This is a genomic window from Sulfitobacter sp. PR48 (assembly GCF_028807335.1).
Taxonomy (GTDB): domain Bacteria; phylum Pseudomonadota; class Alphaproteobacteria; order Rhodobacterales; family Rhodobacteraceae; genus Sulfitobacter.
This window is the reverse complement of record NZ_JARAMM010000001.1, coordinates 280,471-393,833: the sequence shown is the minus strand read 5'-3', so window position 1 is coordinate 393,833 and position 113,363 is coordinate 280,471. Positions and strand designations below refer to the sequence as shown.

General features: G+C 63.4%; 105 protein-coding genes and 1 riboswitch (2 of these 106 only partly in view). Of the genes, 53 read left to right on the top strand and 52 right to left on the bottom strand.

From position 1 onward, the window contains the following. The 4 genes from flgK to trhO form a co-directional block, all read right to left on the bottom strand. Positions 1-68, bottom strand: partial view of a flagellar hook-associated protein FlgK gene (gene flgK / locus PVW51_RS01885; protein ID WP_274573371.1) — the 5' end (the start) only. It extends 1,387 nt beyond the left edge of the window; 68 of the gene's 1,455 nt are visible here — the first part of the coding sequence; its start codon is at positions 66-68; its stop codon lies beyond the left edge, outside the window. A gap of 43 nt (positions 69-111) precedes the next feature. Then, complete coding sequence (locus PVW51_RS01880; protein WP_274573370.1) at positions 112-1,419, bottom strand: flagellar hook protein FlgE; 1,308 nt, start codon at positions 1,417-1,419, stop codon at positions 112-114. Positions 1,420-1,525: 106 nt separating this feature from the next. After that, positions 1,526-2,377 (bottom strand): flagellar motor protein MotB, encoded by an 852-nt coding sequence (locus PVW51_RS01875; protein ID WP_274573369.1) that lies wholly within the window; start codon positions 2,375-2,377, stop codon positions 1,526-1,528. A gap of 106 nt (positions 2,378-2,483) precedes the next feature. After that, entirely contained in the window at positions 2,484-3,374 is an 891-nt protein-coding gene (trhO, locus tag PVW51_RS01870; protein WP_274573368.1) for an oxygen-dependent tRNA uridine(34) hydroxylase TrhO, read from the bottom strand. 86 nt (positions 3,375-3,460) lie between these two features. On the opposite strand from trhO, the gene pncA reads away from it, so the two are divergent. Next, positions 3,461-4,054 carry a bifunctional nicotinamidase/pyrazinamidase gene (pncA, locus tag PVW51_RS01865; RefSeq protein ID WP_269366844.1) on the top strand — a complete coding sequence of 198 codons (594 nt, stop codon included), beginning with the start codon at positions 3,461-3,463 and terminating at the stop codon, positions 4,052-4,054. Between the two features lie 2 nt (positions 4,055-4,056). Here the strand turns inward: pncA and PVW51_RS01860 are convergent, their stop codons facing one another. Together PVW51_RS01860 and PVW51_RS01855 are read right to left on the bottom strand one after the other, a co-directional pair. Further along, entirely contained in the window at positions 4,057-4,704 is a 648-nt protein-coding gene (locus PVW51_RS01860; RefSeq protein ID WP_114274234.1) for a MarC family protein, read from the bottom strand. Positions 4,705-4,796: 92 nt separating this feature from the next. Then, positions 4,797-5,468, bottom strand: a complete 672-nt coding sequence (locus PVW51_RS01855; protein ID WP_274573367.1) for an NYN domain-containing protein — start codon at positions 5,466-5,468, stop codon at positions 4,797-4,799. Between the two features lie 78 nt (positions 5,469-5,546). On the opposite strand from PVW51_RS01855, the gene pncB reads away from it, so the two are divergent. After that, the gene (gene pncB / locus PVW51_RS01850) at positions 5,547-6,839 is read left to right on the top strand and encodes a nicotinate phosphoribosyltransferase (protein ID WP_274573366.1); all 1,293 of its coding nucleotides are present in this window, start codon (positions 5,547-5,549) and stop codon (positions 6,837-6,839) included. A 44-nt stretch (positions 6,840-6,883) separates the two neighbouring features. Here pncB and PVW51_RS01845 read toward each other — a convergent pair whose 3' ends face one another. Then, the gene (locus tag PVW51_RS01845) at positions 6,884-7,789 is read right to left on the bottom strand and encodes a DMT family transporter (RefSeq protein WP_274573365.1); all 906 of its coding nucleotides are present in this window, start codon (positions 7,787-7,789) and stop codon (positions 6,884-6,886) included. Positions 7,790-8,034: 245 nt separating this feature from the next. After that, positions 8,035-8,251, top strand: a riboswitch (cobalamin riboswitch). A gap of 44 nt (positions 8,252-8,295) precedes the next feature. Between PVW51_RS01845 and PVW51_RS01840 the strand changes: the two genes are divergently transcribed. The 10 genes from PVW51_RS01840 to cobJ all read left to right on the top strand — a co-directional run bounded on the left by PVW51_RS01840 (position 8,296) and on the right by cobJ (position 17,732). Then, positions 8,296-8,454 (top strand): CbtB domain-containing protein, encoded by a 159-nt coding sequence (locus tag PVW51_RS01840; RefSeq protein ID WP_443069626.1) that lies wholly within the window; start codon positions 8,296-8,298, stop codon positions 8,452-8,454. A gap of 191 nt (positions 8,455-8,645) precedes the next feature. Continuing rightward, the gene (locus PVW51_RS01835) at positions 8,646-9,338 is read left to right on the top strand and encodes a CbtA family protein (RefSeq protein ID WP_269366853.1); all 693 of its coding nucleotides are present in this window, start codon (positions 8,646-8,648) and stop codon (positions 9,336-9,338) included. Positions 9,339-9,345: 7 nt separating this feature from the next. Then, entirely contained in the window at positions 9,346-9,858 is a 513-nt protein-coding gene (locus tag PVW51_RS01830; RefSeq protein WP_274573364.1) for a hypothetical protein, read from the top strand. Further along, on the top strand, positions 9,855-10,229 hold the full coding sequence (locus PVW51_RS01825; protein WP_114274239.1) for a DUF1636 family protein: 375 nt from the start codon (positions 9,855-9,857) through the stop codon (positions 10,227-10,229). Before PVW51_RS01830 ends, PVW51_RS01825 begins: the two co-directional genes overlap by 4 nt. Further along, positions 10,226-11,260, top strand: coding sequence for a cobalamin biosynthesis protein CobW (gene cobW, locus PVW51_RS01820; protein WP_274573363.1), 1,035 nt, complete (start codon positions 10,226-10,228; stop codon positions 11,258-11,260). Before PVW51_RS01825 ends, cobW begins: the two co-directional genes overlap by 4 nt. A 4-nt stretch (positions 11,261-11,264) precedes the next feature. Continuing rightward, positions 11,265-14,507 (top strand): cobaltochelatase subunit CobN, encoded by a 3,243-nt coding sequence (gene cobN / locus PVW51_RS01815; RefSeq protein WP_274573362.1) that lies wholly within the window; start codon positions 11,265-11,267, stop codon positions 14,505-14,507. Continuing rightward, on the top strand, positions 14,504-15,631 hold the full coding sequence (gene cobG / locus PVW51_RS01810; RefSeq protein ID WP_274573361.1) for a precorrin-3B synthase: 1,128 nt from the start codon (positions 14,504-14,506) through the stop codon (positions 15,629-15,631). Before cobN ends, cobG begins: the two co-directional genes overlap by 4 nt. Further along, positions 15,632-16,261 (top strand): precorrin-8X methylmutase, encoded by a 630-nt coding sequence (locus PVW51_RS01805; protein WP_274573360.1) that lies wholly within the window; start codon positions 15,632-15,634, stop codon positions 16,259-16,261. 2 nt (positions 16,262-16,263) lie between these two features. Then, the gene (locus PVW51_RS01800; RefSeq protein ID WP_274573359.1) at positions 16,264-17,001 is read left to right on the top strand and encodes a precorrin-2 C(20)-methyltransferase; all 738 of its coding nucleotides are present in this window, start codon (positions 16,264-16,266) and stop codon (positions 16,999-17,001) included. After that, positions 16,998-17,732, top strand: a complete 735-nt coding sequence (gene cobJ / locus PVW51_RS01795; protein ID WP_274573358.1) for a precorrin-3B C(17)-methyltransferase — start codon at positions 16,998-17,000, stop codon at positions 17,730-17,732. The genes PVW51_RS01800 and cobJ overlap by 4 nt, the downstream gene beginning before the upstream one ends. Here cobJ and PVW51_RS01790 read toward each other — a convergent pair. Beyond that, a complete protein-coding gene (locus tag PVW51_RS01790) occupies positions 17,708-18,454 on the bottom strand; it encodes a cobalt-precorrin-6A reductase (protein WP_274573357.1) in 747 nt (248 codons plus the stop codon). The two genes, cobJ and PVW51_RS01790, sit on opposite strands and share 25 nt — an antisense overlap. Position 18,455: 1 nt before the next feature. Between PVW51_RS01790 and cbiE the strand changes: the two genes are divergently transcribed. From cbiE to cobF, 7 genes are read left to right on the top strand one after another with little or no spacing between them, the layout of a single operon-like run. Beyond that, positions 18,456-19,637: a precorrin-6y C5,15-methyltransferase (decarboxylating) subunit CbiE gene (cbiE, locus tag PVW51_RS01785; RefSeq protein ID WP_274573356.1), complete on the top strand. Its 1,182-nt coding sequence runs from the start codon at positions 18,456-18,458 to the stop codon at positions 19,635-19,637. Further along, positions 19,634-20,002, top strand: a complete 369-nt coding sequence (locus PVW51_RS01780) for a cobalamin biosynthesis protein (protein WP_274573355.1) — start codon at positions 19,634-19,636, stop codon at positions 20,000-20,002. Before cbiE ends, PVW51_RS01780 begins: the two co-directional genes overlap by 4 nt. Positions 20,003-20,012: 10 nt before the next feature. After that, entirely contained in the window at positions 20,013-20,798 is a 786-nt protein-coding gene (cobM, locus tag PVW51_RS01775; protein ID WP_274573354.1) for a precorrin-4 C(11)-methyltransferase, read from the top strand. Then, on the top strand, positions 20,795-22,117 hold the full coding sequence (locus PVW51_RS01770) for a cobyrinate a,c-diamide synthase (RefSeq protein WP_274573353.1): 1,323 nt from the start codon (positions 20,795-20,797) through the stop codon (positions 22,115-22,117). The genes cobM and PVW51_RS01770 overlap by 4 nt, the downstream gene beginning before the upstream one ends. Continuing rightward, complete coding sequence (gene cobA / locus PVW51_RS01765; protein WP_274573352.1) at positions 22,117-22,842, top strand: uroporphyrinogen-III C-methyltransferase; 726 nt, start codon at positions 22,117-22,119, stop codon at positions 22,840-22,842. The genes PVW51_RS01770 and cobA overlap by 1 nt, the downstream gene beginning before the upstream one ends. After that, the gene (locus PVW51_RS01760; RefSeq protein ID WP_274573351.1) at positions 22,839-23,141 is read left to right on the top strand and encodes a DUF1636 family protein; all 303 of its coding nucleotides are present in this window, start codon (positions 22,839-22,841) and stop codon (positions 23,139-23,141) included. Before cobA ends, PVW51_RS01760 begins: the two co-directional genes overlap by 4 nt. Next, positions 23,138-23,896: a precorrin-6A synthase (deacetylating) gene (gene cobF / locus PVW51_RS01755; protein ID WP_274573350.1), complete on the top strand. Its 759-nt coding sequence runs from the start codon at positions 23,138-23,140 to the stop codon at positions 23,894-23,896. The genes PVW51_RS01760 and cobF overlap by 4 nt, the downstream gene beginning before the upstream one ends. 89 nt (positions 23,897-23,985) lie before the next feature. On the opposite strand, the gene arfB is transcribed toward cobF, so the two are convergent. From arfB to PVW51_RS01725, 6 genes are all read right to left on the bottom strand, one after another. Further along, the gene (gene arfB / locus PVW51_RS01750) at positions 23,986-24,408 is read right to left on the bottom strand and encodes an alternative ribosome rescue aminoacyl-tRNA hydrolase ArfB (RefSeq protein WP_114274253.1); all 423 of its coding nucleotides are present in this window, start codon (positions 24,406-24,408) and stop codon (positions 23,986-23,988) included. A 391-nt stretch (positions 24,409-24,799) separates the two neighbouring features. Next, on the bottom strand, positions 24,800-25,420 hold the full coding sequence (locus PVW51_RS01745) for a queuosine precursor transporter (protein ID WP_274573349.1): 621 nt from the start codon (positions 25,418-25,420) through the stop codon (positions 24,800-24,802). Positions 25,421-25,512: 92 nt separating this feature from the next. Next, entirely contained in the window at positions 25,513-26,394 is an 882-nt protein-coding gene (locus PVW51_RS01740; RefSeq protein WP_274573348.1) for an esterase-like activity of phytase family protein, read from the bottom strand. Then, entirely contained in the window at positions 26,370-27,308 is a 939-nt protein-coding gene (gene mepA / locus PVW51_RS01735) for a penicillin-insensitive murein endopeptidase (RefSeq protein ID WP_269366891.1), read from the bottom strand. The genes PVW51_RS01740 and mepA overlap by 25 nt, the downstream gene beginning before the upstream one ends. Beyond that, positions 27,305-28,678: an MFS transporter gene (locus PVW51_RS01730; RefSeq protein ID WP_274573347.1), complete on the bottom strand. Its 1,374-nt coding sequence runs from the start codon at positions 28,676-28,678 to the stop codon at positions 27,305-27,307. Before PVW51_RS01730 ends, mepA begins: the two co-directional genes overlap by 4 nt. Before the next feature lie 132 nt (positions 28,679-28,810). Beyond that, positions 28,811-29,368 carry an acyl-CoA thioesterase gene (locus PVW51_RS01725; RefSeq protein ID WP_269366895.1) on the bottom strand — a complete coding sequence of 186 codons (558 nt, stop codon included), beginning with the start codon at positions 29,366-29,368 and terminating at the stop codon, positions 28,811-28,813. 125 nt (positions 29,369-29,493) lie between these two features. On the opposite strand from PVW51_RS01725, the gene PVW51_RS01720 reads away from it, so the two are divergent. Then, positions 29,494-29,781, top strand: a complete 288-nt coding sequence (locus PVW51_RS01720) for a YggT family protein (protein ID WP_274573346.1) — start codon at positions 29,494-29,496, stop codon at positions 29,779-29,781. Between the two features lie 200 nt (positions 29,782-29,981). After that, a complete protein-coding gene (gene recQ / locus PVW51_RS01715; protein ID WP_274573345.1) occupies positions 29,982-32,036 on the top strand; it encodes a DNA helicase RecQ in 2,055 nt (684 codons plus the stop codon). Positions 32,037-32,043: 7 nt separating this feature from the next. On the opposite strand, the gene PVW51_RS01710 is transcribed toward recQ, so the two are convergent. After that, positions 32,044-32,661, bottom strand: a complete 618-nt coding sequence (locus PVW51_RS01710) for a glutathione S-transferase family protein (protein WP_269366901.1) — start codon at positions 32,659-32,661, stop codon at positions 32,044-32,046. 167 nt (positions 32,662-32,828) lie between these two features. On the opposite strand from PVW51_RS01710, the gene yaaA reads away from it, so the two are divergent. After that, on the top strand, positions 32,829-33,608 hold the full coding sequence (yaaA, locus tag PVW51_RS01705) for a peroxide stress protein YaaA (protein ID WP_274573344.1): 780 nt from the start codon (positions 32,829-32,831) through the stop codon (positions 33,606-33,608). Here the strand turns inward: yaaA and PVW51_RS01700 are convergent. Continuing rightward, complete coding sequence (locus PVW51_RS01700; protein ID WP_274573343.1) at positions 33,593-35,764, bottom strand: response regulator; 2,172 nt, start codon at positions 35,762-35,764, stop codon at positions 33,593-33,595. The two genes, yaaA and PVW51_RS01700, sit on opposite strands and share 16 nt — an antisense overlap. A 136-nt stretch (positions 35,765-35,900) precedes the next feature. Here PVW51_RS01700 and PVW51_RS01695 point away from each other — a divergent pair, with 136 nt between their 5' ends. From PVW51_RS01695 to PVW51_RS01680, 4 genes are all read left to right on the top strand, one after another. After that, positions 35,901-41,339, top strand: coding sequence for an alpha-2-macroglobulin family protein (locus tag PVW51_RS01695; RefSeq protein ID WP_274573342.1), 5,439 nt, complete (start codon positions 35,901-35,903; stop codon positions 41,337-41,339). After that, positions 41,336-43,360 (top strand): penicillin-binding protein 1C, encoded by a 2,025-nt coding sequence (pbpC, locus tag PVW51_RS01690; protein WP_274573341.1) that lies wholly within the window; start codon positions 41,336-41,338, stop codon positions 43,358-43,360. Before PVW51_RS01695 ends, pbpC begins: the two co-directional genes overlap by 4 nt. Before the next feature lie 81 nt (positions 43,361-43,441). Then, complete coding sequence (locus PVW51_RS01685; RefSeq protein ID WP_269366912.1) at positions 43,442-44,092, top strand: DUF1007 family protein; 651 nt, start codon at positions 43,442-43,444, stop codon at positions 44,090-44,092. Next, the gene (locus PVW51_RS01680; protein ID WP_274573340.1) at positions 44,077-44,988 is read left to right on the top strand and encodes a nickel/cobalt transporter; all 912 of its coding nucleotides are present in this window, start codon (positions 44,077-44,079) and stop codon (positions 44,986-44,988) included. Before PVW51_RS01685 ends, PVW51_RS01680 begins: the two co-directional genes overlap by 16 nt. 30 nt (positions 44,989-45,018) lie before the next feature. On the opposite strand, the gene PVW51_RS01675 is transcribed toward PVW51_RS01680, so the two are convergent. From PVW51_RS01675 to PVW51_RS01660, 4 genes are read right to left on the bottom strand one after another with little or no spacing between them, the layout of a single operon-like run. After that, on the bottom strand, positions 45,019-47,064 hold the full coding sequence (locus PVW51_RS01675) for a hypothetical protein (protein ID WP_114274268.1): 2,046 nt from the start codon (positions 47,062-47,064) through the stop codon (positions 45,019-45,021). Then, positions 47,061-49,835 (bottom strand): DUF4159 domain-containing protein, encoded by a 2,775-nt coding sequence (locus PVW51_RS01670; protein ID WP_274573339.1) that lies wholly within the window; start codon positions 49,833-49,835, stop codon positions 47,061-47,063. The genes PVW51_RS01675 and PVW51_RS01670 overlap by 4 nt, the downstream gene beginning before the upstream one ends. After that, positions 49,832-50,740, bottom strand: a complete 909-nt coding sequence (locus tag PVW51_RS01665; protein ID WP_443287300.1) for a DUF58 domain-containing protein — start codon at positions 50,738-50,740, stop codon at positions 49,832-49,834. The genes PVW51_RS01670 and PVW51_RS01665 overlap by 4 nt, the downstream gene beginning before the upstream one ends. Then, a complete protein-coding gene (locus tag PVW51_RS01660; protein ID WP_274573338.1) occupies positions 50,737-51,744 on the bottom strand; it encodes an AAA family ATPase in 1,008 nt (335 codons plus the stop codon). The genes PVW51_RS01665 and PVW51_RS01660 overlap by 4 nt, the downstream gene beginning before the upstream one ends. Positions 51,745-51,813: 69 nt before the next feature. On the opposite strand from PVW51_RS01660, the gene PVW51_RS01655 reads away from it, so the two are divergent. After that, positions 51,814-52,398 carry a DUF1285 domain-containing protein gene (locus PVW51_RS01655; RefSeq protein ID WP_274573337.1) on the top strand — a complete coding sequence of 195 codons (585 nt, stop codon included), beginning with the start codon at positions 51,814-51,816 and terminating at the stop codon, positions 52,396-52,398. Between the two features lie 311 nt (positions 52,399-52,709). Beyond that, entirely contained in the window at positions 52,710-53,936 is a 1,227-nt protein-coding gene (locus tag PVW51_RS01650) for a hypothetical protein (protein WP_274573336.1), read from the top strand. A 215-nt stretch (positions 53,937-54,151) separates the two neighbouring features. Here the strand turns inward: PVW51_RS01650 and polA are convergent, their stop codons facing one another. Then, positions 54,152-56,950, bottom strand: coding sequence for a DNA polymerase I (polA, locus tag PVW51_RS01645; RefSeq protein ID WP_274573335.1), 2,799 nt, complete (start codon positions 56,948-56,950; stop codon positions 54,152-54,154). A gap of 808 nt (positions 56,951-57,758) precedes the next feature. Between polA and ilvD the strand changes: the two genes are divergently transcribed. The 4 genes from ilvD (at position 57,759) to PVW51_RS01625 (ending at position 61,357) form a co-directional block, all read left to right on the top strand. Beyond that, positions 57,759-59,525, top strand: coding sequence for a dihydroxy-acid dehydratase (gene ilvD / locus PVW51_RS01640; RefSeq protein ID WP_114274274.1), 1,767 nt, complete (start codon positions 57,759-57,761; stop codon positions 59,523-59,525). Beyond that, a complete protein-coding gene (locus PVW51_RS01635; RefSeq protein WP_274573334.1) occupies positions 59,506-60,084 on the top strand; it encodes a hypothetical protein in 579 nt (192 codons plus the stop codon). Before ilvD ends, PVW51_RS01635 begins: the two co-directional genes overlap by 20 nt. Before the next feature lie 116 nt (positions 60,085-60,200). Then, complete coding sequence (locus tag PVW51_RS01630; RefSeq protein WP_269366925.1) at positions 60,201-60,974, top strand: DUF6478 family protein; 774 nt, start codon at positions 60,201-60,203, stop codon at positions 60,972-60,974. 11 nt (positions 60,975-60,985) lie between these two features. Then, complete coding sequence (locus PVW51_RS01625; RefSeq protein WP_274573333.1) at positions 60,986-61,357, top strand: hypothetical protein; 372 nt, start codon at positions 60,986-60,988, stop codon at positions 61,355-61,357. A gap of 81 nt (positions 61,358-61,438) precedes the next feature. On the opposite strand, the gene PVW51_RS01620 is transcribed toward PVW51_RS01625, so the two are convergent. From PVW51_RS01620 to gpmI, 3 genes are read right to left on the bottom strand one after another with little or no spacing between them, the layout of a single operon-like run. Beyond that, positions 61,439-62,773 (bottom strand): S41 family peptidase, encoded by a 1,335-nt coding sequence (locus PVW51_RS01620; RefSeq protein ID WP_274573332.1) that lies wholly within the window; start codon positions 62,771-62,773, stop codon positions 61,439-61,441. A gap of 3 nt (positions 62,774-62,776) precedes the next feature. Next, entirely contained in the window at positions 62,777-63,919 is a 1,143-nt protein-coding gene (locus PVW51_RS01615; protein ID WP_274573331.1) for a murein hydrolase activator EnvC family protein, read from the bottom strand. Continuing rightward, complete coding sequence (gene gpmI, locus PVW51_RS01610; RefSeq protein WP_274573330.1) at positions 63,916-65,433, bottom strand: 2,3-bisphosphoglycerate-independent phosphoglycerate mutase; 1,518 nt, start codon at positions 65,431-65,433, stop codon at positions 63,916-63,918. Before gpmI ends, PVW51_RS01615 begins: the two co-directional genes overlap by 4 nt. Positions 65,434-65,666: 233 nt before the next feature. On the opposite strand from gpmI, the gene PVW51_RS01605 reads away from it, so the two are divergent. From PVW51_RS01605 to PVW51_RS01580, 6 genes are all read left to right on the top strand, one after another. Then, complete coding sequence (locus tag PVW51_RS01605; protein WP_114274281.1) at positions 65,667-65,846, top strand: zinc-finger domain-containing protein; 180 nt, start codon at positions 65,667-65,669, stop codon at positions 65,844-65,846. Between the two features lie 226 nt (positions 65,847-66,072). Then, positions 66,073-69,198, top strand: coding sequence for an ABC transporter transmembrane domain-containing protein (locus PVW51_RS01600; RefSeq protein WP_274573329.1), 3,126 nt, complete (start codon positions 66,073-66,075; stop codon positions 69,196-69,198). After that, positions 69,195-70,088, top strand: a complete 894-nt coding sequence (locus PVW51_RS01595; protein ID WP_274573328.1) for a CPBP family intramembrane glutamic endopeptidase — start codon at positions 69,195-69,197, stop codon at positions 70,086-70,088. Before PVW51_RS01600 ends, PVW51_RS01595 begins: the two co-directional genes overlap by 4 nt. A gap of 57 nt (positions 70,089-70,145) precedes the next feature. Continuing rightward, complete coding sequence (gene accD, locus PVW51_RS01590; protein WP_269363367.1) at positions 70,146-71,123, top strand: acetyl-CoA carboxylase, carboxyltransferase subunit beta; 978 nt, start codon at positions 70,146-70,148, stop codon at positions 71,121-71,123. After that, on the top strand, positions 71,120-72,394 hold the full coding sequence (locus tag PVW51_RS01585) for a bifunctional folylpolyglutamate synthase/dihydrofolate synthase (protein WP_274573327.1): 1,275 nt from the start codon (positions 71,120-71,122) through the stop codon (positions 72,392-72,394). Before accD ends, PVW51_RS01585 begins: the two co-directional genes overlap by 4 nt. A 114-nt stretch (positions 72,395-72,508) precedes the next feature. Further along, positions 72,509-72,697 (top strand): hypothetical protein, encoded by a 189-nt coding sequence (locus PVW51_RS01580; RefSeq protein ID WP_269363370.1) that lies wholly within the window; start codon positions 72,509-72,511, stop codon positions 72,695-72,697. Between the two features lie 366 nt (positions 72,698-73,063). Here the strand turns inward: PVW51_RS01580 and zapE are convergent, their stop codons facing one another. After that, complete coding sequence (gene zapE, locus PVW51_RS01575) at positions 73,064-74,122, bottom strand: cell division protein ZapE (protein WP_274573326.1); 1,059 nt, start codon at positions 74,120-74,122, stop codon at positions 73,064-73,066. 260 nt (positions 74,123-74,382) lie between these two features. Here zapE and PVW51_RS01570 point away from each other — a divergent pair, with 260 nt between their 5' ends. Then, positions 74,383-75,624 carry an MFS transporter gene (locus PVW51_RS01570; RefSeq protein ID WP_269363373.1) on the top strand — a complete coding sequence of 414 codons (1,242 nt, stop codon included), beginning with the start codon at positions 74,383-74,385 and terminating at the stop codon, positions 75,622-75,624. Positions 75,625-75,663: 39 nt separating this feature from the next. Here PVW51_RS01570 and PVW51_RS01565 read toward each other — a convergent pair whose 3' ends face one another. The 6 genes from PVW51_RS01565 to PVW51_RS01540 form a co-directional block, all read right to left on the bottom strand. Continuing rightward, on the bottom strand, positions 75,664-76,578 hold the full coding sequence (locus tag PVW51_RS01565) for an alpha/beta fold hydrolase (RefSeq protein WP_274573325.1): 915 nt from the start codon (positions 76,576-76,578) through the stop codon (positions 75,664-75,666). Further along, a complete protein-coding gene (locus tag PVW51_RS01560) occupies positions 76,575-77,495 on the bottom strand; it encodes an ornithine cyclodeaminase family protein (protein WP_274573324.1) in 921 nt (306 codons plus the stop codon). The genes PVW51_RS01565 and PVW51_RS01560 overlap by 4 nt, the downstream gene beginning before the upstream one ends. Next, positions 77,492-78,112: an HAD-IA family hydrolase gene (locus PVW51_RS01555; protein ID WP_274573323.1), complete on the bottom strand. Its 621-nt coding sequence runs from the start codon at positions 78,110-78,112 to the stop codon at positions 77,492-77,494. The genes PVW51_RS01560 and PVW51_RS01555 overlap by 4 nt, the downstream gene beginning before the upstream one ends. A 54-nt stretch (positions 78,113-78,166) precedes the next feature. Continuing rightward, entirely contained in the window at positions 78,167-78,619 is a 453-nt protein-coding gene (locus PVW51_RS01550) for a YaiI/YqxD family protein (RefSeq protein ID WP_114274290.1), read from the bottom strand. Continuing rightward, positions 78,616-79,449 (bottom strand): S-formylglutathione hydrolase, encoded by an 834-nt coding sequence (gene fghA / locus PVW51_RS01545; RefSeq protein WP_274573322.1) that lies wholly within the window; start codon positions 79,447-79,449, stop codon positions 78,616-78,618. The genes PVW51_RS01550 and fghA overlap by 4 nt, the downstream gene beginning before the upstream one ends. Positions 79,450-79,510: 61 nt before the next feature. Then, positions 79,511-80,440, bottom strand: coding sequence for an AEC family transporter (locus PVW51_RS01540; protein WP_269363627.1), 930 nt, complete (start codon positions 80,438-80,440; stop codon positions 79,511-79,513). A gap of 115 nt (positions 80,441-80,555) precedes the next feature. Between PVW51_RS01540 and PVW51_RS01535 the strand changes: the two genes are divergently transcribed. Together PVW51_RS01535 and PVW51_RS01530 are read left to right on the top strand one after the other, a co-directional pair. Continuing rightward, positions 80,556-81,173 (top strand): TetR/AcrR family transcriptional regulator, encoded by a 618-nt coding sequence (locus tag PVW51_RS01535; protein ID WP_274573321.1) that lies wholly within the window; start codon positions 80,556-80,558, stop codon positions 81,171-81,173. A 22-nt stretch (positions 81,174-81,195) separates the two neighbouring features. Continuing rightward, a complete protein-coding gene (locus tag PVW51_RS01530) occupies positions 81,196-81,477 on the top strand; it encodes an I78 family peptidase inhibitor (RefSeq protein ID WP_269363385.1) in 282 nt (93 codons plus the stop codon). Between the two features lie 369 nt (positions 81,478-81,846). Here the strand turns inward: PVW51_RS01530 and paaK are convergent, their stop codons facing one another. Further along, on the bottom strand, positions 81,847-83,157 hold the full coding sequence (gene paaK, locus PVW51_RS01525) for a phenylacetate--CoA ligase PaaK (protein WP_274573320.1): 1,311 nt from the start codon (positions 83,155-83,157) through the stop codon (positions 81,847-81,849). Further along, positions 83,154-83,594 (bottom strand): hydroxyphenylacetyl-CoA thioesterase PaaI, encoded by a 441-nt coding sequence (gene paaI / locus PVW51_RS01520; protein WP_274573319.1) that lies wholly within the window; start codon positions 83,592-83,594, stop codon positions 83,154-83,156. The genes paaK and paaI overlap by 4 nt, the downstream gene beginning before the upstream one ends. 117 nt (positions 83,595-83,711) lie before the next feature. Here paaI and PVW51_RS01515 point away from each other — a divergent pair, with 117 nt between their 5' ends. Further along, positions 83,712-84,059 carry a DUF2794 domain-containing protein gene (locus PVW51_RS01515; RefSeq protein ID WP_114276068.1) on the top strand — a complete coding sequence of 116 codons (348 nt, stop codon included), beginning with the start codon at positions 83,712-83,714 and terminating at the stop codon, positions 84,057-84,059. 16 nt (positions 84,060-84,075) lie between these two features. Here PVW51_RS01515 and PVW51_RS01510 read toward each other — a convergent pair whose 3' ends face one another. From PVW51_RS01510 to PVW51_RS01500, 3 genes are all read right to left on the bottom strand, one after another. Then, complete coding sequence (locus tag PVW51_RS01510) at positions 84,076-84,867, bottom strand: C40 family peptidase (protein ID WP_274573318.1); 792 nt, start codon at positions 84,865-84,867, stop codon at positions 84,076-84,078. Further along, positions 84,864-86,246 carry a leucyl aminopeptidase family protein gene (locus PVW51_RS01505; RefSeq protein WP_274573317.1) on the bottom strand — a complete coding sequence of 461 codons (1,383 nt, stop codon included), beginning with the start codon at positions 86,244-86,246 and terminating at the stop codon, positions 84,864-84,866. Before PVW51_RS01505 ends, PVW51_RS01510 begins: the two co-directional genes overlap by 4 nt. A gap of 66 nt (positions 86,247-86,312) precedes the next feature. Then, on the bottom strand, positions 86,313-86,690 hold the full coding sequence (locus PVW51_RS01500; protein ID WP_274573316.1) for a hypothetical protein: 378 nt from the start codon (positions 86,688-86,690) through the stop codon (positions 86,313-86,315). A 147-nt stretch (positions 86,691-86,837) separates the two neighbouring features. Here PVW51_RS01500 and PVW51_RS01495 point away from each other — a divergent pair, with 147 nt between their 5' ends. After that, entirely contained in the window at positions 86,838-87,488 is a 651-nt protein-coding gene (locus PVW51_RS01495; RefSeq protein WP_269363396.1) for a carbonic anhydrase, read from the top strand. A 46-nt stretch (positions 87,489-87,534) separates the two neighbouring features. Here PVW51_RS01495 and PVW51_RS01490 read toward each other — a convergent pair whose 3' ends face one another. The 6 genes from PVW51_RS01490 to PVW51_RS01465 form a co-directional block, all read right to left on the bottom strand. Next, entirely contained in the window at positions 87,535-89,157 is a 1,623-nt protein-coding gene (locus tag PVW51_RS01490; protein ID WP_274573315.1) for a DUF4139 domain-containing protein, read from the bottom strand. A gap of 102 nt (positions 89,158-89,259) precedes the next feature. Beyond that, positions 89,260-90,282, bottom strand: coding sequence for an aspartate-semialdehyde dehydrogenase (locus PVW51_RS01485; protein ID WP_114276074.1), 1,023 nt, complete (start codon positions 90,280-90,282; stop codon positions 89,260-89,262). Between the two features lie 86 nt (positions 90,283-90,368). Further along, positions 90,369-91,544 carry an MFS transporter gene (locus tag PVW51_RS01480; RefSeq protein ID WP_274573314.1) on the bottom strand — a complete coding sequence of 392 codons (1,176 nt, stop codon included), beginning with the start codon at positions 91,542-91,544 and terminating at the stop codon, positions 90,369-90,371. Further along, positions 91,544-92,317 carry an HpcH/HpaI aldolase/citrate lyase family protein gene (locus tag PVW51_RS01475; RefSeq protein WP_269363402.1) on the bottom strand — a complete coding sequence of 258 codons (774 nt, stop codon included), beginning with the start codon at positions 92,315-92,317 and terminating at the stop codon, positions 91,544-91,546. Before PVW51_RS01475 ends, PVW51_RS01480 begins: the two co-directional genes overlap by 1 nt. 99 nt (positions 92,318-92,416) lie before the next feature. Continuing rightward, positions 92,417-93,091, bottom strand: a complete 675-nt coding sequence (locus PVW51_RS01470) for a winged helix-turn-helix domain-containing protein (protein WP_067290416.1) — start codon at positions 93,089-93,091, stop codon at positions 92,417-92,419. Between the two features lies 1 nt (position 93,092). Then, positions 93,093-93,383 carry a hypothetical protein gene (locus PVW51_RS01465; protein WP_269363404.1) on the bottom strand — a complete coding sequence of 97 codons (291 nt, stop codon included), beginning with the start codon at positions 93,381-93,383 and terminating at the stop codon, positions 93,093-93,095. A 165-nt stretch (positions 93,384-93,548) separates the two neighbouring features. On the opposite strand from PVW51_RS01465, the gene PVW51_RS01460 reads away from it, so the two are divergent. From PVW51_RS01460 to PVW51_RS01450, 3 genes are all read left to right on the top strand, one after another. Then, positions 93,549-94,067, top strand: coding sequence for a hypothetical protein (locus PVW51_RS01460; protein ID WP_274573313.1), 519 nt, complete (start codon positions 93,549-93,551; stop codon positions 94,065-94,067). A 153-nt stretch (positions 94,068-94,220) separates the two neighbouring features. Further along, complete coding sequence (locus PVW51_RS01455) at positions 94,221-94,826, top strand: ribonuclease HII (protein WP_274573312.1); 606 nt, start codon at positions 94,221-94,223, stop codon at positions 94,824-94,826. Between the two features lie 115 nt (positions 94,827-94,941). Continuing rightward, positions 94,942-96,042 carry a site-specific DNA-methyltransferase gene (locus PVW51_RS01450; protein ID WP_269363409.1) on the top strand — a complete coding sequence of 367 codons (1,101 nt, stop codon included), beginning with the start codon at positions 94,942-94,944 and terminating at the stop codon, positions 96,040-96,042. Positions 96,043-96,170: 128 nt separating this feature from the next. Here the strand turns inward: PVW51_RS01450 and PVW51_RS01445 are convergent, their stop codons facing one another. The 3 genes from PVW51_RS01445 to PVW51_RS01435 form a co-directional block, all read right to left on the bottom strand. After that, positions 96,171-96,998 (bottom strand): DUF1194 domain-containing protein, encoded by an 828-nt coding sequence (locus tag PVW51_RS01445; protein ID WP_274573311.1) that lies wholly within the window; start codon positions 96,996-96,998, stop codon positions 96,171-96,173. A gap of 173 nt (positions 96,999-97,171) precedes the next feature. After that, positions 97,172-98,323 (bottom strand): alkane 1-monooxygenase, encoded by a 1,152-nt coding sequence (locus PVW51_RS01440; RefSeq protein ID WP_274573310.1) that lies wholly within the window; start codon positions 98,321-98,323, stop codon positions 97,172-97,174. A gap of 50 nt (positions 98,324-98,373) precedes the next feature. Next, positions 98,374-99,459, bottom strand: coding sequence for an A/G-specific adenine glycosylase (locus tag PVW51_RS01435; protein ID WP_274573309.1), 1,086 nt, complete (start codon positions 99,457-99,459; stop codon positions 98,374-98,376). An 83-nt stretch (positions 99,460-99,542) separates the two neighbouring features. Here PVW51_RS01435 and PVW51_RS01430 point away from each other — a divergent pair, with 83 nt between their 5' ends. The 3 genes from PVW51_RS01430 to PVW51_RS01420 are packed head-to-tail and all read left to right on the top strand — an operon-like array spanning position 99,543 to position 101,855. Continuing rightward, positions 99,543-100,049, top strand: a complete 507-nt coding sequence (locus PVW51_RS01430; RefSeq protein ID WP_114276081.1) for a DUF721 domain-containing protein — start codon at positions 99,543-99,545, stop codon at positions 100,047-100,049. A 22-nt stretch (positions 100,050-100,071) separates the two neighbouring features. Then, on the top strand, positions 100,072-100,743 hold the full coding sequence (locus tag PVW51_RS01425; protein ID WP_269363416.1) for a DsbA family protein: 672 nt from the start codon (positions 100,072-100,074) through the stop codon (positions 100,741-100,743). Further along, positions 100,743-101,855, top strand: a complete 1,113-nt coding sequence (locus tag PVW51_RS01420; protein ID WP_274573308.1) for a CaiB/BaiF CoA transferase family protein — start codon at positions 100,743-100,745, stop codon at positions 101,853-101,855. Before PVW51_RS01425 ends, PVW51_RS01420 begins: the two co-directional genes overlap by 1 nt. A 55-nt stretch (positions 101,856-101,910) precedes the next feature. Here the strand turns inward: PVW51_RS01420 and lpxK are convergent, their stop codons facing one another. From lpxK to PVW51_RS01385, 7 genes are all read right to left on the bottom strand, one after another. Beyond that, positions 101,911-102,900 (bottom strand): tetraacyldisaccharide 4'-kinase, encoded by a 990-nt coding sequence (gene lpxK / locus PVW51_RS01415; protein ID WP_274573307.1) that lies wholly within the window; start codon positions 102,898-102,900, stop codon positions 101,911-101,913. Continuing rightward, on the bottom strand, positions 102,900-104,126 hold the full coding sequence (locus PVW51_RS01410) for a 3-deoxy-D-manno-octulosonic acid transferase (protein ID WP_274573306.1): 1,227 nt from the start codon (positions 104,124-104,126) through the stop codon (positions 102,900-102,902). Before PVW51_RS01410 ends, lpxK begins: the two co-directional genes overlap by 1 nt. 7 nt (positions 104,127-104,133) lie before the next feature. After that, on the bottom strand, positions 104,134-104,376 hold the full coding sequence (locus PVW51_RS01405; RefSeq protein WP_269363422.1) for a DUF4170 domain-containing protein: 243 nt from the start codon (positions 104,374-104,376) through the stop codon (positions 104,134-104,136). A 51-nt stretch (positions 104,377-104,427) separates the two neighbouring features. Continuing rightward, on the bottom strand, positions 104,428-105,204 hold the full coding sequence (locus PVW51_RS01400; protein WP_274573305.1) for a 3'(2'),5'-bisphosphate nucleotidase CysQ: 777 nt from the start codon (positions 105,202-105,204) through the stop codon (positions 104,428-104,430). Next, complete coding sequence (locus PVW51_RS01395; protein ID WP_274573304.1) at positions 105,191-106,537, bottom strand: TldD/PmbA family protein; 1,347 nt, start codon at positions 106,535-106,537, stop codon at positions 105,191-105,193. Before PVW51_RS01395 ends, PVW51_RS01400 begins: the two co-directional genes overlap by 14 nt. A gap of 283 nt (positions 106,538-106,820) precedes the next feature. Continuing rightward, the gene (locus tag PVW51_RS01390) at positions 106,821-107,672 is read right to left on the bottom strand and encodes an alpha/beta fold hydrolase (protein WP_274573303.1); all 852 of its coding nucleotides are present in this window, start codon (positions 107,670-107,672) and stop codon (positions 106,821-106,823) included. A 289-nt stretch (positions 107,673-107,961) separates the two neighbouring features. Next, positions 107,962-109,488, bottom strand: coding sequence for a hypothetical protein (locus tag PVW51_RS01385; protein ID WP_274573302.1), 1,527 nt, complete (start codon positions 109,486-109,488; stop codon positions 107,962-107,964). A 149-nt stretch (positions 109,489-109,637) separates the two neighbouring features. On the opposite strand from PVW51_RS01385, the gene PVW51_RS01380 reads away from it, so the two are divergent. From PVW51_RS01380 to PVW51_RS01365, 4 genes are all read left to right on the top strand, one after another. Beyond that, complete coding sequence (locus PVW51_RS01380) at positions 109,638-110,387, top strand: SDR family oxidoreductase (protein WP_114276090.1); 750 nt, start codon at positions 109,638-109,640, stop codon at positions 110,385-110,387. Next, positions 110,384-110,998, top strand: a complete 615-nt coding sequence (locus PVW51_RS01375; RefSeq protein WP_274573301.1) for an enoyl-CoA hydratase/isomerase family protein — start codon at positions 110,384-110,386, stop codon at positions 110,996-110,998. Before PVW51_RS01380 ends, PVW51_RS01375 begins: the two co-directional genes overlap by 4 nt. 141 nt (positions 110,999-111,139) lie before the next feature. Then, positions 111,140-112,471, top strand: a complete 1,332-nt coding sequence (locus tag PVW51_RS01370) for a mechanosensitive ion channel family protein (RefSeq protein WP_274573300.1) — start codon at positions 111,140-111,142, stop codon at positions 112,469-112,471. Then, on the top strand, positions 112,468-113,363 hold the 5' portion of the coding sequence (locus tag PVW51_RS01365) for a TIGR03862 family flavoprotein (RefSeq protein ID WP_274573299.1). 283 nt of this gene lie beyond the right edge of the window; the window shows 896 of its 1,179 coding nt (coding positions 1-896); its start codon is at positions 112,468-112,470; its stop codon lies beyond the right edge, outside the window. Before PVW51_RS01370 ends, PVW51_RS01365 begins: the two co-directional genes overlap by 4 nt.

Sequence of the window (113,363 nt, the reverse complement as noted above, 5' to 3'; positions counted from 1 at the left end):
ACCTCTGCCCCGCTGCTGGCCGCGCGCAGGCCGGACATGGCATTGGACAAAGCCCCGGAAATGGTCATGAAACGGCTCCTTGATGTTCTGAGGGATCAGGCCGGCCTGACATCAGCGTTTGATGTTCGTGGTTTCCTGCAGCATTTCATCCACGGTCTGGATCACCTTGGCATTGGAGGAATAGGCCCGTTGCGTCTGGATCATCGCGGTCAGTTCACCCGCCACATCGGTGGAGGATTCCTCAAGCGCGAAGGCAAGAATGTCGCCGGTCGGCCCGTCGCTGGCATCCCACAGGAAGAAAGAGCCGCTGTCGACCGACGGCTGGTAGGTCTGGCTGTCCAGGGCGACCATACCATTGGGATTTGGCAGATCGACCAACGGCACCTGGTAGATGGTCCGTGTTATGCCGGTATCGAAATAGGCATGGACATAGCCATTGGCGTCAACCTCGACGCTGGTCATGTTCCCGACGGGCGATCCGTCCTTGGAAATGGATACGGGCGCAAAGGCATCCGACAGCTGCGTTATGCCATCGCTTTCCCCGATCTGGCCAATGTCGATTTCGATCGGGCCGCCAGCGACATCGACGATCAACTGCCCGGTTGCAGGGTCATAAGGGCCGCCGCTTACCGTCGTGACCGAAGCAAGCGTACCGCCTGCGGTCCTGTCATCGGCGAAGGTCAGGATGTACTCGCCGATCACCGTTCCTGCCGGATCGGTCGCGGAATCCGTCATGGTTATGGTCCATTCGTTCGACGACCCTGTGGCGGGCACGGTCGGCGTGAACGTGACATTGATGTTTTCCGATGTGCCGAGGTTGTCGTAATATTCCACCGACAGGTTGTGCACGTCACCGGATGCCCCTGCATCGGTGTCGGTGGCGGGCAGGTTGACGCCCAGCGTCATGCTTGTCGTCGGTTCGCCCGAGAACTGGTTGACGTTGATCTGCACAGGCTCCAGGCCGTCCGCCGTGTCGCGCGGAAAGCTGGGGATCGTGCCGTCGGGCAGCGCCGGCCAGCCCAGCAGCACGAGGCCCGAATTGGACCGCAGGTATCCTTCTGAATCGGTTCTGAAGGATCCGGTGGTGGTCAGCATCATGTTGCTGGCGCCGTTGCCCACCTCAACCTCTGTCGCCTGGGTCACGGGCAGAAATCCCCGCCCGCGAACAGCAAGATCCGTGGCGTTCGAGGTTGACACCAGCGGGCCGCGCTGATCGATCAGCCGCTGGGTGTTCGCGCGGACACCGCCGGCGGAATAGGCCCCGCCGCGCGACGAGATCACCAGGGATTCGAATTCGGTGCTGACCCGTTTGTATCCATAGGTCGAAGAGTTCGCGATATTGTCCGAGATGGAAGCAAGACGGGTCGCATTCGCCTGCAGCCCCGCCACCCCTGCGTTGAGCGAAGATGAAATTGTCATAGACACGCCTTTCTGCTGTATCATTCCGTCAGAGTCAGGCTCACTTCTATGCAGGGTCACCTTAACGCTGCGCTAACAGATAAAATCTGTCCTATTCCGCCTGTCCTCAGTTGCGTGGCACGTTTCGCAACAGGATGATCTCCAGCCGGTTGTTCCGCCGTGCCATCGGGTCGGTCACGACAGGTGCCCGGTCGGCATGTCCCGTGACCCGGCGGATGCGTTCGGCGGGCACGCCGCTGTGCTCCAGCAGTTTCCGCATTTCAGTGGCGCGCCGCGCTGACAGGTCCCAGACCGGGCTTTCTGCCAGGACGATGGGGTTGGCGCGGACATGCGCGCCGACCGCGATCTTGTTCGTGACCGCCGTGACGGTTCCGGCGATCATTGCCGAGAGGTCATTCAGGATCTGTGTCGGGGCGGCCGTCTTTTCGTCAAACAGCGGGACATCCTCAAGATCAAACAACTCGATGACCAGTCCTTCGTCGGTGATCCGGGTCACGATGTGCCGCCTGGCATTTTCCATCACCAGGCTTTCGCCCCCCATGCCCTGCAATTGCGCGTCGAGATCGCGAAAGCGCTGCTCTTCGCTCTCTGCGGCTTCGCCGTTATCGGCCTTGTCGCTGGCCCCGCTTGCCTTGTCATCGCGGGCGGCATGTTTTGCGGTTGATCCGGTGCCTTCCTTGGGCAGCGTCATCTCGGAAAAGATGCTTTCGCCGCCAAAGGCCCCGTTGCCGCCGCCGGACACGCGGTTGACCGGGATCGTCGGCGAAAAGTAATCCGCGATTCCCTTGCGTTGTTGTTCCGTTGTTGCATTCAGCAGCCACATCAACATGAAGAAGGCCATCATCGCGGTAACAAAATCCGCATAGGCGACTTTCCAGGCCCCACCATGGTGCCCGCCGCCGCCGACGACCTTCTTGCGTTTGATGATGATTGGCTGCGCATTTGCCTGCGCACTCATCTCCACCACCTCTTTTTCACCCGGGATCAGGGATAAGGGATGAGGTTTACTGCACGCTTAACAGGTCAATTTGTCGGGAAATTCAGGGCTGCAAAGGATCGGCGGATCAGGGCAGACGCCGCCGTGCCGCGAGCCGCAGCTGTTTCTGCCGCTCGCGGAAACGCGCCTTGTCGTCCTCTGTCGTCCGGTCGAAACAATGATGGCAGCTCACGCCTTCTTCGTATTCGGGGCGGTCGCGGTCCTCCGGCAGGATCGGTTGACGGCAGCCGTGGCAGAGCATGTGCGGCCCTTTGCGCAGCCCGTGACCGACGCTGACCCGTGCATCGAAGACAAAGCAGTCACCCTGCCAGGTACTTTCCTGCGCGGGCACGTCTTCAAGGTATTTCAGAATGCCGCCCTTGAGGTGAAAGACCTCTTCGACGCCTTGCCCCAGCAGGTAGTTTGTCGATTTCTCGCACCGGATGCCGCCGGTACAGAACATCGCGATCTTCTTGTTGTGGAACCGATCCTTGTTGGCTTCCCACCAGGCGGGAAACTCGCCAAAGCTGGCGGTCTTGGGGTCAATTGCCCCGTCGAATGTGCCGATGGCGACCTCGTAGTCGTTCCTTGTGTCGATCACGGCCACTTCCGGATCGCGGATCAGGTCGTTCCAGTCCTGGGGCTCGACATAATGTCCGACCCGCGCCTGCGGGTCCACGTCAGGCTGACCCATGGTCACGATCTCTCGTTTGATCCGTACCTTCATGCGGGGGAAGGGCGGTGTTTCGGAATGCGCTTCCTTCCACTCCAGATCGCCGCAACCCGGCAGGGCGCGAAGATGGGCAATTACCGCGTCGATGCCCCCGCGCGGCCCCGCGATGGTGCCATTCACACCCTCATGCGCCAGCAGCAGCGTCCCCTTGACACCCTGCGCGACACAAAGCTCCAGCAGCGCGGGTTTCAGCGCGGCGGGGTCTTCGAACCGGGTAAAGTGGTAGAGGGCGGCGATTGTGTGCATGGGGCGGAAATAGGCCCTTGGGGGGCTGTTGTGCAAGGGGGTGCTGGGGTAAAACCCGGTATCCAATCAGAAACGGAGTGACCGCGATGCATGCCCTGATCGTAATCGACGTACAGAAGGATTTTTGCCCGGGCGGCGCGCTTGCGGTGCCCGAGGGTGATCTGATCGTGCCGGGCATTACCGATCTGATGGCAGAATTCGATGCGGTTGTTCTGACCCAGGACTGGCACCCGGCGGGGCATTCCTCCTTTGCCAGCGCGCACGAGGGGCGCGCGCCCTACGACATGATGGAAATGCCCTATGGTCCGCAGGTCCTCTGGCCCGACCACTGCATTCAGGGCAGCCTGGGGGCGCAGTTCCACGAAGGCCTTGCCCAGGACCGTGCAGACCTGATCATCCGCAAGGGCTATAACCCGGCAATCGACAGCTATTCCGCGTTTTTCGAGAATGACCACAGCACACCCACCGGGCTGGAAGGCTATCTGCGGACGCGCGGCATCGACAGGCTGACCATGGTGGGGTTGGCGCTGGATTTCTGCGTCAACTTTTCGGCTGTTGATGCGGCGAAACTGGGCTTTGCTGTGACGGTGCGGCAGGATCTGTGCCGCGCGATTGATCTGAACGGTTCGCTGGAGGCCGCACGGGCCGGAATGACCGCCAGCGGCGTGCAGCTGGCCTGAACCTAATTCAGCGGGCTTTCTGTCTGTGCCAGATCAAGCAGACCCAGCGCTTCCAGCCCGCCCAGTGTCGAATCGACTGCCACGGTGGCCAGGACAATGCCCATGACCCGGCTGATCACGCTTGACCCGGTGGTGCCGATCAGGCGGCCAATCCGTGAGGCAAGCAGCAAAAGCACCAGTGTCAGCAGCAGCACGAGCACCAGCAACCCGCCGGTGATCGCCTGATCGACCACGGGGTTGGTGTGATTGTCGGTCAGGATCACGATTGCCAGCATGGCACCGGGCGAAGCGATCGAGGGCATCGCCAGAGGAAAGACCGCACCTGCCAGGTGATCGCGTTCGGCGCTTGCGACCTCCTTTTCGGGTTTGCTGTCGCCAAAGATCATGGTCATGGCAAAGAGGAACAGGACCATCCCGCCCGCGACCTGGAATGATCCCAGCCGCAGCCCCAGGGATTCCAGCAGGAACTGGCCGCCAATGAGAAAGGCCAGCAACACGGCCCCGGCCACAAGCACCGCCCGCAAGGCGAAACTGCGGTGCAACTGCTTGGGAACATGGGCAGTCGCATAGAGGAATATCGGAATGCTTCCGATGGGGTCGATGACCACCACCAGCGTAATGAATTCACGGATCAGGTTCTGCCAGTCCATCGGGGCGGCTATCTTTCGGGGCTGAATGTTGGGCGTTGCCCTACATTATCTGGATTGAACGGCGGGTGAAACGCCAAAGCGATCCGTCAGGGCTAAAGGCCTTCGAAGATTGGCTTTCCCTTGGCAAAGATGCCCCGGACAAGGCGCAGTTTGCCTGCAATCTGCGCCCGGTCCCTGAATTGGTCGTTGGACACCACGGGCATGTTGTTTTCCCTGGCGTATTTCAGCAGGAAAGCATCTGCTTCCGTCCCGGCGGGGCAGACCATCACCCGGTTTTGCGGCAGGCCCAGTGCCTTGGCAAAATCCTTTTCCGTCAGGCTCTTGTCCTTCAGGTGGTGCCGTGATGAGGCATCAAGAAAGACAACCGGTGCATATTTGCGTTTCAGCAGGGCGCTGACGACCAGCCGCAGGCTGGCCAGTTCCGCCACCTCGCCATCCCAGTAGAGGACATTGGTGCCGTCGATGACGATGTCCTTGCGGTCACTGGCGGCGACAGTTTCGCCGGGCGGGGCGGCAGGTGCGGGCGGGCGGCCCAGCCGAGACAGGGCAACGGCACCCAGCACCAGCACGGCGGCACCGCCCCAGCCCCATGCATTTGCCGCAATGAACGGATAGGACAGCGACAAAAGCGCCGCCAGCGCGGCTGTGCCCAGCAAGGTCTGCCAAAGCGCTGTGGCCAGGCAGCGGACATAGCCAAAGGCGGCCAGCGCCAGGATAACGGGGGTCAGGATCTGCAATGGTGTGAAGCTTGCAAGCACATCCATGGTTCAATCCTAACCTTTAGCCTTGCCCCTGTCCTGCAGTCTTTGCCACAAGGGTGCGGAAGTTCTGAGGAATAACTGATGGTCGATATCGCAACCCGCGTCTGGAATCACAAGTGGAAGATCGACCCGATCGTCCGGTCCCTGATCGACATGGATTTCTACAAGCTGTTGATGTGTCAATCCATTTTCCGCAACAAACCGGATACCGAGGTCACGTTCTCGCTGATCAACCGGTCTGACCACGTGCCTCTGGCCAAGCTGATCGACGAGGGCGAGCTGCGCGAGCAGCTGGACCATATCCGCTCGCTCAGCCTCAGCCGGGGCGAAAGCACCTGGCTGCGGGGCAATACCTTTTACGGCAAGCGTCAGATGTTCCGGCCCGATTTCATGGAATGGTTCGAGGGGCTGCGCCTGCCGCCCTACCACCTGGAGCGGCGTGGCGACCAATATGAGCTGACCTTCGAAGGCAAATGGCACGAGGTCATGCTGTGGGAAATTCCCGCGCTGGCGGTGCTGATGGAACTGCGGGGCCGGGCCGTGCTGGACACGATGGGCCGGTTCGAACTGCAGGTGCTCTATGCCCGCGCGATGACCCGTGTCTGGGAAAAGATCGCTGTCCTGCGCGAGATTCCCGACCTCTCCGTGGCCGATTTCGGCACCCGCAGGCGGCACAGCTACCTCTGGCAGGACTGGTGCGTACAGGCGATGCAGGAAGGCCTGGGCAAGGCCTTTACCGGGACCTCGAACTGCAAGATCGCGATGAGCCGCGAGCTGGAGGCAATCGGGACAAATGCGCATGAGTTGCCAATGGTTTACGCCGCATTGGCCGAGGATGATGCCGCGCTGGCAGAGGCCCCCTACGAGGTGCTGTCGGACTGGCACGAAGAGCATGACGGGAACCTGCGGATCATCCTGCCGGACACCTATGGCACCAAGGGTTTCCTCGACAATGCGCCGGACTGGCTTGCCGGCTGGACAGGCATTCGCGTGGACAGCGGCGACCCGGTCAAGGCCGCGCAGATTGCCATCGACTGGTGGAAGTCGCGGGGCGAGGATCCGACCCAGAAGCGGGTGATCTTCAGCGATGGTCTGGATGTGGACAAGATACGGGAACTGCACGGAAAATTCGCCGGGAAGGTGAATGTCTCCTTCGGTTGGGGCACATTGCTGACCAATGATTTCAGGGGCCTGGTGAAAGATGATGCGCTGGCCCCTTTCTCGCTGGTGTGCAAGGCCGTGGCGGCCAATGGCAGGCCGACGGTGAAGCTGTCGGACAATCCCAACAAGGCGATGGGCCCGGCCGAAGAGATCGAGCGCTACAAGCGGGTGTTCGGGGTTGGCGCGCAGGACCGCCAGGAGGTTGTGGTCTAGAACGCGCGCAACGGCACCGGCCGATGGCGGCAGAGCACGGGTGTCTACTTTGGCGTGGTCACCTCGCGCCCTGCCGCGTTCATCTGCCGTTCCCGCCAGATGATCAGCAATCCGCCACCTGCCAGCAGCAGCGCGCCGGGGAACAGCTCGGACCAGGGCGCTTCGCCGTAAAACAGCCAGCCCAGGACAAAGGCCAGCGGGATGCCGAAATAGCCGAACGGGGCGAGGTTGCTCTGTTCAGTCATGCGGTAGGCCGTCACCAGCACCAGCACGGCAAATCCGCCGAGCCCGCCCATCGCCACAATCCACAGCAGGTCCGTGCCGTCCTGCATTGGCGTGAAACCGCCCGTGGCCAGCGTCAGCACCAGCGCACCCAGGGTCGCGACGCCGGTGGAATACAGGTTGATCAGGGCTGTTGGCGGGCCGTCGTCCATCATCCGGGCGGTGACGGCGGTCAGCGCATAACAGAGCGCCGCGCCCAGCGGCAGCAGGGCCGCCAGTGAAAAGCTGTCCCGGCCCGGTCCCACGATCATCACCACCCCGGCAAAGCCGACCAGCACCGCGGCCCAGCGCACCAGCCCGACCTTTTCGCCCAGCAGGGGCACGGCAAGTGCGGTGACAAAGACTGCGTTGGAATAGGAGATGGTGGAGGCGGTGGCAAAGGTCAGGATGCCCAGCGACAGGTAAAAGAAATATTGCGCGAAGGTCAGGATCAGCCCGCGCAGCAGGGCCAGTTTCCATTGACGCATGTGCAGGCTGCGCCCTTTGGCGTGCCAGTCCCGGGAGGTCCAGAGGACCAGAAGTGCCGGGATCAGCCCCACCAGGTTGCGGTAGGCCGAAAGTTCGGCGGCGCCGTAGCTGCCGGAGAGGTGTTTGATGATCAGCCCCATGCCATCGAACAACAGGATCGCAAACAGCGAATAGAGAATCGCGAGGGTGGTTCGGCTCACGCGGCGAAGGCTCCTGTCAGAGGGGGAGGGTTGTCCGCCAGTTATGGGCCGCAGGGCAGAGCAGGGCCAGAGGAAATTGAAACGTCATGGTCGGGCGCGGGCAGGCCACCACCCGATCCGGGGCCGGAGTACCGGGGATTGCGCACCGGGGCCGGCATTTCCAGACAGCGCAAGGCGTTGCTGCGGGCAAGCGCATTCGGCGCATGAGTTGTCGTGAATGAGCCTTGCCTTGGCTGGGCCGAAGTGCAACATTGGGCTTGCTTGGTGTTCCCGCAAGCGCCCCTTTGGGTGTGGAACCGAACAGGGAATTCCGTAAGGGCCGCACAGCCTGAAACGGAAGCCGCCCCCGCGACTGTAAGCGGAGAGTCTGTGCCCAACGTGCCACTTGACCATTCGGTCGGGGAAGGCGGGCAAAGGCATCGACCCGTGAGCCAGGAGACCTGCCAGGCGTGAGAAACTTGAAACAGGTCGTCGGGTGTGACGGCAAGGAGAAGACCATGACTACAATGACTGCCAAGTCGCAGACCGCCAGCCGCTTTGTTCCCGCGATCTTTGCCGCCGTTCTGGGCCTTGCCCTGATCACGCTGACCGGGCACGTTCAGGCCGCCGCGTTGCATGATGCCGCGCATGATGTGCGCCATGCCACAGGTTTCCCCTGCCACTGACCCCTATGGGCCATCGGGATCAGGTCTGAGCCGCGTCAAAGCAGGCGGTGACCCGGTTCCCCTGGTGAACAACGCAGCGCGTTCCGGTCATAGACCTTTATCAGCTTGAGGCGCTGCCGATTTTCGGCGGCGTGTTTGTGTTGATTGGTGTCGGTGCCGGCGCGTTGCCATGAAAGCAAGAGGATCTCGTTATGACTTCACGGTTTTTGGTTTCCGCCCTTTTTGCAGGGGCCTTGGCGGGTGCGATCATCGGCCTGCTGCAACTGGTATTTGTGCAGCCTGTGCTGCTGCATGCGGAGCTTTATGAAAGCGGGGAGCTGGTGCATTTCGGCGCAGAGGCGGTCAGCGCCCATCCCGCCTTGCCCGGTTTCGACCTGATGCGCGACGGGTTGAGCGTGATTTTCACCATGCTGACCTATACCGGTTATGCGCTGATCTTGGTTGCGGCCATGAGCTTTGGCGAGGACCGCGGTGCGCGGATCGACGGGCGCTGGGGTATCCTGTGGGGTGTTGCCGGTTTCGTCGCCTTTCATCTGGCCCCCGGATTTACCCTTGCCCCGGAAGTGCCCGGTGTGGCTGCGGCCGATGTGGCCCTGCGGCAGGTCTGGTGGTTTGCGACGGCGATTGCGGCCTGTGTGGCGCTCTGGCTGCTGGCCTTTGGCCAGAACTGGGCGGCCTGGAGTGCGGCGGCGCTGTTGCTGGCCGCACCGCATCTGATCGGCGCGCCGGAGCCCGAGACCTTTACCGGTCCTGTCCCGACCGAGATCGGCGCGCTGTTCGCGGCGCGTGCGCTCGGCGTCGGTCTGGCGGCCTGGGTGTTGCTCGGCTGCTTTGCGGGCTATTTCTGGCAGCGCGAAGGGGAGCATGCCGCCCAGGCGGCGTGAGGGTGTGATGGGCAGAACGCTTGCGCTTTTCGTCATCGGCCTTGTCTTCGGAGGCGGTCTCGGCTTTGCCTTTGCGGCGGGCAACGGGATCACCTTTGACGGGCATGATCATGGGGATGCGGCCCAGCATGGCGGGATGGATCACGGGGGCATGACTGCCGACGGGATGGATCATGCCAAGATGCACGAGACGCCGATTGCGGTCGCGGCGGATGCCGCGCCCGAGGTTCAGATCATGGTCAGCCCGGACCCGATGGCGGGCCATAACCTGCATGTCATGGTCGAGAATTTCGAGTTTTCGCCGCAGAACGCCAGCCTGCCCCATCAACCGGGGCAGGGCCATGCGCATGTCTATGCGAACGGCGTCAAGCTGGCCCGGATCTATGGCCCCTGGATGCATCTGGATGGCCTGCCCAAAGGCCAGGTGGAGATCGAGGTGACGCTGAACAGCAACGATCATCATCCGCTGGAGGTGGAGGGCACGCCGGTAACGGCCCGGGCCGTGGTGGAGGTGGAATGACCGCAACGCTTTATGTCTGCACCACCTGCCGCGCGGGTGAGGTGCTGGAAGAGGATGCCCCCCGGCCCGGCGCGCTGCTGCACAGCGCATTGACCGAAGCGGGGGCACCTGACGCGGTCGAGATCGTCGGGGTGGCCTGTCTGTCCGCCTGTTCGCAAGGGGCGGCGGTGGCGCTGTCGGAGCCGGGCAAATGGACCTATGTATATGGCCGCCTGACCCCGGCGGATGCCCCCGATATCCTGGCCGGTGCCGCCGCCTATGCCGCAAGTGCCGACGGGCTGGTGCCCTGGCGTGAGCGCCCCGTAATTTTCCGCAAGCAGAGCCTTGCGCGTGTTCCCCCCTTTACCCTGCCTTTGGAGGCTGCCGAATGAATGACCTGAGCAAAATTCCCGTGACCGTGATCACCGGGTTTCTGGGCGCTGGCAAAACCACGCTGATCCGCCATCTGATGTCCAATTCGGGCGGGCGGCGGCTGGCTGTTCTGGTGAACGAATTCGGGACCGTGGGGGTGGATGGCGACATCCTGAAATCCTGTGCAATCCCCGATTGCCCGGCAGAGAACATCGTGGAACTGGCCAATGGCTGCATCTGCTGCACGGTGGCCGATGATTTCATCCCCACCATCGAGGCGCTGATGGCGCTGCCCACGCGACCCGATCACATCCTGATCGAAACCTCCGGTCTGGCGCTGCCGAAGCCGCTGCTCAAGGCTTTCGACTGGCCGGCGATCCGTTCGAAGATCACGGTGGACGGGGTGATCGCCCTGGCCGATGCCGAAGCTGTGGCGGCGGGTCGTTTCGCCCCTGACGAGGCGGCGGTGGATGCGCAGAGGCTGGCCGATGACAGTCTGGATCACGAGACCCCGCTGTCCGAGGTATTCGAGGATCAGATTGCCTGTGCGGATATCATCCTGATGTCCAAGGCCGATCTGGCCGGTGAGGAAGGGCTCGCCACGGCGCGCCGGATCATCGAGGCGGAAAGCCCCCGCCCGATCCGCATCCTGCCGATGACCGAAGGGGTGATCGACCCCAAGGTGGTGTTGGGTCTGAATGCTGCTGCCGAAGACGATCTGGCGGCCCGCCCGTCGCATCATGACGGGGCGGATGACCACGAACATGATGATTTCGAGACCATTGTGGTGCCCATGCCCGAGGTCGAGGATGTGAACGCGCTGGTCGCGGCCATCGAAAGGCTGGCAACCGAACAGCACATCCTGCGGGTCAAGGGCTATGTCGCGGTGGCGGGCAAACCGATGCGCCTGCTGGTGCAGGCGGTGGGCGCACGGGTGCGGCAGCAGTTCGACCGCCCCTGGGGCGCGGATGCGCGGCAGGGCCACCTGGTGGTGATCGCGGAGCACGACCACATCGACACCGCTGCCATCCGGGGTGTTCTGGGGGCCTGACACCATGCACGTCGTCTTTCGCGAAAGCCACGGGCTGGAGGACAGCGAAACCCCGTTTGATCCGGGCCAGACGCCTGCGGATCTGGTGGTGCTTTCGTTCTCCGACAGTGATCTCGGCGCCTTCGCGGCGGGCTGGCACCGGGGTGGCGGGCCGGAAGGCAAGCTGCCCACGCTGCGGCTGTGCAACCTTGTGGCGCTGCGGCACCCGGCGTCGGTGGACAATTATGTCGAACAGACGCTGACCGGGGCCAGGGGCATCCTGATCCGGCTGATCGGGGGCGAGAACTACTGGCCCTATGGCATCATGCAGGTGCAGGATTTCGCCCGGCGCAACGACATCGCGCTGGCGGTGCTGCCCGCAGACGGACGCGAGGACCCGGCGCTGGACAGCTATTCGACGCTGCCGGTGTCGACCCTGCGGCGGTTGTCGCATCTCTGCGACGCGGGGGGTGCCGTGGCGGCGCAGGCGGCGCTGGCGCAGCTTGCGCTGGCCGCTGGGTTCTATGCGGGCCCGGTGCCGGGCAGCAAGACGGTGCCGGACTGCGGGATCTATGATCCGGAACAGGGCGTCATCCCCTTTGCCGATGTCACCGGCGATGTGGTCGCTGTCACCTTTTACCGCAGCTACCTGACTGCAGCGGATACCGCGCCGGTGGATGCGCTGATCATGGCGCTGCGCGACCGGGGGTTCACGGCTGTGGGTCTTTTCGTGCCCTCGCTGAAGGCCGAGACCGGGCGCGCCTTTCTGGATCAGACGCTGGCGCGGCTGGGCCCATGTGCCATCGTCAACGCCACGGCATTCTCCGGACGGGGGGAGGATGACACAACGCCTCTGGATGGCCCCGGCTGCCCGGTGTTTCAGGTTGCGCTGTCGACGGCACGTCAGAAGGAATGGGCCGAGGCCGAGCGGGGGTTGTCGCCTGCGGACCTTGCCATGCATGTGGTGCTGCCAGAGGTGGACGGGCGCATCTTTGCCGGGGTTGTCAGCTTCAAGGCGCCGGAAAAGAAGGACCCGCACCTGCAATTCTCGCGCTTTGCCCACCGGGCAAATGCCGAACGGATCCATGCGGTGGTGGACCGGGTGGCGGGCTGGCACCGGCTGGCGCGGACACCGGCAAGGGACCGCAAGCTGGCGCTGGTCTTGTCCACCTATCCGGGCCGTGAAGATCAGATCGCCCATGCGGTCGGGCTCGATGCCCTGGCCTCGACCGAGGATATGCTGCTGACCCTGGCCGATGCGGGCTATGGCGTGGAACCTGCCATCGGATTTGGCAAGTCATTGAATCAGAGCACGATTTCCTGGCCTGTCGATGGTGACATGTCATATTTGACATGTCTTCCCGACACGCTCTTGAAGGATCTGAACACCGCATGGGGGCCGGTGGAAGATGACCCGCTCTACCGGGACGGAGCGTTTCATTTTCCCGCGCAGCGCTGCGGAAACGCGCTGGTCGCGCTGCAGCCCGAGCGGGGCAGCATTGCGGCCCGCGATACGGATTATCACGATCTCGCCCGCATCCCGCGCCACTCCTACGTGGCCTTCTACCTCTGGCTGCGCGCCCAGGGCATCGATGCGCTGGTGCATATCGGCGCCCATGGCACGCTGGAATGGCTGCCGGGCAAGGCGGTGGCGCTGTCGGGGGACTGCTGGCCCGAAGTCCTGACCGGGCCGATGCCGGTGATCTATCCGTTCATCGTCAACGATCCCGGCGAGGCTGCGCAGGCCAAGCGGCGCATCGGGGCGGTGACCCTCGGCCACCTGCCGCCGCCGATGAAGGAGAGCGAAACGCCGCAGGCGTTGTTGCAGCTTGAGCGTCTGCTGGATGAATATTCCACTGCTGACGGGCTGGACCCGGCGCGCCGCGACCGGCTGATCGACACCATCCGGTCAGAGGCGCGGGCCGCAGGGGTGGAGGATGATCTGGGCATGGACGATGCCACCAGCGCGGCGGAGGCCATCACCCGGATCGACCGCTTCGTCTGTGACATCAAGGAAAGCCAATATGGGGACGGGCTGCACATCTTTGGTGCCGGTGACGGCGAAAACGCAGGCCTTCTGGCCGCGCTTGACGGGCGGCGTGTTGCGGCCGGCCCCTCCGGGTCGCCCTATCGGGGGCGGTCCGACGTATTGCCCACGGGGCGCAACCTCTATGCCGTGGACCCGCGCAGCGTGCCGACCCGCGCGGCCTATGCGCAAGGCGTCAAACTGGCCGAAGAACTGATCCGCCGCCATCTGCAGGACCAGGGCGATTTTCCGCGCGGGCTGGTTGTCGACCTCTGGGGCTCCGCCACCATGCGCACCGCCGGAGAAGAGCTTGCCATGGCGATGCATCTGGCCGGGCTGGCCCCGAAGTGGGACGAAGGGTCAGAGCGGGTGTCAGGTTTCGAGGTGCTGCCGCTGACCCTGCTGAACCGGCCCCGCATTGACGTGACCCTGCGTGTCTCCGGTCTGTTCCGGGATGTCTTTCCGGGCCTGTCGCAGCTGTTCGAGGCCGGCGCCGCCGCCCTGGCCGAGCGCGAAGAAGCGCCCGACATGAACCCCTATCTGACCCGCACGCCGCGTGTCTTTGGCCCCAAGCCGGGGCTGTATGGCATGAACATGGAAGCCGCGATGCTGGATTATTCAGACGAGGGGCGCGCGGCAGCGGGAGAAGCCTGGCTGAAAGCCTCCGAATGGTCCATCGACGCAAAGGGCGTGTCGCATCAGGACCGGGCCGCGCTTGAGGCGCGGTTGCAGGGTGCCGACGGTTTCGCCCATGTGCAGGACCTCACCGAAAGCGATCTGCTGCTGGCGTCGGATTATGCCAGCCACGAGGGTGGATTTGCCGCCGCCATGGCGCATCTGGGGGCGGTGCAGCCCGCGATGTATCATGTTGACAGCACCGTCATCGGCGCGCCCCGCGCCCGCACCATGGCCGAGGAGATTGCCCGTGTGGTCCGCGCCCGTGCGGCGAATCCGGACTGGGCCAGTGGCATGATGCGCCATGGTTTCAGGGGCGCGGCAGAGGTCGCGGCAACGCTGGACAATCTGGCCGCCTTCGCGCATCTCACGCGGGCCGTGCCTGCGCATCTTTTCGACCTATATTTCGATGCGACGATGGGCCGGGAGGATTTGATGGAGTTTATGGAACGCGAAAACCCCAAGGCATTGGCAGAAATGCGCGCCCGTTTTGTGGCGCTGCGCGATGCGGGCCTTTGGGTCACACGGCGCAATTCGATCTCTGCCCAGATGGACGCAGCCGAATGACCGCGCCTGTGGTCAAGGGGTATTGCCCCGGCGCGCTGCGCCCGATGATGTCGGGCGACGGTCTGGTGGTGCGGGTGCGCCCTTTCAACGGACGTCTGCGCCGGGCACAGGCCGATGGCATCGCGACGCTGGCCGCCGCCCATGGCAACGGGCTGATCGACCTGTCGAGCCGGGGCAACCTGCAGATCCGGGGCGTGCGGGAGGACAGCCTTGCGGCGCTGATCACCGGTCTGGGGGCGATGTCGCTGGTGGATGCGGATGCCGAGATCGAAAGCCGGCGCAATGTGCTGGTCACCCCTTTCTGGCAGACGGGCGAGGAAACAGAAGGCTTTGCCGCCGCGCTGACCGAAGCGCTGGCGCAGCCGGATGCGCCGCGCATTCCGGGCAAGTTCGGTTTTGCCGTGGATACGGGCCGCGCGCCGGTGTTGCAGACCGCTTCGGCAGATATCCGGCTGGAACGGGACGCGGGTGGTGGTCTGATCCTTGTTGCGGATGGATTCGACAAGGGCAAGCCCGTCGCTTCCGGGACAGTCGTGGCAGAGGCCATGGCGCTGGCGCGGTGGTTCGTCGAGATGCGGGGCGAGCACAGCCGCATGGCCGCGCTGCTGGCCGCTGGTGTCGCGCTGCCCGGCGGGTTCATCGTGCCGCGTCAGCGTCAGGATTACCTGCCGCGACCCGGCTATACCCCGCTGGGGGCGATGGTCGGCCTTGCCTTTGGCCAGCTGGAGGTCAAGACATTGGCAAGTCTTGCCAAGCAGGGGGGCCTGCGGATGACCCCCTGGCGGATGTTGCTGGTGGAAAGCGCGCGCAAGCTGCCAAAGGTGCGCGGTGTGATCACCGACCCAGATGATCCGCTGCTGCGTGTGGTCGCCTGCACCGGCGCGCCGCGTTGTGCGCAGGGGCTGGCAAAGACCCGCTCCGTCGCGCGCAGCCTAGCACCCCATGTTCCCCCCGGCAGCCTGCTGCATATGTCGGGTTGCGCCAAGGGCTGTGCCCACGCCCGGCCCGCGCCGCTGACGGTGACGGCCACCCGCGATGGTTTCGACCTGATCCGTCAGGGACGCGCCGGCGATGCGCCGGAGGCGACCTCCCTCACTCCCGAAGACATTATCAAGGCGATCTGAATGCCCCACAGCTACATCACCGATGGCGCGGAGATTTACCGCCAGTCCTTTGCCACGATCCGGTCGGAGGCGGCGCTGGCGCGTTTCACGCCCGAGGAAGAGATCGTCGCGGTGCGCATGATCCATGCCGCCGGGATGGTCGGGCTGGAAGAACATCTGCGCTTTTCCCCCGGTATGGCAATTGCCGCCCGCGCGGCGCTGGAGGATGGCGCGCCGATCCTCTGTGATGCCTATATGGTCAGCGAGGGGATCACCCGCAAACGTCTGCCGCGCGAGAACGAGGTGATCTGCACCCTGCGCGACCCGCGTGTGCCGGAGATGGCCGCTGCGATGGCCAACACCCGCTCTGCCGCCGCGCTCGAACTCTGGCGGCCGCATCTGGCCGGGGCGCTGGTGGCCATCGGCAATGCGCCCACGGCGCTGTTTCACCTGCTGAACATGCTTGAAGACCCCGCTTGCCCGCGCCCGGCTGCGATCATCGGGTGCCCTGTCGGCTTTATCGGTGCGGCGGAAAGCAAGGATGCCCTGATGGCCGACCTGCCGGTGCCGTCGATGATCGTGCAGGGGCGGCTGGGCGGCTCGGCGATCACTGTCGCGGCGGTGAATGCGCTCGCCAGCAGGGTGGAATAGGCATGGGCAGGATCATCTGCGCGGGCCTCGGCCCCGGCGACCCCGAATTGATGAGCGTGAAGTCGGATCGGGTGATCCGGGGCGCCCGCCATGTCGCCTATTTCCGCAAAAAGGGTCGCGCCGGACAGGCCCGGACCATCGTCCGCGACATGCTGCGCGATGATGTGGTCGAATATCCGATGGAATATCCCGTCACCACCGAGCTGCGCTTTGACAGTGCGGAATATCGCGACCTCATGGTCGATTTCTACGCCGAATGGGCCGACCGGCTGGCCGAACTGGCGCGCGATCACGAGGTGGTCGTGCTCTGTGAGGGCGACCCATTCTTCTACGGCTCCTTCATGCATCTGCACACGCGGCTTCAGGGCCGGGCAGAGGTCGAGGTTCTGCCGGCGATCCCCGGCATGGTGGGCTGCTGGAACGCGCTGGACATGCCCTTTACCTGGGGGGACGACGTGATGTCCGTCCTGATGGGCACCTTGCCGGATGCGGACCTTGTGGCGCATATGGAGCGCGCCGATGCGCTGGTGATCATGAAAACCGGGCGCAACATGCCGCGGGTGCGCGCGGCCCTTGTCGCCACCGGACGGCTTGAGGATGCCTGGCTGGTAGAAAAAGGAACCATGGCGGGTCAGCGCGTTGTCCGGCTGGCTGATGTGGATGACGATGATTGTCCCTATTTCGCGATTGTGCTGGTTCATGGACAGGGCCGCAGGCCGGAAGCCGGGGTGCCGACATGACAGGCTGGGTTGCCATCGCGGGCCTTGGGCCGGGCCGGGATGATCTGGTCACACCGGAAGTGACGGCAATGCTGGCCGAGGCTACCGACGTGATCGGCTATATACCTTATGTGAAGCGCGTGGCGCCCCGTGACGGGTTGACCCTGCATCCAACCGACAACCGGGTCGAGATCGACCGCGCCACCCATGCCCTGACGCTTGCCGCCGAAGGCCGTCGCGTGGCGGTGGTGTCGGGCGGTGATCCGGGGGTCTTTGCCATGGCCTCTGCCGTCTTCGAGGCGCTGGAAAGCAAGCCGCAGTTCGCGGATGCCGACATTCGGGTGCTGCCCGGCATCACCGCGATGCTTGCCGCCGCTGCCCGCGCGGGTGCGCCCCTGGGGCATGATTTCTGTGCCATCAACCTCAGCGACAACCTCAAGCCCTGGTCGGTGATCGAACGCCGCCTGCGGCTGGCCGCGCAGGCCGATTTCGCGATGGCCTTCTACAACCCGCGTTCCAGGTCGCGCCCCCACCAGTTTGGCGATGCCCTGGCGATCCTGCGCGAGGAATGCGCACCGCAACGGCTGGTGACCTTTGCCCGCGCGATCAGCCGCCCGGACGAGGCGCTGAACACCGTGACGCTGGCCGAGGCAACGGCAGAGATGGCGGATATGCAGACCGTGGTGCTGCTTGGCAATTCGCAGACGCGGGTTGTCGGGCGCTATGTCTATACGCCGCGTTCGGCCACATGAGCCAGCCAGGACATCACCTGCGCCACGTCATGCGCGATGGTGTTGCCGGGCAGGGCGGGCCTCTGGGCCATGATCACGGGCAGGCCCAGGGCGCGGGCCGCGTCAAGCTTGGCGCGCGCGCCGCAGCCGCCGGCATTCTTGCAGACCACATGGGTGATCGCATGATCGCGCAGCAGCGCGGTGTCTGTCGCCAGCGCGAAGGGGCCACGCGCCAGGATCACGGCGGTATCCGGCAGCGGCAGCGGTGCCTCGGGCGCATCGACGAGGCGCAGCAGGTAATGGTGCTGCGGCCGGGCCGCAAAAAGGCCGATCTGCTGCTTGCCAATCGCCAGAAACACGCGGGACGGTCGGTGCGGCAGCGCGGCGGGCAGGTCTTCGACTGTCGCGACCTGCTGCCAGTCATCGCCCGACCCGGCCTGCCATGGCGGACGTTCCAGCCGGATCAGCGGTGTCTGCGTCGCGGTGCAGGCGGCATGGGCATTGCGGCTCATTCCCGCGGCAAAGGGATGGGTGGCGTCGATCACATGGGTGATGCCCGCGTCGCGCAGGTATCGCGTCAGCCCCGGCACACCGCCGAAACCGCCCGTGCGCTGCGGCAGCGGTTGCGCGGCCGGGGATTGCGTGCGTCCGGCATAGGAGAACGTGGCGTTCATCCCGGCCTCGGCCAGTTGTCTGGCCATCTGGCTGGCCTCGGTTGTGCCGCCCAGCAAAAGGATGTGCATGATGGGTGACCCGTGGCTCAGCATCGTTGGAATGCCGCACGATAGCGCAGCGCAGCTGCCCCCCGCAAGTCGGGCTGCGATCGACGCCGCCGAGGTGATCTTTGGCGGGCCCCGGCATCTTGATCTGGTAAACGCAGGAGGCAGGGGAGCGCCCTGGCCGGTGCCGTTTTCGGTCGGGCCGGTGTTGGCGGCCAAGGGGCGGCGGGTTGTCGTGCTGGCCTCTGGCGATCCGTTCTGGTTCGGGGCGGGCGGCAGCCTGTCGGCGCATCTGGATCCTGGCGAATGGTGCGTGCTGCCCGCGCCCTCGACGTTTTCATGGGTGGCAGGCGCGCTGGGCTGGCGGTTGGAGGATGTGACCTGCCACGGCCTGCATGCCGCGCCGCTTGCGCAATTGCGCGCGGTGCTGGCACCCGAGGCGCGGTTCATCTGCCTGTTGCGTGACGGTGCGGCCCCTGCCGAACTGGCGCAATGGCTGACCCAAGAAGGCGCGGGGCAGGCCCGGATCCATGTCTGCGAACGTATGGGTGGCGCGGAGCAGCGGGTGCGGGAAACCACCGCGCAAGCCTATGACCTGACCGATGTTGCGGACCCCGTCGCTGTCGCGGTGGCGCTGCCCGCCGGGGTGGGCCTGCCGCGCAGTTGCGGCCTGCCGGATGATCTTTTTGACCATGACGGCCAGATCACCAAGCGGCCCGTTCGGGCCCTGACCCTGTCCGCACTGGCCCCACGTCCGGGAGAGGTTCTGTGGGATGTCGGCGCCGGATCCGGCTCTATCTCGGTCGAATGGTGCCTGGCGGGGGGACTGGCGGTTGCCTTCGAACAGCATGAGGCGCGGGCTGACAATATCATCCGCAACGCCAGTCAGTTCGGCCTTTCCCATCGCCTGACGGTGCATCACGGGGATGCGCGCGCGCTGATCGCGGACCGCCCGGCGCCGGATGCGGTGTTTGTGGGCGGCGGCGGCAGTGACGCATTGTTCGGGGCGCTGTTCGACATTTCGCCCAGGGGCACGCGGCTGGTCGCAAATGGCGTCACGCTGGAGACAGAGGCGCGGCTCGCCCGTCTGCATGGCGAAAGGGGCGGCAGCCTGCTGCGGATCGAGCTGGCGGAGGCGGCTCCGCTGGGCCGTCTGCGCGGCTGGCAGGCCGCGCGCCCGGTGGTGCAATGGAGCGTGGTCCTGTGAGGGTTGTCGGCATCGGGTTTCGCGCGGCAGCCGATCTGGCCAGCCTTCAGGATGCGTTGCAGCAGGTTCTGGATGCGGCGGGGGGCGGCGGCATTGACGCGGTGGTGACCGAAGCCGCCAAGGCACGGGAGAAAGTGTTTCGCGAGTTCGTGCTGGTGCTGGGTCTGCCCGGTCTGGGCATTACGGCGCAGGACCTGGGACAGATGATCACCCCGACGCAATCGGAACGGATCCAGGACCGGTTCGGCACCGGATCGCTGGCAGAGGCCGCGGCGCTGGCCGCAGCAGGGCCAGCGGCGCGGCTGGTTGCGCAACGGGTCGTGTCGGGCGATGGTATGGCCACGGCGGCCCTTGCTGAAAGTTGAGAAGGAAAACATGACAGTTCATTTCATCGGCGCAGGCCCCGGCGCGCCTGACCTGATCACATTGCGGGGACGTGACCTGATCGCGGCCTGTCCCGTGTGCCTCTATGCCGGGTCGCTGGTGCCCGAGGCCTTGCTGGCGCATTGCCCCGACGGCGCGCGGATCGTGAACACCGCGCGGATGTCGCTGGACGAGATCGTTGCGGAAATTGCAGCTGCCCATGCGGCGGGCCATGACGTTGCGCGGCTGCATTCCGGCGACCTGTCAGTCTGGTCCGCAATGGGCGAGCAGCTGCGCCGGTTGCGCGCGCTGGATATTCCCTATGACGTGACACCGGGCGTACCCTCCTTTGCCGCCGCCGCTGCGGCGCTGAACGCGGAGCTGACCCTGCCGGGTGTCGTGCAGTCGGTGGTGCTGACGCGCACTTCGGGCCGTGCGACCGCGATGCCGGAGGGCGAAGCGCTGGAGAACTTTGCGCGCACCGGCGCGACGCTTGCAATCCACCTGTCGGTTCATGTGCTGGAAAAGGTGGTGGCCGACCTGACACCGCATTATGGCGCGGAATGCCCGGTGGCCGTGGTCTGGCGGGCAAGCTGGCCGGATCAGCGGGTGGTCAAGGCCACCCTTGCCACCCTGCAGACCGCCATCGGCGAAGAGATGGAGCGCACGGCGCTGATCCTCGTGGGCCATGCGATCGGGGCAGAGGATTTCGGCGAGAGCAGGCTTTACGCCGGCGACTACGACCGCCGGTTCCGGCCGGTCGGCACCGATCCGCGTTTTCCGGAGACGGCGGAATGATCCCGCCCGGGCTGATGATCTCTGCCCCCTCCTCGGGGACGGGCAAGACCACGCTGATGCTGGGGCTGCTGGCGGCATTCCGGGCGCAGGGGCTGAACGTGCAACCGTTCAAGAGCGGGCCGGACTACATTGATCCCGCGTTCCATACGGCGGCGTCTGGTCTGGCCTCCTATAACCTTGACAGCTGGTCGATGGACCGCGCCGTGATTGATGGGCTGGTGGGTAACGCCACCGGGGCGGACCTGATCCTGGCAGAAGGGTCAATGGGGCTGTTCGATGGCGTGGCCATTCCCGGGGCCTGCGGCAACGGGGCCAGCGCCGACATTGCGGCGCATATGGGCTGGCCCGTGGTGCTGGTGCTGGATGTCTCCGGCGCGGCGCAATCCGTTGCGGCCACTGCACGCGGATTTCGCGACATGCGGCCGGATGTGACCCTGGCAGGCGTGGTGCTGAACCGCGTCGCCTCGCCCCGGCATGATACGCTGGTGCGCGCAGGCATGGAGCAGGTGGGCATCCGGGTGCTGGGTTCCCTGCCCCGGCAGAACGGGGTCGAACTGCCCGAAAGGCATCTGGGGCTGGTACAGGCAGGCGAGCAGGAAAACCTGCCGCAGATCCTGGCCGATGCCGCTGCATTCATCTCCGAACATGTTGATCTGACGGCCCTGCGCGCAGCGGCGGCAGGCACATTGTCGAAGGCGCCACCACTGGCAAAGATCGTCCCGCCGGGACAGAGAATTGCATTGGCGCAGGACAATGCATTCGCCTTTGTCTATCCGCATCTGCTGGCCGGATGGCACGCCGCCGGAGCAGAAGTGATGCCCTTTTCGCCGCTGGCGGATGAAGCACCGGACAGCGGTGCCGATGTCTGCTGGTTGCCGGGCGGATATCCCGAATTGCACGCGGGCAAGCTGGCCGGGGCAGAGAGATTTCGCGCAGGCCTGATCGAGTTTGCGCAGACCAGGCCGGTCCATGGCGAATGCGGTGGCTATATGGCCATGGGGGCCGGGCTGGTGGACAAGGACGGCATTCGCCACCGTATGGTTGGGTTGCTGGGGCTGGAAACATCCTTTGCCAAGCGGAAGATGCACCTCGGCTACCGAAAGGCCGAGCTGAACGCGGCCATTCCCGGCCAGACCATACGGGGGCGTCTGCGCGGGCATGAGTTTCACTATGCCACCATCCTCGAAGAGCCCGACGCGCCATTGGCCCGGATCATCGACAGCAACGATCTGGAGGTGCCGGAAACCGGATCGGTGCGCCGGTTCGAGGGGGGCGGCGTTGCGACAGGTACGTTCTTTCACATGATCGGTGATGGCTGATGAGCGGTTTTGTTTCTTTTGTCTCTTCCGGCCCCGGTGATCCGGAACTGCTGACCGTCAAGGCGGTGGACCGGCTGCAAAAGGCCGAGGTGGTATTGTTCGACGACCTCAGTTCGGGGCCGATTCTGGAACATGCCCATGCAGATGCCGATCTGATCGGCGTGGGCAAACGCGCCGGACGGGCCTCGCCCAAGCAGGATCATGTCAGCCGGGTTCTGGTGGACCACGCCGCCGCGGGCATGCGTGTCGTGCGGCTCAAATCCGGCGACAGTGGCATGTTTGGCCGGCTGGAGGAGGAAATCACCGCCCTGCGTGCTGCCGACATCCCGTTCGAGATCATACCCGGTGTCACCTCGGCTTCTGCCGGGGCTGCGGTTGCGGGCATCCCGCTGACCCGGCGGCTGACGGCGCGGCGGGTGCAGTTCATCACCGGTGCGGATGTGACCGGCGACCTGCCGCCCGATGTGAACATGGCGGCCCTGGCCGATCCGCTGGCCACGACGGTGATCTACATGGGCAAGCGGACCTTTCCGGGTCTGGCGGCGCGCCTGCTGGACCATGGGCTGTCCCCCGATACCCCCGCCCTGCTGGCCGAGGCGGTGTCGACGCCGGCGGAAAAGCTGCAGTGGTTCACCATCGCGACACTTGCGGCCTATCTGGAGACAACCACCAGCACCACACCGGCGCTGATCTATTACGGCGCGCTGGCGGAGCCGGGGTTGTGACGGTGTTTGTCTGCGGTTCCTGTCCGGAAGGCACAGATTTTGTCGAGATGATGCGCCGTGGCCTGCCGGAAGAGGAAGTGAAGCAAATCGACTGCATGTCCGGCTGTACCCGGCCGCAGACCGTTGCCTTTCGGGTGACGGGCAAGGTGGCCTATCTGTTTGGCGACATCACGTCGGATGATCTGGGGGATCTGCAACGGTTTGCGGCACTATATGCGGCATCATCCGATGGCACTTTTGCCGATGCGCGGGTGCTGGGCGGGTTGCGGATGAAAGCCATCGCACGGATTCCGGGATGAGCGCGGTGCAACTGACCCTGATCGGTATCGGCACGGGCAACCCCGAGCATCTGACGTTGCAGGCCATCCGGGCGATCAACGCGCAGGACCTGATCCTGATCCCGCGCAAGGGACCGGGCAAGGATGACCTTGCAGAGCTGCGCCGCGCCATCTGCGACGAGGTTTTGGAAAACGAGACCACGCGTATCGTGGAATTCGACCTGCCGGTCCGCAACGCGGCAACAGCGGATTACCGGCGTCGGGTGGATGACTGGCATGACGCGATTGCCGAAGCCTGGCGCGGAGCGATGGCAGAGCAACCGGAGGCGGCACGGGTGGCGCTGCTGGTCTGGGGCGATCCGTCGCTTTACGACAGCACCCTGCGGATTGCCGCGCGGCTGGACCCGCCACCGCAGGTCGAGGTGATCCCCGGCATCACGTCACTGCAGGCGCTGACAGCGGCCCACGCCATTCCGGTCAACGAGATCGGGGCGCCCTTTGTCGTGACGACGGGACGGCGCTTGCGGGATGCGGGCTGGCCTGAAGGGATCGACACGCTGGTGGTGATGCTGGACGGCACCTGCGCCTTTGCCGATATCGACGCCGGAGGGGTGCATATCTGGTGGGGCGGATACGTCGGCATGCCGGAGCAGATCATTTGCGAAGGCCCGCTGGCCGAGGTCGCGGAGCGGATCGTTCAGATGCGGGCCGAGGCGCGGGCGCGGCATGGATGGATCATGGATATCTACATCCTGCGCAGGGATCATGGCGTCTGACGAAATACCTGAAGCATCATGCATCACGTAACGCGTTGAAATCTCTCATGTCAGGCAGCGTTACGTGATTCAGGTTTTTCGCATCACCTTTAATCCGATGGATCGACCTTGCCCCGCATGGCCTTGACCTCTCCCCGGACCTTTTTCGATTTCAGGCGGCGCTTCTTTGATCCCAGCGTTGGGCGTGTGGGGATGCGGCGCTTGGGCGGTGTCAGGGCCTTTTTGATCAGCTCGGCCAGACGGTCGCGGGCAATATCCCTGTTCCGGGCCTGGCTGCGGGTTTCATCGCATTGCAGGATCAACGCGCCCTCGTTCGTCCAGCGGCGCCCGGCAAGACGGCGCAGGCGCGCTTTCACGGGGCCGGTCAGGGAGGGCGAAGTTGCCGCCTCGAAACGCAGTTCGACGGCGGTTGCCACCTTGTTGACGTTCTGGCCGCCCGGACCAGAGGCGCGCACGAAATTCTCCGTGAGCTCCCAGTCCTGGATGGCGATGGTATCGGTGATCCTCAGCATTTTCGTATCTTTGCATCTGGCGCGGGCGAATTGAACATGAAAAGGGCCGCCCCGGTCGGAGCGGCCCAATTGTCGGTTTGGCGAATGGTTTCAGGAGGTGGGTCGGTTAGACCGTCTGTCCACTCGGGATTTCAGCTGCCAGGGGCTGCCCTAGCAGGAGGTCCTCCAAGCTGTTCCGACACCTCGCTCCAATACCTTTCTTGACACTGGATCACCTCCTTTACATTTGTTGAACTCAACCTCAGGTTTGCACAGGTTTTTCAAAACGCAAAGAGATTTTTTGCAGCAGGCGTGATCCTGTGCTGCGGCTGCACTGCGCGTGATTCATTTTTAGGCATGGGGGAGGTTATCCCCCATGCCCGCTGAGTATTTCCGGCATGAAGAAGCCTGGTCAGGCCGTCCGGGTCAGCCGGGCGGTGATGATCCGGAACGGGATCAGCGCGATCAGCGCGATGGAGAGCTTTACGGACCAATCCGCGATGGCGAGCGAGACCCAGAGCGGGGCCAAGGGGCCAACGCCAAGAAGCGGCAGCGTTTCCGCCGCCCAGGAGACATCGGTGGCCGGGTGGATAAAGCTGAGGCTGCCTGCGAAGGCGATGGAAAAGAACAGCGCGGTGTCGATGCTGCTGCCGACCAGCGTGCTGACCAGCGGCGCGCGCCACCATTTGCCGCCACGCAGCGCGGCGAAGACCGAGACGTCGATCAACTGTGCCACAAGGAATGCGACGCCGGAACCGGCGGCGATACGCAGCGTGACCAGCGGGCCGAATTCACCCATGATCTGCGTGCCGATCAGCGAGCAGACAAGGCCCACCACGAAACCCACCATGACGACGCGGCGGGCGGCGGAGGCACCATAGACGCGGTTCATGATGTCGGTGACCAGAAAGGCCAGCGGATAGGTGAAGGCGCCCCATGTCAGCCATTGGCCGAACAGGAACTGGACCAGGATATTGGAGGCCACGACGATGGCGGCCATGGCAAGGATGCCGGGGAGAAATGTGCGTGTCATGTTTGAACCGTTTTTTGCAAGGGTGCGGCGACTTGGCCCGTGGAGCATCCCCGGACAGGGCGGCTTTAGTGGCATAGCGCTGTGCTTGCAAGTTATTTGGTCAGAACGAATTCGACGATCTGGGTCCGCTGGATGCGCAGGAAGTTGTCGTCGGAGATCATCGTGATCCGTGTGTTTCCCGCCGGATCGCGCCAGAGGCTCAGGGATTCCAGGTTGTCGAACCGTCCGGGCAGGGTGGTGAGCAGCGTGGTTTCACCCAGGCCAGGGGCTGCAAGGTTGAAGCGGCGGATACGGGTGCGGAAGCCCAGCGGCGTCACGGTGCGTTCGGCCAGATAAAGCAGTCCATCCGCGTCGAAATCCGCGCCGACCGGCAGGAAGGGGCCGCGCCGGGGGATATGCCCGGTCACGCACCAGCGCTTGCCGTCAAAGCGGTAGATGGGGAAGCCTTCGCGTTCTGAACCTCTGTTTTCCGGAATGGCGAAGAGGCTGCCGTCGGGGTGGACTGCCAGCGCTTCGAGCCCGTTGTTGCGGGGAAAGCCTGCGAAATCCGGGTGATCGGGCAGGCGGCCCGCGGCCCCGGTCTGAAGGTTTACGCGCCCGACCCGGTGATCATGTTCAAAGGAGACATAGGCGGCGCCATCCGCCGAAATCGCCAGACCTTCGGAATCGGCGGCGTTGTTGCGGAGCGGCTTGCCGCTGAGGTACGCCAGCGGTTTGCGGCTGAGGGTCTGGATGGCGGTAATCTGTCCCGCGCGGCGGATCAGCCTGACACGGACCAGGCTGGACCGGTCCGTCACCAGATAGGCAGTGTTGCCATCCGCGCCGATCTCCATCCCGGAAAAGCCGCCGAACCAGGGGTCCGGCAGGGACCAAAGAACATTGGACGTCAGGCGCAGCCCCTCGGCCTGTGCGAAGGATGCACAGGCCAGGGCCGCCGCGATGGACAGGATCAGTTTTCGAGGACGGATTTGCATTGTGCCGGCAGGTCGGCCAGCACCAGCTCGCGCCGCTTTTTCGGGGGCGGTGCGTCCGGGTCGGCCTTCTTGGGCGGTGGCGGGTTCAGGATGTTCTGCTGCCACTGCACCGCATCGGCACAGCCGTCACCGGCTGGCGGTGGCGTCTGGTTGACACAGCCGCGCGCGCCCTTGGGACAGGCGAGGCGGACGTGAAAATGATAGTGGTGGCCGTACCAGGGGCGGATCTTGCGCAGATAGCCCCGGTCACCCTTTTCATCGGCGCACATCTGCACCTTGGCACCGGGGAAGACAAAGATCCGTTCGACACGGGGGTCCTTGGCGGCGGCCTTGATGATATTGTGGTGGGCCTGTGTCCAGGAACTGTTCACATAGGCCCCTTCCGCACGTCGCAGGGAGACGGAAGAGATGCTTTCGCGCTGTTGGCGGCTGAGGCCCAGCGATTTTGGCGGCAGCATCCAGATGTCGGCATCCAGGCCGATCTGGTGGCTGCGGTGGCCGGTCAGCATCGGGCCGCCGCGTGGCTGGCTCATGTCACCGATATAGAGCCCGGCCCAGCCCGGCTGCGTCGCGGCATAGGCAGAGAGTTTCTTGACCATGTCGATGGTTTCGGGGTGCGCCCAGTTGCGATTGCGCGACAGGCGCATGGCCTGCCAGGTCGGCCCGGTTTCGGGCAGTTCCACGCCGCCGGCCAGGCATCCCTTGGCATAGCTGCCGTAAGCAGCGGGCGATTGCGTGGAGGCAAAGCTCTTCGCGCCGAAAAGCCGTTTCGCCTCGACATTGGACAGGGCGCCGCCGGAGGAGCCGATGGTCGGCAGCGCTTCGCGGTTGCCGCTGATGTCGCGCGATCCGCCACCGCACGAGGCGAGGGCAAAGGCAATGGCGGCAGTTCCGAGGATGCGGGTCAGGATCATTTCGAGAAATCTCCGTTTGGCTTGACCCATGCTAACAGGATCAGCCCGATGATGAACAGCCCCACCACGGGGGTAATGCCCAGCCGCTGGCTGTCGGTCACATCGCTCATGACCGCAATCAGCATTGGCGCAAGAAAGGATGTGGCCTTGCCCGACAGCGCATAGAGGCCGAAGCTCTCGGTCATGCGGTCGGGGTTGCCCTGACGGGTCAGCATGTTGCGTGATGACGCCTGCAACGCACCGCCCGCCGCGCCGATCAGCGCACCGGCGAGATAGAAGGTGATGTCGGGCAGGGCGGATCCGGCACCCACGTCGATGCCCATCACGGATGTCGGGGTGAGCGAGATGATCAGGATGGCGGTCAGGATCAGCGTCACACAGCAGAAGATGATGACCGGCATCGGCCCCACGCGCCGGTCCACGCGTCCGCCGATCCAGCAGAATATCGCGCCCGAGATGGCAGCGAGAATGCCGAAGATGCCGATGTCGATAATGCTCCAGTTCAAGACCCCCAGCGCGTAGATGCCGCCGAAGGTGTACATGCCGTTCAGCGCATCGCGGTAGAACATGGAGGAACCGAGGTAGGCCATCAGCGACGGATGGCGCGGCAGGTTGCGCAGGGTGCGCGCCAGGTCCGACAGCCCCTTGCCCAGTTCATAACGCACCGGGTTCAGTTTCGGGATGTCGCGCGTATAGAGGAAGAAGGGGATCATGAAGAGCACATACCAGATGGCTGTCAGCGGTCCGACGATACGGGTGTCGGCCTTTGTCGCGGTGTCGAGGCCAAAGAGCGGTGCCATGCCCGCCATCGTCTTGCCGCTGTCGCCTGCCTGGAACAGGGCGATCATCAGCATCAGCGCCACCACCCCGCCGACATAGCCGAATGCCCAGCCGGAGCCGGAAATACGCCCGCGTTCACCGGGGTCCTGGTCAAGCTCTGGCAGGTAGGAATTGGTGAAGATCGTGGCAAACTCCATCCCGATCAGGCCGATGCCGAAAAAGAACAGGGCCCAGAGGATCGAGAAATCCTGCGGTGCCGTCCACCACAGGCCGGCCGAGCCGATCACGTAAAGTGCCGAAAAGAGCCAGATCCAGGGCATGCGCTTGCCCGAACTATCCGCAACCGCACCCAGGACCGGGGCCAGCAGGGCGATCAGGATGCCTGTCGCGGTCAGACCGTAACCCCAATAGGCCTGGGCCTGCGCCTTTGCCACATCCAGCGCCATGCCGTCCGCGACAAGGGCGGCTGTCGCGGTCTGCGCGAAATAGGGGCCGAAGATGAAGGTCAGCATCAGCGTATTGTAGGGTTGGCTGGCCCAGTCGAAGAAATACCAGCCCCAAATGCGTTTACGCGCTGTGATCGTCGCCATGTAGCCCCCCATTTCCGTTGCGGAAGGGTAGAGCAGGAAGGCGCATCTTTCGCAAGAATTGCTTTTGGCCGGGCCGGCTTTGCGGAGTTGCGGATCCGGTGCGCGGCTGAGCAGCCGCGCCCGGAAAACCGGCTATGGATGGGCTGGCACGACATCGGGCATCGGGGGCCAGGGGCGCAGTGCCTCGGTCTTGCACCATTCGCTGATCCAATGGGGCATTTCGGGGGAAACGGCTTCCTGCCCCATCGCCTCCAGCACCCGTTGCGGGGGGATGATGCCGTTACTGTCCGTCACGGCAGCCCGGTAGAGAACATGGCTTGCACATTCGCCGTTGGTTTTCCACATGCTCTGTTCAAGGTAGATGAACTTGTCGTCCCAGCATACGGCGCGGCTGCGCATTTCGAACTTTTCGAAGCCGTGGATGCGCCGCCGGAAACGGGTGGACGATCCGGCCATTGTCAGGCCCCAGCGCTCGCGCCGCAAAACGTCGATCAGCCCGCCCCGCTGCGCCATGGCAATGCGTCCGATGTCATAAAGCGACAGGGCGCGGCCGTTGTTCAGCTCCAGCCAGAAATCCAGATCGTGTGGCCAGCACATATGCCGGCTGATGTGGGCCTCGGTCAGGGTTGCGAGGGGCGGCTGGCGCCGCGCTTTCAACACATGCCAGATGACGCGGACAAACGGGAACATGGGAAGACTCCTTTGCCCGACAGGTGCAACTATGCAGGCAAGGGTCAACCATGAACCTTGCGGCACTCTTGTGTATTTGTGCGTCTGTGCTTACCTCTGCCGCAATCGCTAAAGAAGGACCGCCCATGACGTCGTTGTTTCAGATCCTGATGTTGCTGCTGAACATCGTCTATTTCATCGTCATCGCGCATGTGATCATGTCGTGGCTGATCAATTTCCAGGTGCTGAACCTGCGGCAGCCGCTGGTGGCGCAGATTTGGGAAGGTCTCAACCGGCTGCTGGAACCGGTCTATTCCCGTGTGCGGCAGATCATTCCCCCAATGGGCGGGCTCGACCTTGCCCCGCTGGTCGTGCTGATCGCGGTTGCGGTGCTTCGCATCGTCCTGGTGAACAATGCGCCGATGTTCTACTGAACCGCATTTTAGCTGACTGCCAGGCCTGTAGCGCCCGACCTTAAACCTGTGACACGAATACCCTGCCACGCCTGCGGCGCTCTCGGGACATTCGTGTCACGATGATTCAGATAAAAGATCGGGCGCTTTAAACGGGGTTGTTCCCCCCGGGCCGCTGTGGGATTCTGCGTGGCATAACAGTTTATCCGACAGGGTTTTTCATGACCGCCACCGCATCGGGCGCGACCGCGCTGCTACGTGACGTATTCGGCTTTGATGCCTTTCGCCCCGGCCAGCAGGAGATCGTCGAGGCGGTGACAGCGGGTGAGAACGTGCTGGCGATCATGCCCACGGGTGGCGGGAAATCCCTGTGTTTCCAGATGCCTGCCCTGCTGCGCAACGGGGTGACGGTGGTCATCTCGCCGCTGATCGCGCTGATGCGCGATCAGGTCCGCGCCTTGCAGGAGGCGGGTGTGGGTGCAGGCGCCCTGACCAGCGGCAACACCCCCGAAGAGACCGATGCCGTCTGGGAGGGGCTGGAGGCAGGCACGCTGCGGCTGCTTTACATGGCACCCGAGCGGTTGGCGGCCGGATCGGTGACCGGCATGCTGCGCCGGGTCGGTGTTAACCTGATTGCGGTGGATGAAGCGCATTGCGTCAGCCAATGGGGCCATGACTTTCGCCCCGACTACCTGCGCATCGGAGAGCTGCGCCGCGCGCTGGATGTGCCACTGGCGGCCTTCACCGCCACGGCAGATGCCGAGACCCAGACAGAGATCGTGCAAAAGCTGTTTGACGGGCAGGCGCCGCGCGCCTTCCTGCGGGGGTTCGACCGCCCCAACATCCACCTGGCCTTTGCCGCCAAGAACAAGCCGCGTGACCAGATCCTGAACTTTGCCGCGGCCCGGCCCGGTCAATCCGGCATCGTCTATTGTGGCACGCGGGCCAAGACCGAAGGCATCGCAAGGGCGCTGCGTGAGGCGGGGCAGAAAGCGATCCATTATCATGGCGGGATGGAGGCCGAGGACCGGCGCATCGCGGAGCGACAGTTCCAGCAGGAAGACGGGTTGATCGTCTGCGCCACGGTGGCCTTTGGCATGGGCGTGGACAAGCCGGATATCCGCTGGGTGGCCCATGCCGACCTTCCCAAGTCGATCGAGGCCTATTACCAGGAAATCGGTCGTGCGGGCCGCGACGGCGCCCCGGCGGAAACGCTGACGCTGTTCGGGCCCGATGACATCCGCCTGCGCCGCTCCCAGATCGACGAGGGGCTGGCCCCGCCTGAGCGCCGTGCGGCGGACCATGCGCGGCTGAACGCTCTTCTGGGCCTGGCCGAGGCGCTGACCTGCCGGCGCAAGCAGTTGCTGGCCTATTTTGATGAACATGACGTGACCTGCGGGCGCTGCGACCTTTGCGACACGCCGGCGGAGGTCTTTGACGGCACCACAGCGGTGCGCAAGGCCCTGTCCGCGATCCTGCGCACCGAAGAATGGTTCGGCGCGGGCCATCTGATCGACATTCTGCTCGGGGTCGAGACCGACAAGGTAAAGGCGCGCGGCCATGACGGCCTGCCGACATTCGGCGTGGGCGGGGAATATGACCGCCGCCAGTGGCAGGCCGTGTTCCGGCAGATGATGGGCCACGACCTGATCCGACCCGACCCGGAACGCCATGGCGCATTGCGCATGACAGATGCCGCCCTGCCGATCCTGCGCGGCGAAGCGGAGATCAGCCTGCGCCGCGACACGATCAAGGCTGCCGGCGGGTCACGCCGCCCGGCGGTCAAGGCGATGGTCAGCGAAGAGGATGCACCGCTGCTCTCTGCGCTCAAGGCCAAGCGGCGCGCGCTGGCTGAAGCGGCCAAGGTGCCTGCCTATATCATCTTTACCGACCGTACCCTGATCGAAATGGCCGAGACGCGCCCCCGCGACCTGGACGGGATGGCGCGCATCGGCGGGGTCGGGGCCAAGAAGCTGGAGAACTACGGCGCGGATTTCCTGCGCGTCATCAACGGCGAGGCCGAAGCGATGCACCCCACAAGGCGCAAGCTGGCGGGCCGCTCGGCGGGATCGGTCTATGACCGGTTGCTGGAAGTGCAGGCGGATCTGGCGCGCGGCGAAGGGGGCACGGAGAAACCATTAAGCTGCTCCGCGTCCCTGCTGGCCAAGGTGGCGCAGATGCACAACGCCGATGACGCAGCGCTGGAGCGTTTGCTGGGCGAACGCCGCGCCGAACGGTTCGGCGCGGCGTTCCTGCATATTCTTTCGGAACGGTAGAGTGGTTTCAGGCGGCCGAGGTTTCGGCTGCCAGCGCCTCTTCGTGTTTTTGCAGGGCCGCAGCTGATGGTCGTGCCTGACACCGCTCGATCCATTGCCGGACGGCAGGGATATCCGGGGCCATCTGCGGTGCAAAGGTGAAGGCCGAGACCATGATAAGATCGGCTGCGGTAAAGCGGTCGCCCAACAGGAAAGGTCGGTCCGCCAGCGCTTCTGCAAGCCGTTGACCCATCTCGGTCAGGCCACGGAACGTTGCGAAGTAGGCGGGATGATCGATTTCGGCGAATTTGCCCACCAGAACCGGTTCGACGACATTGCCGTAATAGGCCAGCCAGCTGAGGTATTCGCCGCGCCGGGGGTCGCCGATGGGAATGCCCATCGGGCTGTCGAACAGATCGGTGAGATAGAGCATGATTGCATTGCTTTCACGGATCGCCGTGCCATCGTGAACCAGAAGAGGAACCTTGCCCTCGGGGTGCGGATTGGCCGGGTCCGGCGCGCCGATGTTGCCCTGGCGGATCAGCCCGACGACACGAACCTCGACCTGATCGAGCACTTCCATTTCCATCAGCAGGCGGATGATGCGGGAAGAGCGGGTATTGGGGCCGTGGTAGAGGGTCAGCATGGATTTGTCCTTTCACATTGCGGGATGTGAACATCCTAGCCGAGGGTAGCGACAATTTCTGTCAGCAGGCACGGGCCTGAGCGGGGTGCGGTCAAAAGTGCATCTGGCATTCTGGACCTTTCCGGGCCTGCGCGGTAGGTCGGTGGCACATCAAGGGGAGTGGACCGATGCTGGTGGTGATTTCGCCTGCCAAGAGACTGGACTGGGACGCGCGCGAAGTGGCGACGACACAGCCCGATTTTCAGGAGGATGCCGTGCGGCTGGCCAGGACCGCGCGCAACCTGACACTGGGCAAGCTGAAGGGCCTGATGGACCTGTCGGACGACCTCGCGCGGCTGAACCGGGACCGGTTCCAGGCCTTCGAAGAGGCCCCGGCAGCGGATGTCACGCGCCCTGCGGCGCTGGCCTTTGCCGGCGATACCTATCAGGGGCTTGAGGCAGGCAGCCTTGATGCGGAGGAAATGATCTGGGCGCAGGACCATTTGCGCATTCTGTCCGGGCTATACGGTGTGCTGCGCCCGCTGGATGCCATCCAGCCTTACCGTCTGGAAATGGGCAGCAGGCTGAAGACGCGGCGTGGGACCAACCTTTATGACTATTGGCGCGATACGCTGTCAAAGGCGTTGAACGCCCAGGCACAGGCCATCGGCAGTGAGGTGCTGATCAATTGTGCCAGCCAGGAATATTTTGGCGCGGTTGCGCCCAGCGCGCTGAAACTGCGGGTGATCACGCCGCAATTCATGGAAGACAAGGGCGACGGCAAAGGGCCGAAAATCGTGAGTTTCTTTGCCAAGAAGGCGCGCGGTGCGATGGCCCGTTTCATTGTTCAGAACCGTTTGACCGACCCCGAGGCGATCCGCGAATTCGACACCGGCGGCTATGTCTGGCAGCGCGGTGCATCGACGCCTGACAAGCCGGTATTCCTGCGGCCCTACCCGGCAACCTGATCGCTGTCTGCGGGCAAGGGCGGGATCATGCCCGGCCCATGCGCCGCCCTGATCCGGCCCAGGATGTCGGGTTTGCGCAGGGGTTTGGTCAGATAGTGATCCAGCCCGGCGGCCAGAATGCCGTGGTCGTCGCCGTCCATTGCATGTGCGGTCAGGGCCACAATCGGCACATGCCCGCCGGTCTCCTTTTCCAACCGGCGGATCGCACGGGTGGCTTCTTTCCCGTCCATACCGGGCATGGAAATGTCCATGAAAATCAGGTCTGGCGCGGTCTCCTGGAACAGTTTCACCGCTTCTTCGCCATTGTTGGCAAATGTCAGTTCAACCTCCAGCGTCTTGATCATCTTGCTGAAAACAAGCTGATTGGTCCTGTTGTCCTCCGCCGCGAGGATGCGCATCGGGCGCAGTTCTGCAGGGCCGGGGCCCTCCGCCCCGCCGCCAAGCGCGGCCAGCCGGGCAAAGAGGGTCGCGCGTGGCACCGGTTTTTGCAGCACGCCCTGAATCAACGTGTTTGCCGGATCCTGTTCCGCAAGGTCGGGATTGGAGCTGAGCAGGAGGATCGGCGCATCATGGCCGCCGTCACGCAGGGCGCGGGCCAGTTCCATGCCGTCCATGCCGGGCATGTTGTGATCGGTCAGGATCACGTCAATCTGCGGCGATATCGCCGCCAGCGCCTGAGCGCCGTCTGAACAGGCGGTGACCGTGGCGCCCAACTGCCTGAGTTGCCGTTCCAGAATGGTGCGATTGGTGCCGATGTCGTCCACGATCATCACATGGCCGATCCCGGCAGGCAGGGCCGCAAGGTCGGGCAGAGCGACCGTACCGGTCGCCATGGGCAGTTCAAAGCCGAAACAGGCACCATGTCCCTCTTCGGAGTTGACCCATATGCTGCCGCCCATCAGCTCGACCAGACGCTGGCAGATGGCAAGACCCAGGCCGGTGCCGTCGAATTGCCGGTTGCGTTCGTTTTCGACCTGATTGAACTCCCCGAAGATATGCGCGAGCTGATCCCCCGGTATCCCGATGCCGGTATCCTCGACGGTGATATGGACCCGGTTTTGCAGGCCTTCCGAGTCGGGGACGCCCGTGACACGGATCATCACATGCCCCCGGGCGGTGAATTTCACCGCATTCCCGATCAGGTTCGTCATCACCTGCCTGATGCGCCCGGGGTCACCGACCATCTGGGTCGGCATGAAGATATCGTAATCCAGCATCAGGTTCAGACCCTTTTCGCGGGCCAGGGGCTGCAACAGCATCATGACCTCGTGAATGGCACGTTCCAGGTCGAAGGGTTCGGGATGGATATCAAGCTTCATCGCCTCGATCTTGGAATAATCCAGCACGTCGTTGATGATCACCAGCAGCGCCTCACCCGAATTCTTGATGGTCTGGACGTATAGCCGCTGTTCCTCTGTCAGGTCGGTCTCTGTCAGGACATCGGCCATGCCGACAACGCCGTTCATTGGTGTCCTGATCTCATGGCTCATGTTGGCGAGGAAAGAAGACTTGGTCCGGGTCGCGCTTTCGGCCCTGGCGCGGGCTTCTTCCAGTTGTTGTTCGTAATTCACGGTCGCTGTGATGTTGAGACCAAGGGTCACCATGTCACCGCCGGAGCCGCGTTGATCGACCAGCTTGATGTATTGATCGTTCCACAGCCGGATGACCTTGGGCGCCGGTGCCGGATCCTGCAGCCGCAGGGTCATCATCTGACGCCATTCCTTTGGCGAGAGCCCTTCGGTGTTCACAATCCCTTCGTCCGTGAGCAATTGCAGGATCGTGACGTAGTTGATCCCCGGCGCCACGACCTCCAGCCCGTCGAAGATCGACAGATAGGCCTGGTTCGCCATGATCATCTGATTGTCGGCATCGAACAGCGCGAAGCCGTCGCTGATCGTTTCGATGGACTGCCAGAGCCGTCGTTCCGTCAGCGCGATTTTCCGGTTGGCGGCGGAAAGATCCGATTTGACGCGCAGGTTCTCGCCGCGAATAGTCTCGACCTCGGCCCGCGTCTCGACAATTTCTTCTGACAATTGCTGGGCGTGCAGGCCAAGTTTGCGGTTGGCGGCAAAAAGCTCCGCCTGTTTGAGTTCCAGCATCCGTTCCGCCGCAAGGCGGTTTCGCCGTTCCTCCGTCAGTTTGCTGGCAAAGTCCATCCACGCTCCGAAAGGCTTCTGCCCGGGTTTCCCGCACTTTCGCCGGACATGGTGAACATCTTGCTAATGGATGGCGAAGCCTTGCCGGGAATCGGATGCCATGCGACCATGACCGCATTTAGAACCGGAGTTTGTCATGTCGATTTTCCGCATCCTGCGTCTGCCTCTTTTGCTGCTATTCCTGCTGACCGGGCCGCTCTGGGCGCAAACTGCGGTGCCCGAGCATCGTTTCCTGTTTTCACGCGACGTGGATTTTTACGGCGCGGACCTGACCAACCTTTTTGATACCACGCAGGACGCCTGCCAGCGTGCCTGTTCCGCGCAGGATGCCTGCGTCGCCTTTACCTTCAACGCGCGGTCGAATGCCTGTTTCCCGAAATCCGGCATATCCGACCGGCAGCCCTACGAGGGGGCCATGTCGGCGCGCAAGGTGGCGACCGATCCGGCGGTTCTGGCCATCGCAGCGGCGCGCGCGGCAGATCTGTCGTTCCTGGACAGCAGAGACCTGGTAAATGCACGGGCGCTGGTCGCAAGCAATGCGCGGCGGTATTCCTTTGGGCCGGAAACGGCGGATGACCTGATTGCCGCAATGACCAGCGCGCAACAGGCAGGCAATACGGAAAATGCGCTGGCATGGGCGGGCAAGGCGGTTGCGGCGACCGACCGGGCCGACCTTTGGGCGCGCATGGCGCGGCTGTCGCTGGTGCGGGCGCAGCAGCTGCGCAACAGCGAACGGGCAGAGCGCAACCGCGTCGCGCTGCGGGCGTCGACCAACGCCTATCTGCGTGCGGATAATGTGGCGGTTCAGGTCGATGCCCTGTCGGCGATGGCACTGGCGCTTGAGGAGAACCGCCGCGGGCGTGACATGATCCCGGCGCTGCGGCTGGCGCTGTCGCTGTCGCCACGGGAGGAGCTGGAAACCGCACTGGACGATGCGATCGGAAAATACGGTTTTCGCATCACGGAGCACCGGGTGGACAACAATGCCGCCGCCCCGCGCATCTGTGCCGAATTCTCGGAAAAGCTGGTGCAGGTGGGGCAGGATTATGAACCCTTCGTCCAGGTCGAGCAGCGCGGTCTGGTTGTGCAGGCTGACGAAAGCCAGTTGTGCATCGACGGTGTGGAACACGGAACGCGCTATGACGTGACCTTTCGCAAGGGTCTGCCGGCGCAAAGCGGTGAGACATTGCACAAGGATGTGCGCCTCCGACTTTACATACGTGACCGCGATCCGCAGGTGCGATTTCCGGGCCGTGCCTATGTGCTGCCACGTGCGGCGGATGCCGCCTTGCCGGTCGAGACGGTCAATGTCACCGATCTGGATCTCGTGTTGTTGCGTGTCAGCGACCGCAATCTGGTCCGCACGATCCGGGAAAGCTATTTTGGCCGCCCGCTCAGTTATTACGAGGCGGAGCAGTTTTCCAGCGATCTCGCCCAGGAAGTCTGGCGCGGCAAGGGCGAGACCCGGAACGAGCTGAATATGGACATGACAACGCGGCTGCCGATGGGCGATGTGCTGGCGGACCAGCCTGCGGGTATCTATGCGCTCAGCGCCGCGGTGCCCGGGCAGGACCCCTATGACCATCCGGCGGCAACCCAGTGGTTCGTGCTGTCCGATCTGGGGCTGTCGACCTGGTCCGGTGTCGACGGGCTGCATGTGGCTGTGCGGCGTCTGGCCGATGCCACGCCGCGCGCGGGCATCCGGGTAAGCCTGATTTCCCGCGCCAACGCGGTGCTGGGGGAGGTGACCACCGATGCGGAGGGTTTTGCCAGTTTTGCCGCCGGTCTGACGCGCGGGTCCGGTGCCGCAGCACCGGCGCTGCTGGTGGCAGAGGATGGCACGGCGGATATCGCCTTCCTGCCGCTGACCGATCCGGCCTTTGATCTGTCCGACCGTGGGGTGGAGGGCAATCCGCCCGCGCCGCCCATCGACACGTTCCTGACAACGGACCGGGGCGCGTATCGCGTGGGCGAGACGATCTATGCCACTGCCCTGACCCGTGACGGGCAGGCCGCTGCGCTGACGGACCTGCCGGTGACAGCGATCCTCAGGCGGCCCGACGGCGTCGAATATTCCCGCCACCTCAGCCAGAATGCCAAGGCCGGCGGCCATGTCTTTGCCCTGCCGCTGGGCGGGGATGTGCCGCGCGGTGCCTGGCGCATCGACGTGCTGTCGGATGTGGATGCCCCGCCACTGGCCAGCCAGACCGTGCTGGTGGAGGATTTCCTGCCAGAGCGCCTCGATTTCGAGATGACCCTGCCCGACGCCCCCCTGACGCTGGCCAGCCGCCCGCCCCTGCGGGTGGATGTGCGCTATCTGTTCGGTGCACCGGGGGCCGACCTGCCGGTGCGTGGCGACCTGCGCCTACGGGCAACGCGGTCCCTGCCGGGATGGGAGCGCTACAGCTTTGGTCCGCATGATGCGGTCTTTGGCACCCGCACCTCGGCGCTGGACGACACGGTGACCGATGCGGCAGGGACCGCAACGCTGGCGTTGAAATTCCCCACCCTTGATGAGGACCCCGGGCTGCCGCTGGAGGCCGAGATCATCCTTCAGGTCTCCGAAGGGTCCGGCCGCCCGGTCGAACGCCGCCTGACCCAACCGGTCACGCCGCAGGCCACGATGATCGGGATCAAACCGGCCTTCGAGGGGACCCTGCCAGAGGGTGGCGATGCCGGATTTGACCTGATCGCGGTGACACCCCAGGGGGACACGGCCCCGATGCAGGTCCGCTGGACCCTGAACAAGGTCGAGACGCGCTATCAATGGTATCAGCAATACGGCAGCTGGGAATGGGAGCCGACCGTGCGCCGCATCCGCGCCGCGACCGGCGAGGCAACGCTGGGGGCCGAACCCGCGCGGATCAGCGCGCCGACGCAATGGGGCGAATATGAGCTGCTCGTGGAACGCATTGGCACGCCCTATGCGGTGTCCTCGGTGCAGTTCTATTCGGGCTGGTACGGGGGCGATGGCGAGACCGACACACCGGACCGGCTGGAAATGTCGCTCAATGCCGATGTCTTTGCGGTGGGCGATCCGGTGCAGGTGCGGCTGATGGCCGATGGCGATGGTGTCGCGATCCTGATGGTGCTGTCCAACCGGGTGATCGAGCGCAAGGTTGTCGCCGTGACCAGGGGGGAGAACGTGCTGCCTCTGACCGTGACGGAGGATTGGGGCAGCGGGGCCTATGTGACCGCTTCGGTGCTGCGGGGCATGGATGTGGGTGCGGGCCTGAACCCCGCGCGCAGTCTTGGGCTGGTTCATGCTGCGGTGGAGCCGGGGCAAAAGCAGCTGCAGGTCAGCTTTGATGCCCCCGCGGTAGTGGACGGTCAGGCAGGCACCATGCGTGCCGCCGTTTTGGTCGAAGGCGTGCAACCGGGAGAGACGGCTTATGTCACCCTTGCGGCTGTGGATCAGGGCATTCTGAACCTCACCCGGTTCGAAGCGCCGGACGTGAACGACCATTACTTTGGCCAACGGCGGCTGGGCGTCGAGATGCGCGATGTCTATGGCCGTCTCATCGACGGGATGAACGGCGCGCTGGGGGCGGTCCGCTCTGGTGGCGATGCTTCCGGCGGGTCGCAGGTGCAATCGCCGCCACCGACCGAGGAACTGATGGCTTTCTTCGCCGGTCCGGTGGCCGTGGGCCCCGATGGCCGGGCCGAGGTCGAGATCATCAAGCCCTCCTTCAACGGCACGATCAAGCTGATGGCGGTTGCCTGGTCCGGCAGCGCCGTGGGGGATGCCGACACGGATGTGATCGCGCGCGATCCGGTTGTGGTCACCGCATCCCTGCCGCGGTTCCTGGCCCCGGGTGACGACAGCCGCCTGCTGCTGGAATTCGTCCATGCCGAAGGCCCCGCAGGTGACATGCCGCTAAGCGTGGTGGCCGATGCCGCCGTGGCCCTGGGCGATGTGCCGCAGCGGGTCAGTCTGGACCGGGACGGCACCCTGCGCCTGGAGATCCCCGTGACCGGGCGCGAGATTGGCGACCCGTTGATTACCGTCAGTCTGCAGACCCCCGATGGCACCACCTTGCGCAAGGTGCTGACCATGCCGGTGCGTGACAACGATCCTGAAACTGCCCTCACCCGCAAATTCGCGCTGGGCGTGGGTGAGACCTTTACCTTCGACAACAACGTCTTTGCCGGCATGCGCCCCGGCACGGGCGAGGCGACCCTGACGGCCGGACCACTGGCGCGTTTCGACGTGCCGGGGCTGCTGCGGCAGCTGGATCGCTATCCCTACGGCTGTACCGAACAGGTGACATCGGCGGCGATGCCGCTGCTGTACCTGTCGTCCATGGCCGAAGCCGCCGGACTGGGCGAGCCGGAGCGCATTCGCGCCAAGATCGACGCTGCAATTGCGCGCGTGCTGACCCGGCAGTCCAGCAACGGGGCGTTCGGCCTCTGGAATGCCTCCTCGGGGGAATTCTGGCTGGACGCCTATGTGACGGATTTCTTGTCCCGGGCCCGGGGTGAAGGATACGAGGTGCCCGATACCGCCTTTGGTATCGCCATGGACAACCTGCGCAACCGCATCGCCTATGCCCCGGATTTCGACAACGGGGGCGAAGACGTCGCCTATGCCTTGTTGGTGCTTGCCCGCGAGGGGGCGGCGAACATGGGTGATCTGCGGTACTATGCCGACACAAAGGCCGATGATTTCGGCACACCGCTGGCTGCCGCCCAGATTGGCGCGGCGCTGGCCGCCTATGGCGATCCGGTGCGCGCCGATGCGATGTTCCGGCGTGCGGGGGTGCTGTTGCTGCGCGACAGGAACCAGCGGCGCATCTATCGTGCCGACTTCGGCACCAGCCTGCGGGACACCGCCGCCGTGCTCAAGCTGAGCGCGGAGGCGGGCAGCAATGCGGTTGAGCCTGCCACGCTGATCTCCTGGGTGCGCAATGAGGACAAGCGCCTCTCGACGCAGGAGGCCGCGCAGGTGGTGATGGCGGCCCATGCGCTTGCTTCACCCGATGCGGTGCCATCACTGCGCGTGGACGGTGAGGAGGCGCGCGGACCGGTGATCAAACGGCTGAGCGACCGGCAATCGGGCCTGTCGGTGATCGAAAACATCAGCGCCACGCCCATCGACATCACCATGACGGCCTATGGCGTGCCGCAGGTGCCGCCGGCGGCGGATGGCTACGGCTATGCGATTGATCGAAGCTATTTCACGCCCGATGGTGCGCCGGTCAGCGGGCCGGTTGCCTCGGGCGATCGGCTGGTGGTGGTGATCACGGTGACGCCTTTCGAGAACGTGGGGGCGCGTCTGATCGTGGACGATCCGCTGCCCGCAGGCTTTGAAATCGACAATCCGAACCTGTTGCGCGGGGGCGAGGTCAGCAGCCTTGACTGGTTGCAGACGGCGGAGGCGGAGAATGCCGAATTCCGCAGTGACCGCTTTATCGCAGCGGTGAATCACAGCAGCGCAGAGCCGTTCCGCCTTGCCTATATGGTGCGCGCGGTGACGCCGGGGGCCTATCACCATCCTGCCGCCACGGTCGAGGACATGTACCGCCCCGAATACCGCGCCAACACTGACACCGGCGAGGTGGCGGTTACGCCATGATCCGGCGCTATGGTCTTTTCGCCCTGGTAATCGCCTTGGGGCTGGCCGCCGGACTGCGTGACGGGTTCGACCGATGGGTGGCGGCGACGGTGCTGCCGCCGGTGCTGGTTGAAACCTCGGTCGAGGTGCATGACCGTCACGGCGCGCTGATGCGGGTGTTCCCGGTGGAAAACGGCCGTGTCCGCCTGTCATTGCGCCTTGATCAGGTCGATTCCGGTTACCTGGACATGCTGGTCACCTATGAGGACAAGCGGTTTTACCGACACGCCGGTGTTGACCCCGTTGCGCTGCTGCGTGCGGCGGCGCAGGCCCTTTGGCAGCAGGAAATCCGGTCCGGCGGCTCCACCCTGACGATGCAGGTTGCGCGGTTGCTGGAGAACTCGGGGACCGGGCGCTGGCCGGGCAAGATGCGCCAGATCCGCGTGGCGCTGGCGCTTGAGCGGCGGCTGACCAAGGCGCAGATACTGGAGCTCTACCTGAACCACGCGCCCTATGGCGGCCCGCTGGAAGGGCTGCGGGCCGGAACCCTCGCCTGGTTCGGCAAGACGCCCGCGCGACTGACCCAGGCCGAAGCGGCGCTGATGGTGGCGCTGCCGCAATCCCCCGAAACCCGCCGCCCCGACCGCCACCCGGCGGAGGCCCGCGCCGCAAGGGATCGTGTGCTGACGCGCCTCGATGCACCGGAGCAGGATTTGAAGGCGGCAATCCCCACGGCGATGAAACCCATGATCCGGCTGGCCCCGCATCTGGCGGATGCGGCCCGGCGGGAAGACCCGCTGGCCCCGCGCCATGACCTGACACTGGATGCCGGGATGCAGCGGCAGGTAGAGGCGCTGGCGCGGCGGGCGGTCAAGGGTCAGCCGCGTGGCGTTTCGGCGGCCATCGTCGTTGCCGATCATCGCAGCGGAGACATCCTCGCTTCTGTCGGGTCACCGGCCTATGCGGCCGAGGATGGGGCGCTGGGCTTTGTCGATATGACGCGGGCCGTCCGCTCGCCCGGGTCCACCCTGAAACCTTTCATCTACGGGCTGGCCTTTGATCAGGGGCTGGCGCATCCCGACACGCTGATCGACGATTCACCGGTGGCTTTCGGCAGCTATGCGCCGCAGAACTTCGATGGCCAGTACCGCGGCGAGCTGACGGTGCGCGAGGCGCTGCAACTGTCCCTGAACATCCCGCCCGTCCTGCTGACGCAGGAACTGGGCCCGGCCCGGCTGATGGCCAGCCTGAGACAAGGCGGCGCCCGGCCGCAGCTGTCGGGCAAGCCGGGTCTGGCGGTGGCGCTGGGCGGCGTGGGGCTGACGCTGAATGACATGGTGCAGCTTTACGCGGGCCTTGCCTCCGGCGGGAGGGCGCAGCCGCTGGTCTGGCGCAAAGGCACCGAAAAGCGGCCCGAGCGGCGCATGATGTCGCGGGCGGCGGCCTGGCAGGTAGGTCATATCCTTGCCGGTATCACCCCGCCGCCCGGCACGGCGGCGCGCCCGGGGCAGATCGCCTACAAGACCGGGACGTCTTATGGGCACCGCGATGCCTGGGCCATCGGGTTTGACGGCGCCCATGTGGTCGGCGTCTGGCTTGGCAGGCCGGATGGCACCCCGGTGCCCGGTGCATTCGGCGGCGACCTTGCCGCGCCCCTCCTGTTCGAGACCTTTGGCCGTCTGGCCGCAACGCGCAGCCCGCTGCCGGTGCCGCCACCCGAAACCCTGATCCTCAGCACGGCTTCCCTGCCCAAGCCCTTGCAGCGGTTCCGGCCCCGTGACGCGGCATTTACCGGCGATGCCCGCGCGCCCATGGTCACATTCCCGCCCGACGGCGCAGTCCTGCGGCAAAGCGGCGATGGCATTCCGCTGAAATGGCGGGCCGGTGTTCTGCCGATGACGGTGCTGGTGAACGGCGCGCCGGTGCTGACCGGTGTGCGCCGCCGCGATGCGATGCTGTCGACGCTGGGGCCGGGGTTTTCGCGCATTCAGGTGATTGACGCGACCGGCCGGGGAGCGGCGGTCGAGATCAGGCTGGACTGACCTGCGCCGCTTGGCCAAATCGTGCCACAGCCATTTGCCCGCCATTGCTGGCCGCAGGTGCTTGCGCTAGGACTGGCGGTGATGAAACGACTGCTGGCCACCTTGTTTTTCTGCGTATCGGCCTCGGGGCTGACGGCACATCCACATATCTTTGTGGATACCGGCCTTGCTTTTCATTTTGACCCGGAGGGACGTCTGACCGAGGTCGAAGTGACCTGGGCCTACGATGAATTCTATTCCTTGCTGGTCACCGAGGATATGGAGCTGGATGCGGATTTCGACGGCAAGCTGACAGAGGCGGAACAGGCCGCACTGACCGGATTCGACATGCAATGGATCGAAGGTTTCAACGGAGATCTGGAGATCATGCAGGGTACGAAACCGCTGCACCTGTCCGGGCCCCGGAATTATACGGCCAGACTGACGCATGGCCGCGTGGTCACGACCCATTTCCGCAGCATCGAAGGCGCATCGGCAGAGGGCGCGGCCTTTGAGGTGAAACCCTACGACCGGACCTATTACACCGCCTATGACGTGACTTTGCCCGTCACCATCGAGGGGACCGAAAATTGCCGCAGCCGGGTCAAGATGCCGGATCTGAACAAGGGGCTTATGGCGGTCCGCGACGAGCTGGCCGCGCTGGATGCGGAAACCGACCCGGATGAGGCCGGACTTCCCAACATCGGGGCCGATCTGGCCTCGACGGTGATTGTCACATGCGGCGCATCCTGACCCTTGCCGCGGTCGCGGTTCTGGTGCTGCTTGCGGCGTTCTGGGCGATTGGCGGCTTTGACCAGATCGCACTTTGGGCGGCGGGATTGCAACGCTCCTTTCAAAATACCATCGCCGGAGCCCTGCGCGCGGCGCGGGCAGGGGATGAGGGCGCGGTGCTGACCTTGCTGGGGGCCTGTTTCGCCTATGGGCTTGCCCATGCGGCGGGGCCGGGTCACGGCAAGGTGCTGATCGGCGGCTATGGGATGGGCAGCAACGTACCGATGCTGCGCCTCTCGGTGATCGCGGGGCTTGCGTCACTGGGGCAGGCCGTGGCGGCTGTCGTGCTGGTCTATACCGGTGTTCTGGCCCTTGATCTCGGGCGCGAGGCCCTGGTTGGCGTGACCGAAGACATCATGGCCCCCGCCAGCTATGCGGCCATTACCGCCATCGGCCTGTGGCTGTTCCTGCGCGGTTCACGCAAGGCATTTGCCCGGCCATCGGGCACCTCTCACCACCACGATCATGGCGCAGGCCATGATCACGGTGTCTGTCATGAATGTGGCCATGCCCATGGTCCGACCCTGGAACAGGTTCAGCAGGTGCATTCGCTGCGCGCCGCCATCGGTCTGATTGCCGGGATCGCGATCAGGCCCTGCACCGGGGCCCTGTTTGTTCTGGTGATCACCTGGCAGATGGGCATCGGAGGCCTGGGCATCGGCGGGGCCTTTGCGATGGCGCTGGGTACGGCGGTTGTCACCATTGCCGTGGGGCTGACAGCGGGTGGTCTGCGTGGCGGTCTGCTGGCAGGCATCAGCGGCTCTGCCCGCCTCGCTAAGACCGCTGCGGGGCTTGAGGTGATGGCAGGGCTGACCGTGATTGTCCTGGCCGGGGGGCTGTTGGTCCGCGCGCTGTAGCGGCAGCCGCTTCGACACGGGCCGGTCAGCTCAGCGCCGCCCCTCGCGCAGCCAAGCCCCGGTGATCAGCAGCACCGACAGCACCAGAACCAGCCAGCCCGGGAGCAGCGGCGTTTGCGTGACATCGCGGGTCTCGAAGGCATCGCGCGGGGTCAGGCCCAGCCATCCCCGTCCTGCGGCGGGCCGTCCCGGCCTTACGTCGCGCAGTTTGGGCAACCCGTCCTCCAGCCGTGCCACACCGCCACGCATGCTGTCCACCAGCGGGCGCATGACTTCATCGCTGGCAATGGTTTCGACAAATTCGCGTGGCGCGGCGGGGCCAAGGCCGATGACAGCGTTCTGATCGCCGTTCGCCAACCGGTAGAGCCCGATCTCCGGCCCCTGAAAGACGGTTTCGAAAATGCCGGGGGAGACCTCCTCCAGGGTGAGCTCGACGGTGCTGCCGTCCGGTGCGGTGACAGTGACCGGGGGTACTGTTTCCTCCAGCGTGCGGCGGCGGATGCGCATGGTCTGGCCTTCGGCGGTGGCGGTCAGCGCCTCTTCCTCCAGTTCGGGTTCCTTCATCATCCAGTGCGCCAGCCGCCGCAGCAGTTCCAATTGCGGCCCACCGCCCTCGTAGCCCCGGCTCCACAGCCAGGCGTGATCCGAGGCCAGCAGGGCCACGCGGCCCTCCTCCACCCGGTTCAGCACCAGCAGCGGGCGGTCGTCGACGCCCTGCATCACCACATTGCCCTTTGGCTGGGTCAGGTCGATCTGGCGCAGCCAGCGTCCCCAGTCGCCGGAAGATGGCAGATCGGCGGTTACCGGGTGCCGTTTGCCGATCTCGGTGACCTTGGGCAAATAGGGCTCCTCGATCACCCGCGCCGTGGTTGGCGTGGCAGGCAGCACCGTCCCGAGCGGCGAGCGGTAGAGGCTGTCGGCGGTGGCAAAGTCCGGGCCGGCGGCGACCAGCACGGCACCGCCCTTGCGGATATAGTTCGCGACATTCTCAAGGTAGAGCGAGGGCAGGATGCCCCGGCGCTTGTAGCGGTCGAAGATGATCAGGTCGAAGTCCTCGATCTTTTCCATGAACAATTCGCGGGTCGGAAAGGCGATCAGCGACAGTTCGTTGACCGGCACGCCGTCCTGCTTTTCGGGGGGTCTGAGAATGGTGAAATGCACCAGGTCGACGGAACTGTCCGATTTCAGCAGGTTGCGCCAGGTGCGCCCGCCGGGATGGGGCTCGCCCGACACCAGCAGCACACGCAAACGGTCGCGGACACCGTTCATCTGGATCAGCGCGGTGTTGTTGCGGTCGGTCAGTTCGCCATCTGCTTCCGGCAGGGTGAACTGGATCACGTTGCGCCCGCCGTGGGGCAGGGTCACCGGCAGTTCAAGATCCTCGCCCACCGGGACGCGGAAGCTTTGCGGCGGGTCCCCGTCGATGGAGATGTCGAGTTGCACCAAAGGTTCATCGGCAGGGGCGGCGCCAAGGTCGTCGATGCGCAGCGTCAGGGTGACCGGTTCGCCGATGATGGCAAAGGCGGGGGCGTTGCGGACGGTCAGGCGGCGGTCCCAGTCGGCCTCTTCACCGCTCATCAGCAGGTGCAGGGGCGCGGGCAGGTCAACGGGCAGATCGGCATCATGGATGCGCCCGTCGGATATCGCAAGAATGCCCGCGATGCGCGCGCGCGGTTCTTCCGCCATGGCGTTTGACAGGGTGGTCATCAGTTCGGTGCCTGCGTCACCCTCCCCATCGGGAATGGCAATGCGGCGCAGTTCCGTGTTCGGGCGGGCGGTGATCTGCGCCGCGAGGGCCTCTGCCGCCGCATCGGATTGCGCGGTGCGCGTGCCCAGCGTCTGGCTGGCGCTCTCATCCTCCACCAGAAAGACGATGTCGGTCAGCGGCGCGCGGTCTTCCTGCTGGTAGGACGGGTTTGCCAGCCCTCCGAGCACCACCAGCGCCGCGCCGGCCCGCAGGCCCCAGCCATTGAGCCCCCGCAGGATCGCAAGGATGATCGAAAGCGCGGCGATGATGGCCACCACCAGCAGCAGCGCCATGGGCACAAGGGGATCAAAGACGACAGTTGCGGTCATTGGCCAAGCCGATCCAGCAGGGCAGGCACATGGACCTGGTCCGACTTATAATTCCCGGTCAGTACATGCATGATCAGGTTCACGCCAAACCGGTTGGCAAGCTCCCTTTGCCGTTCACCGGCATATCCCCGCCCGATCGGCAGCAGCGGCGCACCGTCGCTGCGCACCGCCCAGGCCGCGGCCCAGTCGTTGCCGCCGATCACCACCGGCGTGACACCATCGTTGAGATTGCGGAACGGCATCCCCTCGATCTGCTCTGCATCGGGCGGTGAAGCCTCCACCCAGACATCGCGGCTGTTGTAGCGGCCCGGAAAGTCCTGCAGCAGATAGAAGGTGCGTGTCAGCACGTGATCGGCTGGCAGCGGTTCCAGCGGCGGAATGTCCAGCAGCGCGGCAAGGTCCTGCAGCTTGCGGCCATTCTGGCTGGTGCCGCTCAGCCCCGCGATATCCGCGTCCCGCGTGTCGAACAGGATCATGCCGCCGGACCGCAGATAGGTGTTCAGCTTGGAATAGGCTTCGGCGGAGGGGCGCGGTTGATTGGGCGTGATCGGCCAGTACAGGATCGGAAAGAACGCCAGTTCGTCGGTTTCCAGGTTGACCGCCGTGGGCGGTGCCGGTTCGACCGATGTGCGAAAGAACAAGACGTCGGAAAGCCCCTGCAGACCGGCGGCGGCGATTTCATCCACCTCCGCGTCGCCGGTGATCACATGGGCCAGCGACACCTCGACCGTGGCGGCAAGGGCGAATGCATCCGCCTCGGCCGACTGCGCATCCGCCGGGCCGTGTGGCAGGCAGATCGCAAGCACCAATGCGCCGATGACCGTTGTGCCACGGCGGCCCAGCAGGCGCCCGGACAGGGCCAGCGATGCCACCACATCCGCCAGCAGCAACAGGATGGAGAGGCTCAGCAACCAGCCTGCCACCGGCTGTTCCGGCGGGACGGCAAGGCCGCGCAGGGGCACGTCGGCGGGCCAGCTGGCCGGGATCAGCCTGCTGTCGGCGGTGAACACGTTACGGGCCAGCCTGCGGTCTGCATTGGCGTAGATGCCCGGGCGCAGGGCCGGCCCGGCAGGGGCGCTGACCAGATCGGCCCCGTCCACACCCGGCAGCGTGCCCGCATCGGACAGGGTGCCATAGCCGTCCATGATCCGCAGCGGCGTCCAGGTGGTCCCGCTGAGATCGCCCGCATCGGGCTGCGCCGCAGCGGAGGACACCGCGAGCCGTTCCATCATCTGGACGAAGAGACCCGACAGCGGCAGGGTGGACCATTCCGCCGTTGCAGTGACATGGAACAGCACGATCTGCCCCTGGCCCACGGTCTTGCGGGTGACCAGCGGCGTGCCGTCGCTGAGCGAGGCGATGACCCGGTCGGCGAGGGTCGGATCGGGTTGCGCGACGACCTGGGCGGTAACTGTCACGTCGTCCGGCACCGGCAGGCCAAAGAAGGGCGATGTATCGCGGAACGGGGCCAGCGATTTGGGCTCGCCCCAGCTCATCGCGCCGCCCACGCTGCGCCCGCCTGCCCGCAGGCGCACCGGCATCAGCGGGTCTTCGTCGATGCGGCTGACGTCGCTTGCCGCGATGCGGGGGCCGGCAAAACGGACAAGCATGCCGCCGTTCTCGATCCATTCGGTCAGGGGCGCCGCCTCGGCCTCCGACAGGGTGGCGATATCGGCCAGCACGATCACATCGGGGTTGGCGGGCAGCACATCGGCGATCGACCCGTCGATCAGGTCGGCGGTGGGGGCAAGCGCCTGTTCGATGTAATGCAGGGGTGACAGAAGCTGCAGCGCCTCGCGGTCGCCACGCCCGCCGATCAGCGCCACCTCGCGCCGCCGCAGGGCATCGTCTACCAGCGTCACCGCACCGGCGGAGCGTTGTCCCGCGATCACAAACCCGGTGATACGTCCCCGCATCTCGGCAGGCAGGGAAAGCTCGGCCGTGCCCAGGGTCTCGCCCTCGGCAAATGACCCGTTTGCCGTTGCAAGGATGCGCGCGTTCCCGGCGGGGTCGCGCCCCTCTGCCTGGATGGTGACCTCGCGGGCGGGGCCGGGCGCGGCACGGGCAACCTGGAGATTGATCACGCTGTCGGCATAGGTGGCCGGGCTGATGGCAAGCACATTTGCCGCGGTCTGGTAAACCTCCACGTCGCCCTGCGCCTGAAGCGTCTCCAGCATCTCATCGCGGCCTTCATAATCCAGCGCGTCGCTGAACCAGAGCGTATCGAAACCCGCCATCTGATCGACGATTGCCGTGGCCCGCGCAACATCGGCGGGGGAGGGTTGCCATGGCGCGGGGGTGAACCCCGCCAGCCGGCTGCGCCATACATCGGCCGCCTGGAACAGCGGTTCCTCCGGGCGGGTCAGCGCCAGCACAGCCACCGTGCGATTGGCCCGCGCGGCACGGGCAAGCTGCGCTTCGACAGCCTGCATCTGTTCGGCCCAGCGGGTTGCCCCCGCCCATGTGCCATCCAGCACGATCAGCAGCGGACCGGTGCCCTGCGCCTGATCCTCCTGCGGGTTCAGCACCGGACCGGCAAGGCCCAGAATGATCGCCGCAACCGCCAGCATCCGCAGCAGCAGCAGCCACCAGGGTGTGCGGTCAGAGACGCTTTCGTCGTCCTTGAGACCCAGCAGCAGCGCCACACCCGGAAAGCGCCGCCGGATCGGCGCAGGCGGCACCGCGCGCAGGATCAGCCAGAGGATCGGCAGGGCCGCCAGCGCGATCAGCAGCCAGGGTGCCGTGAAACCGATGCCACCCAATACCGTCATGCCGCCACCCCCGCACGCGCATCCAGCGCCGCATAAAGCCAGAGCAGCGCCGCTTGCGCGGAGGCATCCGTGTGATGCAACCCATAGCGCCAGCCGGTCACCGCACAGAGCGATTGCAGCTCTGCCTTGCGGGTGGCGAGCCGCTCCAGATAGCGGTCGCGCAGGTCGTTCGCCTTGAGCGTCTCATGCCTGAGGGTTCCGCCCACGCTTTCGAAAATCGTACGTCCCCGGAAGGGAAATGCCTCTTCGGAGGGATCAAGCACATGGTACAGCACGCCGCGCACGCCCCGGTCCGCCGCCTTGGTCAGGGCCAGTTTCACCCCGCTCATGTCGCCCATGAAATCCGAGATAAAGACCGCCCGCGCATGGGGGATCATCGCCCGGTGCTCCGGCGGGCTGTAATCGGCTTTGTCATCCTGGCAGAACACCTCGGCCAGCCGCAGCAACTGCGGGTTGCCGCGACGCGGCGGCAGGCGGGTGCCGGTCAGGCCGACCCGTTCGCCGCCCCGCAGCAGCAGGATCGCCAGCGCCAGGCCCAGCAGGCGGACACGGTCGGATTTCTGCGGCAACCTTGGATCGCTGGAAAACCGCATGGATGCACCCTGGTCGACCCAGAGCATCACCGACTGGGCAATTTGCCATTCCCGTTCGCGCACGAATTCATGATCGCCCATGGCGCTGCGGCGGTGGTCGATCATGCGGCGGCTGTCGCCAATCTGGGCCGGACGGTACTGCCAGAAATCATCGCCGACGCCCGCGCGCCTGCGGCCATGCGCACCCAGCAGCACGGCTCCTGCCAGATGTTCGGCACGCGCCAGCAGGGCGGGCAGGCGGGCTGCCTCCTCCTCCCCCTCGGTGCGAAGGGTTGCGGGGGTGTAACCGCCAGGGGCAATGGGGTCGGTCACGCCGCCGCCTTGGTCCCGGAAAGGCTGGCGGCTGTTTCCTCGATCAGGCCCTGAAGGCTGTCACCCCGCGCCCGCGCGGCAAAGTTCAGCGCCATCCGGTGGCTCAGCACCGGGCGCGCCATGTCGATCACATCTTCGGCGGAGGGAGCCAGACGCCCTTGCAACAAGGCGCGCGCCCGCACCGCCAGCATCAGCGACTGCGCCGCGCGCGGGCCGGGACCCCAGGCAACGGATTCGCGCACACGGGCGCTGGCACCTTCCTCTTCCGGGCGGAAGGCGCGGACCAGATCGAGGATCATCTCGACCACCGATTCCCCGACAGGCATGCGCCGCAGCAGACGTTGCGCCGCCAGAAGCTCGCCCGTGGTAAAGACCTGGCTGGACTGCTCCTCCGTCTCGCCGGTGGTGGCCAGCAGGATATCGCGTTCCGTATCGCGGTCCGGATAGGCCACGTCGATCTGGACAAGAAAACGGTCCAGCTGCGCCTCTGGCAGGGGATAGGTGCCTTCCTGCTCGATCGGGTTCTGGGTGGCCAGAACGTGGAACGGCACACCCAGCGCACGGCTTTGCCCCGCGACTGTCACGGTCTTTTCCTGCATCGCCTGCAGCAGGGCAGACTGGGTACGCGGGCTGGCGCGGTTGATCTCGTCCGCCATCAGCAACTGGCAGAACACCGGCCCCTCGATGAAGCGGAACCGGCGCGAGCCGTCCTCGGCGGTGTCCAGCACCTCGGAACCAAGGATGTCGGCGGGCATCAGGTCGGGGGTGAACTGAACCCGGTTGCCATCAAGGCCCATCACCGTGCTGAGGGTTTCCACCAGACGTGTCTTGCCCAGACCCGGCAGGCCGATCAACAGACCGTGGCCGCCACACAAAAGCGCGGTGAGCGTCAGTTCGACAACCCGCTCCTGCCCGATGAAACGGCGGGTGATCGACTGCTTCGCCTCGGCCAGCTTGACGCCCAGCGTCTCGATCTCGGCGACCATGTCTTCTGCATCACTCATGACAAACGCGTCCCTTGGGTTATATCCGTTGGTTGTACTGTATCTCTCAAACCGGGAATGGCAAAAGCAATGAGTGGACAAAAAAGCGTTACCCCCTCGGCGGAAAGCCTCGCAGCCTCTGTAAACGCCGCAAAATCACGCGGATTGCCGCCGCTGGAAAAATGGAACCCGCCGTTCAGCGGGGACATCGACATGCAGATCCGGCGGGACGGGACCTGGTTTTACGAAGGAACGCCGATTGCGCGGCCCGGACTGGTCAAACTTTTTGCATCGATTCTGTGGCGGGAGGGGGAGGATTACTTCCTGGTCACGCCGGTGGAGAAAGTGGGCATCACGGTCGAGGATGCGCCCTTCATCGCGGTGGATTTCGAGGTGGAGGGGCAGGGGCGCGACCAGAGCCTGCGCTTTGTCACCAATGTGGAGGACAGCGCCGTCGCGGGCGCGGATCACCCGATCCGGGTGGCGCGGGATGATGAAACAGGGGAGCCCGCCCCCTATATCCTGATCCGCCGCAACCTGGAGGCGCTGATCGACCGCAAGAGCTTTTACCGCATGGTCGAGATCGGGGAGCATCACGAGGGCTGGTTCGGCCTGTGGTCGGGCGGCAGCTTCTTCGGCATGATCCCTTCGGACGAGCTGCCACAGGGCGCGTGACCCCGCCGGAACAGCGGCGGCATCGTTGATTTCAAGGGATTATCCGGCCGGCTTGAACAAGGTTTACAGCCTTATTTTGAAGGATGAATCGGCGCACAACCTGTGCACTGGCCGTACACGGGCGGGTGTTGCGGAGATCTGTAAACGCAGCGGACGGGGTGCTGTGTTAAGGAGTGGTTAATGGGGAGGGTGAAAAAGGGTGGGGAGGGGTTTTTTCTGCAATTTTGCGCGAAGTTCAGTTAGGTTTCCTCAAGTGACCAATTTAAGTGTTGTTTCCAACTCTAACGTCTGACCACCAAGAAAGTACAATTATGTTTCGCCCAGACCAGTTAAAAGATATCGATTACACTACACCATTTTCGCTCACTTTCGAAGAGGTAGATATCGGCGGTATCGATCACGGTTCGGCTGAGATATTGATCTCATACGATGAGCAAGGCAGGCCACTGCTAGATTTAAAAGAATCTTTTTTTCGAAATATGTATGTATTAAAATCCAAAGTTCAAATGAAATATAAGTCGAATAGCGAACCTGCTACGATTCTCATTACTAAATTGATTCATAAAGCTGAAAAGGAGCATACAACTGTCGAAGCACGGCTTGCTCGAGAACCGTTGGTTCTTGTGGATAGTCCAATTTCGAGAAAATTCGAAGCAGTGTTGTTGGCAGCACCTCGTTTTCTATCAAAGAGCATCCCGCTTGTTGATAGGAACGGTGCAAAATTCGAACTCGAAACATCTAAAACAGAAGAGGGTGCTCCATGTTTAATTAAATCTGATCTCAATCTGGAAGCGCGAAATCCGATCGAACCACTTCAAACGCTAATCTACTTTCTTACTTTCACGAAAGGTTCCCATTGTGGAGTAGGAAACTTGTTTGCTTACGATGAAAGCGATCTGGTTGCGTTTAGGGTATTGGGGTTTACACGCTGCGATGCAGGAGGCAGGGAAACTAATTGGTTTGATTTGGAAATTCAGAACAGTCTTCCTGAAATATTTCTTTTGTTTTCAGAAGCCAGTAAAAACGAATTAACTAAAAGAGCACTTCGTCAAACAATTAATTTCTATCGTGCATCAAATGCCTCGCGCCGTGTTTCTGTTGAGATGTCAATAATTGCAGCACATTCAGCGTTAGAAGCTATTGTGAACTTCATTCTCGAACATCGCGCAGGATGGTCGAAGTCTATGATGAGCAACCGGTCAATTTCTTTTTCAGATAAAAATCGTGCGGCGGCACTGCATTTCGGGATCGAAAGTGATCTTCTGTCACAGAGCCCCGAGCTTAAGAAGTTTTCGAAAGCAGCTAATAACATTGACATTTTTGAAATTATCTCGCGCTTTAGAAATAAATTGGTTCATCAGGATACAAAGGCGCCTCCAACCGGCATTCAGCTTCATGAAACCTGGCTTATTGCTCAGTGGTTGGTGGAGGTATTGGTATTTGGGGTGATCGGATACCGTGGATGCATCATCGACAGGCGGATATACAACGGTTGGCGCGGCACCACTTGCCAAGTCCCATTGTCGCGCTCGCGATGAAATTTAGAGCGGGGAATTGTCAGGTCGGAATGTAGAGCCTTTTTTAGACTGGTCAGAAAGCTCACTTCACCCAACTTAGTTAATATTCGTATTTAATTAGTGTTGCTGTATTCATCAAGGTCCAGTTTACATGGTTGTGCCATAGCATATGAGGCTGACGCTAACTCTTGTTCGGACCCCACCCCCCCCCACCATCCTCACGAGGCCGACACCCCCTAATGCGCCTCGGCCCAGTTGCTGCCCTGCCCGGCGTCCACTGTCAGTTTCACGTCCAGTTTCACCACCGGGTCGTTGGCGTTTTCCATGACCTCCCGGGCGGTGGTGATCAGAGCGTCTTCGGCCCCCTTGTCCACCTCGAACAGCAATTCGTCATGGACCTGCAGCAGCATCTTTGCGGGCAGGTCGGCGATGGCCCCGGGCATGCGGATCATGGCGCGGCGGATGACGTCGGCGGCGGTGCCCTGGATCGGCGCATTGATCGCGGCGCGGGCGGCAAAGCCTGCGCGGGGGCCTTTGCTGGCGATCTCCGGCGTGTGGATCTTGCGGCCGAACAGGGTCTGGACATAGCCATGCTCTTTGGCAAATGCCTTGGTGTCGTCCATATAGGTGCGGATGCCGGGGAAGCGTTCGAAATAGCGGTCGATGAAGCCCTGCGCCTCACCCCGCGGGATGCGCAGGTTGCGGGCGAGGCCGAAGCCCGAGATGCCGTAGATCACCCCGAAGTTGATCGCCTTGGCCTGGCGGCGGATGTCGGGGGTCATCTCCTCCAGCGGCACGTTGAACATTTCCGACGCGGTGAGCGCGTGGATGTCGATGCCCTCGGCAAAGGCCTGTTTGAGTTCGGGAATATCGGCGATATGGGCCAGGATGCGCAGTTCGATCTGTGAATAGTCGAGGGCGACCAGCGTCTTGCCCTCTTCTGCGACAAAGGCCTCGCGGATGCGGCGGCCCTCTTCGGAGCGGATCGGGATGTTCTGCAGGTTCGGATCGGTGGAGGCCAGCCGCCCGGTGGAGGCCCCGGCGATGGAATAGGAGGTATGGACGCGGCCGGTGTCGGGATTGATGTGGTCCTGCAGGGCGTCGGTATAGGTGGATTTCAGTTTCGACAATTGCCGCCAGTCGAGGATGCGGCGGGGGAAGTCGTGTTCGGTGGCCAGGTCTTCGAGGATGTCGGCGCCGGTGGAATATTTGCCGTTGGCGCCCTTCTTGCCGCCTTCAAGACCCATGTCCTCGAACAGCACTTCGCCCACCTGCGCGGGGGAGCCGACGTTGAACTTGCGGCCGGCGAGTTCGTAGATTTCATCCTCCAGCCCGGCCATTTTCTGGGCAAAGGCATTGGACATGCGCGAGAGCGTGTCGCGGTCGACCTTGATGCCGGAGCGTTCCATGGAAGCAAGGACCGGGACCAGGGGGCGTTCGAGAGTTTCATAGACCTTAGTCACCTGCGCGGCGTGCAGTTGTGGTTTCAGCAGTTGCCACAGGCGCAGGGTGATGTCGGCGTCTTCGGCGGCGTATTTTACCGCGTCCTCCAGCGGGACCTTGTCGAAGGTCACGGCGGATTTGCCGGAGCCGAGCAGCGGTTTGATCGGGATCGGCGTGTGGTTCAGGTAGCGTTCCGACAGCGTGTCCATGCCATGTCCGTGCAGGCCCGCGTGCTGGGCGTAGGACATCAGCATGGTGTCGTCGATCGGGGCCACGGTGATGCCGATCTGGGCAAAGATCTTGGCGTCGTATTTCATGTTCTGCCCGATCTTGAGGATGCTCGGGTCCTCCAGCACGGGTTTGAGCATGTCGAGGCAGGTGTTCAGGGCCATCTGTCCCTCTGCCAGGTCGTCGGAGCCGAAGAGGTCATTGCCCCGGTTCGCCTTGTGGATCAGCGGGATGTAGCAGGCCTTGCCGGGCTCGACCGCCAGAGAGATGCCGACAAGCTCGGCGGTCATTTCGTTCAGCCCGGTGGTTTCGGTGTCGATGGCCACATGGCCGGCCTCGTAGATCGCGTCGATCCACCTTTGCAGCGCTTCCGCATCGCCGACCTGTTCGTATTTGTCGGCGTCAAAGGGGATGTCGTCCATCTGCGGTGTGTCGGGCAGGGTGGGGGTGTCTTCGATGGCGGGCATTTCCGCGCCCATTTTCTCGGCCACGCGTTTGGTCAGGGTGCGGAATTCCATTTCGGCCAGAAAGCCGATCAGGGTTTCCGCGTCCGGTTCGCGGACTTCGAGGTCGTCGAGGGTGAAATCCAGTGGTGTGTTCTCGTCCAGCTGGACCAGCTTGCGGCTGAGCCGGATCTGGTCGGCGTGGTCGATCAGGGTCTGGCGGCGCTTGGGTTGCTTGATCTCTTCCGCGCGTTCCAGCAGTGCATCCAGATCGCCGTATTCATTGATCAGCAAGGCTGCCGTCTTGATCCCGATGCCGGGGGCGCCGGGCACGTTGTCGACGCTGTCACCTGCCAGCGCCTGCACATCCACCACGCGGTCGGGGTAGACGCCGAATTTCTCGAACACGCCCTCACGGTCGATGCGGTTGTTCTTCATCGCGTCCAGCATTTCGACGCCTTCCCCGACAAGCTGCATCAGATCCTTGTCGGAACTGATGATGGTGCAACGCCCGCCGGCCTTGCGGGCCTGCACGGCAAGGGTCGCGATGATGTCGTCGGCCTCGTATCCTTCCAGCTCCTTGCAGGCGATGTTGAAGGCCTCTGTCGCCTTGCGGGTCAGGGGGATCTGGGGGCGCAGGTCTTCGGGCATCGCCTCGCGGTTTGCCTTGTAGAGGTCATACATGTCGTTGCGGAAGGTGTGGCTGCCTTTGTCGAAGATGACGGCGACATGAGTCGGTGCGTCGGGGCCCGTGTTGTCCTCGACCATCTTGAAGATCATGTTGCAAAAACCCGAGACCGCGCCGATGGGCAGCCCGTCGGATTTGCGCGTCAGCGGTGGCAGCGCGTGATAGGCGCGAAAGATGAAGGCCGAGCCGTCGATCAGATGCAGGTGGTGGCCTTTGCCAAATGTGCCGGACATGGATGTGCTCCCCTTCTTGCGCATGGCGTTACTACCGCGCGCGGCGGGCTGCGGCCAGTGGGTATCTGACGCAGGGGTGGAGAGAGCATGTGCGGCGGCATGTCCCTTGCCAGGTCACGGCGGAAAAATGTGAAGGGTGCTGAAAGGGGCGCAGCAGTGCCAAAGCTGTTCGAGGATACAGATTTTCTGAAGCCGGTCAGCGATCCGTGGCAAGCAAAACTGACCCGGATGCCAGGCAATTCTGGCCCAAAGCGGCCCTTCGAGGCGGGCTGCGCGAGGGGTCGCTTTGCGGGACGGAGCTGCCGTGCCATTGGCGCGGTGCATACCCCCCAAGCGCCTCCGCCCGGCGTCAGCCGGGCATCGCCCGACCTCCCCCCGGAGGGCGATTTTGCACCGGCAACCAAGCCATGATCTGGTCTGCGGGCTGAAACGTTTCCCATCGCATATAGGTCTGGAACGCCCTCCAGGTCGGGCGATACCCGGCTGACGCCTCATGTTACTTTGGCCTCTTTCCGGACCTTCACTGCATTTTTCACGAACGCCCGCTTCGCCCCTGCCCATCCTTCGGACGCAGCGCCGCGCGCCGGGTCAGGGATGTGACGCAAAAGCCGGTTGTACCTGGCCGCTGACATGAACGGGCCGAAGCGGTGCTTCCCGGCGGCCTGCCGCGCCCTGTGCGCAAGGGGGTTGGCCGTTGATTTCGGGGCCGGTGCCGGTCATCTACGCGTAATCTGCCTGACGTTCGATACTTGCAGCGCTGTCCTTGCCCGACTATTCCGGTTCACAATGTCTTTGAGGGAGCCATCAGATGTCCAGCAACCAGCGCTTTGACAAATCCAAACTGCCCAGCCGCCATGTGACCGAAGGGCCCGCGCGCGCGCCGCACCGGTCCTACTACTATGCGATGGGCATGACAGACGAAGAGATTCACCAGCCGCTGGTCGGCGTTGCCACCTGCTGGAACGAAGCCGCACCCTGCAACATCGCGCTGAACCGGCAGGCGCAGGCGGTCAAGCTGGGCGTCAAGGCCGAGCAGGGCACGCCACGCGAATTCACCACCATCACCGTGACCGACGGTATCGCGATGGGGCACGAGGGGATGCGGTCCTCTCTGGCCAGCCGCGAGGCCATTGCCGACACCGTGGAACTGACCATGCGCGGCCATTGCTATGACGCCATCGTGGGTCTGGCGGGCTGCGACAAATCCCTGCCCGGGATGATGATGGCGATGATCCGGCTGAACGTGCCTTCGGTGTTCCTTTATGGCGGGTCGATCCTGCCGGGCAAGGCCCCGCGCGGCGCTGATGTCCCGCAGAGCTTTGCGGACAGGGACCTGACCGTGCAGGACATGTTCGAGGCGGTTGGCAATTTCCAGAACGGCACCATGACCGAGGCCGAGCTTGAGATCCTTGAACGGGTTGCCTGCCCCTCTGCCGGGGCCTGCGGCGGGCAGTTCACCGCCAACACCATGGCCTGCGTGTCAGAGGCGATCGGCCTTGCGCTGCCCAATTCTTCCGGTATGCCCGCGCCTTACGAATCCCGCGATGAATATGGCAAGGCATCGGGCGCTGCGGTGATGCACCTGATCGAAAAGAACATCCGCGCACGTGACATCTGTACCCGTGAGGCGTTCGAGAACGCGGCGCGGATCGTCGCCTGCACCGGCGGGTCCACCAACGCAGGTCTGCACCTGCCGGCGATGGCCCATGAGGCGGGCATCGACTTTTTCCTTGAAGATGTCTGCGACATTTTCCGCGACACCCCCTATTTCGTCGACATGAAGCCGGGCGGGGCATATGTCGCCAAGGATCTTTACGAGGCGGGCGGCGTGCCGGTCGTGATGAACGAGCTGCGCAAGGCCGGGCTTATCCACCTCGATTGCATGACCGCCACCGGCTATTCCATGGGCGAAGTGCTGGACCAGGTCACGCGTGAGGCGGACGGCAAGGTGATCCATTCCGTTGCCAACCCGATCAGCAAGACCGGCGGCGTCGTGGGCCTGAAGGGCAACCTCGCGCCCGAGGGTGCCATCGTGAAGATCGCCGGGATGAGCGAAGACGATATCGTCTTTACCGGCCCCGCATTGGTGTTCGAATGCGAACAGGATGCATTCGAGGCGGTGCAGAACCGTTCCTATTCCGAAGGCGACGTCTTTGTGATCCGCAACGAGGGCCCTGCGGGCGGTCCGGGCATGCGTGAAATGCTGGCGACCACGGCGGCGCTTTCCGGTCAGGGCATGGGCAAGAAGGTTGCCTTGATCACCGATGGCCGTTTTTCCGGCGCGACACGCGGGTTCTGCGTGGGTCACGTCGGACCGGAGGCGGCACATGGCGGGCCGATCGCATTGCTGAAGAACGGCGATATGATCACGCTCAATGCCATCGAGGGGTCGATCACCGTCGATCTGACCGACGAGGAACTGGCCAAGCGCAAATCCGAGTGGAAAGGCGCGCGGCCCACGAACTATGCCTCTGGCGCGCTGTGGAAATATGCGCAACTGGTCGGGCCGACCTATCTGGGCGCCGTCACCCATCCGGGTGCCAAGGCGGAAACCCATGATTACATGGACCTTTAAGGCACCACTGGCCGCGATTTCACTGATTGCCCTGACTGCCTGCGAAGGCGGACAGGGGGTCAGTTTTTTCGCAGGTGCCCTGGGATCGGAACCCAAACCCCTGTCGCGGGCGGATATGGCCGGGGGGGCTGTCACGCTTGTGGCGCCTTCCGGGTTCTGCATCGACAGCGCGAGCCTGAAGCAGCGTTTTGCCCTGATGGCGCGGTGCGACCGGCTGGGCGCACCTGCCGCCGCTGCGGCGGCTCCGCTGGGCGTGATGACGGTCAGCCTGTCCAAGGTGGCCCCCGGCACGACCCTGCCCGATCCGAATGTCACCGGTGCGGCATTGGGCCTGACCGAGGTTTCCGCCCCCACGGGTGACGAAAATACCCAGATCTTTCGGGCCAACGGGCCGGCCCCCACCGACGAGCTGGACGGCAGGCACTGGCGCGCGACCGCCCTGGTGAACGGACAGTTCATGGGCGTGGCGCTTTACGGGCCCAGGGGCGATGCGGAAGTGCAAGAAGAGGGCCGCAGCATCATCGAAGCGATGCTCAACCGGACACGCAGCGTGAACTGAGCGGGATTGTTTCCCAATCGGCAACAGTCGACTTTATCCATCCCCGACCCTGGCCTATTCATTTGAATGAAACCACCGGTCTGGATAGGATACGGAAAACAAAAGGCTTCTTGCAGATGTCCAAACTCGGCTTCAGTTTTCTGGATGGGAAAGTGTTCTCGCGCAATATCCGGCGCTGGGCGCGCGCTGCGCGCCTGGCCGATACGGCCGAACTGCCACTGCTGCGCCGTCAGCGGAACCGGGCAAGGATGCTCAAATCCCACCTCGACAAGCTGATCCATACCGCTGATGAGCGGCTGGCCCTGCCCATGATCGGCTCCACCAGCTTTCCCAAGCCGCATAACGCGGACTGGGCGTGGCGGCCCGAACTCTGGCGCGGGCCGTTGCCCACCCCCGGGATCAGTTCCGTACAGACCAAGAGCCTGCTGGGCAACGAAGTGACGCTGTTTCACGATTGCGAATATTCCGAACTGACCCTGCGCCAGCTGCGCAACCTGCGCGAAGAGGACCTGGCCCCCTATGGGTTGCGGCTGGATGTCTTCAAATTCGATGGTTCCTTCCTGTCGCTGGTTATCGACCTGCCGGAGGCGGGGGTGACTGGCCTGAAGCGAACCCACCTGCTGCGCATGGATGCCATCGTGGAGCTTGAGAAACCGCTGGAGATCTTTGCGCGGCTCAACATCCGCCACGGGCCGAACACCGAACAGATCGTCCGCGAATTGCCGCTGGACGAGGAAAACCACCGCGTCGAATTCGACCTGGCCTATTCCAACCTGAATGAAAAGCGGGTGGACCGGGCCTGGATCGACGTCATCTTTGAAGGGCCGCAGATGAACCAGGTGATCCTGCGTGACCTCACCTTCTCGCGCCGCCCCCGCGCCCATTTGTAAGGAGGATAGCGATGTCCACGTTGGAACTGACCAAGACGAAGATGAAGCAAGGGGTCTGGCAGGGGGTGATCACCGGTGCGGGCGATGACATGCCGAAGATCAAGGTCACCCATCAGAATCATCCTGTCGAAGGGGTGGAACTGGTGCACAACGAGAAGGCGGACCATTGGCTGCTGTCCGTCACCATCCCGCCAGAGGCGATAGCGGACGGGGTGCAGACCCTGTTGATCCAGGACGCCGCAACCCAAACGGAGCTGGGGCATATCACGGTGATGGCCGGTGAAATCCTGGGCGACGACATTCGGGCTGAAATGGATCTGCTGCGGGCAGAGCTGGACATGCTGAAACGGGCGTTCCGGCGTCACTGCGTTGAAACCGCCTGACTCCGGGCGAGACCCGGCACCGGACATGAAAAGGCCCGCCATCTCTGGCGGGCCTTTCGCATTTTCGGGATCAGAAGGGGCTCAGTCGTTGGGACCCAGCGCCGAGAGGCCCTTGAGGATGTCGATGGCATAGGCGAGCTGGTAATCTTCCTCGCGCAGTTCGGCGGCCTTTTCGGCCTTGGCCCGGTCTTCCTCGATCTGTTTGATCTGGTCCTCGGTCAGGCTGTCGTTGTTCAGGCTGCCGCGCAGGTCCGCTTCGGACCGCAACAGGCGGCGCGGTGTTTCCTCTTCCTCGGTTTCGGGGCGCGCCGGGGGTTGGGCAACGATGATGTCGGGCGATACGCCCAGCGCCTGGATGGACCGGCCCGACGGTGTGTAATACCGCGCTGTCGTCAGGCGCATCGCGCCGTCCCCGCGCAGCGGCATGACCGTCTGCACGGACCCTTTGCCAAAGCTCTTGGTGCCGATGACAACCGCCCGGCGGTGATCCTGCAGGGCGCCCGCAACGATTTCAGAGGCCGAGGCAGAGCCGCCGTTGATCAGCACAACCAGAGGCTTGCCCATGCTCAGGTCGCCCGGTGTCGCGTTGACCCGGTCACCGTCGGCCGGATCGCGGCCCCTTGTGCTGACAATCTCGCCTTCCTCAAGGAAAGCATCCGACACGGCAATCGCCTGGTTCAGCAGCCCGCCCGGATTGTTCCGCAGGTCGATGACAAAGCCGTTTACCTTTTCGATGCCGCCGGCCTTTTCAACCTGCTCGTCGATGGCTTCCTTCATCTTGGGGTAGGTCTGTTCGTTGAAGGTGGACAGGCGCAGGACAACGGTATCCCCCTCGATCCGCGAGCGGACAACGGTCAGCTCGATGGTGTCGCGGATGATCGACACGTCGAAGGGCTCCTGTTCGCCTTCGCGTACCACGGTGATCACGATTTCGGATCCGACCGGCCCGCGCATCAGTTCGACCGCATCGTCCAGCGCAAGGCCCAGCAGGCTTTCGCCGTTCACATGGGTGATGAAATCACCGGCCTCCACGCCCGCCTCGTCCGCCGGTGTCCCGTCGATGGGAGAGACCACTTTGACAAAACCGTCTTCCTGGGTGACTTCGATGCCGAGACCGCCGAATTCGCCGCGTGTCTGTTCGCGCATCTTCAGCGCGTCCTTGGGGGACAGATAGCTGGAATGCGGGTCAAGCGAGGTCAGCATCCCGTTGATCGCGGCTTCGATCAGGTCGCTGCTGTCCACTTCCTCGACATATTGGGCGCGGATACGTTCGAAGATATCGCCGAACAGATCCAGTTGCTCATAGACATTTTCGGTCTTGGCGGCCTCCTGCGCGAGAAGCGGGGCCGCAATCTGGGTGGTGGCGATCACGCCTGCGGCCGTACCGCCCAAAGCGGCCATCAAAAATCTCTTCATTGCCTATTCATCCTTCTCGGTCCGGAACCAGGCTTCTGGGTCCTGTGGAATGTTGTCTCTTCTTACTTCTATATAGAGCGTTTCTGTGCGGTCAGTGCCAGTGCCTTCACGATCAGGTGACAATGACGTGCCGCTTTCTGCCGCCTGCCTTGCGTCTTTTTCACCCATCAGCCCAATCGGTGTGCCGCCTGCGATGACCTGACCCGCCTCGCCATAGACCACGTCCAGCCCCGCCAGCACAAACAATGTGCGCGCTTCGGGTTCCAGAATCACCACATTGCCAAAGTCCAGCAACGGCCCGGTGTATCTGATGGTGGCGGCGGCAGGGCTGGTCACGATGGCCCGCGCGCGGGTCGCCATGATGATGCCGGGGCGCTTGACGCCTGCCGCATCGGCCTGACCGGCACGGCGCAGGACCAGACCCTGGACCGGCAGGGGCAATTCGCCGATCCGGCCCTGCAAGGTGACCGGGGCCGGTTCCACCTCGTCCGTGATGATCTCTGCCAGGCCGGATGCGAAACCATCCAGCGTTTCGGTGGATGCGATCAGGATCGCGGTGCGCACCGGGTCGGCGGTGAAACGGGTCGGCAGTTCGGTCCGGTTTGCCATCGCCTGGTTCAGCGCGGTGCGCGCCGCCTGCACCTGGGTCAGACCGGCCTGCAACCGCTCGGCGGCATCGACCTGCAGCAGGCGCAGGGTCTGCACATCTTCCAGATCGCGGCGCAGGGCGTCTGCCTGCCGGTTCAAGGCCGGTGTCAGTTCCGCCAGCAACATGCCCGCGCGCGCGGTGCCCACCGGGCCATCGGGGTGCAGAAATGCGGTGGGCGAGGGGTTGCCGCCAATGCTTTGCAGGACACCGAACAATTGCGCCACCTCGCCGTCGCGCGATTGCAGCTTTTTCGACAGTTGCGCCTCGTTGATGGCGGCCTGCCGCAGCCCGTCGCGCATGGCGCCGAGACCTTTTTCAAAGGCCTGAATGGTTTCGGTCAGCGCCATCACCCGGTCCCGCGCCCCTTCGGCCTTGTCCAGCATTTCTGCTGCCGTCTCCAGCTCTGCCGCTGCCGCGCGCGCCTGGGTGGTCGCCGCGGTTTCAGCGGCAGCGCAGATCGGCCAGACCAGCAGAACAAGGGCGAGGAGGCGGATCATGACAGCAGGTTTTTCCCCGTCATCTCTGCGGGCTGGGGCAGGCCCATCAGATGGAGCACCGTGGGCGCGAGATCGGCCAGGCGTCCGCTGGCCAGATGCGCATCCGGCGCGGCACCAACCACGGCCACCGGCACCGGGTTCAGCGTATGTGCCGTATGCGCGCCGCCGGTGTCGGGGTCGATCATGGTTTCGCAATTGCCGTGATCCGCTGTCAGGATCATCGCGCCGCCAGCCGCCTCCAGCGCCTGCATCACCCGGGCCAGACCGGAATCCACCGCCTCGCAGGCGGCAATCGCTGCGTCCAGATCGCCGGTATGGCCGACCATGTCAGGGTTGGCATAATTCACCACGATCAGGTCATAGCCATCCTCGATGGCCTTGACGAAGGTATCCGTCACCTCGCCCGCCGACATCTCCGGCTGCAGGTCATAGGTCGCGACATTGGGGGATTTCGGCATGTGGCGGTCCTCGCCCTCCGATGGCACTTCCTCGCCACCGTTCAGGAAAAAGGTCACATGGGGATATTTCTCTGTCTCAGCCAGCCGGAACTGGCGTTTGCCGTGCTGTGCCACCCAGGCGCCCAGCGTGTTGGGCAGGTCGGGCTTGTGGTACATGGTGGTCATGTAACCCGCATGTGCGTCTGAGTATTTCGCCATGCCCATGCAGGCCGCCCAGCCAGGCCGTCCGTCTGTGTCAAAGGCGTCAAAATCCGGATCGGCCAGCGCCGCCATGATCTCGCGCGCGCGGTCGGCGCGGAAATTCAGGCAAAAGAATCCGTCACCATCCACGGCACCGGCATAGTCGCCGATGATCGTGGCGGGGATGAATTCGTCATCGGTTCCGTTGTCATAGGCCGCCTGCACCGCCGCGCGCGGGCTGTCCGCCTGCTGGCCTTTGCCCCGGATGATCGCGTCGAAGGCGGTTTTCACACGGTCCCAGCGGTTGTCACGGTCCATCGCGTAATACCGCCCGGTGACCGTAGCGATCCGCGCGCCCGCGGGCAGGGCGGCTGTCAGGCTCTCGAAATATTCCAGCGCGGACCGTGGGGCGACATCGCGCCCGTCCGTCAGCGCATGGACCACCACAGGCACCCCGGCCGCGGTAAGCGCCCCGATTGCCGCGATCATATGGTTGAGATGCCCATGCACCCCCCCGTCCGAGACGACGCCCATCACATGGGCCGTGCCCTTGCTGTCCTGCATGGCGCTGATGAAATCCAGCAGCGGCGGGTTCTTTGCAAAATCGCCCTGTTCGATGGCCAGGTCGATCTGCCCCAGGTCCATCGCCACCACCCGGCCCGCGCCGATGTTGGTATGGCCCACCTCGGAATTGCCCATCTGGCCGCTGGGCAGGCCGACGTCCGGCCCGTGGGTGATCAGCGTGGCATGCGGGCAGGTTGCCATGATGCGGTCGAAGGTCGGGGTTCTTGCCAGTGCAGGGGCGTTACCGGTCCGGTCTTCGCGTACACCCCAACCGTCAAGGATACACAGAACCACGGGTTTCGGGATGCTCATCTGGGGCTGCTCCATCTTTTGTTTTGATGGCCTTTTAGCTGCTGTCGCGCCCGCCGTGAACCTCTTTCCTGTCACGATTGGCTGATGCGCGACATTCGGAGCGGGGCAACTTGCGCATCTGTCAGCGCGGAGGGCCAGGCTGACTGACAGGAGGCGGGTTGCGGGTCTTGTCCATGACCCGCAGTTTGGGCATAACGGGTCCTGCAACCGCCCTTTAGCCAAGGACCTCCTCCATGAGCCAGCCTGCGCCCGAAACCCGGATCGTGAATACCTATCGCATTGCCTGTGATGGCGGCGAAGGGGGGCTGGGCCATCCGCGTGTCTGGCTGCAGATCCCGCGTGACAGCGGTTGGGTCGAATGCGGCTATTGCGACTGCAAGTTCATCCACAGCGATTTCGAAGGCAAGCTCTGAGGGCATTGCCCCGGATGGCGGTGCCGCACGGCGGATTGTCCTGCTGATAAGGGCATTTCGCGCGGGTTGAACAAATGCCCGGCCTGGCGCGCAAAGCGCCGGCATCGGGACAATCTTGTGCTACGGATCACGGCAAGTGCTGCCGGTGATGTTGTAATGGGCCGGCCCCGCGCATAAGTTGCAGCGACCCCGTCAGTACGATGGGTCCCCAGCGAAAGTCCGGTGCATGGAACCCAGCATTTTTTCCTTTATCTGGAAATACTCGCGGCGTGACCAGCTTTACCTGCTGGCCTTCACGCTGTTCACCTTTCCGTTTCTCTACGCCACGCTGGAACTGCCCAAGCGGATCATCAACGATGCCATCGGCGCAGAGAGTGACAGGGTTTCGGTATTTGGTTTCGAGATTACCCAGGTGCAGTTCCTGCTGGCCCTGTGCTTTACCTATCTGATCGCCGTCATCGTGCACGGCTTGCTGAAAATGCGGCTGAACACCTTGAAAGGGGTCCTGTCGGAACGCCTGTTGCGGCGGTTTCGCTATCAGTTGATCAGCCGGATGATGCGGTTTCCGCGCAGTTATTTCCGCAAGACCTCGCAGGGGGAGCTGGTCAGCATGGTCACCTCGGAGGCGGAGCCGATGGGAGGCCTGATGGGCGATTTCATCGCCCAGCCGATGTTCCAGGCGGGTCAGATGCTGATCATCGTGATTTTCCTGTTCCTGCAAAGCTTCTGGTTCGGTCTTGCCGGGGTTGCCCTTATCCCGCTCCAGGCCTGGATCATCCCGATGCTGCAACGGCAGATCAACGAGCTGAACAAGGTCCGGATCAAGGAAGTGCGCCAGTTCTCGGCCGAGATCGGGGAAACCGCTGCGGGCATCGCGGATCTGCGCAGCAACGGTGGCTGGCGCTACCGGCTGGCGGCCTTTACCGACCGGCTGGGTCTGCTGTTCGACGTGCGGTTCCGCATCTACCAGAAGAAATTCTTCATGAAGTTCCTGAACAACTTCATCACCCAGCTGACGCCGTTTTTCTTTTACGCGGTGGGGGGCTATCTGGCGATTCAGGGGCAGATTACCGTGGGTGCGCTGGTTGCGGCGCTGGCCGCCTACAAGGACCTTTCGAGCCCCTGGAAGGAGCTGTTGACCTACTACAACCAGACCCAGGACATGTCGGTGCGCTGGGACGTGGTGATAGAACGCTTCAACCCGCCAAGGATGATCGACGAAGCGCTTTTTGAGGGCAGCCCGGAAGAGATCCCGCATCTGCGCGGCGATATCGCGTTTGACAGGGTGACGGTGCGGGACGAGGACGGCACAAACATCCTGCAAGACCTGAGCTTTACCATCCCCGCGGGCAGTTGTGTTGCCATCGAAGTCCCGAGTCAGTCGGAGCGGACGGCGCTGGCAGATGTGCTGACCCGAGAGGTAATCCCGTCACGGGGGCATGTCCATATCGCCGGATACGATCTGGCAGGTCTGCACCAGGCGGTGATCGCGGCGCGAATCGGCTATGCGGGTTCGCAGCCCTATATTTTCCAGGGAACCGTAGGGGACAACCTGCTGATGCCCCTGATGACGCATCCGTCGACCGTTCTGTGGGACCCCAAGATGAGCGACCGGACCACGATCGAGGCGCGCCGATCCGGCAACAGCCCGGACAGCACCAAGGCAGAATGGCTCGACCCGTCGATCGCGGATCTGGAAACCAGGGAGCAGATCTTCGATTTCTGGTACAAGATCACATCGGCGGTGGGCACCGCCGATCTGATTTTCCACAACATGCTGGATTCCCGCATGGACCCGGACAAACATCCGGAACTGGCACGCCGGATCGTGGCGCTGCGCGATGAGGTGCACCAGCGGCTGAAGGCCGACAAGCTGGACAAGGCCGTGTATCGTTTCGATCCCGAGGCTTTCAACCCGGCGGTGCCCCTCGGCGGCAACCTGATGTTTGCCGCGCCGCGCCGGGCGATCACCCAGAAAGGGCTGGTCGAAGAGGGCGGTTTCCTTGGCATGATCATCGAACAGGGCCTGGCGGAGCAGGGCATCGCCATTTCCCAGACCCTGATCGAGACGCTGCACGATACCTTTGGCCGCGACGGCACGGATCATCATCATCCGCTGTTCACCGCGCTGGGGATTGAGGATACCTTGTATGAGCAACTGGTCGACATCGCGCAGCGCCGCCGGGACAAGGGCGATGCAGCACTCACCGAGCAGGAATTCGCGCTGCTGCTGACGGTGCCTTTCGCCTTTACCGCCGAACAGATCGGCCCCGGTTTTCCCGAAAGCTTCAAACGGGAAATCCTGTCGATCCGCAAATCGCGCGGGCCCAAGCTGCGCGAAAAGGCGAAAGATCTGTTTGTCGAGATTGCGCCCGAAAATTACCTGCCGCGGCTGACCATACTGGAGAACCTGATTTACGGCCGTTTTTCAGCCATGGCAGGGTTGCAGGCCGATCTGGTCCGTGACGCGGTGGTCGAGGTAATGGCGGCACATAACCTCATGCAGATGGTCTCGGCCAACCTCTTTGACGTTCCGACCGATATCGGCGGGGCCAATCTGCCGGTGCTGTTTCAGGAGCGGGCGGCCTTTGGCCGGGCGGTGATCAAACAGCCGGATGTGCTGGTGTTCAATCAGGTCCTTGCCGGAGCCGATGCCCAGACCCAGAAGCAGATCAGCGACCGCCTGAGCGACCTGCTGCCCCATACCACGCAGATTTTCCTGAATGACAAGTTCGCGGATGTGGAGGCCTATGACGTGCATATCGAAATCCGCAATGGTCGTCTGGACGGTGCCTCCGAGGCCGAAGACAGCGACATGGACGAAGGCGCATCGGACGATCTGCGCCGGAAACTGCGCATCATCGCAAGCAACAGCCTGTTCAGCACGCTTGAACCGCGCCAGCAGCGTTTGCTGGCCTTTGCCGCGCAATGGTACAGCGCGGAGGCGGGCCAGGTCATCTTTTCCACCGGCGAGCGGGCTGATGCCGCTTATCTTTGCCTGTCAGGCAATGCGGAAATCGTCTGGGCCGGAAAGAACGGTGACACGCACCATGTCGCCGACGTGGGGCCGGGCCGGTTGATGGGCGATCTTTCGATCATTCTGGACGAACCCCGGCAGATGAACCTGATTGCGACCGAGCCCTGCCTGTTCCTGCGCATCGGGGCAGAGCAGTTCCGCTCTGTTCTGGAAAGCGACAAGACCTTGCTGCTGACCCAGTTGCGCACGGTTGCCGGCCATCTGACCGGCGCGGCCGAACTGATGCGCGCGGCCGGGCTGGAAGTGCCACGGGATTTCGGGCCGCCGCTCCCGCCCGCCATTCCGCAGGAGCCCGAACAGGGGCAAGAACCTTGACCGGAAATTATTCCGGTCTGGGGTCCTTTGTCGCCCCGGCGCGGGAAAAGTCGGAACTTTGGCGTTTCGCAGTGGGTGTGGTCATCGCGATTGCGGCCTATTTTGCCTTGAACCGGCTCTTTTTCGGCGCGGTTTACCAGATTGCCGGAAACCGGAGCAATGCGCTCTACAACAATCTGGTCACCGGGGAGACGCCCCTGGCGATGTTCCTGCTGCTGTCCAGCTTTGCCTGTATGGTGTTGAGCGTGGCCCTTGTTGTGCGTGTGCTGCATCGGCGGCCGGTTCGCAGCCTGATCGGACCTATGCCCCTGGCATGGAAGGATTTTCGCGCGGTCACGCTGATGCTGGCGGGTCTCAGCCTGGCGATCGCCCTGCTGCCTCCCTGGGACATGGGTGGCCCTTTCGTGTCCAACGTGCCTTTCGGGCAATGGCTGGTGTTGCTGCCCCTATCCCTGTTGGGTGTTTTCGTGCAGGTCAGCGCGGAAGAGATCTTCTTTCGCGGCTATGTCCAGCAGCAACTGGCGGCGCGGTTCCGCTCTCCGCTTGTCTGGGTGATCGCACCTTCGGCGTTGTTTGCACTGGGCCATTATCTGCCTGATTCAGCTGGTGAAAACGCCTTTGCCATCGCGCTTTGGGCTGGTGTTTTCGGGGTGCTCATGGCGGATCTGACCGCGCGGTCGGGGTCACTCGGGCCTGCAATCGCGCTGCACTTTTGCAATAACGTGTCGGCGATCCTGATCGTCTCCCTGCCCGACAGCCTGTCGGGCCTTGCGCTCTACCTCACCCCCTTCGGCATGCAGGACACCGAGATGCTTGCAGACTGGCTGCCCGTGGATTTCGCGATGATGCTCGTGTTCTGGCTGGCAGCCCGGGTCGCGATCCGCCGTTGATTGCATTTGTCGCACTCGGGGCTTATCTGGGGGCAAACAAGTCGTCAGGGGCCTGATATGAACTGGATCACGAACTATGTCCGTCCGCGGATCAATTCGATCTTTTCGCGTCGTGAAACGCCGGACAATCTGTGGACGAAATGCGATGACTGCGGCACCATGCTGTTTCACCGCGAGGTATCGGATAACCTGAACGTCTGTACCAACTGCGGCCACCATATGCCGATTTCCCCGCGTGACCGCTTTCGCGCGTTGTTCGACGGTGGCATTTATACAGACATCAAGGTGCCCGTGCCGCCTGCCGACCCGCTGCAGTTCCGGGATCAGAAACGCTATCCCGACCGTCTGAAGGCGGCACAGCGCGAGACCGGCGAAACCGAGGCGATGCTGGTGGGCACCGGTGAAATCGGCCGCACGCCCATTGTTGCGGCCTGTCAGGATTTTTCCTTCATGGCCGGGTCGATGGGCATGTATGTGGGCAATGCGATCATTGCTGCCGCGCAGGAAGCGGTGAAGCTGAAGCGCCCGCTGATCCTGTTTTCCGCTGCAGGCGGCGCGCGGATGCAGGAAGGCATCCTGAGCCTGATGCAAATGCCGCGCACCACGGTGGCGGTGCAGATGCTGAAAGAGGCCGGTCTACCCTATATCGTCGTGCTGACCCATCCGACCACCGGTGGGGTGACGGCCAGCTATGCCATGCTGGGCGACGTTCAGATTGCGGAACCCAACGCATTGATCTGCTTTGCCGGGCCACGGGTGATCGAACAGACCATCCGTGAAAAGCTGCCTGACGGCTTCCAGCGTGCGGAATACCTGCTGGATCACGGCATGCTGGACCGGGTGACACCCCGGACCGAGCTGCGCGAGGAACTGATCGGCATCACCCGGATGCTGCTGGGCCTGCCGCCTGCCGTGCGCGGCGATCTGCCCGCGCCCGAAGAGGAGGGCGGGGAACTGGCACATGCGCTGACAGGCGCGGAAGCCAAGCCCGCGGACGCGTCCAAGAAGGACGCCCCAAAAGCCGAGAAGAAATGACAGCCCCGACATCGGACGCCATCCTTGCGCGGATGATGGCGCTGCACCCCAAGATCATCGACCTGACGCTTGACCGGATGTGGCGGCTGCTGGAAGCACTGGGCAATCCGCAAAACGATCTGCCACCGGTGATCCATATTGCCGGCACCAATGGCAAGGGGTCGACCCAGGCCATGATTCGCGCAGGCCTTGAGGCGGCGGGCAAAGATGTGCACGCCTATACATCCCCCCATCTGGCGCGGTTTCACGAACGCATCCGGCTGTCTGGCGAGTTGATCGCCGAGGATGCTCTGACCGAGGTGCTGGATGAATGCTACGCCGCCAACGGCGGCGGCAACATCACCTATTTCGAGATCACGACCGCGGCGGCGCTGCTGGCATTTGCCCGCACGCCTGCGGATTACACGCTGTTGGAAGTCGGTCTGGGCGGACGGCTGGACGCGACCAATGTGGTGGAAAAACCCGCGCTGAGCATCATCACCCCGGTGTCGGTGGACCATCAGCAATACCTGGGTGAAACACTGGCCGAAATCGCCGGCGAAAAGGCGGGGATCATCAAGCGGGGCGTGCCCTGCATCGTGGGACCGCAGGAGGAAGCGGGCCTTGAGGTGATCGAGGCACGGGCGGCGCGGCTGGGCGCGCCGGTGCTGGCATACGGACAGCAATGGCATATCGGTCAGGAAGCCGGGCGCATGGTCTATCAGGACGAGCGCGGTCTGCTGGATCTGCCCCTGCCCAATCTGCCCGGTGCGCATCAGGTGATGAACGCCGGGGCGGCGCTGGCCGCTCTGCGGCATCTGGGCGTGAGCAACGAGGCCTGCGAGGCTGCGGTGACCGGTGCCTACTGGCCCGCACGGATGCAGCGGCTCAGAACCGGGCCGCTGGTCGATCTTGCGGGCGCGGCCGATCTGTGGCTGGACGGGGGCCACAACCCGGCGGCGGGCGAGGCTATCGCGGCATTGCTTGCCGAGGCGCCCGACCGCCCCACCCACCTGATCTGCGGCATGCTGAACACCAAGGATATCGGCGGTTACCTGCGCCCGCTGGCGGCACATGCGCGGTCGCTGCACGCGGTTTCCATTCCCGGCGAATCCGCGACACTGCCCGCTTCGGAAACCGCGAAGGCCGCGCGGGCGGCAGGGCTGGAGGCCGTGGAATCTCCCGATGTGGCACATGCGCTTGCTGATATCGTGGCGCAGGACCCCCATGCACGGGTGCTGATCTGCGGGTCGCTTTACCTTGCCGGTGTGGTGTTGCGCGAAAACAGCTAACGGGCGATATTTCGTTGCAGATGCTCCTCTGGGGGCCAGATGTGGTATGATGTACCTCAATTCACACGTGGTTTGACCACAAGAACATATTGAGGACGACACCGGAGCAGCACCATGGCACATCAATCGAACACCATCTCCGAAAAGCAGAGCGACGACCGTGGCCTGTCTCAGGCGATCTTTATCATGGTTGGCATCGGCATCATCCTGGGCGGTCTTTGGTTTCTGTATCAAAGCACCGCGCCTTATCATCCGGACGTCACCGGCGGGCAGGAAGAGATCTATCTGTCCACCGACAGCTAGGCTCTGGACCCATTAATTCTATTTGCTCAGTTTGACAGATTTTTTCGCAGACCAGAAGCATCTGCGCAAGAATAGTGGTTCTATTTCAAGCAGATGCGCCACCTCCTCTCGGGACATTGCTGCGCAATGCCCTGCCGGGCAATGGGCTGCGGGAAAATCCGTCAAACCCGTCACGCCAAAGGCGTGCCAACATGACTCGGCGCTCCTTCGGAGCGACGGGCGGTAATTTCGCTTCATTTCAACGTCTTGGGTCGCTTGCAAATAGAACCACTATTGGCTGCACGCCCCAAACCTTTGAAAATTCGCGAAATCGCCGCTGAGCATATAGAATTAATGGGTCCAGAGCCTAGGATCCCGGTCCAGCGCCTAACTGCCCCAGCCTTCGGCCTGCATTTCGCGCAACCGTGATGCAGTGCGTTCGAATTCAAAGGTGCCTTCTCCTTCGAGGTAGAGCATTTCCGGCACGGCAGCGGCAGAGCAGATCAGCCTGACGCGCGCCTCGTACAGGGCGTCGATCAGGGTGACGAAACGTTTCGCCTCGTTGAAGTTGCTGCGGCCTAGCTGCGGGATGTCGTCCAGCAGAAGAACCCGCACGGCATCGGCCAGCGCGAGGTAGTCAGCCGCACCCAGCGGTTTGCCGCATAGCCCGTGAAACCCGGCCCGCGCCATACCATTGCGAAAGGCCGGTATCTCGACCTCGCGGCCCTTGACCTTGAGGATCAGGGGCGCGCCCGGTCCGCCGGCCAGATCGTTCCAGACCGCATCCATGGTCGCGCGGCTTTCGGCATTCACCGGTGTGAAATAGACCTGACTGCCCGCCAGCCGGTCCTGCCGGTAATCCCTGGGGCTGGCCAGTTCATGCACCACCATGCGATCCTTGATCAGATCGATGAAGGGCATGAACAGATTCCGGTTCAGCCCATCCTTGTACAGGTCGTCCGGCACCCGGTTCGACGTGGTCACCACCACGACACCGGCGGCAAAAAGCGCCTGGAACAGGCGGCCCACGATCATCGCATCGGTGATGTCGGTGATCTGCATTTCGTCAAAGGCCAGCAAGCGGACGGATTCGGCCACTTCGGCCGCGACCGGGGCAATGGCATCGTCCACGCCGGTCTTGCGGGCCTCGTGCATGGCGCTGTGGATTTCCTGCATGAAGGCATGGAAATGGACCCGTCGAGACGGAATGTCGCCCATATGATCAACAAACATGTCCATCAGCATGGATTTGCCACGCCCCACCCCGCCCCAGAGGTAAAGCCCCCTGGGCGGTTCGGGTGCCTTGCGGAACAGACCCTTCTTGACGGGGTGCAACAGGGCTGTGCGGATGCGGTCGAATTCCGGCAAAACGGCCTGTTGCGCCGGGTCCGCTGTCAGCTTTCCCTGGGCAATCAGGTCATCATAGGTTTCTTGCAGTGTCGGCATGGGGATTTCTTACAGGCCCGCGCCGGCGATGGAAAGCAGCGGCGCCTGCGCCCGTCGCATAAAGCGCCCGCCCCGCCTTAAACCTGCATCGCCGATACCCTGCCGCGCCACGCGCTCTCGGGACAGTGCCGATGTGATCTGTTGCAGGTCAAAGGCGGGACGCGATAGGTCAGGAAATGTGGGTGTATCAACACATTTGATCATTTGACGCGACAATTGGTTTCGGTACTTTTGAGACAAATTCAAATGGCGGATCTGACATGCAAGAACGGACATCCATTTTCACACCCGTTCTCTTGGTCGGGTGTTTCATCATCATGGTCAGCTTTGCGGTGCGCGCGTCTTTCGGTGTTTTCCAGATCCCGATTGCAGAAGAATTCGGCTGGCTGCGCACGGAGTTCTCGCTTGCCATCGCGATCCAGAACCTTGCCTGGGGTGTCGGGCAGCCGATATTCGGCGCTGTCGCCGAAAAGATCGGCGACCGGCGTGCCATCATCATCGGGGCGGTTGTCTATGCGCTGGGGCTGATCCTGTCGGCCAATTCCGGCACCCCGCTGGAGCATCAGGCCTATGCCTGGCTGGTGGGTTTCGGCATCGCGGGAACCGGGTTCGGCGTGATCCTGGCGGTTGTGGGCCGGTCGGCTTCCGATGAAAACCGCTCCATGTCACTGGCGATTGTCACGGCGGCGGGATCGGCGGGCCAGGTGTTCGGCGCGCCGACAGCCGAATGGCTGCTGACATTTCTGAGCTGGCAGAGCACCTTCCTCGTCTTCGCGGCGGTCATTCTGGCGATGATCCTGACACTGCCACTGATGCGCGCGCCCGCGATGGCCAGCAAGGCGGAGCTTGAGGAAAGCATGGGGCAGATCCTGGTCAAGGCCTTCCGCGATCCATCCTATACGCTGATCTTCCTGGGGTTCTTTTCCTGCGGATATCAGCTGGCCTTCATCACCGCGCATTTTCCGGCCTTCGTGACCGAGATGTGCGGGCCGATTCTGGCGGGCGGGGTGCTGCATAACATCGGGATCACGACTACATCGGCACTGGGCGCCGTGGCGATTTCGCTGATCGGCCTGGCGAATATCGCGGGGACACTGGCCGCGGGCTGGGCGGGCAAGCGCTATTCCAAGAAATACCTGCTGGCGGGCATCTACGTGGGCCGCACGGTGATCGCGGCGATGTTCATCATGTTTCCGATCACGCCGGTTACGGTGATCCTGTTCTCTGTCGGAATGGGCGCGCTCTGGCTGGCGACGGTGCCGCTGACCTCGGGCCTTGTCGCGCATATCTACGGGCTGCGGTACATGGGTACGCTCTATGGCATTGTTTTCTTCAGCCACCAGTTGGGCAGCTTCATGGGCGTCTGGCTGGGCGGGCGCATGTATGACGCCTATGGCAACTACGAAGCCGTGTGGTGGATCGGCGTGGCCGTGGGGGCTTTCAGCGCCATCGTGCATCTTCCGATCCGGGAGAAGCGGCTGGCAGGGCTGGTGACGGCCTGATCCGGGCGGAGGGCAGGGTTACGTGACCCAGGTCTTGCGTCAGACGCCATAGCGCCGCAGGATTTCCAGTATCTCGCCTGAATGGGTGTAGGTCAGCCCGTGCCCGGCCCCTTCAAGCACCTCATGCGCCGCCTTGCTGTTCCACTCCGCCAAAGTCCCGATGGCGGCGGCCGGGATCACCCTGTCGGCACCGCCCCAGATCGCCAGCACCGGCAGGCCTGCCGACTGCAGCTTCACGTGCTCGGATTCCAGTGTTTTGGACAGCAGCCCGCGCAGGCTGGCCAGCACCGCAGGGGTAAACCCCTGATACTCCGTTTCTTTGGCCTGAAGCAGGGTGACGTCCGGCACCGCAGTGGGCAGATCGCGCTCGGCCCGGACGCCTTTGCGATGCATCCGGGGAAACAGGGCCAGCATCAACCAGTCGCCGATCAAGGGGGTGTCGATGATGAACCGCATCAGCTTGCCACGCGCCAGCCCCATACCCGCCGGTGCCAGCAGAACCAGCCGGTTGACCCGGTCGGGATGTTCCGCCGAAAAGGCCGTGCTGATCGCCCCGCCCATCGAATACCCGATAAGCGTGATGTCACCCTCGACCCCCAGATGGGCCAGCAACTCGCGCAGTTGGTCGAGAAAGAACGCTCGGTCCTGCGGCGCCCTGGGCCGGTCGGAATAACCGCGGCCGTAGAGGTCATAGGTCAGCACCCGGTAACCCCGCTCGACAAGGCCGGGGGTCAGGCCGCCCCAGACGAAACTGGGCGTGGTCAGACCGTGCACGCAGACACAGACCGGCCCGTCCGCCGGGCCATGCCAGTTGAAATGCGTGACCCCCTTGCTGAGCCGCACGAATTGCCCCGGTGCCGTGCCGCGCGCGCTGTCGTCCATGCGGTGGCGGTTCCATTCGATCAACGGCGGCAAGGCGATGATCGCCGCCAGGATCAGCAGGACCCAGATCACTGCCCTGCGTTCCAGCGGTCCAGAATGTAGCGGCTGGTCATCAGATCCAGATGCGCGCCGCCGCCGTTCTTGAACAGCGTGATCTCATCGCGGGACTCTCGGGTAAACCGGGCAAGGTCGTAGTAATCCGCAATCAGATCGTCGCGGGTGATTGCCCCGGATTCCAGCGGGATATTGATTTCGCCGATATGGCCGATAGTGGTGTCAAAACTGTCGACAAAGATGCGCGCCCGCTTCAGTGCCGCATCATCGGTTTCGCGCATGTCGGGTCGGTAGGCGCCGATCAGATCGATATGTTGCCCCGGTTGCAGCCAGTCGCCCCTGATCAGGGGTTGGGTCGACATGGTGGCCGAGGTGACAATGTCCGCGCCGCGCACGGCGGTTTCCAGATCCTCGGCAACCGCCAGTCCCGGCAATTCGCTGGCCATGGCCTGAGCGTTCTCCGGGGTTCTGTTCCAGACGGTAAAGGCGGCATCCGGAAAGGCGGCGGAATAGGCTGCATGCAGCGCCCTGCCTTGGGTCCCGGCCCCGACGATCAGGATGTTGCGGCTGTCCGGGCGGGCCAGCCTGCGGGCAGCCAGCAGGCTGTCTCCGGCGGTCTTCCATTTGGTCACCAGATGGAAATCGACAATGGCGGCCATCTGGCCTGTGTCGTCCGCATAAAGGCAGACACCGCCGTTCACCATGGAACGGCCCTGGGCCGGGTTGCCGGGAAAGACAGTGGCTGATTTGACCGCGATGCCCAGGCCGTCGATCCAGGCGGCGCGGTTGAGCAGGGTATCCTTGCCCCGATAGAGGAATGTATCCCCGATCTCTGCCTTGGGAAGATCATGGCCTGCGGCCAGCGCATCGGTCAGCCCGATCCAGTCAAGCCGCGCCTCGCCCGCATCGAAGGGGATGTTCGGGACATCGGTCATTGTGCTTCCTCCTCGCTCAGCAGGTCTGCCGCGACAAGGCGGCCGGCCCATCCTTCGGGACCTTCGAACAGATGGGTCTGCCATCCCCGCGCGGCAGCGGCGGCGATATTGGCCGCACTGTCATCGGTAAAGAGCAGGGCGGCCGGGTCAACGCCGCTTTCCCTCTCCAGATGGGCAAAGATGGCCGGGTCCGGCTTCATCATCTTCAGGTGACCGGAGATGAAATCGCGGTCGAATGACCGGAAAAACGGATAATGGGTTGCGGCCAGATCATAGGTTTCGATCCCGAAATTGGTCAGCGAAAAGACCGGCACGCCTTTCTTCTGCAAGGCCTGCATCAGCCGCACCGAACGGTCGATGGCAGGCGTTGCCATGTCCATCCAGTGCTTTTGCCACAGCAGGATTTCGTCGTACCACTCCGGGTTGGCCCTGGCGGTGGCCTGCACCAGATCGCCAAAGGGTTCGCCCATATCGACCCGTCGGTTCATGTCGAAAAGGTCTACGGAAGCGAACAGCGCCTGCCGGCGTTCAGCCCCGATCAGGCGGTCATAGACCGGGAGCGGATCCCAGTGGATCAGCACGTTGCCAATGTCGAAAACGACGGCCTGCGGTTTCATCTGTCTTTATCTCCCCTGCCTGGAAATCCCGGGCGTTCTTTTCAACGAGAAAGGCTATTGCTGCTGTGCCGCGCGCAGGGCGCGCTCCAGCGCGTCCAGAAAACGGGAGCGGTCGGCCTTTGTAAAGCTCTTGCCGCCGCCCTGCCGAAACGGATCGGCGGCACGCAGGTCGGCCATCAGGTCGCGGGTGGCCAGCACGTTGCCGATGTTGGCCCCGGTCAGGGCCTCACCGTTGTGTTTGAGCACCTTTGCCCCCGCCGCCACGCATTTGGCGGCAAGCGGGATATCACCCGTCACCACGACATCGCCCGTGCCCGCGCGTTCCGCGATCCACATGTCCGCGACATCGGGCCCATCCGGCACGATCACCGTCTCGACCAGCGGGTTCTGTGAAGGCCGCAGGCCACCGTTGGAGACGACGAACATCCGCACCTTGTGGCGGGTTGCCACGCGCTCTGCCTCTGCCTTGACCGGGCAGGCATCGGCGTCGATGTAGAGCGCGGTCATGCGCCCCACAGTGCTTCTGCATGGAAGGCGATGTGATCTTCCATGAAGCTGGAGACAAAGAAATAGCTGTGGTCATAGCCCGGCTGCATCCGGAAGCTCGCCTGCTGGCGTTTGGCGGCGATGGCGGCGGCCAGCGCTTCGGGTTTGAGCAGGTCAAGGAACTGGTCGGAAGCGCCCTGGTCGATCAGGATCGGCCCGTCAAATCCCTTGTCTGCCATCAACAGGGTCGCGTCATGGCGCGCCCAGGTTGCCTCGTCGCTGCCCAGGTAGGCAGCAAGCTGTTTCCTGCCCCAGTCGCTTGCGGTGGGGTGCGCAATGGGGGCAAAGGCGGAGACCGATTTGAACCGACCGTCGAGGTTCATCGCAAGGGTCAATGCGCCATGCCCGCCCATCGAGTGACCGGTGATGCCCTGCCGGTCCAGGTCGATGGCGAAATTTTCGCCGATCAGCGCGGGCAGTTCCTCGGCGATATAGTCCCACATGCGGAAATGAGGTTTCCAGGGGTCTTCGGTCGCGTTCACGTAGAAACCGGCACCTTTGCCAAGGTCATAGGCCTCGTCGTCCGCCACATCCTCGCCGCGCGGCGAGGTGTCGGGAAAGACCAGCGCGATTCCGTGATCCGCCGCCCAGCACTGTGCGCCGGCCTTTGTCATCGCGTTTTCATGGGTGCAGGTCAGGCCCGACAGATACCACAGAACCGGCACGGGCCCGTCGCGGGCTTCGGCGGGCAGGAAGAGGCCGAACGTCATGTCGCAGCCGCAGGTCGCGGAGCTGTGCGAATAGACCCCCTGCGTGCCGCCGAAACAGGCGTTTTCAGAGATCGTTTTCATGGTGTGTCCTTTCGAGGTTTCGGGTCTCATGGAATGATGGAAAGCGGCGCGAACCCCGGTGTCAAACCTGGGTGATCCAGCCCACGACAAGGCTGACGGTCAGGATGCTGACGGCGGTGGACAACAGGATCGCGGTCGAGACCCGGACCGGGGCGACGCCGTAATGCTGGGCAAGCATATAGACGTTTCCGGCCACGGGCAGCGCGGAAACGGCGATGATGACGCCTGCCTTGAACGGGTCCACGCCGAACAGGAACAGCGCCGCAAAGGCGACAAACAGCGGGTGCAGCACCAGTTTGCAAAAGCTCAGCCAGCCCGCGATGTGAATCCGCTCGGGCTGAGTCAGCGCGAGTGAGGCGCCGATGGCAAACAGGGCGCCCGGTGTCGCGGCGCCGCCGAGGATGCTGAGAAAGTCGTTCATCGGGTCCGGGATGGGGATCTGCAGGCCCGACCAGACGAAGCCCAGAACGATGGCGACGATCATCGGGTTGCGGATCAGGCCCAGCCCGATGGGCCGCAGCATCTGCATCGGTGCCAGACCGCCACGCGAACCGGTAATCAGGATGACGATCAGGCTGGAGAAGACAACCAGGTCTATCGCCAGCGCCAGCAGCACCGGGCCGACCGCCTCCGGGCCCAGAAGCAGGGCGAGCATCGGAACACCGAGGAACCCGGTGTTCCCGATCACCGCGCATTGCGCCTCGATCGCGGTTGTCGGCACGTCCTGGCCGCGCAGGAAACCGACAAGCGTGGCGATCCCGTAGACAAAGCTCGTCCCCCAGAGATAGGCGACCACAAGGCGGGTATCCCAGACCTCGGCCAGCGACAGATTGGCGGAAAACCGGAACAGCATTGCCGACAGGGCAAAGTAGAAGACAAATTTTGTCAGATATGCGGTGGCTTCGGCACTGAAGAACCTGGAGCGTCCTGCCCAGAAGCCCAGCCCGATCAGGGCAAAGAAGGGCAGAGTTTTCATGAAGATCGCCAGCATGTCCCAAGGGGTATCCAGCAATGCGGTCCGGTGCAAGCGTCCTGCTGCACGGAAATACCGCTTGGAACTGAACGATTCGGTTTATATTGTTGTACCTCAATGTTTCGGAGCAGAAATGAACGTTGCCCCCCCAAAGGTTCGCAAGGGCCGGAAATTCGATCAGGTGCTGGAAGGCGCGCGTTCCGTGTTCATGGCTGACGGTTTCGAAGGGGCCAGCGTCGATGAGATTGCCCGCGTTGCCGCGGTGTCCAAGGCGACGCTTTACAGCTATTTTCCTGACAAGCGGTTATTGTTCATGGAGGTTGCCAGCTCCGAATGCGCCCGTCAGAGCCAGGAAGCGGTCAAGACCATCGACATGTGCGCCCCGCCCCGCGCGGTGCTGGGCCAGGCCGGGCGGCACTTCCTGCGGTTTCTGACCTCGACCTTCGGGCAGCAGGTGTTTCGGATCTGCGTTGCCGAATCGGATCGGTTTCCCGAGCTGGGCCAGAAATTCTACAGCACCGGTCCCGCGGTTGTGCGGGCCGAGATGGTTGCCTATTTCCAGGGGGCAGAGGCCCGGGGCGAACTGAAGATCGAGGATCACGCGCTGGCCGCCGACCAGTTTGGCGAGCTTTGCAAGGCCGACATCTGGACGCGGCTGATCTTTGGCGTGACAAAGACCGTCTCTGACGCCGAAATCGACCGGGTGGTGGACAGCGCGGTCGAGACCTTTCTGGCCCGGTACGAAACATGAGAACGAGATCAAGGAACAGGACATGAAAACACAGATCGCACTTGTCACCGCCGCCGCGCTGGCGGCCTGCGGCCCGCAACAAAACGGCGGCGCCTCGTCTGATGCTGGCGCGGGCGGTGCTGACACCTGTAACGCGGCGGCCTATGCCGGAATGATCGGTCAGGACGCGGTCGTGGCGCTGTCCATACCGGACCCCAAGCGTCAATACCGCCTGGGCGATCCGGTCACGATGGATTTCAACGCGTCCCGCGTGAACATCGTGCTCAACGATACGGATGTGATCATCGACATCACATGTGGCTGAGCGGTCCGGCTGTCTGACCCGAGGCGGATCAGGCAAGCGTTTGAATCGTGTCAGTGGGCGGTGACAGGAAAATCCGACCCGGACCGGACCATAGACGGGGGGCACATATGGGTCCGCTGTGCGGACTTATCTACAGTTGATCACTGGCAACCAGGCCCGGAACAAGCCGAAGGCGCCGGGCCGCGCACAGGCCCCTTATATCCCGTAACACTTCGGCAAGCGCCTTTCTCGCCCCCCGCGCGGCGTGAACCAAATAAAATTTTTATTAACAATGTATTGGGTTCCCCGCGGGGAACGCTATCGCAAACCCCTTTTTGCATGAGATCAAAAGGAGAGGCGGCGCCAGGTGATCAGGTAGATCCAGAAATTCTAGGACTTGGGGCGGTTGTCCACGATCCGCACGGCTTTGCCTTCGGATCGGGGGACACCGCCGACATCGGCCACATCCACTTTGACGCTGATCCCGACGGTCTGCTTGATCTGGGCAGACAATGCCCTTGCCGCATCGGCGCGCAGCGCGTCAGAGACGGAGGCATCCGCGCATTCACACAAGATCCGCATCTGATCCATGCGGTCGGGACGGGACAATTCGATCTGGAAATGCGGGGCAAGGCCGCTGGTTGCCATCAGCGCCTCTTCGATCTGGGTCGGAAAGACGTTCACGCCGCGCAGGATGATCATGTCATCCGACCGGCCCGTCACCTTTTCCATCCGCCGCATGGACCGTGCCGTGCCGGGCAGCAGGCGGGTCAGGTCGCGGGTGCGGTAGCGGATGATCGGAAAGGCCTCTTTCGTGAGCGAGGTAAAGACCAACTCTCCCTGTTCACCCTCGGCAACCGGCTGCCCGGTTTCGGGGTTGATGATCTCGGGATAGAAATGATCTTCCCAGATGTGCAACCCGTCCTTTGATTCCACGCATTCCATCGACACGCCCGGCCCCATGACTTCGGACAGGCCGTAGATGTCGACCGCATGCATGTCGAAGGCCTGTTCGATTTCCAGGCGCATCGCATTGGTCCAGGGCTCGGCGCCGAAAATGCCGACTTCGAGCGAGCTGGCGCGCGGGTCGATGCCCTGCGCGGCGAATTCATCCAGAATGGACAGGGCATAGGACGGGGTGACGGTGATCCCCTTGGGCTTGAAATTCTCGATCAGGCGGACCTGGCGCGGTGTCATCCCGCCCGAGATCGGGTAGGTCGACAGCCCCAGCGCATCGGCACCCAGATGGATGCCCAGCCCCCCTGTAAACAACCCGTAGCCATAGGCGTTGTGCAACATGTCGCCGGGACACATTCCTGCCGCACGCAGGGACCGCGCCACCACGCTGGCCCAGTTGTTCAGGTCGGCCTGCGTGTATCCCACGACCGTCGGCTGACCCGTGGTGCCCGAGGAGGCATGGATGCGGGCCACTTTCTCGCGCGGGACGGCGAACATGCCAAAGGGGTAATGGTCGCGCAGGTCGGTTTTGACGGTGAAGGGGAACTTTGCCAGATCGGCAAGCGATGTCAGGTCATCGGGATGTACGCCAGCCGCGTCAAAGCTGGATTTGTAGAACGGCACATTGTCATAGGCATGGCGCAGGGACCATTTCATGCGCTCCAGTTGCAGCGCCTCGATCTCGTCCCGGCTGGCAATCTCGATCGGATCAAGGGTGGATCTTTCTGGCGTCAGGTCTTTCATTCTTGGGTCCCCTCCTCAGGAAAATGCTGGCCTTTGACACTGCGCGACAAGCCACGGAACAGCGCGACCGTGCGCCCGTCCTCGCCCGTCACGGTGACGTCGTAGATGCCTGATCGTCCGGTTCTGGATGTCTCCACCGCGCGGGCGGTCAACACCTCGTCAGCCCGGCCAGGGCTGAGAAAGGTGATCTGGTTCTGCTGGGCGACAACAAGCTGGTTGTAGCTGTTGCAGGCAAAGGCAAAGGCGCTGTCGGCAAGGGTGAAGATATAGCCGCCGTGGCAAATCCGGTGCCCGTTCAGCATTTCGGGCCGGACCTTCATGGTCAGCGTGGCCTGTCCGGGTGCGACCGTCGTGATGGTCATGCCCAGCCCGGCAGAGGCCTGATCGGCGGCAAACATGATCTCTGTCGATTTTTCCGCACGTTCCTGGGGGGTCATTTGGCTGGCTCTTTATGTTTCATAAATCCTGAGAATTCCACAATGCTGTAACTCTTTCAATCATTATCATCTACGCAGGCTCTTGAATTGGGCGGCGAAGGGCGCAACTGTAGAAACATGACAGTGCAATTTCCTCCGCAAGTCACCCCCTTTGAGCGTCCTGCCGAACAGGTCGCGTTTCACCGCACCGAACTGTCATTGATCCTGTCGCTTTACGGACGGATGGTTGCGGCGGGTGAATGGCGCGATTACGGCATATCATGTCTGCGCGACGTGGCGGTGTTTTCTGTTTTCCGGCGCACGGCCGAGATCCCGCTGTACCGGATCGAGAAACGCCCGAAACTGCGCAGCAAGCAGGGGATGTATGCGGTGATCGGGACAAACGGTCAGGTGCTACGCAGGGGCCATGACCTGAAAGCGGTCCTGCGTGTGTTGGAGCGCAAGCTGATCCGCGCGGTGGAATAACCTCCCGGTCGGAAGCTCAACTTGAGGCCAGCGAAAGGCGCCGGTGCGCCGTCACGTTGCCGTCGCCCTGTTCGCGGATGCGGGTGATCGCCTCGGCAATCGGTTCGTAAATGGTCTGCATGGCGTGGACATTGGCGTGGATCAGCGTTTCGGGGTCAGCAACCAGCGCCACATGCCCCTTCCAGAACAACAGGTCGTTTCGGCGGTAGGGGCGGGATGCCGGTTCCCCCAGGATATGCTGCTGGTCGCTGTCGCCGGGGCAGGGGATTCCACAGGCCAGCAGGGCGGCCTGCACCAGCCCGGAACAATCAATGCCCCAGCGGCTGTTGCCGCCCCAGAGGTACGGGGTGCCAAGGAACAGCTTGGCGATGGCGGCGGGGTCGTCAAACATCTGGTCGGCCTCGCGCAGGTGGACCAGGGGAATGTATCCGATGGAGGTGACGGCAAAATTGCCCTTTGTGCCGGTCACCGCCACCGCGCTGCCAAAGCTGAGGCTCTGGCGTTCCAGCGATTTGAAATCCGCCGAGGTATAGGCATGGGTGGCAGGCGCGCAGACCCTGTGGGTCGTCTTGGCCGCGCTGCCCAGCGCGCCGGTGCTGACATGGCCACAATAGCCGTCCTTGTCCGCCTGAACATAGGTATATCCGGCAAAATCCTCGCTCAGCAGGGTCAGGGTGTCACCAAACAGCAGCTGGCGGTCTCGCGCCCCACCGGGGCTGCGGCACAGGTTGGTGACGGCGGCGGTGACCTGACCCGGTTCCGACCGTGTCACCAGCGAAGCTACGGGTGTCAGACGCGGGTCGCTCATCGGTTGAGAAACGGCAACAGAGCTGCGTGAAGCGCCCGTGTGGCCTGACCGGTGCCGCCCTTGGGGCGGGCAGGGGCAGCGGCAGGTTGCCATCCATAGATGTCGAAATGCGCATAGGGGCTTTCGGTGACGAAACGGCGCAGGAACAGGGCGGCGGTGATGCATCCGGCAAAGCCGCCCTTGGGCGCATTGTCCAGATCCGCGATGCCCGGTTCGATCATCGCCTCATAGGGATCGTGAAAGGGCATCCGCCAGACCGGATCGGCGGTGGCGGCTGCCGCCGCCTCAAGCGCCGAGACAAAAGCCGGGTCATCGCTGAAATAGGGGGCGAGATCGGGCCCGACCGCCACCCGTGCGGCCCCGGTCAGGGTCGCCATGGAGATGATCTGGTCCGGCGCGTCCTCATCGGCGTAAGCCAGCGCATCGGCCAGCACCAGGCGGCCTTCGGCATCGGTATTGTTGATCTCGACCGTCAGCCCCTTGCGCGATGTCAGTATGTCCTGCGGGCGGAAGGCGTTGCCGGAAACAGAATTCTCAACTGCCGGAATCAGCACCCGCAGTTGCAGGTCCTGCCCCGTGGCCATGATCATATGCGCCAGCCCAAGCACGGCAGCAGCTCCGCCCATGTCCTTTTTCATCAGACCCATGGAGGCACCGGGTTTCAGGTTCAGACCACCGGTGTCGAAACAGACCCCCTTGCCGACAAGGGTCAGCTTCGGTCCGGTCTTGCCCCAGCGCATGTCGATCAGCCGCGGGGCGCGGTCGGCGGCGCGGCCGACGGCGTGGATCATCGGAAAATTCTGCGTCAGCAGGTCATCCCCGACGATGATTTCGATCTCGGCACCATGCTGTTTTGCCAGTGCCAGCGCAGCATCGGCAAGGTCGGGGGGGCCCATGTCCGATGCAGGCGTGTTGATCAGGTTGCGCGTCAGCACCTCGCCTGCCGCTATGGCCTCGATCCGGGCCACATCCAGATCCGCCGGTGCGACAAGCCTTGCCCGCAGGGGCGATTGTTCGCGGTAGCGGTCAAAGGCATATCCGGCCAGGAGCCAGCCCAGCGCCTCGGTCTCTGCCGCGTCCTCGGGCAGGCCGCTGACGATTTCATAGCTGCCTTCGGGCAGGGTCGTCGCTGCACCGGCCAGGTGGAACCGGCCCCGCAGGCGCGCCTTCGGTGTGCCGTATCCGACAAGGGCCATCGCCGGTTTGCCCTCGGCATCAGCGATCACCAGCGACTGGCCAAGGGCACCGGTAAATCCATTCGCGCCGATCCAGTTCTGAACCGCTGCCGGCTGATCGGCGGACCAGCCCGTCAGCGCATCTTCGGAAAGAACGTGCAGCGGCAGGGTATCGGCGGTTTTCGGGACAAATGTGCAGGGCATGGTACGCTTTCGATTTCGGAACAACCTGCGGCGCAGCCTATCCTTTCCAGCGATGCCCGCAAGCCATCAGCTCGGGTTTTCGTCGCTGTGCCAGACTGCGCAAAGCGACCGCTCGCCAACCCGCAGCAAGCGCGAAAGCGTGGCGGCGGTGGCAATGGAATCCCCCCGGTCGATGCAGGTCACGACATCTGTGGCAACGCGGGTCATGGCCAGCATCCCGATCTGGTCACCCACCGCGATCAACGTCCTGGTGTTCTTGCGCAATGCCACCAGTTTCTTGTCATGATACAGGTCCGAACAATGCGACAGCCGCAGCGCGATGTCCTCCAGCGCCCGGCACAGAATGTCTTCGGCATCGGCTTCGCCCAACTGGCGATAGAGCGCGTTCAGCCGTGTTTGATCGACGCATACGTTTTCCATAGGTTTCATTTGCAGAACCAGCATAGTCTCACCCCTTGATCAGCCCCCACGGCTGTGGCGTGACTATGCCGTGCAAGTGTTTGAAAAGGGTTGCCGCGCCCTACCTTTTCGCTCGAATTCGCCATTGATTTGGTCTAACTCTGCGGGACCGAAAACAAAGGGATCAGCGCGATGAACAGGGCAAAACCACTGCCGGGCTACCTGATACAGCGGTATCACGGCTGGAAAGCAACGAGCTATGCGGACAACGCATCTTGGTATCGCAGGCTGGCCGACGAGGGCCAGCGGCCACGGGCGATGGTGATCTCATGTTGTGACAGCCGGGTGCATGTGACCTCGATCTTCGGGGCCGATCAGGGCGAATTCTTCATCCATCGCAATATCGCCAACCTTGTTCCGCCCTATGAACCCGATGGCGATCATCACGGCACCTCGGCGGCGGTGGAATATGCGGTGCGGGTGCTGAAAGTCGCCCATCTGATCGTGCTGGGCCATTCCAACTGCGGTGGCGTCAAGGGCTGTATCGACATGTGTCAGGGCAACGCCCCCGAGATGGAGGCGAAAGACAGCTTCGTTGGCCGCTGGATGGACATCCTGCGCCCCAAGTATGAAGAGGTCTCCAAACTGCCCGATGGGGTGGAACAGGAACGTCAGCTGGAAAAACTGGCGGTGATGACATCGCTTGAGAACCTGATGACATTTCCCTTTGTCGCGGAGCTGGTCCAGAGCGGCCAGTTGACGATGCACGGCCTCTGGACCGACATCGGCGAAGGCGGGCTGGAATACTACAGCGCGGAAAGCAAGCGTTTCCAGCCGGTATAACCGGGGCGGCGTATCGGGCAGGCGCCACTGGCGCCCGCCCTGTCTCTTATCTCAGGACCATGCCATCGGGCCAGTTCAGCTCTTGCTGGATCTCGATTTCGCTGGTTTCACCGGCCGCCACGTCGATGTTCCATTGCAGCACCCCGCGCTGATCCTCGACGTTGGTCTCATCCGGTTCCGGGGTCGCGCTCCACTGGATGACCAGGTCATCCTGAATGGTATAGGGAACGGCCGCCTGAACCTCGACGTCCCAATCGGTTGTACCCAGATTCTCGATGTCCACGCGGACCCGCTGACGCTGGGCATTGGACCGGCTGATGATGCCGCGATCGCCTTCGGACTGGTTCAGGATCGTATAGGTCAGTTGCAGGTCCTCGATGGGGCCAAAGGGGACATCCCCCTCGCCGCCTGCTGGAACCTGCGGGAAGGGCGCGCGCCCGACCAGCGTGTTGTCGATGTAAAGCGCCGCCTCATTCGCCGCCAGCAGGGGTTCTTGCGTGGTATTGGTGAATTCGGCCATCAGATAGGCCGTGGTGTCGAATGCCGGGGCTGCATGGGCATAGCGGCGCGCGTCAAAGCTGAGCTGGTCCAGATTGACCCGGGTCGCGTCGACGCCACTGGCCAGATCAAGCGGGCGCGCCACGGTGTAGGTCACACCCGGCCCGTCAAAGGAGGTCGCGACACTGTCGTTGAACCTGACCGCCGATTCCATGACAGGTGCCGCTGCATCCATGCTGCCGCCTTCCTTGCGCAGGGAGGCCAAGGGGCGCGGCGGCTCAGGCTCTTCGATCCGGCGCAGTACCGGCGCCACGATGCTGGGGCTGATCTGTGATGCGGGTGCCAGCGTCGAAAGGGTGACTGCCACATCCTCCCAGTTCTCGCCGCTGTACTGCGCGATCATGGCCCCCCGGGTGATTTCCAACGTCGAAGGATCCTGGCCCCGCAGGTAAAGGTCATAGACCGGCCGCCAGCCTGCATCGACGGGATAGCTCAGGGACAGGGTCAGCTCGGCCTCGGCCTCGGCTGTGACGGACAGGGTCAGCTGCGACACTTCCTTGGCCGGCGGCGTGAGCGCGGCAAGGGCGGCTTTCGCGTCGTTCAGTTCCTTGTCCAGATCCTCGCGGTCTCTCTCGATGTCCCGGGCGCGCTGCTGCGCCACAAGGGCGGCCTGCCGGGCGGCCAGTGTCTCGGTTTCGACCATCCGGGCGATATCGCTCAGGGTTGTCACATCGCTTGGCAGCCCCTCGTTTGTGCCCAGAGCCCCCAGAAAGCCGACCTTTGCCTCTGCTGCTGCAGCGGCAAGACGGGCCTCCGCAACCCGGTCTTCAAGATCGGTGATCGCGCGTTCGGCGGCCTTGATCCGGTCCTTTGCTTCGGTGATTGCCGCGCTGTCGGTATCGGGACGCGGGGGAATGGCAGAGGAACGGAATTGCGTCGCCCCAAGGCGCGCGCCATCCAGGCTGACCCGCAGCATGTCGCCCTGCAGCCAGGCAGGCAGGTCGGGCAGGATGACCTCATGCGTGCCCGCAGGAACGCTAAAGGCGACCTCGCGCGTGACCTGCGCGCCGTAGCCGTAGACGACCGCGGCGGTGGGGGCACTGGCAAGGGTGAAAGTGTCGGCCTGGGCCATGACGGGCAGGCCCAGGAGGCATGCAGCAACAATACGCATCGGGTAATCCCTGTGATCAAAAACTGATCATATTGTGCAAGTCTGCCAGGCAAAAGAAAAGGGGCCACAAGGCCCCTCATCCCGGTCAAAGCGAAAGCCCGCCTACCCTTTTTTCAGAACCTCACGGCCCAGCAGTTCAGCGATTTGTACCGCGTTCAGGGCGGCACCCTTGCGCAGGTTGTCGCTGACGCACCACAGGTTCAGACCGTTGTCGATGGTGCTGTCCTGACGGATGCGGCTGATGAACGTCGCGAAATCGCCTACGCATTCGATCGGTGTGACGTAACCGCCGTCCTCGCGCTTGTCGATCACCATAATCCCGGGTGCCTCGCGCAGGATGTCGCGGGCTTCATCCTCGTCCAGGTGATCCTCGAATTCGATGTTGATCGCTTCGGAATGGCCCACGAAGACCGGCACGCGCACGCAGGTTGCCGTGACCTTGATCTTTGGGTCCACGATCTTCTTGGTCTCGGCGACCATCTTCCATTCTTCCTTGGTCGATCCGTCTTCCATGAAGACGTCGATATGCGGAATCACGTTGAAGGCGATCTGCTTGGTGAACTTGCGCGCAGGCTTGTCATCGACCGGGTTGTAGATCGACTTGGTCTGATCCCAGAGTTCGTCGATGCCTTCCTTGCCCGCACCGGACACGGATTGATAGGTGCTGACCACCACCCGTTTGATCGTCGCGCGGTCATGCAGCGGCTTGAGCGCCACAACCATCTGCGCGGTCGAACAGTTCGGGTTGGCGATGATATTGCGCTTTGCGTAATCATGGATCGCCTGCGGGTTCACCTCGGGCACGATCAGCGGCACATCCGAATCGTAGCGGTAGAGCGACGAGTTGTCGATCACCACGCAGCCGGCCTTGGCGGCGCTGGGCGCGTATTTCTTGGTCGCGTCGGACCCCACGGCGAAAAGCGCCATGTCCCAGCCCGTGAAGTCGAACGTGTCCAGATCCTTGCATTTGAGCGTCTTGTCCCCATAGCTGACTTCCGTACCCATGGACTTGCGGCTGGCCAGGGCCACGATCTCATCCACGGGGAACTGGCGCTCGGCCAGAATGTTCAGCATTTCGCGGCCCACATTGCCTGTGGCGCCCACGACGGCGACGCGATAACCCATCTGAATTCTCCAATGTTATATGTGATGGTGGCTGCCCTTTATCCCGCCTGTCGGCAAAGGGAAAGGGCTGCGCGATATGCAAGCCCTCAGGCGGTGCGGTCGCTGCTGAAAAGGTACACCAGCAGCCCCGCGACCAGGCAGCTGCCCAGCAGGACAAAGACCATCGCATAAGGCAGCACCACATCACCCGTGCCCGCGTAGTTGTGATAGACGCGGGCAGAGGCGAATTGCAGGATGCCGACCCCGCCGATGCTGAAAAGGTTGAGCATGGTCACCCCCCGCCCGATCAGATGCGGCGGCAGAAAACTGCGCCCATGTGCCATGATCACGGCATAACCGCTGCCAAAGAAGCCGATGACACAGATCAGCCCCACCGACAGGGCCAGCGAATGCGCGGGCAGCAAGATTACGGCAAAGGTTGTGAAGCTGGTGACCATTGCACCGCCCGCCAGCATCCATTTGCGCGAGGGAAAGAGCCGGTCGACAAAGCCGTAGAACAGAGTGCCTGCGATCATCGCGGTGCCCATCAGCAGGCTGGCAACGCCCACCGCGCTGGTGCCCGCCCCGAACACATCCGTCAGGTAGGGACCGATCCAGAGGCCCCGCACCGCGCCCGGCAGCGCATAGTTGACGCCCATCAGCGGAAAGATGAACCAGAGCGCCCGCAGCCTGAAAAGCTCTGCCAGCGATCCTTTGCTTTCGCCTTCAACCTTGGCAGGGTCCCTGACCCACAGATAGATCGACAAGGCCACCAGCGCGCAAAGGCCACCCAGCCCCCAGAGCGAGTTGCGCCAGCCCAGCAGTTCCGCCGAGAGCGCCATCGGATAGGAGGCCACGAGGTTGCCCAGGCTGCCGACCCCGACCATGACCGACGCCAGGAGGGCAAACCGCATCGGCGGGTATTCGCGGGCGAAGATATAGTAGGAGGCCATCAGCACCGGCGCGCAGCCGAAGCCGATCAGCGTCATGGCGATGGTGATATGCAGCGGGCTGGTGGCCAGTGCAAACACGGCTGCCCCGCCGCCGCCCCCGAGCAGAAGCAGCCCGGCGGCAGTCCGGCGGGGGCCGATGCTGTCCAGCGCCGCGCCGATCGGGATCTGGGCCGCCGCAAAGGCCGCGAACCACATGCCGGAGGCCAGCGCGAGATCATCGGGCGTGGCGCCGATGTCCTGCTCAAGAAGCTTGGCAAGAACCGCCAGGAAGGCGCGAAAGAACTGGCTCAGCACATAGGCGAGCGCCAACAGGATCAAACCAATATGCATCAGTCGCGGGGTATCCATTTCCGCGCCAGAGCCTGCGCGTTTTGGCTGAGCAGCAGGACATCGGCACCGACTGCAACGAACTGCGCGCCTGCCGCCAGGGCGTCATTTGTCATTTCGTCCCGGGTGGAGAGGATCCCAGGGGCCTTGCCTGCCGCCTTGATCCGGCGCAGGGCGTCCATGATTGCGGCCTGGACATCCGGATGCTGGGCATTGCCCATATGCCCCATGTCCGCCGCCAGATCGGCCGGTCCGATAAAGACCCCGTCCACTCCTTCGACCGCGAGGATGTCATCAAGCGCGGCCATCCCCTTGCGGTTCTCGACCTGGAGCAAAAGGCAGATCTGCGCATCGGCAGTGGTGCCGTAGTCGGTGATCCGGGAAAAGCGTGCTGCACGGGTCAGGGAATATCCGACACCCCTGTCGCCGTGGGGCGGATAGGTCACATCGCGTACCAGCTGCCGCGCCTGCTCGGCGCTTTCGACCATCGGAACCAGAATGGTCTGCGCGCCTGCGTCCAGCATCTGTTTCATCAGATAGGTTTCGCCCACCGGGACCCGGACAATCGGGTGACTGGGCGAGGCGGCAAGGACCTGTAGCTGGGCCAGGATCGACCGCAGGTCGTTGGGCGCATGTTCGCCATCAATCAAAAGCCAGTCGAACCCGGCGGTGCCCATCAGTTCCGCGCTGAAGGTGTCGGCAAGGCCAAGCCAGCAGCCAAAGACGGTTTCGCCCGCGCTGAGGGCCTGTTTGAACGGGTTCACGGGTACGGGCATGATGAGGATCCTTGCAGTTTCTGCCGGACCCTACGCCGTGTCGCGTGGTCTTGACCAGAGGCTGCGCATGCGGGCGCGGCTCTCATCCGGGTGGCGGGGTCAGATGACCTTGATCACGTCCTTGTCGATGGCCAGCATGTAGCCGCGCCGCGCGATGTTCTTGACCAGCAGTTCGCTGACGATCTGGTTGCCCAGCGTGTCGCGCAGCCGCTTGATCCGGGTGGCCCCCGCAGCCTCGTCGCAATCGGCGGCGTTGCGGCCGGAAATGACCCCTTCGATCTCGGAGCCGGACAACACGTCGTCGTCCATCCGGGCCTCGGCCAGCACGCTCATGGTTTCCATCGCCGCATCGGTCAGCTTGAAGCCGAGGTTGTTGAGGTAGACGGTATTCTCTTCGCGGCTGATCAGCAGCGAATTCACCTGGATCCCCGCCCGCTCGATCTGGGCCATGCGGCGGTTGAAGCCGACCAGCATGATCAGAAAGACCAGCGCAGCCACCAGCATCGCGGTGGCAAAGACCAGCAGCACAAAGATCACCATGCGGTAGCTGTTGAGCGTTTCGGAAAAGGCCGTGCCGGATTGTGCCAGAATCTCCAGCAGCTTGATCTCCGTCCCGGAAGTCAGATCGTCGTTCTCGACAAAGATGCGTGTGACTTCGGCGTTGAAGGCATTGGCATCGGGCAGGGACCAGAACAGCAGCCCTGCCGCGATCAGCAAGGCCGCGACAATTGCGGTGATCCCGGCACCCACGATGCGGCCGCCAAAGCGGCGCATGTCAGAAGCGGAGGTAGTTTGATCCTGCACTGTCTCTCCTCTGTGCCAACCCGTCCTCACCAAAGACCGACAGGATATTGAGCAGGGTCCAGCCCTGCGCCGAAAGCCGGGCGGAAAGCTCCGCCTTGGCGGCGCCTGCATTGCAGGCCCCGTTGATCTGCGCAACGCCGTAATGCAGGCGCAGCGGGTTGTCTTGCTTGGCCTTGTAATCGGCATAACACCCGGCCGCCGAGGCGGGCAGGGCGGCAGCGATCAGGGCCGCGGACAGAAAGGAAAGGATGAGGTGTTTCATGCTATATCTCTGCGCCTTTGTGCGCTGATATTCAATATCCAAAGGGGGTTAGCGCAGCTGTTATCCAATAACATCCCCCTGATATTGCCTGTCTGAGCCCCCTGACCCCAGGTTGATCCCATCAGCAGGCGACACCCGTCTGCGCCCTCAAAAAGGATCAGACACATGTATCGCCGCTTTATCGCTACCATCGCTGCCGCATCCATCGCGATCACCGCCATGGGCGCCATTCCCGCCCATGCCGGCGACCGCGACACCGTGCGGGCCCTTGCCGCCATTCTTGGCGTTGCCGTCGTGGGCAAGATCATTCACGACAACAACAAGAAGAAACGCGCCAATCACCAGCCCGCGCCGGTCTATGACCACCCGCGCAGCGCGCCGCCGCGCTATCATCCGCCGCGTGGCGTCCAGCCGCACCACAATCCGCCCCGCTATCATCCGCAGCCGCGCCCGCTGCCGCGTCATGTGAACAACAAGCTGCTGCCCAAGCAGTGCTTCCAAAGTTTCGACACGCGTCGCGGCACGATCCGGATGTTCGGCGAACGCTGCCTGCAGCGCAACTTTCGCCACGTGAAATCCCTGCCCCAGAACTGCCACTACAAGTTCGGGACCCCGAACGGCCTGCGCAGCGGCTTTGAAGCGCGCTGCCTGCGGGATGCGGGATACAGATTGGCCCGCGGGTAAAACCGCAGGCCATACCCCGCAGGCCAGGTCCCTGACCTGCGGGAAACTGGGGGAGGTGTTCGGGCACTTCCCCCACCTTTTTCAAACAGCCAGCAGATGATTTCAGACGGTCCGGGCCTTGCGGCGCGGGCCGTCTTGGGTTTTGGAGGGATCATGATTCCGGATTACTCATTTGAACAGGCAGCCCGGGGCCGGGGATTCCTTCGGATCGCCGGGGTGGACGAGGTCGGTCGTGGCCCCCTGGCCGGTCCTGTCACCGCAGCCGCAGTGGTGCTGGACCCCGCGCGCATCCCCGAGGGGCTGAACGATTCCAAGAAACTGACCAAGCGGGCCCGCGCGCGCCTCTATGAAGAGCTCATGCAGGTGGCCGATGTCAGCATCGCCCATGCCAGTGTGGAGGAGATCGACAGGCTCAACATCCTGCGGGCCAGCCACCTGGCGATGATGCGCGCCCTGGCTGGTCTGAAAATCCCTGCGGATTACGCCCTGATCGACGGCAACATGCTGCCCCGCGATCTGACCCTCCCGGCGGAGGCGATCATCAAGGGCGACGCCCGTTCCCAGAGCATTTCGGCCGCCTCAATCATGGCTAAAACATGTCGAGATTGTGTCATGTTGTCCCTGGCGCAACAGCATCCCGGATATGGTTGGGAGACCAACATGGGATATGGATCAAAAAGCCACATGATGGCGCTTCAAAATCTTGGTGTGACCCCACACCATAGACGTTCGTTCAAGCCCGTACACAATATGTTGTAGCAAGGTAATTTCTTAAGCATTTGATTCAAAAAAGAAATTGACCGCGATTCGCCTTTGACTCATCCTGATGCTCAACCAACGAGTGCAAAATGCACCGGGCACAGAGGCAGAATTGATGAAGACCATGACAAAGGGTGCGGTGGCACTTCCCTTGAACGAAATCCTTGCGGGTGATTGCATCGACGTGATGAATGCCCTGCCGGAGAACAGTGTTGATCTGATCTTTGCGGACCCGCCCTATAACCTGCAACTGCGCGGCGATCTGGTGCGTCCCGACAATTCCAAGGTGGATGCGGTCGATGACGAATGGGATCAATTTGCCAGTTTTGCCGTCTACGACAAATTCACCCGGGCCTGGCTGAAGGCCGCCCGCCGCCTGCTGAAACCCAACGGGGCGATCTGGGTGATCGGCAGCTATCACAATATTTTCCGTGTTGGTGCAGCGCTGCAGGATGAGGGTTTCTGGATCCTCAATGACGTGGTCTGGCGCAAGTCCAATCCGATGCCGAATTTCCGGGGCAAGCGGTTCACCAATGCCCATGAGACGATGATCTGGGCCGGCAAGGACGAGAATGCGAAATATACCTTCAACTACGAGGCGCTGAAGGCGCTGAACGAAGGCATCCAGATGCGCAGTGACTGGGTGCTGCCGATCTGCACCGGGCATGAGCGGCTCAAGGACGAAGCGGGCGACAAGGCGCATCCGACGCAAAAGCCCGAAAGCCTGCTGCATCGCATTCTGGTCGGATCGACCAATCCGGGCGACGTGGTGCTTGACCCCTTCTTTGGCACCGGGACCACGGGTGCGGTCGCCAAGATGCTGGGCCGCGATTTCATCGGCATCGAGCGCGAGGAATCCTATCGCAAGGTGGCCGGCAAACGCATCGCCAATGTACGCCGCTTCGACCGCGACGCGCTGCAGACCACAACCTCCAAACGCGCCGAGCCCCGTGTGCCCTTTGGCCAGTTGGTCGAGCGGGGGATGCTGCGCCCGGGCGAGAACCTCTATTCCATGAACAACCGTCACAAGGCCAAGGTGCGCGCCGATGGCACGCTGATCGGCGATGACATCAAAGGTTCTATCCACCAGGTCGGAGCGCATCTTGAGGGCGCGCCAAGCTGTAACGGCTGGACCTACTGGTGCTTCAAGCGCGAGGGCAAGACCGTGCCGATCGACGTCTTGCGCCAGCAGATCCGCTCCGAAATGGCGAACTGAAACACCTTCACCTTATCCGAACACCGCCGGTGCCTGCGGCCTTCCAGATGAAGGTCCGCCTATAAGGGCACTCACCTTAGCCCCGCCCTTGTGGCGGGGCCTTTTTTGTTTGACGGCGCACGCCCGCATCATGGCAGAAAACCACCCTGCCCATCGGAGAAATCGCGCCAGATCTTTTCACCGACCTGGCAATCGCGCGGATCCCGGGCCTGTGCCGGGATCACCCGTGCCGCCGGGGTCAGCCCCGCGATTTCCAACACCAGTTTGCGTTTCACCGCATCCGCAAAATCGGGCCAGTCGGTGACCGGGATGACAAAGGCACCCGGTCCCCCGATGACGCAGGTCTGGTAATAGATGTCGAGCTGCGGCAGGTCGAACTGCGAATAGGCGCCGTCGCTGGTCATCAGCGGCAGCCCGTTGATGGTGATGCCCCGCGCAAGAACCGCATCCCTGGCAAGGGCCACCGGGCCGCCAAGGTTGTTGGGGCCATCCCCGGAAATGTCGATCACCCGGCGCAGACCGGCATAGGCGTTGGTCTCGATCAGCTCCGCGCCGAATTGCAGCGCGCCCGAGATCGAGGTGCGGCGCAGGCCGGGATCAAGTTTGGCCGTCAGCCGCCGCGCAAAATCGGCCAGATCGGCGCGCGAGGTAACAACACGCCAATCCACCACGACCTGCTGTGTTCCGGCCCATTCCACATAGATCAGGGCGACGTTCTGAAGCAGGCCGGACTGCACCGCCGCAAAGACTTCGGAAGACCCGAGCGCCGCGGCATAGCCCCGGCGTTGCAGCTCAAGTTCCGCCTGGGACATGGAGCGGGAGACATCGACCAGCAGGACCAGTTCAAGGTCCACTTCAACCACCTGCGTCTGGGCAACTGCGGTGCGAAAGCCGCCCGACATGCAGGCAAGAACCAGGGCCAGCAGGCCGGGAATCAGGCGAAGGCGACAGAGCATTCCGAAACGTTAAATCGTTTCGGGATAAACTTGAAACATCCCACATCACTTTTCGCGTTCGACCGAAGGGAGAGGCAGCGAACAAGTGATTCAGATTTATCCCGAAACGTTAGGAAGTCACCCTGCCTGTGTAAATTGCCCCTTGCCTGACATCACGGTCATTTCATCCGGGCTCAGCGCGGTTCGGGTGTGCTGTGCCTGTTGTAGGGCGTCCAGTCGGTGATCTCGGGATAATACATTGCCCGCCATTTGCGGACCCTCGGGTTCATGATGCGCCGCCAAAGTGGCGGGATCATCGCCGCCAGCGTCATCACCGGATAGCCATGGGGCAGTTGCGGTGCTTCATCAGGGCCATAGTTCTGCAGGACGGGAAACCGCCTGTCGGGTTTGTAATGGTGGTCGGAATGACGCTGCAGATTGATCAGCAGCCAGTTCGATGCCCTATGCGCCGCGTTCCAGGAGTGGCGCGGCTGGACATGTTCATATCTGCCGTCGCCCAGATGCTTGCGGGTCAGCCCGTAGTGCTCAATGTAGTTGACCAGTTCCAACTGCCAGATCGCCACCCCCGCCTGCACCAGGAACAGCACCAGCCCGGACCAGCCGCCCAGCAACAGGGCCAGCGCCAGCAGCGCGGCCTGAAACCCCCAGTATTTGAAGAACGGGTTGGAAAGGTCGGTCCAGGGCAGGGACTTGCGCGCCAGCATCGCCTTTTCTGCCGCAAAGGCCGAGATCAGCGATTCACGCAGCACACGGGGATAGAAGCGGTGGAACCCTTCGTTGTACCGCGCCGTCACCGTATCGCGCGGTGTTGCCACATAGCGGTGGTGCACCAGCAGGTGTTCGGACCGGAAATGCGAATAAAGCACCATCGCCAGAAGGGCATCCGCCAGAAACCGCTCCAGCCGGTTCCGCTGGTGCATCAGCTCATGGGCATAGTTGATCCCTATGGTGCCGGTGATCACACCGACCCCGAAAAAGACCATGAAGCGTTCGAAGGTGCCAAGGTGCTCGGCCTGCGGGACGTACCAGATCAGCCCGAACAGCGTCAGGAATTGTGCAGGAACCCAGATCAGGGTGACAAGCCGATACCAGAACAGGTCGCTTTCCGAGGCAGAGAGGTCTGCGTTGTCCAGGTTCAGCCCCACGACAGCATCCAGCAGCGTGAACAGATACCATGTGATCAGCGGCAGCAGGACAACCGTCCACCCCCCGCAGATCGCCGTGATCCATGCCAGCGGGATCAGCCCCAGCGACAGCCAGAACGGCAGCGCCCGCGTCACGCGGGCAAGCTCCCTTGGCGCTAAGGTTTTACCTTGTATGGTCATGGTATCGGTTCTCTTTTCGCAATTGGACCCTAGCGCAGCTTGCCTGCCCGTCAAAGGCCCGTGACATGTGCTGACTGCGACAAATCGAACGCCTTGCGCATCACCGTCGGCAGATCGGAAGGGCGGAAGTCCTGCCTTGGGACAAAGCCGCCGCGTTCGGGCTGCACCTTTGGCCCGACGCGGGCCGTCCGGACGGAAAGGATCAGGTGGAAATGGGTAAAGGTGTGGCGCACTTCACCGGCCAGGTCGTGCCAGCAGGCGGTGACCGGCGGCCTACCCGCCGGCCGCTCGGTCGCAATGTCCAGCCAGTCCGAACCGGGCCAGCCCAGCATGCCGCCCAGCAGCCCCTTGTCTGGGCGTGTTTCCAGCAACCACGCCCCATCGGTCCGTTGCGCGAGGTAGAGCGTGCCGTGGCGCACCGGCTTGGGCTTCTTCGGTGTTTTCATCGGCAGCAGCGGGGCGGTGCCCTCGCGCCGCGCCTTGCAGGGATCGCGCCAGGGACAGATCCCGCATGCGGGGGATTTCGGGGTGCAGATCGTGGCCCCCAGATCCATCACCGCCTGCGCGTAATCGCCCGGCCTGTCACGCGGTGTCAGTGCCGCCGCTTTCTTCATCAGCACCGGTTTGGCCCCGGGCAGGGGCGTGTGAATGTCGTAAAGCCGCGCCATCACCCGCTCCACGTTGCCGTCCAGCACGGTCTGGGGCAGATCAAAGGCGATCGACGACACGGCCGCCGCCGTATAGGGGCCGATGCCTGGCAGGGCCAGCAAGGCCGCATGATCGGCGGGAAAGACCCCATCGTTTTGCGCAACCACGGCCCGCGCGCATTTCAGCAGGTTGCGCGCCCGGGCGTAATAACCCAGTCCGGCCCATTCGCCCATCACATCGGCATCCGGTGCTGCGGCCAGCTCTGCCACGGTCGGCCAGCGCGCAACGAAGCGCGCGAAATAGTCCCGCACCGTGGCGACGGTGGTTTGCTGCAGCATGATTTCGCTCAGCCAGATGCGGTAGGGGTCAGGCCGGATGCCCGCCCTGCGCTCTGCCGGGCCGGTGCGCCAGGGCATCTCGCGCGCATGGACGTCATACCATTCCAGCAAGATGTGCGGCAGGTTGCCGGGGGACGGTGTTTCACGCAATGTTTATAGGTCCTCGGCGGTGATGGGGTGGCGCAACGGCATCAGACCGCTATGGTATGCTGCACGTTCGGAGATACAAGCCCATGCCACCGCGCCGCACCGGAACCTATGGTTTCAAACGCACCGACAGCCTTTTGTCCGGCCAGATCCGGAAGGCATCCGAATCGCGCGGCTTCGCGCAGTCGCGGCTGCTGACCCAATGGGTTGAAATTGCCGGCAAGGACATTGCGGAAATCTGCCAGCCCGTCGAGATCAGCTATGGCCGGGGCGGATTGGGCGCGACGCTGACCCTGCTGACAACCGGCTCCCATGCCCCCGTGCTGGAGATGCAGAAAGAGAAACTGCGCGCCAGGGTGAACGCGGTCTACGGATACAACGCCATCGCACGGGTGCGCGTCACCCAGACCGCCGCAACCGGTTTTGCCGAAGGGCAGGTTGCATTCGCCCACCAAAGCCCCGGACCGAAGGCGGCACCAGACCCGGCGCTGCGCGCAAAGGCGACAGCGGCGGCGGGCCAGGTTTCGGACAACGGATTGCGCGAGGCACTTGCGCGTCTGGGTGAGAACATATTGAACAAGAACAACCGCTGAAGAGCTGACAAAGGAATATCACATGCAACGTAGAAATCTGATTCTGGGCGCTGTCGCCGTCGCGGGCCTGGGCGGCTGGGCACTGACACGCACCTCGGCAACCCCCGGTTCGACCGCCATCGTTGGCGCGGCGAATGCCCAGTCGAGCGATGCGGATGTCGATACCTCCACAATCACCGAGATGGTGATGGGCGATGCGGATGCGCCGGTCACGATCATCGAATATGCCTCTTTCACCTGCCCGCATTGCGCGGCTTTCCATCAGGGGCCATTCAAGCAGCTCAAGGCCGACTATATTGACACCGGCAAGGTCAGGTTCATCTACCGCGAAGTCTATTTCGACCGTCCCGGCCTCTGGGCCTCCATGATGGCGCGTTGCGGCGGCGAAGCAAAGTTCTTTGGCATTGCCGATCTGATCTACAAGGGCCAGTCCGACTGGGTCCGCGGCGGCGATCCTGCGACCATTGTTGAAGGGCTGCGCAAGATCGGCCGCCTGGCGGGCATGGACAACGACACGCTGAACGCCTGCCTGCAGGATGCCGACAAGGCGCAGACGCTGGTGGCCTGGGAAACAGAGAACCGCGAAGGCGATGACATCACCTCGACCCCCAGCTTCATCATCAACGGCACCAAGCAGTCGAACATGTCCTATGCCGATTTCAAGACATTGATCGACGCTGAGCTCGGCAGCTGATGCGCGCACCGCTTGCCGGCCTGAAGGTCATCGAACTTGCACGGGTCCTTGCCGGGCCCTGGGCGGGTCAGACATTGTCGGATCTGGGATGCGAAGTGATCAAGGTGGAAAGCCCTGCCGGCGATGACACGCGCCAGTGGGGCCCGCCCTTTGTCACCCGCGATGACGACCAGTCGGCAAGCTATTTCCACTCCACCAACCGGGGCAAGGCATCCGTTACCGTCGATTTCCGGACCGACGCGGGCGTGGCGCAGGTCAAGGCGTTGCTGAAAGATGCCGATATCCTGATCGAGAATTTCAAGACCGGCGGGCTGGCCAAATACGGGCTGGACTATGCCAGTCTCAAGGAAGAATTCCCGCAGCTGATCTATTGTTCGATCACGGGTTTCGGCCATACCGGCCCCTATGCGCACCGGGCGGGCTACGATTTCATCATCCAGGGCATGTCCGGCCTGATGTCGGTCACCGGGGAAGCTGACCGGCAGCCGCAGAAATCGGGCATGGCGATCACCGATATCTTTACCGGCATCTATGCAACCACTGCGATACTGGCCGCCGTGCATCAGCGCAGCCAGACCGGCCGGGGGCAGCATATCGACATGGCGCTGCTGGATTGCGCGGTGGCGATCATGGGCAATCAGGCGATGAATTACCTGACCACCGGCAAACCGCCGGGACGTATGGGCAACGCCCACCCGAACCTGACCCCCTACGAAGTCTTCGAATCCTCAGACGGTCACCTGATCATCGCCACCGGCAACGATGGCCAGTACCAGCGGCTGTGCCGCCTGCTGGGGCTGGATGACATGGCGGAAGCGCCGGACTATGCCAGGAACGCCGACCGTGTGGCCAACCGGCCCGAGATGATCCGCCGCCTGAACGGCGCAACGCGCCTGCGCGCGCGGGACGACCTGCTGGCCGCCTGCGAAGCGAACAATGTGCCGGCAGGGCCGATCAACGACCTGTCCGATGTCATGGCCGACCCGCAGGTGGTTGCGCGCGGCATGCAGATCGAACTGGACGGGGTGCCGGGCCTGCGCTCGCCCTTTACCTTCTCGGATGCCGAACTGGCGTTGCACCGTCCGGCCCCGAAACTGGGCGAGGACAACTGAGGCCCGCCGATCTTTTCAAAAAGATCGGACCGGAATTTTCGAAAATTCCGCCGTGTCATGCAGGGCGGGGCAGCGCATCCAGCGCCTTGAACAGCGCGTTGTCTTCGGCGAATTGCAGGCGGACGGGCAGGGTGATCACCTTGCTGCGGAAGCTGTCCGGCAGCCTGACGGCATCCTTTTCCGTCGTGACCAGCTGCGCGCCCCGTGCGCGGGCATCACTTTCCAGCCGGGTCATCAGTGCCGCGGTCAGCGGCTGGTGATCGTCCAGGGCTTCGGCATGGACCAATGTCGCGCCCAGTGCCCGCAGCGTGGCAAAGAACTTCTCCGGGTGGCCGATCCCGGCAAAGGCAAAGGCAGTGGTATCCGCCCAGTTCATACCGGTCTGCAAGGGGGCAAGGACAGCCTGCACATGCGGCACGGCAGGTGGCAGGTCCGGTGCCGCAAAGCGATCCTGTGCGGCCGCTGTCCCGATGGACAGCAAGATGTCAGCCCGGCCCAGACCGGCCGACGCCGGTTCGCGCAGCGGGCCCGCGGGCAGGCACAGGCCGTTGCCAAATCCTTTTTCCGCATCCACCACCACGATGGCCAGGTCATGATGCAGCGCCGGGTTCTGGAAGCCGTCATCCAGCACGATCACGGTTGCCCCGGCCTTTTGCGCGGCCCTGGCCCCGGCAGCGCGGTCCCGTGCCACCCAGACCTCGGCAAAGGCGGACAGCAGCAACGGTTCGTCCCCGACCTCGGCCGCGCTGTGGCGCGCGGGATCGACCTGCACGGGCCCTTCCAGGGTTCCGCCATAGCCGCGCGACACGATATGAGGTGTGTGAAACAGGTTGCGCAGGTGATCCACCACCGCCATGACCGTTGGGGTCTTGCCGGTGCCGCCCGCGTTGATGTTGCCGACACAGACCACGGGCACTTCCAGCCGTTCGCGCGCGCCCTGCGCCAACCGGCGCGCGGTGGCCAATGCGTAAAGTGCGCCCAGCGGCTGCAACAGCCGTGCGCGCCAGTCGGGCCGGGGAAGATGCCAGAAAGCCGGTGCCCGCATCAATGCGCCCTTACCACATCATCAAGCGCATCCTGCACAAGATCGGTCACCCGATCCATCAGCGCCGCACCCTGGCTGATCACATCCCATCCCGCATGGGCCATGGTTGCGGCCTGATCCGGGGCGATCAGGCGGGAAACGGCAGTGCCGAGCGCATCGGCATCATTGACGATGCGCGCCGCGCCTGCGGCCGCCAGCCTTGTGTAGGATCCCATGAAATGCCGCACCTTGGGACCGTAGAGCACCGAAGACCCCAGCGCCGCCGCGTCAAAGGGGTCACAGCCGCTTTCGCCCTGCACCAGGGAGGAGCCCAGAAAGGAAACCGGTGCGAGCCGGAAGAACAGGCCCCGGTCACCGGGGTCATCGGTCACGAGGACCTGCGTTGCCTCGTCGGGAAACGTGCCGTCGCTCCAGTTCACGGTCACAAAGCCGCGTGCCTGGGAAAGCTCGATCGCCTCGGCGGTTGTTCCAGGCTCTGCCGCCTGCAGGATCAGCAACAACCGGTGCGACAGGCGCATGGCCTGCCGGTGCGCCGAAAGGATCGTGGGAAATTCCCTGGCCTGCAACTGGGTGGCAAACCAGACCGGCCTGCCGCCGATGACCGCAGAGAGTTCCGTCAGATCCGAATCCACGCAGGGCAGGGCCTGACCGCCTGCCAGCAGCGGGGAGGTGATTTCAATCTGCTGGCGCGTCAGCCCGAGTTGCAGCAGCCGTTGCAGCCCTGGTTCCGACCGGGTCAGGACGTAGTCGAACTGTGACAACATTCTGTAGGTCAGATCGGAAAGCCAGCGGTCGCGGCGGCCGTCAAAGCCACGGGTGTCGGCGTCAATCAGGAACATGGCGCACTGCCGGGCGCCGGTTTCCAGCACAAGGTTGGGCCGCAGCGCGCCCCAGACCCAGATGCAGCAATCGGGTTTCCAGTGATCGTGAAACGCCTTGACCGTCGACTGGTGTTCGCCGGGCACAGGCTGGACGATCACGTTGTTGTCTGTTTTGGCCAGCGCGGTAACATCCGCGCCCTCCGGCAGGGTGATCAGCACGTTCAACCTGGTCCGCACCGCGCAAAGCCGCAGGGCAAGGTCCTGCACCGCCAGCAGGTTCCCGGATTCGGCGGCGTGAATCCACACCAGTTCACCGGGGGGCCGCGGCCCGGAGGGCGGGACCACATCCGCCGTCCCGTGCCGGATCATGGCGCGATATGCCGCGAGCCCCAGCGACCGCGCCATGGCCGGTTCAGCCCAGCTCTTCGGTGGGTGAGGCGGGGGCTTCCTCGTCCCGCAGGCGGTGCAGATGCGCGATGAAATAGCGCATATGGGCATTGTCCACCGTGCGTTGTGCCTCGTTCTTCCAGGCGTCGAATGCAGTGGCATAATTGGGGAAAATGCCAACGATATGGATGTCATCGACGTTCTTGAACGCGGTTTCCGTGGGATTGACCAGTTCACCGCCGAAAACGAGGTGCAAGCGTTGTGTCATGGAATTTCCTTTGTCACTTGGGAGTATCCCTGTCGTACCAGAAGAAACGTTTCAGGCAAGTGCAGCGATCAGCGCGGCCTGGGCGGGTGCGCCCCCGGCCACCACCCCGTTCAGCCGGGGATCGGCATTGTTGAAGACCAGCGGCCGGCCCGTCTGATCGGAACAGGTGCCGCCTGCCTCTGTCACGATCAGGGCGCCGGCTGCGATGTCCCATTCCCAGCTGCGGCGCAGGGTGATCATCGCATCGAAACGGCCCTGTCCCACCAGCGCAAGGCGGTAGGCCAGCGAAGGCCGGTAGCTGCGTTTGAAGGTCGGGGCGCTGCGGGATTTCCAGTAGTGGTCCATCAAGGCGGGTTTCGCGGCCAGTACGGTGGTCTGCGACAGGTCGGGCTGATGCGCGGCCCGCAGGTCCTTGCCGTTCAGGGTCGCCCCCTCGCCCTTTGCCGCGGCATAGAGCTTGTCCCGCATCGGCAGGAACACAACTGCCGCGGTGATCACCCCCGCCTCTGCCACAGCCAGCGAATGCGCCCAGGTGTTCGACCCTTCGACAAAGCTGCGGGTGCCGTCGATCGGGTCGATGATGAACACCCTGTCCTTGCCCAGTCTTTCGGCGGTGTCTTCGGTTTCCTCCGACAGCCAGCCGTAATCGGGCCGGGCAAGCCGCAATGTGGTTTGCAGCACATCGTTCACCGCCAGGTCGGCCTCGGTCACGGGGCCCGCATCGCCGGGTTTGTCCCACCGCCGCGCCGTCTTGCCGACAAAGCTGGTGGCGACCCGGCCGGCAATGCGCGCCGCGTCGATCAGAAGGGGCAGATCACGCGCCGGCAAGGGTCATCCCCGGCACCAGCAATGACGGCACGACCCGGCTCAGGTGCGGACGCCCGTCATTGGCAGGGATCATCGCACGCAGCATGTCCCGCAGGTTGCCCGCGATGGTGCATTCGTTGATCGCATGGGTGATCTCACCGTTCTCGACCCACAGGCCACTGGCCCCGCGCGAATAATCCCCGGTGTTGGGGTTGATCGTCGATCCGATCATCGAGGTGACAAGCAGACCGGTCCCCATCTCGCGGATCAGGTCGTCCCGGCTGACCGCGCCCTGGGTCAGGGCGATATTCCAGGTGGTGGGGGAGGGACCCGAAGAGGTGCCGCGTGCCGCGTTGCCGGTCGGCGCCATGCCCAGTTTGCGCGCCGTGGCCAGATCGAGGGTCCAGCCCATGAGCACGCCGTTCTCGACGATCATGCGGCGCTGTGTCGGCAATCCTTCACCATCGAAGGGGCGCGATCCGCCGACGCGGGGGCGGTGCGGGTCTTCGATCAGCGACAGATGGTCGGGCAGGATGGCCTCGCCCAGCGCATGCCGCAGATAGGACGCACCGCGCGCAATGGCGTTGCCGTTCACAGCACCCAGCAGATGGCCGATCAGGGAGGATGCGACGCGTTCGTCGAACAGGACAGGATAGGTCCCGGTGGGCGGCTTGCGCGCTTCAAGCCGGGCAAGGGCGCGCTGTGCGGCGGTCTGGCCAATGTCGGCGGCATCCCGCAGATCCGATTGGAAAATGCGGTTGTCGCCATCGTAGTCACGTTCCATGCCGCTGCCGCTGCCCGCAATGGCAACACAGGACAGCCCGCGGTTGGTGCGGCCAAAGCCGCCTTCGAAACCGTTTGTCGTGGCCAGAAAGATCTGCTGCCTGCTGTACCCGGCGCTGGCGGATTGCACCTGGCTGACGCCCTTGACGGCAAGTGCCGCGGCTTCGGTCGCGGCGGCATCCTCCTGCAGGGTCTCGGGCGAGGGTTCCTCTGCTGGATCGACCAGTTGCAGGGCTTCGGCGTCCCAATGCTGCGCAAGCTGCTCTGGCTCGGCCAGCCCGGCATAGGGGTCTTCGGGGGCCTCGCGGGCCATGGCAACCGCGCGGACCGCCATTTCCTCCATCGTACGTTCGGAGGCATCCGAGGCCGAAACCGTCGCGGATCGTTTCCCCACAAAAACACGCAGCCCGATGTCGGTGCCTTCTGCCCGCTCGGCCTGTTCCAGCATGCCGCCGCGCACGTCGACAGAGACCGAGGTCGCGCGGACGGCCTTTGCATCTGCCGCATCCGCGCCTGCCTTGCCGGCGGCAAGCAACAGGGATTTGGTCAGCGAATCGAGGGGCTGGGACATGAGGCAGGCTCCAATCGGGGTTGGCGCAGAGGTAATCGCCTATGGCCATAAGGGCAAGAGCAGCGCCCCGATTGGGCGCTCCGGGCAGGGGTATGGCCGGGTTGGCGGCCCTTGTTGTCCATGAATTGAACAAAGCTGCGCTTTCCCCCCGGGCGTCAGATGCCAGGCAAAGCCGACTTTGCGTCACATCGCGGCCCAGGCGCGTGGCGCTATGTCCGAAGGACGCGGCAGGAGACAAGCGGTCAGTCGTGAGAATGCAGAGAATGGCGGGATCGGGTCCAACCTACGTTTTCAGGAATCCTGCTATCTGGGCATTTACTTCATCAGGGGCATCCTCCTGAACGATATGCGACGCATTGGGTATTATGCGATGGATCGCATTGGGCAGCCTGTCAGCCAAAGCATCATTCAACCGCCGAAAAACAACCGGGCTTGAGTTTCCGCTAAGCAACAGGACGGGCATCGTGACACGCGAGAGTGGTACGTTACGCAAATCGGGAAAGCCATGATATAAAACCTGCGCTCTGTCCGGTCCCCGATTGTCCCAGACCTGCTGGTAGCGCTCTTCTGAGAGGCCGTCAAAGGCCCGATCCCCCAAAACGCCCCGGCCAAAATGTGCAATGGCGGCTTTGTCGTCCCCCTTTCGAAATGCCTTTTCCGCTGGCCCAAATGTCCCTGCACCCAGTTTCGCGATCGCAACGGCAAGTTTCGGGTTCGAAAGGAACAGCTTGAGCAATTGCAGCGGCTTTGGCGGGATTTCCAGATGAACGGTTACGCTCGGTGCTTCGATCAGAACCAGGCTTCGACACATCTCGGGGCGTTGCGTCGCCAGGACGAGTGCAATCAGCCCGCCCCACGAATGCGCCACAATATGGGTTGGGGCCGTCCCAAGGTGGTCGATCAGCGCGGCCAGATCGTCCACATGGGTTTGGAACGTATCCGGCTGGTCTGGCGGAATGGGGGCGTTCGGTGCGTGAAACCGGCGACTATAGCAGAGAACCCGGAAATCCCTCGACAATGCGGACATTTGACCGGTCCAGCTTCGGAGGTCCGATACACCACCGTGGACAAGCGTGACAGGGTCGCCGCGACCTTGTTGGAATGTGGCGAGGCTGGTTCCGTTCACCTCGATCATGGTGGTGTCATTGAGGTCAAGCATGCAGGACAATAGCATATGTGCCTGAACTTTCCGAACGGCAACTTCGTCTGCCAGCAGGAACTTGCGCGCCCTGCGTCGAAGGTCCGCTCTCTGTCGGAAATACTTGGCAGTTGGGCCAGGATTGCCTGGCACGGCCTCCTGACAGGATTCAGAAAATTCGCCAGCAAGAGCCAGAATTGCGCGGCATGCGCCGCCCCGGGGCACATAGCAAATAAAAAGAGGCGCGGACAGCGCCGCGCCTCTTCGTCCATGCGATGCGCGCAGCTTACTTGATACGCTGCCCATTGGCCAAGACCTGGCCATCTTCGGTGAATTCGATCTTCGAGCTCAGGGTATCCGGTTCGGTGCCGGGCACTGCAAAGAGGCCCATCATCATCCGCGCGCCCATCGCCTGTTCTTCCGGCAGCATGCCCATCCCGACCAGCTTGTCCAACAGGCCGTTGCCGCCGACAAGCGACAGGTCAACGGCGCCCACAGGCTTCGGCATGCCGGGGAATGTGGTCTGATCCGTGTTGTCGAAGGTCACGTCGCCCTGACCTTCGAGACGCGCACCGGCGGCATCCAACACCAGCGTGTTCACCGTCAGCGCGTTGACCTCGCCCGGAGGGCCCGCAAGGTTTGCCGCGGCTTCCGGATCCATGTAGTTGACCAGCAGCTTGGCCTGACCGCTCAGATCCAGCTCGATGGTTGCCGGGTCACGCGGCAATTGGCCGGTGGGGTCGAAGATGCCCCAGATCATGTCGGACATGACGAAATCGCCCAGCGTGATCCCGAAGGCAAAATCCTGCGGGTCGTCGGATTTGACCACGGGTGCTTGCAGCTTGAAACCGGAACGCGCCATGCTCAGGTCGATCGGGAACGGCAGATCGGCCACCTTGATGTTCATCTTGGTGTCTTTCTGCGACCCGGCATAGGCAATGCCGCCTGGGCCCATTTCAACGCTCAGATCGCCGCCCTGCGAGGATGTGGTGGCGGCGAAATCGCCTTCGGTTTCATCCTGGAAATTGATGTCGGTGTTGCCGGCGCCATAGGTGATGGAGCCCGACATATCAAAGCCCGCCGCGATCATTGCCGCCATATCTGCCGCATTCAGGTTGTCGAGCGGGATCAGCCCACCCCCCTCAAGGGTCAGTTCGGACATGCTGCCGACCATGGCAAGCTGGCCGGTCTGTTCGGGGTTGTGCACAAACAGGTCATAGCTGACGCTGCCGATCTGGCCGGTCTGCTCATAGCTGCGCATGTCGCCGATGGCCATTGTTGTCCGGCTGGTGAAGTCGGTCGCAACGACGTCGATCTTGGCGTTTTCTTCGCCATAGCTTTTGTCATCCACCATCAGCTCGGTCAGCTTCAGGCCGATGGTGCCCGCATCATAGGCATAGGTCATGTTCTCGGGCGTCCCGCTGACCGTCATGCTGTGGTCGGACTGGGTGTAGTCCAGGTTCATGGTAAAGCCGGGGTCGGTATCGGTGCCGGTGGCGGAAATTGTCATGGGCAATCTGTCCGGCATCACGATTGCCACCGATCCATCGCCATTCGCGATGAATTCGAAGGTGCCCATGGTCATGGTGACCGCACCGCCCTCATCGGGCATCGGCATGTCCAGGGTCAGATCGCTGACAGTCAGGTTGCCACCTGCCTCAGTTTCAGAGGCGCTGATGCCGTAGCCCATCCCCTCCATATACTGGCGCCAGTCACCCCAGACCTGTGACGGGGTCAGATCGGCCCAGGCGGCAGAAGACAACAGCATCGCGGGCAACGCGAGGCCAATGGAAGCGGAGTTCAGACGAAACATGGGAAAATCCTTATCGCAAATGTGGCCAGAGCCTCTGACAAAGGGCGCGAAGGGTCAAGTACCGTGCAGGGGTGGACCATCGCATTTCACAGCTTTACCACAGGGCAACGACCCTATGCAAAACATCCCCCGATCAAAGGAGCGATCCAATGGATATGACCGGCAAGACAGTTATGATCACAGGTGCGAGCCGTGGCATTGGCGCCGAAACTGCGCGGGTTTTCGCCCAGGCAGGGGCAAATGTCGTCTTGCTGGCGCGTTCTCAGGACGCGCTGAGCGATCTGGTCGGGGAAATCGGCGACAAGGCGATTGCGATTCCCTGCAACGTGGCGCGCTATGGTGAAATGTCTTCGGCGGTCGCCACCGCCCAAAGCGCATTCGGCAGTCTGGACGTGCTGATCAACAATGCCGGCGTGATCGAGCCGATTTCCCGCCTCGCCGACGCCGATCCTGCCGGTTGGGGTCAGGTGATCGACATCAACCTCAAGGGCGTGTTCAACGGCATCCATGCGGTGCTGCCTGCGATGCGCGAAGCGGGCGGCGGGTCGATCCTGACAATTTCTTCCGGTGCCGCCCATGGCGCGATCGAAGGCTGGAGCCACTATTGCGCCTCCAAGGCGGCGGTCAACATGCTGAACCGCTGCCTGGACAAGGAAGAGGCCGAACATGGCATCCGCGCCATTGGCCTGTCGCCCGGCACTGTCGCCACCCAGATGCAGCGCGAGATCAAGGCCTCCGGCATCAACCCGGTCAGCAAGCTGGCCTGGGAAGATCACATTCCCGCCGACTGGCCCGCACGCTGCCTGTTGTGGATGTGCAGCGCGGAGGCGGACCGGTTCAAGGGAGACGAAATTTCCCTGCGCGACGAGGACATCCGCCGCGCCGTCGGCCTGATATGATCCTTTGCGACCGCGCAGACGGTATCTGGACCGTCACCATCAACCGCCCGGACAAGGCCAATTCGCTGACCCATGCCATGCTCAGCGACCTGGCAGAGGTGATGGAGGCGGCAACAGAGGCAAGGGCGGTGATCCTGACCGGCACGGGCCGCGTTTTCAGCGCCGGTGCCGATCTGGAGGCTGCCCGCGCGGGGCTGGCCACCTCCGATGTCTGGGAACGGCTGTCCGGGGCGGTTGCCTCCCTGCCGGGGCTGACCATCGCGGCGCTGAACGGCACCCTGGCGGGCGGTGCCATGGGCATGGCGCTGGCCTGCGACATCCGCATCGCCGTGCCGGAGGCCAGGTTTTTCTATCCGGTGATGAAGCTGGGGTTCCTGCCGCAGCCGTCCGACCCGCTGCGCATGGCGGCCCTCATCGGCCCTGCGCGCACCAAGCTGATCCTGATGGGCGGGCAAAAGATCACGGCCGAAGAAGCACTGTCCTTTGGCCTGATCGACCGGATCGTCGCGCCTGAGGAACTGCTGGAACATGCCCGCGACCTGAGCGCCGACACGGTTGCCGCCAAGCCCGAGATCGCAGCCGGGATCAAGCAGATGTGCCGCTCAGGCTAAGGACCCCTTTGGTGCGCGCCGCTGCATCCGGACGGACCAATCCGGATGCGGCAGGTTCTGACCCTTTGCAATATCCTTGATCCTTTGCCGCCGTCCGGGCATGAGGATGGCGTATTTGCTTTTTGTTACAAGGGTCCGGTGATGGAGTTCGACCTTTCTGCGCAACCTGAAATCGTGCAGCAGACCTATGGCTATGCCGTGCAGGGCTGGGAACTGGCGCTCAGTTGGTTGCTGAGCCCGGCGGCCTGGTCCCAATTCGCATTGCTTGTGGTCGCATGGCTGCTTGCGGTGCTGATTTCGACGCGGATGAAACCAGCATTGCAGCGGCTGATAGAACCTGACGACAGAGCCGGTGTCTTTGCCACGCCGCGCCGGTTTATCCTGCGCTTTCTGCCGTTGCTCTCTCCGCTGCTGGCCTATGCCCTGACGGGCATCGGGGAAAGCATCGTCAGGTCCCTGTTCGATTCCGGCGCCGTCATCGCCTTTGGCAAGCGGGTGTTCCTCTTCCTGGCCGCGCGGGCGCTGGTCCGCGACATGATCACCGATCCGCTGCTCAAGACCATGGGCCGCTTTATCCTGCTTCCGATCATGGCGATTTATGCCGTGGGGCTGATGGATGTCGTGAACACGGCGCTGACCGAAACCATCGTGGGCGTGGGCAACATCCGCTTTTCGCTGATCACCGTCGTGCGCGGGGTCATCGCCGGGACCTTCCTGTTCTGGCTCGGGCAATGGTCGAACACCCAGACCACGCAGATCATCGCCCAGAAAGAGGAGATGCGCCCGTCGATCCGGCAATTGCTGATCAAGACGGTCGAATTCACCATCTTTGCCGTGGCCTTCCTGCTGCTGATGAACATCATGGGCATCAACCTGGGGGCCCTTGCCGTTCTGGGCGGCGCCATTGGTGTGGGGCTGGGGTTCGGCCTGCAAAAGATCGCGTCGAATTTCATTTCTGGCGTGATCCTGCTGGTCGAGGGGCAGGCGACGGTCGGTGATTTCGTGGAACTCGACGGCGGCGAAGCGGGCACAATCGTCAAGATGATGGCCCGGGCCACGATTCTGGAAACCTTCGATGGCCGCTGGATCGTGGTGCCGAACGAAGATTTCATCACCACTCGTGTGGCGAATTACTCCGATTCCGGGTCGGCCAACCGATACGAGGCAGCATTCTCTGTCAGCTATGACACCGACATCAACAAGGTGCCGGCCCTTGTGGAGGCCGCAGTGGCCACGCATCCGGAGGTGCTTGATGAACCCTATCCGCCCGATTGCGAGCTGCGCGGCTTCGGTGACAGCGGTGTGGATTTCGCGGTGGAGTTCTGGGTCAACGGGCTGGACGACGGGCCGAACAAATACACCTCCGACGTCCTGTTCCTGATCTGGAACGCGCTCAAGGACGCGAAGATCGAGATTCCCTTTCCCCAGCGCGTGGTCGAGATCAAAGGCGGTTTGCCCAAGGCAGAGGCATGAGCCGCGCTGTGGTGATCGGGGCAGGCCCGGCTGGTCTGATGGCGGCAGAGATGCTGGGACGTGCCGGTCTTGCGGTCACGCTCTGCGATGCCAAGCCATCGGTGGGCCGCAAGTTCCTGATGGCCGGCAAATCCGGCCTGAACCTGACAAAGGACGAGCCGTTCACACCCTTCATGGAAGCCTATGCCGAGGCACGAGCCCCATTGTCCCCGATCATCGCGGCATTCGACGCCAGCGCCGTGCAGGCATGGGCGCGCGGGCTGGGCCAGGAGGTGTTCTCCGGATCGACAGGCCGGGTCTTTCCGACGGCGATGAAGGCCTCGCCATTGCTCAGAGCCTGGCTGGAACGCCTTGCCGGGCTTGGCGTGCAGACCCGCACCCGGTGGCACTGGCAGGGCTGGCAGGGCGCGGCACTGGCATTCGACACGCCCGGGGGTGTCGAGACGCTGCAGGCAGATGTGACCGTGCTGGCCCTTGGGGGCGCAAGCTGGCCCCGACTGGGCGCGACCGGCGCATGGGCCGACATATTGCGCGCCCGTGGTGTCGATCTGGCGGGTTTTGCCCCTGCGAATGCCGGCGTGGCGGTGGATTGGTCTGACCACATGGCCAAGCACTTCGGCGCGCCGCTCAAAGGCGGGGCATGGTCCGCCGGCCCCTATCAATCGCGGGGCGAGGCGAGCCTGTCGGCGCGCGGGCTGGAGGGCGGCGGCATCTATTCGGTCTCCCGCGGGGTCCGTGAAGGGCATGATCTGTTGCTTGACCTGTTGCCGGATCTCTCCGTGCCGGAGATCACGACACGCCTGGCAAAGCCGCGTGGCAAGGCCAGCCTGGCCAACCATTTGCGGAAGGTGTTGAAGCTGACACCGGCGCAGATCGCGCTGATACAGGAAAT

Excerpts from the sequence above, each read along its gene's own strand:
- PVW51_RS01485 (WP_114276074.1), bottom strand. The coding sequence starts at position 90,282 with ATGGGTTATCGCGTCGCCGTCGTGGGCGCCACAGGCAATGTGGGCCGC.
- PVW51_RS01615 (WP_274573331.1), bottom strand. The coding sequence starts at position 63,919 with ATGATCCGCCTCCTCGCCCTTGTTCTGCTGGTCTGGCCGATCTGCGCT.
- fghA (WP_274573322.1), bottom strand. The coding sequence starts at position 79,449 with ATGAAAACGATCTCTGAAAACGCCTGTTTCGGCGGCACGCAGGGGGTC.
- PVW51_RS01605 (WP_114274281.1), top strand. The coding sequence starts at position 65,667 with ATGAGCCAGCCTGCGCCCGAAACCCGGATCGTGAATACCTATCGCATT.
- PVW51_RS01505 (WP_274573317.1), bottom strand. The coding sequence starts at position 86,246 with ATGCCCTGCACATTTGTCCCGAAAACCGCCGATACCCTGCCGCTGCAC.
- paaI (WP_274573319.1), bottom strand. The coding sequence starts at position 83,594 with ATGACCCCCCAGGAACGTGCGGAAAAATCGACAGAGATCATGTTTGCC.
- PVW51_RS01570 (WP_269363373.1), top strand. The coding sequence starts at position 74,383 with ATGCAAGAACGGACATCCATTTTCACACCCGTTCTCTTGGTCGGGTGT.
- PVW51_RS01835 (WP_269366853.1), top strand. The coding sequence starts at position 8,646 with ATGACTTCACGGTTTTTGGTTTCCGCCCTTTTTGCAGGGGCCTTGGCG.
- ilvD (WP_114274274.1), top strand. The coding sequence starts at position 57,759 with ATGTCCAGCAACCAGCGCTTTGACAAATCCAAACTGCCCAGCCGCCAT.
- PVW51_RS01460 (WP_274573313.1), top strand. The coding sequence starts at position 93,549 with ATGTATCGCCGCTTTATCGCTACCATCGCTGCCGCATCCATCGCGATC.
- PVW51_RS01555 (WP_274573323.1), bottom strand. The coding sequence starts at position 78,112 with ATGAAACCGCAGGCCGTCGTTTTCGACATTGGCAACGTGCTGATCCAC.
- yaaA (WP_274573344.1), top strand. The coding sequence starts at position 32,829 with ATGCTGGTGGTGATTTCGCCTGCCAAGAGACTGGACTGGGACGCGCGC.
- PVW51_RS01440 (WP_274573310.1), bottom strand. The coding sequence starts at position 98,323 with ATGACCATACAAGGTAAAACCTTAGCGCCAAGGGAGCTTGCCCGCGTG.
- PVW51_RS01450 (WP_269363409.1), top strand. The coding sequence starts at position 94,942 with ATGAAGACCATGACAAAGGGTGCGGTGGCACTTCCCTTGAACGAAATC.
- PVW51_RS01385 (WP_274573302.1), bottom strand. The coding sequence starts at position 109,488 with ATGTTTCGTCTGAACTCCGCTTCCATTGGCCTCGCGTTGCCCGCGATG.
- PVW51_RS01660 (WP_274573338.1), bottom strand. The coding sequence starts at position 51,744 with ATGAGTGATGCAGAAGACATGGTCGCCGAGATCGAGACGCTGGGCGTC.
- PVW51_RS01480 (WP_274573314.1), bottom strand. The coding sequence starts at position 91,544 with ATGCATATTGGTTTGATCCTGTTGGCGCTCGCCTATGTGCTGAGCCAG.
- gpmI (WP_274573330.1), bottom strand. The coding sequence starts at position 65,433 with ATGAGCATCCCGAAACCCGTGGTTCTGTGTATCCTTGACGGTTGGGGT.
- arfB (WP_114274253.1), bottom strand. The coding sequence starts at position 24,408 with ATGCTGAGGATCACCGATACCATCGCCATCCAGGACTGGGAGCTCACG.
- PVW51_RS01630 (WP_269366925.1), top strand. The coding sequence starts at position 60,201 with ATGTCCAAACTCGGCTTCAGTTTTCTGGATGGGAAAGTGTTCTCGCGC.
- PVW51_RS01475 (WP_269363402.1), bottom strand. The coding sequence starts at position 92,317 with ATGCCCGTACCCGTGAACCCGTTCAAACAGGCCCTCAGCGCGGGCGAA.
- lpxK (WP_274573307.1), bottom strand. The coding sequence starts at position 102,900 with ATGCGGGCACCGGCTTTCTGGCATCTTCCCCGGCCCGACTGGCGCGCA.
- PVW51_RS01510 (WP_274573318.1), bottom strand. The coding sequence starts at position 84,867 with ATGAGCGACCCGCGTCTGACACCCGTAGCTTCGCTGGTGACACGGTCG.
- PVW51_RS01880 (WP_274573370.1), bottom strand. The coding sequence starts at position 1,419 with ATGACAATTTCATCTTCGCTCAACGCAGGGGTGGCGGGGCTGCAGGCG.
- PVW51_RS01465 (WP_269363404.1), bottom strand. The coding sequence starts at position 93,383 with ATGAAACACCTCATCCTTTCCTTTCTGTCCGCGGCCCTGATCGCTGCC.
- PVW51_RS01840 (WP_443069626.1), top strand. The coding sequence starts at position 8,296 with ATGACTGCCAAGTCGCAGACCGCCAGCCGCTTTGTTCCCGCGATCTTT.
- PVW51_RS01625 (WP_274573333.1), top strand. The coding sequence starts at position 60,986 with ATGTCCACGTTGGAACTGACCAAGACGAAGATGAAGCAAGGGGTCTGG.
- PVW51_RS01745 (WP_274573349.1), bottom strand. The coding sequence starts at position 25,420 with ATGACACGCACATTTCTCCCCGGCATCCTTGCCATGGCCGCCATCGTC.
- PVW51_RS01560 (WP_274573324.1), bottom strand. The coding sequence starts at position 77,495 with ATGACCGATGTCCCGAACATCCCCTTCGATGCGGGCGAGGCGCGGCTT.
- PVW51_RS01495 (WP_269363396.1), top strand. The coding sequence starts at position 86,838 with ATGAACAGGGCAAAACCACTGCCGGGCTACCTGATACAGCGGTATCAC.
- accD (WP_269363367.1), top strand. The coding sequence starts at position 70,146 with ATGAACTGGATCACGAACTATGTCCGTCCGCGGATCAATTCGATCTTT.
- pncA (WP_269366844.1), top strand. The coding sequence starts at position 3,461 with ATGCATGCCCTGATCGTAATCGACGTACAGAAGGATTTTTGCCCGGGC.
- PVW51_RS01380 (WP_114276090.1), top strand. The coding sequence starts at position 109,638 with ATGGATATGACCGGCAAGACAGTTATGATCACAGGTGCGAGCCGTGGC.
- PVW51_RS01500 (WP_274573316.1), bottom strand. The coding sequence starts at position 86,690 with ATGCTGGTTCTGCAAATGAAACCTATGGAAAACGTATGCGTCGATCAA.
- PVW51_RS01580 (WP_269363370.1), top strand. The coding sequence starts at position 72,509 with ATGGCACATCAATCGAACACCATCTCCGAAAAGCAGAGCGACGACCGT.
- cobW (WP_274573363.1), top strand. The coding sequence starts at position 10,226 with ATGAATGACCTGAGCAAAATTCCCGTGACCGTGATCACCGGGTTTCTG.
- cobA (WP_274573352.1), top strand. The coding sequence starts at position 22,117 with ATGAGCGGTTTTGTTTCTTTTGTCTCTTCCGGCCCCGGTGATCCGGAA.
- PVW51_RS01540 (WP_269363627.1), bottom strand. The coding sequence starts at position 80,440 with ATGCTGGCGATCTTCATGAAAACTCTGCCCTTCTTTGCCCTGATCGGG.
- PVW51_RS01410 (WP_274573306.1), bottom strand. The coding sequence starts at position 104,126 with ATGGCGCGGTCGCTGGGGCTCGCGGCATATCGCGCCATGATCCGGCAC.
- PVW51_RS01675 (WP_114274268.1), bottom strand. The coding sequence starts at position 47,064 with ATGACCGCAACTGTCGTCTTTGATCCCCTTGTGCCCATGGCGCTGCTG.
- PVW51_RS01830 (WP_274573364.1), top strand. The coding sequence starts at position 9,346 with ATGGGCAGAACGCTTGCGCTTTTCGTCATCGGCCTTGTCTTCGGAGGC.
- PVW51_RS01530 (WP_269363385.1), top strand. The coding sequence starts at position 81,196 with ATGAAAACACAGATCGCACTTGTCACCGCCGCCGCGCTGGCGGCCTGC.
- PVW51_RS01390 (WP_274573303.1), bottom strand. The coding sequence starts at position 107,672 with ATGATCGAGGTGAACGGAACCAGCCTCGCCACATTCCAACAAGGTCGC.
- pbpC (WP_274573341.1), top strand. The coding sequence starts at position 41,336 with ATGATCCGGCGCTATGGTCTTTTCGCCCTGGTAATCGCCTTGGGGCTG.
- PVW51_RS01470 (WP_067290416.1), bottom strand. The coding sequence starts at position 93,091 with ATGCGCCGCTTTGGCGGCCGCATCGTGGGTGCCGGGATCACCGCAATT.
- PVW51_RS01740 (WP_274573348.1), bottom strand. The coding sequence starts at position 26,394 with ATGCAAATCCGTCCTCGAAAACTGATCCTGTCCATCGCGGCGGCCCTG.
- cobN (WP_274573362.1), top strand. The coding sequence starts at position 11,265 with ATGCACGTCGTCTTTCGCGAAAGCCACGGGCTGGAGGACAGCGAAACC.
- PVW51_RS01720 (WP_274573346.1), top strand. The coding sequence starts at position 29,494 with ATGACGTCGTTGTTTCAGATCCTGATGTTGCTGCTGAACATCGTCTAT.
- PVW51_RS01725 (WP_269366895.1), bottom strand. The coding sequence starts at position 29,368 with ATGTTCCCGTTTGTCCGCGTCATCTGGCATGTGTTGAAAGCGCGGCGC.
- PVW51_RS01670 (WP_274573339.1), bottom strand. The coding sequence starts at position 49,835 with ATGACGGTATTGGGTGGCATCGGTTTCACGGCACCCTGGCTGCTGATC.
- PVW51_RS01800 (WP_274573359.1), top strand. The coding sequence starts at position 16,264 with ATGGGCAGGATCATCTGCGCGGGCCTCGGCCCCGGCGACCCCGAATTG.
- PVW51_RS01695 (WP_274573342.1), top strand. The coding sequence starts at position 35,901 with ATGTCGATTTTCCGCATCCTGCGTCTGCCTCTTTTGCTGCTATTCCTG.
- recQ (WP_274573345.1), top strand. The coding sequence starts at position 29,982 with ATGACCGCCACCGCATCGGGCGCGACCGCGCTGCTACGTGACGTATTC.
- PVW51_RS01515 (WP_114276068.1), top strand. The coding sequence starts at position 83,712 with ATGACAGTGCAATTTCCTCCGCAAGTCACCCCCTTTGAGCGTCCTGCC.
- cobF (WP_274573350.1), top strand. The coding sequence starts at position 23,138 with ATGAGCGCGGTGCAACTGACCCTGATCGGTATCGGCACGGGCAACCCC.
- PVW51_RS01680 (WP_274573340.1), top strand. The coding sequence starts at position 44,077 with ATGCGGCGCATCCTGACCCTTGCCGCGGTCGCGGTTCTGGTGCTGCTT.
- PVW51_RS01875 (WP_274573369.1), bottom strand. The coding sequence starts at position 2,377 with ATGAGTGCGCAGGCAAATGCGCAGCCAATCATCATCAAACGCAAGAAG.
- PVW51_RS01455 (WP_274573312.1), top strand. The coding sequence starts at position 94,221 with ATGATTCCGGATTACTCATTTGAACAGGCAGCCCGGGGCCGGGGATTC.
- zapE (WP_274573326.1), bottom strand. The coding sequence starts at position 74,122 with ATGCCGACACTGCAAGAAACCTATGATGACCTGATTGCCCAGGGAAAG.
- PVW51_RS01790 (WP_274573357.1), bottom strand. The coding sequence starts at position 18,454 with ATGCACATCCTTTTGCTGGGCGGCACAACCGAGGCCAGCCAGATGGCC.
- PVW51_RS01860 (WP_114274234.1), bottom strand. The coding sequence starts at position 4,704 with ATGGACTGGCAGAACCTGATCCGTGAATTCATTACGCTGGTGGTGGTC.
- pncB (WP_274573366.1), top strand. The coding sequence starts at position 5,547 with ATGGTCGATATCGCAACCCGCGTCTGGAATCACAAGTGGAAGATCGAC.
- PVW51_RS01620 (WP_274573332.1), bottom strand. The coding sequence starts at position 62,773 with ATGAAGAGATTTTTGATGGCCGCTTTGGGCGGTACGGCCGCAGGCGTG.
- PVW51_RS01710 (WP_269366901.1), bottom strand. The coding sequence starts at position 32,661 with ATGCTGACCCTCTACCACGGCCCCAATACCCGCTCTTCCCGCATCATC.
- PVW51_RS01855 (WP_274573367.1), bottom strand. The coding sequence starts at position 5,468 with ATGGATGTGCTTGCAAGCTTCACACCATTGCAGATCCTGACCCCCGTT.
- PVW51_RS01490 (WP_274573315.1), bottom strand. The coding sequence starts at position 89,157 with ATGCGTATTGTTGCTGCATGCCTCCTGGGCCTGCCCGTCATGGCCCAG.
- cobM (WP_274573354.1), top strand. The coding sequence starts at position 20,013 with ATGACAGTTCATTTCATCGGCGCAGGCCCCGGCGCGCCTGACCTGATC.
- cobG (WP_274573361.1), top strand. The coding sequence starts at position 14,504 with ATGACCGCGCCTGTGGTCAAGGGGTATTGCCCCGGCGCGCTGCGCCCG.
- paaK (WP_274573320.1), bottom strand. The coding sequence starts at position 83,157 with ATGAAAGACCTGACGCCAGAAAGATCCACCCTTGATCCGATCGAGATT.
- mepA (WP_269366891.1), bottom strand. The coding sequence starts at position 27,308 with ATGATCCTGACCCGCATCCTCGGAACTGCCGCCATTGCCTTTGCCCTC.
- trhO (WP_274573368.1), bottom strand. The coding sequence starts at position 3,374 with ATGCACACAATCGCCGCCCTCTACCACTTTACCCGGTTCGAAGACCCC.
- PVW51_RS01770 (WP_274573353.1), top strand. The coding sequence starts at position 20,795 with ATGATCCCGCCCGGGCTGATGATCTCTGCCCCCTCCTCGGGGACGGGC.
- PVW51_RS01550 (WP_114274290.1), bottom strand. The coding sequence starts at position 78,619 with ATGACCGCGCTCTACATCGACGCCGATGCCTGCCCGGTCAAGGCAGAG.
- polA (WP_274573335.1), bottom strand. The coding sequence starts at position 56,950 with ATGTCCGGCACATTTGGCAAAGGCCACCACCTGCATCTGATCGACGGC.
- PVW51_RS01730 (WP_274573347.1), bottom strand. The coding sequence starts at position 28,678 with ATGGCGACGATCACAGCGCGTAAACGCATTTGGGGCTGGTATTTCTTC.
- PVW51_RS01370 (WP_274573300.1), top strand. The coding sequence starts at position 111,140 with ATGGAGTTCGACCTTTCTGCGCAACCTGAAATCGTGCAGCAGACCTAT.
- cobJ (WP_274573358.1), top strand. The coding sequence starts at position 16,998 with ATGACAGGCTGGGTTGCCATCGCGGGCCTTGGGCCGGGCCGGGATGAT.
- cbiE (WP_274573356.1), top strand. The coding sequence starts at position 18,456 with ATGGGTGACCCGTGGCTCAGCATCGTTGGAATGCCGCACGATAGCGCA.
- PVW51_RS01535 (WP_274573321.1), top strand. The coding sequence starts at position 80,556 with ATGAACGTTGCCCCCCCAAAGGTTCGCAAGGGCCGGAAATTCGATCAG.
- PVW51_RS01445 (WP_274573311.1), bottom strand. The coding sequence starts at position 96,998 with ATGCTCTGTCGCCTTCGCCTGATTCCCGGCCTGCTGGCCCTGGTTCTT.
- PVW51_RS01805 (WP_274573360.1), top strand. The coding sequence starts at position 15,632 with ATGCCCCACAGCTACATCACCGATGGCGCGGAGATTTACCGCCAGTCC.
- PVW51_RS01425 (WP_269363416.1), top strand. The coding sequence starts at position 100,072 with ATGCAACGTAGAAATCTGATTCTGGGCGCTGTCGCCGTCGCGGGCCTG.
- PVW51_RS01685 (WP_269366912.1), top strand. The coding sequence starts at position 43,442 with ATGAAACGACTGCTGGCCACCTTGTTTTTCTGCGTATCGGCCTCGGGG.
- PVW51_RS01430 (WP_114276081.1), top strand. The coding sequence starts at position 99,543 with ATGCCACCGCGCCGCACCGGAACCTATGGTTTCAAACGCACCGACAGC.
- PVW51_RS01375 (WP_274573301.1), top strand. The coding sequence starts at position 110,384 with ATGATCCTTTGCGACCGCGCAGACGGTATCTGGACCGTCACCATCAAC.
- PVW51_RS01700 (WP_274573343.1), bottom strand. The coding sequence starts at position 35,764 with ATGGACTTTGCCAGCAAACTGACGGAGGAACGGCGAAACCGCCTTGCG.
- PVW51_RS01395 (WP_274573304.1), bottom strand. The coding sequence starts at position 106,537 with ATGTCCCAGCCCCTCGATTCGCTGACCAAATCCCTGTTGCTTGCCGCC.
- PVW51_RS01655 (WP_274573337.1), top strand. The coding sequence starts at position 51,814 with ATGAGTGGACAAAAAAGCGTTACCCCCTCGGCGGAAAGCCTCGCAGCC.
- PVW51_RS01635 (WP_274573334.1), top strand. The coding sequence starts at position 59,506 with ATGATTACATGGACCTTTAAGGCACCACTGGCCGCGATTTCACTGATT.
- PVW51_RS01600 (WP_274573329.1), top strand. The coding sequence starts at position 66,073 with ATGGAACCCAGCATTTTTTCCTTTATCTGGAAATACTCGCGGCGTGAC.
- PVW51_RS01420 (WP_274573308.1), top strand. The coding sequence starts at position 100,743 with ATGCGCGCACCGCTTGCCGGCCTGAAGGTCATCGAACTTGCACGGGTC.
- PVW51_RS01650 (WP_274573336.1), top strand. The coding sequence starts at position 52,710 with ATGTTTCGCCCAGACCAGTTAAAAGATATCGATTACACTACACCATTT.
- PVW51_RS01585 (WP_274573327.1), top strand. The coding sequence starts at position 71,120 with ATGACAGCCCCGACATCGGACGCCATCCTTGCGCGGATGATGGCGCTG.
- PVW51_RS01825 (WP_114274239.1), top strand. The coding sequence starts at position 9,855 with ATGACCGCAACGCTTTATGTCTGCACCACCTGCCGCGCGGGTGAGGTG.
- PVW51_RS01405 (WP_269363422.1), bottom strand. The coding sequence starts at position 104,376 with ATGACACAACGCTTGCACCTCGTTTTCGGCGGTGAACTGGTCAATCCC.